106 protein-coding genes, 1 tRNA gene and 2 pseudogenes (1 of these 109 cut by a window edge) are annotated in these 112,663 nt (G+C 72.9%); 60 read left to right on the top strand and 49 right to left on the bottom strand.

The window, feature by feature from the left end; all coding sequences use genetic code 11:
* The first annotated feature begins 164 nt into the window (after positions 1-164).
* Both AB0B20_RS10375 and ricT read left to right on the top strand, forming a co-directional pair.
* Entirely contained in the window at positions 165-833 is a 669-nt protein-coding gene (locus tag AB0B20_RS10375; protein ID WP_357469749.1) for a hypothetical protein, read from the top strand.
* Positions 834-1,092: 259 nt separating this feature from the next.
* Positions 1,093-1,923 carry a regulatory iron-sulfur-containing complex subunit RicT gene (ricT, locus tag AB0B20_RS10380; protein ID WP_357387490.1) on the top strand — a complete coding sequence of 277 codons (831 nt, stop codon included), beginning with the start codon at positions 1,093-1,095 and terminating at the stop codon, positions 1,921-1,923.
* Between the two features lie 90 nt (positions 1,924-2,013).
* Here the strand turns inward: ricT and AB0B20_RS10385 are convergent, their stop codons facing one another.
* Positions 2,014-3,741: a metallophosphoesterase gene (locus AB0B20_RS10385; protein WP_357469752.1), complete on the bottom strand. Its 1,728-nt coding sequence runs from the start codon at positions 3,739-3,741 to the stop codon at positions 2,014-2,016.
* Positions 3,742-3,874: 133 nt separating this feature from the next.
* Between AB0B20_RS10385 and AB0B20_RS10390 the strand changes: the two genes are divergently transcribed.
* Positions 3,875-3,948: transfer RNA gene (locus AB0B20_RS10390), tRNA-Thr, on the top strand.
* A 17-nt stretch (positions 3,949-3,965) separates the two neighbouring features.
* Here AB0B20_RS10390 and AB0B20_RS10395 read toward each other — a convergent pair.
* The gene (locus tag AB0B20_RS10395) at positions 3,966-4,412 is read right to left on the bottom strand and encodes a squamosa promoter-binding protein 15 (protein ID WP_357469755.1); all 447 of its coding nucleotides are present in this window, start codon (positions 4,410-4,412) and stop codon (positions 3,966-3,968) included.
* A 249-nt stretch (positions 4,413-4,661) separates the two neighbouring features.
* On the opposite strand from AB0B20_RS10395, the gene AB0B20_RS10400 reads away from it, so the two are divergent.
* Positions 4,662-5,339, top strand: a complete 678-nt coding sequence (locus AB0B20_RS10400; RefSeq protein WP_357387496.1) for a Crp/Fnr family transcriptional regulator — start codon at positions 4,662-4,664, stop codon at positions 5,337-5,339.
* Positions 5,336-8,092, top strand: coding sequence for a CHAT domain-containing protein (locus AB0B20_RS10405; RefSeq protein WP_357469758.1), 2,757 nt, complete (start codon positions 5,336-5,338; stop codon positions 8,090-8,092). Before AB0B20_RS10400 ends, AB0B20_RS10405 begins: the two co-directional genes overlap by 4 nt.
* 3 nt (positions 8,093-8,095) lie before the next feature.
* Here the strand turns inward: AB0B20_RS10405 and AB0B20_RS10410 are convergent, their stop codons facing one another.
* From AB0B20_RS10410 to AB0B20_RS10420, 3 genes are read right to left on the bottom strand one after another with little or no spacing between them, the layout of a single operon-like run.
* Complete coding sequence (locus AB0B20_RS10410) at positions 8,096-11,932, bottom strand: CHAT domain-containing protein (protein ID WP_357469761.1); 3,837 nt, start codon at positions 11,930-11,932, stop codon at positions 8,096-8,098.
* Complete coding sequence (locus AB0B20_RS10415) at positions 11,929-13,854, bottom strand: caspase family protein (protein ID WP_357469764.1); 1,926 nt, start codon at positions 13,852-13,854, stop codon at positions 11,929-11,931. The genes AB0B20_RS10410 and AB0B20_RS10415 overlap by 4 nt, the downstream gene beginning before the upstream one ends.
* On the bottom strand, positions 13,836-14,018 hold the full coding sequence (locus AB0B20_RS10420) for a hypothetical protein (RefSeq protein WP_357469767.1): 183 nt from the start codon (positions 14,016-14,018) through the stop codon (positions 13,836-13,838). The genes AB0B20_RS10415 and AB0B20_RS10420 overlap by 19 nt, the downstream gene beginning before the upstream one ends.
* A 398-nt stretch (positions 14,019-14,416) precedes the next feature.
* On the opposite strand from AB0B20_RS10420, the gene AB0B20_RS10425 reads away from it, so the two are divergent.
* Genes AB0B20_RS10425 through AB0B20_RS10445 form a run of 5 tightly spaced genes read left to right on the top strand, consistent with a single transcriptional unit; the run spans position 14,417 to position 18,978 of the window.
* Entirely contained in the window at positions 14,417-14,881 is a 465-nt protein-coding gene (locus AB0B20_RS10425; protein WP_357469770.1) for a hypothetical protein, read from the top strand.
* On the top strand, positions 14,878-16,656 hold the full coding sequence (locus tag AB0B20_RS10430; protein ID WP_357469773.1) for a hypothetical protein: 1,779 nt from the start codon (positions 14,878-14,880) through the stop codon (positions 16,654-16,656). Before AB0B20_RS10425 ends, AB0B20_RS10430 begins: the two co-directional genes overlap by 4 nt.
* A gap of 1 nt (position 16,657) precedes the next feature.
* Positions 16,658-16,855 carry a hypothetical protein gene (locus tag AB0B20_RS10435; protein WP_357469775.1) on the top strand — a complete coding sequence of 66 codons (198 nt, stop codon included), beginning with the start codon at positions 16,658-16,660 and terminating at the stop codon, positions 16,853-16,855.
* Between the two features lie 2 nt (positions 16,856-16,857).
* Complete coding sequence (locus AB0B20_RS10440; RefSeq protein ID WP_357387512.1) at positions 16,858-17,391, top strand: hypothetical protein; 534 nt, start codon at positions 16,858-16,860, stop codon at positions 17,389-17,391.
* A gap of 15 nt (positions 17,392-17,406) precedes the next feature.
* Positions 17,407-18,978, top strand: coding sequence for an AAA family ATPase (locus AB0B20_RS10445; RefSeq protein WP_357469778.1), 1,572 nt, complete (start codon positions 17,407-17,409; stop codon positions 18,976-18,978).
* A gap of 30 nt (positions 18,979-19,008) precedes the next feature.
* On the opposite strand, the gene AB0B20_RS10450 is transcribed toward AB0B20_RS10445, so the two are convergent.
* From AB0B20_RS10450 to AB0B20_RS10460, 3 genes are all read right to left on the bottom strand, one after another.
* Complete coding sequence (locus AB0B20_RS10450) at positions 19,009-19,569, bottom strand: hypothetical protein (RefSeq protein ID WP_357469781.1); 561 nt, start codon at positions 19,567-19,569, stop codon at positions 19,009-19,011.
* 272 nt (positions 19,570-19,841) lie between these two features.
* Entirely contained in the window at positions 19,842-20,864 is a 1,023-nt protein-coding gene (locus AB0B20_RS10455) for a hypothetical protein (protein ID WP_357469784.1), read from the bottom strand.
* Between the two features lie 196 nt (positions 20,865-21,060).
* Positions 21,061-21,888 carry a TrmH family RNA methyltransferase gene (locus AB0B20_RS10460; RefSeq protein WP_357387520.1) on the bottom strand — a complete coding sequence of 276 codons (828 nt, stop codon included), beginning with the start codon at positions 21,886-21,888 and terminating at the stop codon, positions 21,061-21,063.
* 132 nt (positions 21,889-22,020) lie between these two features.
* On the opposite strand from AB0B20_RS10460, the gene AB0B20_RS10465 reads away from it, so the two are divergent.
* Positions 22,021-24,195 (top strand): acyltransferase family protein, encoded by a 2,175-nt coding sequence (locus AB0B20_RS10465; RefSeq protein ID WP_357469787.1) that lies wholly within the window; start codon positions 22,021-22,023, stop codon positions 24,193-24,195.
* Between the two features lies 1 nt (position 24,196).
* On the opposite strand, the gene AB0B20_RS10470 is transcribed toward AB0B20_RS10465, so the two are convergent.
* Positions 24,197-24,817, bottom strand: a complete 621-nt coding sequence (locus AB0B20_RS10470; RefSeq protein WP_357387524.1) for a pyridoxamine 5'-phosphate oxidase family protein — start codon at positions 24,815-24,817, stop codon at positions 24,197-24,199.
* Positions 24,818-24,984: 167 nt separating this feature from the next.
* Here AB0B20_RS10470 and AB0B20_RS10475 point away from each other — a divergent pair, with 167 nt between their 5' ends.
* The 3 genes from AB0B20_RS10475 to AB0B20_RS10485 all read left to right on the top strand — a co-directional run bounded on the left by AB0B20_RS10475 (position 24,985) and on the right by AB0B20_RS10485 (position 27,198).
* Entirely contained in the window at positions 24,985-25,491 is a 507-nt protein-coding gene (locus tag AB0B20_RS10475; RefSeq protein ID WP_357387526.1) for a DUF2231 domain-containing protein, read from the top strand.
* On the top strand, positions 25,488-26,024 hold the full coding sequence (locus AB0B20_RS10480) for an Hsp20/alpha crystallin family protein (protein ID WP_357387528.1): 537 nt from the start codon (positions 25,488-25,490) through the stop codon (positions 26,022-26,024). Before AB0B20_RS10475 ends, AB0B20_RS10480 begins: the two co-directional genes overlap by 4 nt.
* Positions 26,025-26,091: 67 nt before the next feature.
* Complete coding sequence (locus AB0B20_RS10485; RefSeq protein WP_357470019.1) at positions 26,092-27,198, top strand: glycosyltransferase family 9 protein; 1,107 nt, start codon at positions 26,092-26,094, stop codon at positions 27,196-27,198.
* Here the strand turns inward: AB0B20_RS10485 and AB0B20_RS10490 are convergent.
* A complete protein-coding gene (locus AB0B20_RS10490; protein WP_357387530.1) occupies positions 27,173-28,045 on the bottom strand; it encodes a glycosyltransferase family A protein in 873 nt (290 codons plus the stop codon). The two genes, AB0B20_RS10485 and AB0B20_RS10490, sit on opposite strands and share 26 nt — an antisense overlap.
* Positions 28,042-29,985, bottom strand: a complete 1,944-nt coding sequence (rfaE2, locus tag AB0B20_RS10495) for a D-glycero-beta-D-manno-heptose 1-phosphate adenylyltransferase (RefSeq protein WP_357469790.1) — start codon at positions 29,983-29,985, stop codon at positions 28,042-28,044. Before rfaE2 ends, AB0B20_RS10490 begins: the two co-directional genes overlap by 4 nt.
* Positions 29,986-30,105: 120 nt before the next feature.
* On the opposite strand from rfaE2, the gene AB0B20_RS10500 reads away from it, so the two are divergent.
* Together AB0B20_RS10500 and AB0B20_RS10505 are read left to right on the top strand one after the other, a co-directional pair.
* Positions 30,106-30,663 carry a type 1 glutamine amidotransferase domain-containing protein gene (locus AB0B20_RS10500; protein ID WP_357387534.1) on the top strand — a complete coding sequence of 186 codons (558 nt, stop codon included), beginning with the start codon at positions 30,106-30,108 and terminating at the stop codon, positions 30,661-30,663.
* Positions 30,664-30,717: 54 nt separating this feature from the next.
* Positions 30,718-32,385 (top strand): MDR family MFS transporter, encoded by a 1,668-nt coding sequence (locus AB0B20_RS10505; protein WP_357469793.1) that lies wholly within the window; start codon positions 30,718-30,720, stop codon positions 32,383-32,385.
* A 7-nt stretch (positions 32,386-32,392) separates the two neighbouring features.
* On the opposite strand, the gene AB0B20_RS10510 is transcribed toward AB0B20_RS10505, so the two are convergent.
* Positions 32,393-32,884: an NUDIX domain-containing protein gene (locus AB0B20_RS10510; protein WP_357387538.1), complete on the bottom strand. Its 492-nt coding sequence runs from the start codon at positions 32,882-32,884 to the stop codon at positions 32,393-32,395.
* Positions 32,885-32,983: 99 nt separating this feature from the next.
* On the opposite strand from AB0B20_RS10510, the gene AB0B20_RS10515 reads away from it, so the two are divergent.
* Positions 32,984-34,618, top strand: a complete 1,635-nt coding sequence (locus AB0B20_RS10515; protein ID WP_357470022.1) for a fatty acid--CoA ligase — start codon at positions 32,984-32,986, stop codon at positions 34,616-34,618.
* 179 nt (positions 34,619-34,797) lie between these two features.
* Here the strand turns inward: AB0B20_RS10515 and AB0B20_RS10520 are convergent, their stop codons facing one another.
* The 4 genes from AB0B20_RS10520 to AB0B20_RS10535 all read right to left on the bottom strand — a co-directional run bounded on the left by AB0B20_RS10520 (position 34,798) and on the right by AB0B20_RS10535 (position 38,615).
* Positions 34,798-35,811: an NADPH:quinone reductase gene (locus AB0B20_RS10520; protein WP_357469796.1), complete on the bottom strand. Its 1,014-nt coding sequence runs from the start codon at positions 35,809-35,811 to the stop codon at positions 34,798-34,800.
* A 91-nt stretch (positions 35,812-35,902) separates the two neighbouring features.
* Positions 35,903-37,039 carry a glutathione-independent formaldehyde dehydrogenase gene (locus AB0B20_RS10525; RefSeq protein WP_030274411.1) on the bottom strand — a complete coding sequence of 379 codons (1,137 nt, stop codon included), beginning with the start codon at positions 37,037-37,039 and terminating at the stop codon, positions 35,903-35,905.
* Positions 37,040-37,080: 41 nt separating this feature from the next.
* On the bottom strand, positions 37,081-37,743 hold the full coding sequence (locus AB0B20_RS10530; protein WP_357470025.1) for an HAD family phosphatase: 663 nt from the start codon (positions 37,741-37,743) through the stop codon (positions 37,081-37,083).
* A 23-nt stretch (positions 37,744-37,766) separates the two neighbouring features.
* Positions 37,767-38,615: a hypothetical protein gene (locus tag AB0B20_RS10535; RefSeq protein WP_357387658.1), complete on the bottom strand. Its 849-nt coding sequence runs from the start codon at positions 38,613-38,615 to the stop codon at positions 37,767-37,769.
* Positions 38,616-39,070: 455 nt separating this feature from the next.
* Here AB0B20_RS10535 and AB0B20_RS10540 point away from each other — a divergent pair, with 455 nt between their 5' ends.
* Positions 39,071-40,081 (top strand): hypothetical protein, encoded by a 1,011-nt coding sequence (locus AB0B20_RS10540; RefSeq protein WP_357387542.1) that lies wholly within the window; start codon positions 39,071-39,073, stop codon positions 40,079-40,081.
* 63 nt (positions 40,082-40,144) lie between these two features.
* Here the strand turns inward: AB0B20_RS10540 and AB0B20_RS10545 are convergent, their stop codons facing one another.
* Positions 40,145-40,807: an FKBP-type peptidyl-prolyl cis-trans isomerase gene (locus tag AB0B20_RS10545; protein WP_357387544.1), complete on the bottom strand. Its 663-nt coding sequence runs from the start codon at positions 40,805-40,807 to the stop codon at positions 40,145-40,147.
* A gap of 156 nt (positions 40,808-40,963) precedes the next feature.
* Here AB0B20_RS10545 and AB0B20_RS10550 point away from each other — a divergent pair, with 156 nt between their 5' ends.
* Positions 40,964-41,356, top strand: a complete 393-nt coding sequence (locus tag AB0B20_RS10550) for a PPOX class F420-dependent oxidoreductase (protein WP_281585313.1) — start codon at positions 40,964-40,966, stop codon at positions 41,354-41,356.
* A gap of 48 nt (positions 41,357-41,404) precedes the next feature.
* On the opposite strand, the gene AB0B20_RS10555 is transcribed toward AB0B20_RS10550, so the two are convergent.
* Positions 41,405-42,397: a Ku protein gene (locus tag AB0B20_RS10555; RefSeq protein ID WP_357387548.1), complete on the bottom strand. Its 993-nt coding sequence runs from the start codon at positions 42,395-42,397 to the stop codon at positions 41,405-41,407.
* A gap of 87 nt (positions 42,398-42,484) precedes the next feature.
* Here AB0B20_RS10555 and ligD (AB0B20_RS10560) point away from each other — a divergent pair, with 87 nt between their 5' ends.
* Positions 42,485-43,423, top strand: a complete 939-nt coding sequence (ligD, locus tag AB0B20_RS10560; protein ID WP_357387550.1) for a non-homologous end-joining DNA ligase — start codon at positions 42,485-42,487, stop codon at positions 43,421-43,423.
* Positions 43,413-44,321, top strand: coding sequence for a non-homologous end-joining DNA ligase (ligD, locus tag AB0B20_RS10565; protein ID WP_357387552.1), 909 nt, complete (start codon positions 43,413-43,415; stop codon positions 44,319-44,321). Before ligD (AB0B20_RS10560) ends, ligD (AB0B20_RS10565) begins: the two co-directional genes overlap by 11 nt.
* Here the strand turns inward: ligD (AB0B20_RS10565) and AB0B20_RS10570 are convergent.
* A complete protein-coding gene (locus tag AB0B20_RS10570; protein ID WP_357469800.1) occupies positions 44,254-45,375 on the bottom strand; it encodes a hypothetical protein in 1,122 nt (373 codons plus the stop codon). The two genes, ligD (AB0B20_RS10565) and AB0B20_RS10570, sit on opposite strands and share 68 nt — an antisense overlap.
* A 351-nt stretch (positions 45,376-45,726) precedes the next feature.
* Between AB0B20_RS10570 and AB0B20_RS10575 the strand changes: the two genes are divergently transcribed.
* The 4 genes from AB0B20_RS10575 to AB0B20_RS10590 all read left to right on the top strand — a co-directional run bounded on the left by AB0B20_RS10575 (position 45,727) and on the right by AB0B20_RS10590 (position 49,089).
* Complete coding sequence (locus AB0B20_RS10575; protein WP_357387556.1) at positions 45,727-46,413, top strand: TIGR03089 family protein; 687 nt, start codon at positions 45,727-45,729, stop codon at positions 46,411-46,413.
* A 457-nt stretch (positions 46,414-46,870) separates the two neighbouring features.
* Positions 46,871-47,728, top strand: a complete 858-nt coding sequence (locus AB0B20_RS10580) for a GNAT family N-acetyltransferase (protein WP_357469803.1) — start codon at positions 46,871-46,873, stop codon at positions 47,726-47,728.
* Positions 47,721-48,044 carry a hypothetical protein gene (locus tag AB0B20_RS10585; RefSeq protein WP_357387559.1) on the top strand — a complete coding sequence of 108 codons (324 nt, stop codon included), beginning with the start codon at positions 47,721-47,723 and terminating at the stop codon, positions 48,042-48,044. The genes AB0B20_RS10580 and AB0B20_RS10585 overlap by 8 nt, the downstream gene beginning before the upstream one ends.
* Before the next feature lie 91 nt (positions 48,045-48,135).
* Positions 48,136-49,089: a zinc metalloprotease gene (locus tag AB0B20_RS10590; RefSeq protein WP_357469806.1), complete on the top strand. Its 954-nt coding sequence runs from the start codon at positions 48,136-48,138 to the stop codon at positions 49,087-49,089.
* 52 nt (positions 49,090-49,141) lie between these two features.
* On the opposite strand, the gene AB0B20_RS10595 is transcribed toward AB0B20_RS10590, so the two are convergent.
* Positions 49,142-50,821, bottom strand: coding sequence for a DNA repair helicase XPB (locus AB0B20_RS10595; RefSeq protein WP_357469809.1), 1,680 nt, complete (start codon positions 50,819-50,821; stop codon positions 49,142-49,144).
* A 184-nt stretch (positions 50,822-51,005) separates the two neighbouring features.
* On the opposite strand from AB0B20_RS10595, the gene AB0B20_RS10600 reads away from it, so the two are divergent.
* A complete protein-coding gene (locus tag AB0B20_RS10600; RefSeq protein WP_357469812.1) occupies positions 51,006-51,881 on the top strand; it encodes a L,D-transpeptidase family protein in 876 nt (291 codons plus the stop codon).
* A gap of 144 nt (positions 51,882-52,025) precedes the next feature.
* On the top strand, positions 52,026-52,262 hold the full coding sequence (locus AB0B20_RS10605) for a hypothetical protein (protein WP_269702695.1): 237 nt from the start codon (positions 52,026-52,028) through the stop codon (positions 52,260-52,262).
* Between the two features lies 1 nt (position 52,263).
* Here AB0B20_RS10605 and AB0B20_RS10610 read toward each other — a convergent pair whose 3' ends face one another.
* Complete coding sequence (locus AB0B20_RS10610; RefSeq protein ID WP_357469815.1) at positions 52,264-54,726, bottom strand: helicase-associated domain-containing protein; 2,463 nt, start codon at positions 54,724-54,726, stop codon at positions 52,264-52,266.
* 37 nt (positions 54,727-54,763) lie between these two features.
* Here AB0B20_RS10610 and AB0B20_RS10615 point away from each other — a divergent pair, with 37 nt between their 5' ends.
* Together AB0B20_RS10615 and AB0B20_RS10620 are read left to right on the top strand one after the other, a co-directional pair.
* Positions 54,764-55,387: an HAD hydrolase-like protein gene (locus AB0B20_RS10615; RefSeq protein WP_357469818.1), complete on the top strand. Its 624-nt coding sequence runs from the start codon at positions 54,764-54,766 to the stop codon at positions 55,385-55,387.
* A gap of 28 nt (positions 55,388-55,415) precedes the next feature.
* Positions 55,416-55,802 carry a cold shock domain-containing protein gene (locus AB0B20_RS10620; RefSeq protein WP_030503574.1) on the top strand — a complete coding sequence of 129 codons (387 nt, stop codon included), beginning with the start codon at positions 55,416-55,418 and terminating at the stop codon, positions 55,800-55,802.
* Here AB0B20_RS10620 and AB0B20_RS10625 read toward each other — a convergent pair.
* Positions 55,763-56,593 carry a 1,4-dihydroxy-6-naphthoate synthase gene (locus AB0B20_RS10625; RefSeq protein ID WP_357469821.1) on the bottom strand — a complete coding sequence of 277 codons (831 nt, stop codon included), beginning with the start codon at positions 56,591-56,593 and terminating at the stop codon, positions 55,763-55,765. The two genes, AB0B20_RS10620 and AB0B20_RS10625, sit on opposite strands and share 40 nt — an antisense overlap.
* Positions 56,594-56,627: 34 nt before the next feature.
* Entirely contained in the window at positions 56,628-57,338 is a 711-nt protein-coding gene (locus AB0B20_RS10630) for a TetR/AcrR family transcriptional regulator C-terminal domain-containing protein (protein ID WP_357469825.1), read from the bottom strand.
* Positions 57,339-57,455: 117 nt separating this feature from the next.
* Here AB0B20_RS10630 and AB0B20_RS10635 point away from each other — a divergent pair, with 117 nt between their 5' ends.
* Positions 57,456-58,439, top strand: a complete 984-nt coding sequence (locus tag AB0B20_RS10635; RefSeq protein WP_357469829.1) for an NAD(P)-dependent alcohol dehydrogenase — start codon at positions 57,456-57,458, stop codon at positions 58,437-58,439.
* A gap of 56 nt (positions 58,440-58,495) precedes the next feature.
* Here AB0B20_RS10635 and AB0B20_RS10640 read toward each other — a convergent pair whose 3' ends face one another.
* Positions 58,496-59,191 carry a futalosine hydrolase gene (locus tag AB0B20_RS10640; RefSeq protein WP_357469832.1) on the bottom strand — a complete coding sequence of 232 codons (696 nt, stop codon included), beginning with the start codon at positions 59,189-59,191 and terminating at the stop codon, positions 58,496-58,498.
* The gene (locus AB0B20_RS10645) at positions 59,188-60,804 is read right to left on the bottom strand and encodes an MFS transporter (protein WP_357469835.1); all 1,617 of its coding nucleotides are present in this window, start codon (positions 60,802-60,804) and stop codon (positions 59,188-59,190) included. The genes AB0B20_RS10640 and AB0B20_RS10645 overlap by 4 nt, the downstream gene beginning before the upstream one ends.
* Before the next feature lie 87 nt (positions 60,805-60,891).
* On the opposite strand from AB0B20_RS10645, the gene AB0B20_RS10650 reads away from it, so the two are divergent.
* Positions 60,892-61,731 carry a DUF3027 domain-containing protein gene (locus AB0B20_RS10650; RefSeq protein WP_357469838.1) on the top strand — a complete coding sequence of 280 codons (840 nt, stop codon included), beginning with the start codon at positions 60,892-60,894 and terminating at the stop codon, positions 61,729-61,731.
* Between the two features lie 4 nt (positions 61,732-61,735).
* Here AB0B20_RS10650 and AB0B20_RS10655 read toward each other — a convergent pair whose 3' ends face one another.
* Positions 61,736-61,999: a DUF2530 domain-containing protein gene (locus tag AB0B20_RS10655; RefSeq protein ID WP_357387581.1), complete on the bottom strand. Its 264-nt coding sequence runs from the start codon at positions 61,997-61,999 to the stop codon at positions 61,736-61,738.
* Between the two features lie 94 nt (positions 62,000-62,093).
* Here AB0B20_RS10655 and AB0B20_RS10660 point away from each other — a divergent pair, with 94 nt between their 5' ends.
* From AB0B20_RS10660 to thpR, 5 genes are all read left to right on the top strand, one after another.
* A complete protein-coding gene (locus tag AB0B20_RS10660; RefSeq protein WP_357387583.1) occupies positions 62,094-63,575 on the top strand; it encodes an NCS2 family permease in 1,482 nt (493 codons plus the stop codon).
* A 62-nt stretch (positions 63,576-63,637) separates the two neighbouring features.
* Positions 63,638-64,087: a MarR family transcriptional regulator gene (locus tag AB0B20_RS10665; protein WP_357387585.1), complete on the top strand. Its 450-nt coding sequence runs from the start codon at positions 63,638-63,640 to the stop codon at positions 64,085-64,087.
* 68 nt (positions 64,088-64,155) lie between these two features.
* Positions 64,156-65,442, top strand: a complete 1,287-nt coding sequence (locus AB0B20_RS10670; RefSeq protein ID WP_357387587.1) for an MFS transporter — start codon at positions 64,156-64,158, stop codon at positions 65,440-65,442.
* 75 nt (positions 65,443-65,517) lie between these two features.
* Positions 65,518-66,027, top strand: coding sequence for a hypothetical protein (locus tag AB0B20_RS10675; protein WP_357387589.1), 510 nt, complete (start codon positions 65,518-65,520; stop codon positions 66,025-66,027).
* Positions 66,028-66,031: 4 nt separating this feature from the next.
* The gene (gene thpR / locus AB0B20_RS10680; protein WP_357387591.1) at positions 66,032-66,604 is read left to right on the top strand and encodes an RNA 2',3'-cyclic phosphodiesterase; all 573 of its coding nucleotides are present in this window, start codon (positions 66,032-66,034) and stop codon (positions 66,602-66,604) included.
* Between the two features lie 105 nt (positions 66,605-66,709).
* Here thpR and AB0B20_RS10685 read toward each other — a convergent pair whose 3' ends face one another.
* From AB0B20_RS10685 to AB0B20_RS10700, 4 genes are all read right to left on the bottom strand, one after another.
* Positions 66,710-67,696 (bottom strand): aldo/keto reductase, encoded by a 987-nt coding sequence (locus AB0B20_RS10685; RefSeq protein ID WP_357469840.1) that lies wholly within the window; start codon positions 67,694-67,696, stop codon positions 66,710-66,712.
* A gap of 63 nt (positions 67,697-67,759) precedes the next feature.
* Complete coding sequence (sepH, locus tag AB0B20_RS10690; protein WP_357469843.1) at positions 67,760-68,848, bottom strand: septation protein SepH; 1,089 nt, start codon at positions 68,846-68,848, stop codon at positions 67,760-67,762.
* Positions 68,849-69,039: 191 nt separating this feature from the next.
* Complete coding sequence (gene serC, locus AB0B20_RS10695) at positions 69,040-70,167, bottom strand: phosphoserine transaminase (RefSeq protein ID WP_357469846.1); 1,128 nt, start codon at positions 70,165-70,167, stop codon at positions 69,040-69,042.
* Between the two features lie 282 nt (positions 70,168-70,449).
* A complete protein-coding gene (locus AB0B20_RS10700) occupies positions 70,450-71,556 on the bottom strand; it encodes a citrate synthase 2 (RefSeq protein WP_013283721.1) in 1,107 nt (368 codons plus the stop codon).
* Between the two features lie 273 nt (positions 71,557-71,829).
* Between AB0B20_RS10700 and pdxH the strand changes: the two genes are divergently transcribed.
* From pdxH to AB0B20_RS10735, 7 genes are all read left to right on the top strand, one after another.
* On the top strand, positions 71,830-72,459 hold the full coding sequence (pdxH, locus tag AB0B20_RS10705) for a pyridoxamine 5'-phosphate oxidase (RefSeq protein ID WP_357470028.1): 630 nt from the start codon (positions 71,830-71,832) through the stop codon (positions 72,457-72,459).
* Positions 72,456-73,748, top strand: a complete 1,293-nt coding sequence (locus AB0B20_RS10710; RefSeq protein WP_357387599.1) for an MFS transporter — start codon at positions 72,456-72,458, stop codon at positions 73,746-73,748. Before pdxH ends, AB0B20_RS10710 begins: the two co-directional genes overlap by 4 nt.
* A 16-nt stretch (positions 73,749-73,764) precedes the next feature.
* Positions 73,765-74,691 (top strand): aldose 1-epimerase family protein, encoded by a 927-nt coding sequence (locus AB0B20_RS10715; RefSeq protein WP_357469849.1) that lies wholly within the window; start codon positions 73,765-73,767, stop codon positions 74,689-74,691.
* Positions 74,692-74,693: 2 nt separating this feature from the next.
* Entirely contained in the window at positions 74,694-75,296 is a 603-nt protein-coding gene (locus tag AB0B20_RS10720) for a nitroreductase family protein (RefSeq protein WP_357387603.1), read from the top strand.
* Between the two features lie 53 nt (positions 75,297-75,349).
* The gene (locus AB0B20_RS10725; RefSeq protein ID WP_013283726.1) at positions 75,350-75,655 is read left to right on the top strand and encodes a type II toxin-antitoxin system VapB family antitoxin; all 306 of its coding nucleotides are present in this window, start codon (positions 75,350-75,352) and stop codon (positions 75,653-75,655) included.
* Positions 75,656-75,686: 31 nt separating this feature from the next.
* On the top strand, positions 75,687-76,847 hold the full coding sequence (locus tag AB0B20_RS10730; RefSeq protein ID WP_357387605.1) for an acyl-CoA dehydrogenase family protein: 1,161 nt from the start codon (positions 75,687-75,689) through the stop codon (positions 76,845-76,847).
* Positions 76,848-77,057: 210 nt separating this feature from the next.
* Positions 77,058-77,831, top strand: a complete 774-nt coding sequence (locus AB0B20_RS10735) for a DUF4230 domain-containing protein (protein ID WP_357387607.1) — start codon at positions 77,058-77,060, stop codon at positions 77,829-77,831.
* Positions 77,832-77,909: 78 nt separating this feature from the next.
* Here AB0B20_RS10735 and AB0B20_RS10740 read toward each other — a convergent pair whose 3' ends face one another.
* Positions 77,910-78,113, bottom strand: a complete 204-nt coding sequence (locus AB0B20_RS10740) for a PspC domain-containing protein (RefSeq protein ID WP_357387609.1) — start codon at positions 78,111-78,113, stop codon at positions 77,910-77,912.
* Positions 78,114-79,026: 913 nt separating this feature from the next.
* Here AB0B20_RS10740 and AB0B20_RS10745 point away from each other — a divergent pair.
* The 6 genes from AB0B20_RS10745 to AB0B20_RS10770 all read left to right on the top strand — a co-directional run bounded on the left by AB0B20_RS10745 (position 79,027) and on the right by AB0B20_RS10770 (position 87,618).
* The gene (locus AB0B20_RS10745; protein ID WP_357469852.1) at positions 79,027-80,397 is read left to right on the top strand and encodes an L-serine ammonia-lyase; all 1,371 of its coding nucleotides are present in this window, start codon (positions 79,027-79,029) and stop codon (positions 80,395-80,397) included.
* A 66-nt stretch (positions 80,398-80,463) separates the two neighbouring features.
* The gene (locus tag AB0B20_RS10750) at positions 80,464-81,291 is read left to right on the top strand and encodes an ABC transporter permease (RefSeq protein ID WP_357469855.1); all 828 of its coding nucleotides are present in this window, start codon (positions 80,464-80,466) and stop codon (positions 81,289-81,291) included.
* Positions 81,292-82,035 carry an ABC transporter ATP-binding protein gene (locus AB0B20_RS10755; protein ID WP_357387615.1) on the top strand — a complete coding sequence of 248 codons (744 nt, stop codon included), beginning with the start codon at positions 81,292-81,294 and terminating at the stop codon, positions 82,033-82,035.
* A complete protein-coding gene (locus AB0B20_RS10760) occupies positions 82,032-83,948 on the top strand; it encodes a DUF5941 domain-containing protein (protein ID WP_357469858.1) in 1,917 nt (638 codons plus the stop codon). The genes AB0B20_RS10755 and AB0B20_RS10760 overlap by 4 nt, the downstream gene beginning before the upstream one ends.
* A gap of 15 nt (positions 83,949-83,963) precedes the next feature.
* Positions 83,964-86,153 (top strand): bifunctional glycosyltransferase family 2 protein/CDP-glycerol:glycerophosphate glycerophosphotransferase, encoded by a 2,190-nt coding sequence (locus AB0B20_RS10765; RefSeq protein WP_357469861.1) that lies wholly within the window; start codon positions 83,964-83,966, stop codon positions 86,151-86,153.
* Positions 86,154-86,310: 157 nt separating this feature from the next.
* Positions 86,311-87,618, top strand: coding sequence for an ABC transporter ATP-binding protein (locus tag AB0B20_RS10770; protein WP_357469864.1), 1,308 nt, complete (start codon positions 86,311-86,313; stop codon positions 87,616-87,618).
* 47 nt (positions 87,619-87,665) lie between these two features.
* Here AB0B20_RS10770 and AB0B20_RS10775 read toward each other — a convergent pair whose 3' ends face one another.
* The gene (locus tag AB0B20_RS10775; protein WP_357387621.1) at positions 87,666-88,013 is read right to left on the bottom strand and encodes a hypothetical protein; all 348 of its coding nucleotides are present in this window, start codon (positions 88,011-88,013) and stop codon (positions 87,666-87,668) included.
* A gap of 155 nt (positions 88,014-88,168) precedes the next feature.
* Here AB0B20_RS10775 and AB0B20_RS10780 point away from each other — a divergent pair, with 155 nt between their 5' ends.
* From AB0B20_RS10780 to AB0B20_RS10790, 3 genes and pseudogenes are all read left to right on the top strand, one after another.
* On the top strand, positions 88,169-88,969 hold the full coding sequence (locus tag AB0B20_RS10780) for a helix-turn-helix transcriptional regulator (protein WP_357469867.1): 801 nt from the start codon (positions 88,169-88,171) through the stop codon (positions 88,967-88,969).
* On the top strand, positions 88,960-89,148 hold the full coding sequence (locus tag AB0B20_RS10785; protein WP_357387625.1) for a DUF397 domain-containing protein: 189 nt from the start codon (positions 88,960-88,962) through the stop codon (positions 89,146-89,148). The genes AB0B20_RS10780 and AB0B20_RS10785 overlap by 10 nt, the downstream gene beginning before the upstream one ends.
* Before the next feature lie 167 nt (positions 89,149-89,315).
* A pseudogene (locus AB0B20_RS10790) lies at positions 89,316-90,055 on the top strand (aminoglycoside phosphotransferase family protein).
* Between the two features lie 10 nt (positions 90,056-90,065).
* On the opposite strand, the gene AB0B20_RS10795 reads toward AB0B20_RS10790, so the two are convergent.
* Positions 90,066-90,446 (bottom strand): nuclear transport factor 2 family protein, encoded by a 381-nt coding sequence (locus AB0B20_RS10795; protein WP_357470031.1) that lies wholly within the window; start codon positions 90,444-90,446, stop codon positions 90,066-90,068.
* Positions 90,447-90,473: 27 nt separating this feature from the next.
* Positions 90,474-91,178, bottom strand: a pseudogene (locus AB0B20_RS10800) (AAA family ATPase); the annotation flags it as partial.
* On the opposite strand from AB0B20_RS10800, the gene AB0B20_RS10805 reads away from it, so the two are divergent.
* Complete coding sequence (locus AB0B20_RS10805) at positions 91,177-92,133, top strand: sulfotransferase (RefSeq protein ID WP_357469870.1); 957 nt, start codon at positions 91,177-91,179, stop codon at positions 92,131-92,133. The pseudogene AB0B20_RS10800 and the gene AB0B20_RS10805 sit on opposite strands and share 2 nt — an antisense overlap.
* Before the next feature lie 483 nt (positions 92,134-92,616).
* On the opposite strand, the gene AB0B20_RS10810 is transcribed toward AB0B20_RS10805, so the two are convergent.
* Entirely contained in the window at positions 92,617-93,141 is a 525-nt protein-coding gene (locus AB0B20_RS10810; protein WP_357387631.1) for a hypothetical protein, read from the bottom strand.
* A 67-nt stretch (positions 93,142-93,208) separates the two neighbouring features.
* Entirely contained in the window at positions 93,209-94,387 is a 1,179-nt protein-coding gene (locus AB0B20_RS10815) for a Fic family protein (RefSeq protein WP_357387633.1), read from the bottom strand.
* Positions 94,388-94,518: 131 nt separating this feature from the next.
* On the opposite strand from AB0B20_RS10815, the gene AB0B20_RS10820 reads away from it, so the two are divergent.
* From AB0B20_RS10820 to AB0B20_RS10830, 3 genes are read left to right on the top strand one after another with little or no spacing between them, the layout of a single operon-like run.
* Entirely contained in the window at positions 94,519-94,986 is a 468-nt protein-coding gene (locus tag AB0B20_RS10820) for a DUF4442 domain-containing protein (protein WP_357387635.1), read from the top strand.
* Positions 94,987-95,033: 47 nt separating this feature from the next.
* Complete coding sequence (locus AB0B20_RS10825) at positions 95,034-95,786, top strand: beta-phosphoglucomutase family hydrolase (RefSeq protein WP_357469873.1); 753 nt, start codon at positions 95,034-95,036, stop codon at positions 95,784-95,786.
* On the top strand, positions 95,783-98,155 hold the full coding sequence (locus AB0B20_RS10830) for a glycoside hydrolase family 65 protein (RefSeq protein ID WP_357469876.1): 2,373 nt from the start codon (positions 95,783-95,785) through the stop codon (positions 98,153-98,155). The genes AB0B20_RS10825 and AB0B20_RS10830 overlap by 4 nt, the downstream gene beginning before the upstream one ends.
* A gap of 42 nt (positions 98,156-98,197) precedes the next feature.
* On the opposite strand, the gene AB0B20_RS10835 is transcribed toward AB0B20_RS10830, so the two are convergent.
* From AB0B20_RS10835 to AB0B20_RS10845, 3 genes are all read right to left on the bottom strand, one after another.
* The gene (locus AB0B20_RS10835; protein ID WP_357387641.1) at positions 98,198-98,377 is read right to left on the bottom strand and encodes a hypothetical protein; all 180 of its coding nucleotides are present in this window, start codon (positions 98,375-98,377) and stop codon (positions 98,198-98,200) included.
* Positions 98,378-98,468: 91 nt separating this feature from the next.
* Positions 98,469-98,816, bottom strand: a complete 348-nt coding sequence (locus AB0B20_RS10840) for a thioredoxin domain-containing protein (RefSeq protein WP_357469879.1) — start codon at positions 98,814-98,816, stop codon at positions 98,469-98,471.
* A complete protein-coding gene (locus AB0B20_RS10845; RefSeq protein WP_357387645.1) occupies positions 98,786-99,178 on the bottom strand; it encodes a MerR family transcriptional regulator in 393 nt (130 codons plus the stop codon). The genes AB0B20_RS10840 and AB0B20_RS10845 overlap by 31 nt, the downstream gene beginning before the upstream one ends.
* Positions 99,179-99,358: 180 nt before the next feature.
* On the opposite strand from AB0B20_RS10845, the gene AB0B20_RS10850 reads away from it, so the two are divergent.
* A complete protein-coding gene (locus tag AB0B20_RS10850) occupies positions 99,359-100,012 on the top strand; it encodes a dienelactone hydrolase family protein (RefSeq protein WP_357387647.1) in 654 nt (217 codons plus the stop codon).
* Between the two features lie 99 nt (positions 100,013-100,111).
* Here the strand turns inward: AB0B20_RS10850 and AB0B20_RS10855 are convergent, their stop codons facing one another.
* Positions 100,112-101,263, bottom strand: a complete 1,152-nt coding sequence (locus tag AB0B20_RS10855) for an AI-2E family transporter (RefSeq protein WP_357469882.1) — start codon at positions 101,261-101,263, stop codon at positions 100,112-100,114.
* A 130-nt stretch (positions 101,264-101,393) separates the two neighbouring features.
* Here AB0B20_RS10855 and AB0B20_RS10860 point away from each other — a divergent pair, with 130 nt between their 5' ends.
* Positions 101,394-101,576: an antitoxin gene (locus AB0B20_RS10860; RefSeq protein ID WP_357387651.1), complete on the top strand. Its 183-nt coding sequence runs from the start codon at positions 101,394-101,396 to the stop codon at positions 101,574-101,576.
* 120 nt (positions 101,577-101,696) lie between these two features.
* On the opposite strand, the gene AB0B20_RS10865 is transcribed toward AB0B20_RS10860, so the two are convergent.
* From AB0B20_RS10865 to eccB, 8 genes are all read right to left on the bottom strand, one after another.
* Positions 101,697-102,305, bottom strand: coding sequence for a C39 family peptidase (locus AB0B20_RS10865; protein ID WP_357469885.1), 609 nt, complete (start codon positions 102,303-102,305; stop codon positions 101,697-101,699).
* Between the two features lie 146 nt (positions 102,306-102,451).
* Positions 102,452-102,865 carry a pyridoxamine 5'-phosphate oxidase family protein gene (locus tag AB0B20_RS10870; RefSeq protein ID WP_357383236.1) on the bottom strand — a complete coding sequence of 138 codons (414 nt, stop codon included), beginning with the start codon at positions 102,863-102,865 and terminating at the stop codon, positions 102,452-102,454.
* Between the two features lie 32 nt (positions 102,866-102,897).
* Entirely contained in the window at positions 102,898-103,227 is a 330-nt protein-coding gene (locus AB0B20_RS10875) for a YkvA family protein (RefSeq protein ID WP_357383238.1), read from the bottom strand.
* A 65-nt stretch (positions 103,228-103,292) separates the two neighbouring features.
* The gene (locus tag AB0B20_RS10880; RefSeq protein ID WP_357383240.1) at positions 103,293-104,126 is read right to left on the bottom strand and encodes a hypothetical protein; all 834 of its coding nucleotides are present in this window, start codon (positions 104,124-104,126) and stop codon (positions 103,293-103,295) included.
* Positions 104,127-104,279: 153 nt separating this feature from the next.
* Entirely contained in the window at positions 104,280-104,708 is a 429-nt protein-coding gene (locus AB0B20_RS10885; protein ID WP_357469889.1) for a hypothetical protein, read from the bottom strand.
* A 160-nt stretch (positions 104,709-104,868) separates the two neighbouring features.
* Positions 104,869-106,155 carry a WXG100 family type VII secretion target gene (locus AB0B20_RS10890; RefSeq protein ID WP_357383244.1) on the bottom strand — a complete coding sequence of 429 codons (1,287 nt, stop codon included), beginning with the start codon at positions 106,153-106,155 and terminating at the stop codon, positions 104,869-104,871.
* Positions 106,148-106,519, bottom strand: coding sequence for a hypothetical protein (locus AB0B20_RS10895; RefSeq protein WP_357383246.1), 372 nt, complete (start codon positions 106,517-106,519; stop codon positions 106,148-106,150). Before AB0B20_RS10895 ends, AB0B20_RS10890 begins: the two co-directional genes overlap by 8 nt.
* 115 nt (positions 106,520-106,634) lie before the next feature.
* Positions 106,635-108,104 (bottom strand): type VII secretion protein EccB, encoded by a 1,470-nt coding sequence (gene eccB / locus AB0B20_RS10900; RefSeq protein WP_357469893.1) that lies wholly within the window; start codon positions 108,102-108,104, stop codon positions 106,635-106,637.
* Between the two features lie 162 nt (positions 108,105-108,266).
* Between eccB and AB0B20_RS10905 the strand changes: the two genes are divergently transcribed.
* Positions 108,267-109,439: a type VII secretion protein EccE gene (locus tag AB0B20_RS10905; protein ID WP_357469895.1), complete on the top strand. Its 1,173-nt coding sequence runs from the start codon at positions 108,267-108,269 to the stop codon at positions 109,437-109,439.
* Here the strand turns inward: AB0B20_RS10905 and eccD are convergent.
* On the bottom strand, positions 109,423-110,820 hold the full coding sequence (eccD, locus tag AB0B20_RS10910; protein ID WP_357469898.1) for a type VII secretion integral membrane protein EccD: 1,398 nt from the start codon (positions 110,818-110,820) through the stop codon (positions 109,423-109,425). The genes AB0B20_RS10905 and eccD overlap by 17 nt on opposite strands.
* 168 nt (positions 110,821-110,988) lie before the next feature.
* Here eccD and eccCa point away from each other — a divergent pair, with 168 nt between their 5' ends.
* Positions 110,989-112,663, top strand: the start of a protein-coding gene (eccCa, locus tag AB0B20_RS10915; protein WP_357469901.1) for a type VII secretion protein EccCa. Its footprint extends 2,291 nt past the window's final position; the window shows 1,675 of its 3,966 coding nt (coding positions 1-1,675); it begins with the start codon at positions 110,989-110,991; its stop codon lies beyond the right edge, outside the window.

Raw genomic sequence — 112,663 nt, forward strand, 5'->3', positions numbered from 1 at the left:
GTCGCTGTCCGGGTTCGCGGCGACGAACTGCGCGTCGGAGAGCACCGCGAAGCGCAGGCCGCCGCCGTCCGGCTGGCCGCCGCCGCGGCGGCGCTGCGCAGCGCCGCCGACCGCTACGCCGCCGCCGACGACGCGGTCGCCCGGCGGCTGGCCCGGGAGGCCTGATGGACGCCCTCGACCGCCTCGCCGAGCCGGGCCTCGACCTGCTCGCCCGCGTCGACACGCTGCTGGCCGCCGGTGCGCCCGAGGGGCACCGGCTCTGGCCGCTGCTGCGCCGGATGCAGGTCCTTCCCGGCGTCGCCGTGCGCGAGTTCCTCGACCTGCATCCCGCGCCGCTGACCGGCGCCGGGCACGCCGTGCGCCGGCTCGTCCGGGGGTACGACGACACCTGCGCCCTGCTGGCCGACCAGGTCGCCTGGTCCGGCACCGCCGCGTCGGCCTACGACGAGGCGCGTTCCGCGCTGCTGCGACACCTGGACGAGGGGCCGGAGAGCCTGGTCGGGCGGCTGGAGTCGACGGCGGGCTACGCCGACGCGCTGGCCGGCTGGGTGGAGGGCAGCCGGGCCGCGCTGGCCCGCGCGCTGGCCGAGGTGCTGGGTTCGGCGGAGGCGGTCGCGGTGCACGCGGCGACCCGGCCCGGCGTCGAGCCCGGCCGGTTCGGGGCATCGGCCGGGGCCGAGATCGCCACGAGGGTCCTGGGCGTGCTCGGGGTGGCCTACGACGGCGCCGAGACGCTGCTGCGGCAGTGGGGGCCGAGCCTGACCGAGATGCCCTGGCGGGACCGCGCCACCACCGCCCCGCGCTACGGCGGCACCACCCGGATCGGCTACTGACGGTCCACGGCGCCGCGCGCCGGACCGGCCGTGGCCGGTGACGGCGGCGGCGCCGTGGCCTTCCCCTGCACCCCCCGCAGGTATGCCTTCACTCAACGCGCTCACGCGGTGTTTGTCAGGGGGGCGACGCAGATTCAGCCGTCCGGGCGAGGCGAAGGGGCCGGTTCGGCCGGGTCGACGACGATGATCGCTGCGGCGGGTGACCGGGCGGCGACAGGTGTGCCGTGCGGCGGGCATCGATCCGCGTAGGGTGGGGCGCATGGGCATGCTCTGCGCGGTCAGCTTCAACCGGTACGGGCGCCTCTACTACCTCGACCCGGGCGAGCTGCGCCCGCAGGTGGGCGACCGGGTGCTGGTGCCCACCGACGACGGGCCCGAGGTGGCCGAGTGCGTGTGGGCCGCGCAGTGGGTCAGCGAGGACACCGACGGCTTCCCGAAACTGGCCGGGATCGCCGGTGACGACGACCTGCGCCGCGACGAGACGCTGCGCCGGCGCAAGGCCGAGGCGAAGGTGGCCGCCAAGCGGCTGATCCGCGAACACGGCCTGCCGATGAAGGTGGTCGCCGTCGACCACGTCCTGGCCACCCCGGAGAACGGCAGCGACCGCACCACCATCTACTTCACCGCGCCGCACCGGGTCGACTTCCGCTCGCTGGTCCGCGACCTGGGCGCCACGCTGCACTGCCGGGTCGAGCTGCGGCAGCTCTCCGCCCGCGACTCCGCCCGCGTACAGGGCGGCATCGGCTCCTGCGGGCGTGACCTGTGCTGCGCCACGTTCCTCAACGACTTCGAGCCGGTGACCATCCGGATGGCGAAGGACCAGGATCTGCCGCTCAACCCGCTGCGCATCTCCGGTGCGTGCGGGCGGCTGATGTGCTGCCTGAAGTACGAGCACCCGCTGTACCAGAAGTTCCAGGAGACGGCCCCCGCGGTCGGCAGCCGGGTGTCCACGCCGCAGGGCGAGGGCAAGGTGGTCGGCCACAGTGTCCCGCGCGACGCGGTGACGGTCCGGCTGGACGCCGACGGCTCCCGCTCGATGTGCTCCCGAGCCTCGGTCTGCGGCCCCAGACAGGCCCACGAAAACCGCTGACCCACCCACCCTTCCCCGGTGATCAAGGAGTTTGTGTCTCCGATCGCGCCCGGACAGGACACGAACTCCTTGATCACCGGGGTGGTCGGGTCAGCGGATGACGATGGGGGGTTCGGCCAGGCGGGGGGTCAGCGGGGTCTTCGGGGTCAGCCAGGGGGCGGTGGGGGACTGGTCGGGGTTGAGCTGCCAGTCGTGGGACACCCGGTCGACCGCGATCGGGTAGATCGTCAGCGTGCCGTCCGGGTCGATCCGGAACCGCAGGAACGCCTTCGAGTCCTCGATGCCCTGCGCCGCGAACAGCTCGTTCAGGTTCACCCCGAACGCGCCCGCCACCAGCAGGTAGAGCGCCACGAGCTGGCTGGCGACCAGACCGATCACCGGACCGTAGAGGACCAGCGCGGCGACCGCCGGCAACGGCCACGGCCAGTCGTAGAACGGTAGCCGCAACCACACCCATGTGCCCCCGGCGGCGAGCGCCACCTGGGCCAGCCCGTGCGCCACCCCGAGGATCCAGTGCCGGGCGTGCCGTTTCCCGCCCGCCGTGGGTGGCTTGGCGAAGAACACCGCGCCCATCATCGCCACCACCAGCATGATCGCCAGCGGCACGCTGAACAGCCGCTGTTCCGTGGTGCCCACCCGCTGCGCCGCCACCCCGGCCATGGCCAGCATCAGCAGCGTGTGCAGGGTGCCGAGCAGCGTGGCGAAGCCCGGATTGCGGAACGGCAGGCGGGCGAAGATCCCCCAGCCGTACCGGCGGGACCGGGCCTTGTCCGGGTAGCGCGCGGCCAGGTCGTACTCCTGGGTGTTGCTGGCCCGCCGGGTCAGCGTGTCGCGCGGCGGCACCTCCAGCGTCTCCGGCAGCCGATGCGTGGGGTACAGGTAGGCGCCGCCACCGCCGCAGGTGATGAGCTGCCGGTCCGGCCCGGCGTAACGGGCGTAGTGGTGCAGGTCGCCGGAGACCAGCACCCGCACCTGCGCCCCGGTCGGCGCGACGAGCGTACGGATGAAGTAGTCGATCGAGTCGTACGCGTTGGGGTGGTCGACGGCCTTGACCCACGTCGGCGCCGGCACCGCCAGGATCACCTTCGACTCCGGGGTGAGCTTGCGCGCCACCTCGTCGAAGTAGGTGAGCTGCGGGTCGTCCAGGTACGACCCGGACTGGTCGTCGAGGCCGAGCAGCCACCACCCGGCCGGCAGCTCGACAGCGAAGTACGAGCGGGACTGGCCGGTGCCCCAACCGGCGAAGTGCCGGTCCCGGGTACGCACGAACAGGCGCAGGAACGCCGTCAGCCCGTCGTACCAGTCGTGGTTGCCCGGCACCGCGAACAGCGTCGGCTGCTCCGGCGGGGCAACAGGCAGCGCCGCCTGGTACGGGCCCTTGCACCGGTCCTCGTACGCCTCGTAGCCCGCCGCCGGATAGACCTGGTCGCCGCCCATCACCAGCGTCTGCGCGCGGGGGAGCCGACGCCCGTCCACGGTCAGCTCCGGCTGGGCGAGCAGGTACGCCACCGAGTACGTGGCGTCGAAGCCGTCACCCAGGTCGGCCACGTAGTCGAGCCAGAGACCGCCGTCCGGCCCGACCTGCCGGAACGTGCCGTCGCTGAACGCGTTCTGCAACTCGCGCTTGTCCAGGTACGCCCCGAAGAGCATGGCCAGCAACGTACGCAGGCCGGTGCTGATCAGCAGCAGCGGCGCGAGCCAGGGCACCGGCCGGCGCGGGGTGAAACCCAGCTCCCGGGGGTCGATACGGCGAGGGCGGCGGGTGGCGCGCTCGCCGGGATGCGCCTCGGGTGCCGGTCGCGGCGGTTCGTCGGTCACCCGCCGCAGGGTAGTCCGGACGCGGCGCGAAGTCTCTCCCGTAGCGGGGCGGATGTGGTCCGTTGTCCGGGTTCCGGGGTGGGGGGATCCGGTTCGGCTTCCGGCGGGGCGTGCCGTACACTTGACGATCGTTGCCGCCTTAGCTCAGTCGGCTAGAGCGACGCACTCGTAATGCGTAGGTCGACGGTTCGATTCCGTCAGGCGGCTCGGTACAGAAGCCCAGGTCATCGGCCTGGGCTTCGCCGTTTCCCGAGGTCGGTCACGCCACCGGCGGGAGGCCAGAACCCGTCGTCGTCCTCGTCCGGCGACGAAGGGGCGTACTGGCGGAGAGCGCCGTCGCGGATCATCCAGACGCGGAAGAAGAACTGCTCCTGGTCCATCACGAAGAGCTGCACGGCGTTGGGGTTGTGCCAGGCCCCGGACCCGAAACGCGCCACGACAGCGGTGAGGTCGGCGTGGTTGAGTGCACCAGCGAACACCTGACATTCGGGGTTCTTGTGCCCGCCCCACTGGTTGTCCACGGCGGTGACGAGGCGCAGGCTACCGCAGCCGCCCGAACTCGTGCCCGGTTCACGACAGCGGCACTGGGTGTCGAGCCAGCCGATGAATGCCTCCGCGTTCCGGCGGTCGGTCAGGCCCACCGACAGCATCACGTTGGCGACCCAGCTCACCGGATCCTCCATTCGGTCCCGCCCACGCTTGACAGTCGACCTGGAGTCGGTAGCCGTGGCTCGCGGTCACTCCGCATCGCAGCCTACGGGCGTGTGCATCGACGACGACAGTATCGGCCGTCCGGCCCGCCGTACCCACGACTGAGACACCGGTGGATGTCGTTCGGCCGACCGATCAGCCCACAGCCCCTTTGTTTCCGGCCCTACCGTGCCATTGCGCCGTAGTGATGGACCGGTTCGAATGTCTTCATGTCTTCGTGGGCACCCGGCTCCTTTCTGGATCGGCTCGAGCCGGAGCTGCAGGGGAAACTGCTGGCCCTCGGCGTCACGCGCGACATCTCATCGGGCCGGCGGATCTTCATCGAGGGCGGGCGGGACACCCACGTCGAGATCATCCAGCAGGGTGTCGCCAAGGTGACCATGTCGGTCGGTGGCACCGAGCAGCTGTTGGCCGTACGCCTCCCGGGTGACCTCGTGGGCGAGTTCGCCGCGCTCACCGACGGCCAGCGAACCGCGACCGTCACCGCCTGCGGGGAGGTCCGCGCCACTGTCATCCAGCAGGCTGCCTTCCGCGCCTTCCTGAGCCGGCATCTCGAGGTGGCGAACGAGGTGACAGCCACCGTCGGCCGGCGCCTGCACTGGGCCAACCTGCGTCGCGCCGACTTCAGCGCCTTCCCGGTGCCGGTCCGGCTCGCCCGGGTGCTGCTGGAGCTGGTCGAGGTGATCGGCGATCCGGTGGACGGTGGGGTACGCATCGCTGTCGACCTGACCCACGCCGAACTCGCGACGCTCGTCGGCGCCGTCGACGACACCGTGCAGCGGACGCTGCGCGGGATGCGCGACGACGGCGTCATCCGGACCGGCTACCGCCGGATCACCGTCACCGACCCGGACCGGCTCCGCCGACGTGCCGAGGAGGCCCTGTGACGGCTACCACGAGCGTACGGTGGCACGATCCGGTCGCCGCGGTCGCGCATCTGCGGGTCGCCGCACCGGAGGAGGTGACCGCCGCGCTGGAAGCGTTGTCCCGCTCGGATCCTCCGCTGGGCAGCGCCGAACTGCTGGCCCGTGCGTACGCATGGCTGCGCCGCTACGAGGGCGAACGGGACGCGGCGACGCTGGCCCGCGCGCAGGCCGACTTCGCCGCCGCCGCGTACACCGGCCCGGAGCGTGCCGTGGTCGGTCAGGCCCTGGTCCTGTGTGCCCTGTATGCCGCCATGCGGGGTCAGGATTTCCGGGCCGCCCGCGAACACGCCACGATCAGCTCGATCGGCCTGGAGGAGACGGCTGCGGCTCTGCTTCACGCCCTGGTCGACATCGGCGCCGTGTTGACTGACGACGCAGAGTTCGACGCCGATGGCGCGTTCGGCCGGGCTGACGAGCTGGTGGCCCGTACCGCCGGGGGCCCGTTCGCGTCGGCCGCCGAGGCGCTGCGGATGGCCCTGCTGGTCAAGCGTGCGCGGGATCGGAGTTTCTACGACGACCTCCGGCAGGTCCGCACGCGGGTGCAGGCGATGCTCGACGCCGGGGTGACAGGTGAACAACGGCAGTTCGCCGAGATCCTGCAGGAGGCTGCCGAGATTCTCGCGTCCACTCAGCGCGGCGAGACCGGGGAGGCGTTCGACTCGCTGCAGCGACTGGTCGACCTGGTGGACCGGCTACCGCCGGACGCACCCAGCACCCTGGCGCTGCGTCGGTACCTCAACGCGGGTGCGGTGGTCATGGAGGCGCCCGGGCACAAGCCCGGTGCCGAGCAGGCGCAGAGCCATGCCGCGGACGAGCCCGATCTGTCGGCCGGCGAGCGGGCGTTCCGCCTCTTCGTGTCCGGCACCGGCATCTGCCGCAAGGCAGTCGACCGGCGCGACGCCGACCAGTTGGCGCGCGGTGTGGACCAGCTGCGCCGGGCGTCGGACCTCGCGCCCGCCGACTATCCACACCGAGCGTTGATGGACACCATGCTGGGCCGGTTCCTCTGTGTGCGTTACGAGCTCGGCGCCGGCCGGGAGGCGCTGGACGAGGCACTGCGCCGCCTCGGCAGGGCCCGTCGGGCGACCGGTGACGTGGCGCACCCGGTGTGGGCGTTCGCCGAGATGGCCTCGGCGCACGCGTACCGGCTGGCGGGCCGCCGCGCCGAGGGCCGGGAGGCCGGTAAACGCGCGCTGCGCGGCTACGCCTGGAGCGTGCTCCTGCAGGCCGGTACCGCCGACGCCGCAGCCGCCGCCAGGGATGTGGTGGACGACGCGACCGAGGTCGCCCGCTGGTGCCTCGCCGACGGCGACGCGGGCGGCGCGGTGGGCGCGCTCGACGCCGGGCGCTGCCTGATGCTGTACGCCGCGACGGTCACCATGGGGATCCCCGCCCGGCTGCACGCGCTCGGCCACGACGAGCTGGCCCGCCGCTGGCAGACCGGCAGTGACGACCCCGACGTACGGCGTGACGTGCTGGCCGCGCTCACCGGCGCACGGCTCAGCGACGTGCCGGTGCCGGACGTGCTGGACCCGCCGTCGCTCGACCAGATCCGGACGGCGCTGCGGGCGATGCGCCACGACGCGCTCGTCTACCTGGTGCCCGGGCGCCTCGGGGTGCCCGGTGCGGCGGTGGTCCTGCCGAACGGCAGCGAGCCGTTCGCGCTGTCCCTGCCGTCACTGGTGCAGTCCGACGACGACCCGGTGCGGCGATACAGCCGCCTGCTGGCGGCCCGCGACGCGGGCGAGGTGGGCGGCGGGGACGGCGACGCCGAGACCGCCGATCCGGTCACCAGGTGGCGGGACTCCCTGGACCGGCTCGCGGGGTGGGCGTGGCGGGTGGCGATCGGCCCGCTGCTCGCGGAGACCGGGCGGTGGGGCCTGTCCCGGGCGCCGCGGCTGCTGCTCGTACCGATGGGCCGGCTCGCCGCCGTGCCCTGGCACGCCGCGCGCGACCACGACGGCTGGTACGCGGTGCAGCAGGCCGAGTTCTCCTACGCGCCCTCGGCCCGGCTGCTCTGCGAGAACGCCGACCGCACGCCGATCCCCCAGGACGGAAGTGGCCTGGTGGTCGGGGATCCCACCCACGACCTGCCGGATGCCCGGACCGAGGCGCTCGCCGTGCGGGCCGCGTTCTATCCGGACGCCGAGCTGCTCGTCGACGACGCGGACGACTCCGGGGCCTCGTCGGCGGCCACCCCCGAGGCGGTGCTCGCCTGGCTGCGCCGCGCCGGCCGGGCACGACCCATGCTGCATCTGGCCTGCCACGGCGCGGTGGGACAGGGCATCGACGGCTCGTACCTGCTGCTGGCCGGCCGGGCCCGGCTCACCGCACGGGACATCCTGGAGGGGCGCAAGGACGGGGCGATCGGTGTGGTGGCGCTCGCCGCCTGCACGACGAGCGTCCCCAGCGGAGCGTTCGACGAGGCGTTCAGCCTCTCCACCGCGTTCCTGGCGGCCGGCGCGCGGACCGTCTTCGGGTCGCTGTGGCAGGTGCCGAGCGACGCCACCTCGCTGCTGATGTTCATGGCCCACCACTACCTGCGGGCCGAGGGTCGCCGGCCGGCGGACGCGCTGAACCGGGCTCAGCGGTGGATGGTCGACCGTGAGCGCGCGGTTCCGGCGGACATGCCGGCGGCGCTGGCCCGCCGCGTGGCCGATCTCGACGGTGACGACCTGTCGACCTGGGCGGGGTTCCTGCACCTGGGCTGGTGACGCTCACCGTCCCGAGTGGGTGAAGGCGGCCCAGGACTCCGGCCTCGCCACGGAGTCGCCGGTGGTCTGCCGGCTCAGTTCCGCCGGCATGCCCGGCGGCGGCCGGCGCTGCGGGTCGAGCATCCACCGCTGGGCCCGGTGCAGCGCGTCGACCGGCTCGCACCCCTCGGTGTTGAGGAAGTGGTGGACCATGAACATCAGCAGCGAGGTCTCGGCGTCCGGCACCGCCCACAGCGATCCGAAGACGGTCCGCGCGCCCGCCGCCAGGAATGCGGTGGAGAGGCTGAACGCCTCGTCGTGGTCGGTGTGCGTGACGCCTGTGGTGCAGGCGGCCAGGAACACCCGCTCGATCGCCAGCTCGGCGAGACGGGACTCGTCGAGCAGCCGGCGGGCCGGCAGGACGCCACCGGCGAGCACGAGGTGCCCGTCCGCGGGCCGGTGCGGATCCACCCGGCCGTGGCAGGCGAGATGCAGCAGTGACGGGCCGGGCGCGGCCGACGACACCCAGGAGAGCACCCGGGCCGGTGTGGCGGTGCCCTCGGGGTCACCGGGGACGTCGCCGCCGAGGTGGGTGCCGTCCGGGTAGAAGGCGGCGTGCACGGCTCGTGCCTCGGCGGCGGCGAAACCGAGTTCACCTGTGGGGTCGCCGACGACCAGCGCGGAGCGTACCGGCCGGACCGGGAAGTGGGCGCTGGTGCAGAACATGCGGGCCGAGACCGCGTACGAGACGACCACATCCTCGATCGCGTAGTGCCGGGTGGTCCCGTCGCCACGGTAGGCGGCGTGCCAGGGCACTGTGGCCAGCAGGCCGAGCGGGATCAGGACGAGGCGTGCCGGCCGGTTCCCGCTACGCCACCGGTGGGCGTGGGCGACCAGCCGGCCCATCGCCGAGGACCAGGCCCAGGCGCAGATGTCGTCGATCGACATCGGTTCCGCCGACGGCTCGGCCGGCTGGGCGTCGCGGAACCGGCCGGTGTGCCGGCCGAAGCCGGCGGCCGCGTCGAGCCGCAGGTCGGGCAGGGCGAGGACGTCGACCTCGCCCTCGCGGGGTACGAGCACCGCCGCACCCGAAGCGTCCGCCGTGGTCGGTACCAGGTAGACGAGCGCGTCGGCCTCGACCGCGGCCAGGGCCGCCCGGATCTCGGCGGGCCGGGCGGGCTGGAGGATCCCGCTCCGGTCCTCCGCCAGGAGGGTCCTGAGCACCTGCGCCCGCAGGTCGTCCGGCACCTCGGCAAGCGAGGGGAGGGCGCCCAACGGCGTACCGGTGAGCCGGTCGTGTCCGTATCCGGCCGAATGCTGCCACCGCACGGCCAGGTCCTCGCGGCCGGCGGCGGCGAGCTGGTCGGCGATGAGCCGTGACGACATGGCGGCGTGCAGGACCAGCCCTCGGCCGGCGTCCAGCGCGGCGATCAGGTCGTCGTCGGCGGTGTCCTGACGGCACCAGGTGGCGACGGTGACCGCGTGACCCGCCGCGTCGCGGGCGGCCGTGAAGGCGTCGTCGGTTCCGGACTGCACGAGCACCTGCCCCAGGTCGCCACGAAGTGCGCTCAGTCCGGCTTCGCGTGAGTCGGCGTGGCGGGGGCCGCCGGGCAGGTTCGCGGTCCGCAGCGCGGAGGCGTACGTCATCAGGGTGTTCGACCAGCTGTAGTGGTCCGGGCCGCCGAGCAGGTCGATCGCACGGGCCAGGTGCCGCACCCCGCGCTCGGCCGCGGCGGTGTCGCCCGGGTCGATCTCGGCGACGCCGAGCTCGGCCCGACCGCCGAACACCGCCGCTCCCAGCTGACCGATGTGCTCCGGCGGGAGCAGCTCGATCAGCTTCCCGAGCTGCTCGGCGGCCGCGCGCAGGGCGGCGACGTCGCGGCGGGTGAGAGCCGACACGACGGCCGGCAGGAGCCGCAGCATCTGAATCGACTGCGTACGACTGTCCCCGTCCGCGACGACTCCGGGCGGCTCGATCGGTTCTCCGCCCGCGGCAGCTGACAGGTCGGCCAGGGCCTCGGCCATCGGCATCGCCAGACGGGCCCAGTACGGGAGTTCGGGATCCCGCAGCAGCCCGCGTAACTCGGCCGCCTCCGCCACCAACTCCTCGGGGTTCCGGCCGGGAATGCCCAGCTCGAACAACCGGGCGAGGAGGACGGATTCCCGGTCCGGCTCACCGTCGGGCGACCGGAGGGACCGGAGCTGCTCCCTGGCCGCCTGCAACGCGCGGAGGTCACCGGAGCGGGTGGAGACACCGTTCAGCATCAGGTGAAGCACCCCCAGCGCCCGGGATCGGACCTCGGGATGGGCGTCCGGGCGCGCAAGGCGCAGGGCGGCCTGGAACCCCTCCCCGTCCTCGTCCCACCGGCCCGGATGCCCGGCTTCCCGTGCGTAGGACACGACGCTCCGGCCGAGGTTGCGCAGGTCCACCAGCTCGGGCGGCAGGCCGTCCGTTCCCTCGGTGGCGTCCAGGAGGGCGACGATCCGGTCGGAGGGCAGCGCGCCGGGGTTCCAGGCGCAGATAGACACCTCGGCGAGGGCCAGACAAATGGCGAACGCGGCACGCGGTTGCGGCCCGGCGTGCCGGTCGACGACCGGCCATGCCCGCCGGGCCGCCTCCACCTCGCGGGACACCCGCGGACCGCTCGCCGGCACCCGGCCCGGTTCGCGGCGCCACTCGTCCGCCAGTTGACCGTCGCTGATGGCCAGCCGCAACATGTGCGCCCGCATCAGCGCGTCCGGGTCCGCCGGGCCGGCCGCCAGGACCTGGTCGATGCGGGCGCCGGCCCGTTCCAGGTCGGGCAGCGCGTGGCTGACCTGCCAGCGGGCGAAGAGGGCGCCGGCCAGTTCCTGTCCCCACTGGCCCGGAGCCAGCCCGTCTGCTTCCTCGACCAGCCGTACCGCCGCGTCCGCATCCGCCGCGGAGTCGTCTCGTACGGCGCGAAGGCGCAGCAACTCGCCACACGCCGCGCGGGTCGCCGCCGCCAGCTCGGCCGGCTGGTCGTCGGGGGCTCGGCGCAGGCACGCGATCGCCTCGTCGAGATCGGCCGCGTCGTCGCGGGCCTCCCACCGGCGCCGGTAGGCGTCCGCCAGGTCGACCAGCAGGTCGTAGTCCGCCGGGAGGGTGTCCGCCGCGCGGCGGCCCTCGGCGATCAGCCGGTCCAGGATCGCCGGGTCGCCCGCCAGCAGGAACTGCTCGATGCCTGCGCGGCAGAACATCCACGCGGCCAGCGGGTAGCCCGGTGTCTCGGTCGTGGTGTCGGGCAGCGCGGCGTCGAGCATCGAGATGCCCAGGCGCAACTGGTCGGTGTCGCCGAGTCGCTCCGCCAGGAGCAGGTGGAGCATGCCCGACTGGAGCGTGACGAAGGCGGCCGAATCCGTGCCGGCCACGTCCGGACGCAACTCGTCGACCGCCTCGGCGGCGTGGCGGATCTCCGCCGGTCCGCTGTCCGGGCGCAGGCGGCAGCTGTCCCAGTGGGCCTGCGCGAGATGCGCGGCGACCAGCGCGCGTTCCGGGCTGCCCGGCGCGGTCTCCGCCCGCAGCGGCTCCCACACCGCGATGGCCTGCTCGCTGTCGGCGGCGTCGTCGGTGAGCAGGCTCCTCCTGCCGTACGCCAGCCCGAGCTCGAATCTCCACTCGTCGGTGTCCGGATCGTCCGGGTGGTCTGCCAGCAGGCGGGTGAACAGGTCGACGACGGCGGTCAGGTCGGCCGGGTCCTCGTTGTCCTGGGCGCGCTGCGTGTACGTCTCGGCGAGGGCCACCGCCAGGTCGGCGCGGTCGGTGCCCTCGGCCCGATCGAACGCCTCGGTGAGCCAGGCGATCTGATAGTCGATCGATGGCTCGTCGAAGCCGGCGGTCACGGCCGGCCGTCCGGAACGACGGTCCGGATCGGAACCGTGACGGTGGCCCAGTCGTAGACGTCGTCGACGGCAACCGCGCTCGCGTCCCGGTGCACCGCAGCCCGCCCCAGCCGGTCGAGCACGCCGCGAAGCCCGATCGCGTCGCGTCGCGTCGAGAGCCCCGGTTCACCGAGCCGGGGCAGCTCGAACGGACGGGAGCTGAAGTGCTCCTCGGCGACGAACAGCTTCAACCAGTCCCGCACCGCCCGGCCCGGTGCCGGGGGCACATCCGGCGGGAGACCCATCTGGACCGGGCGGCCCTCCAGCGCTGCCGCGGCACGGCCGTGTTCGACGCGGCCACCGGGGAAGAGACCCGCCCACACCCGATAGCGGTCGGTGAGGTCCAGCAGGACGAGATGCAGCGGGCGGCCGGCGTGGTTGTGCAGCCGGATGAAGACGGTGGGCGGAACCCAGCCGTGGCCCGACAAGCGGTAGTTCAGCCGTACCGATCCGTCCGGGCCGGGCCGGATCGGCGGGCGGTCGAGCGGCGCCCGGCGCTCGCCCGGCCGCGCCTCCACGATCTCCACCACCACCCGGGACGCGAGCGCGGAGAGCGGGTTGTCGAGTGCCTTGACCTGCCGCCAGCGGGCGATGTGTTCCAGCGTCTCGACGACGCGGCCGACGGCGGCCGGGCCGCCGGCGATCTCCGGCGCGACAGGTGTGGTGTCCGTGCCGAGGATCCGGATCCGGCCGCCGGCGTCGGCTCGTACCCGAAGCTCGGGCACCTCGGCGACGGCAAGCCGTACGTGTGGGGACGGCGCCATCGCCTCGGTCACCGCGCGGACCAACGGCTCGTCGCCGTCGACCGCGACGGTGGTGGCCGGCAACGGCATGCTCGCCAGCACCACCGGGTACTGCTTCTCCTCGTCGGGTTCCCAGCCGGCCGGCTCGACCAGGCTGCGCTCGGTGCGCACCGAGACGACCCGGGCCTCCCGGCGTACCGGCTCGCCCGCGACGGCGACACGCACCCCGTCACCGGTGCCCGGAGGCAGGCCGTGACAGGTGCCGGCGTCGATCTCCCAGGCGCCGCGCAGGTGGCGCATCACCACACCGGCGCCGCCCACGGCGAGGGGACCACCCAGGAACGGCCGGTCGCCGGGCCCGGGCACCTGGGGAAAGAGCTCCGGAACCTGGTTCGGGACCACGTCCTCGACCAGGCAACGGGCCCGGGTCAGCAGGTCCCGGCTGGTGGCGTGCAGTCCGAGCCGCGCCAGAGCGCGCAACAGCGCCCAGGTGAAGACACCGTGGGTGAGGCCGTTCAGCGGCAACTCCTGGGCGAGCTCGAACGAGCGGCAGGCGGCCAGGGCGACGTACTCCGCGTCGGCCGCGAGCGGCGCGGCAGCCACCAGGGCCGCCATGTCGGGTACGTCGTGGCGCGCGGGAGCGTACCGGGCGCGTGCCTCCTGCTCCGGTACCTCGTTGCGGGCCGCGCCGCCGGCGTAGCAGCAGTCGAGCACCGCCACCGTGTGCGCGCCCGTGGCCGCCACCTCGCCGAGCAGCACGGCGAGTTCCTTGTCGTACAGGTCGGGTGTGCCGTGCTCCCGGCTGTCCGCGCAGATCAGGGTCTGCACCATGCCGGTCGGTTCGAGATACCACAGGCCGGGCGGGGCGGGTGCCTGTGAGCCGTGCCCGGCGAACCAGAAGAGCGCCGTGTCGCCCGGCCCGGCAAGGCCGAGGTGCATCCGGATGCCGTCGATGACCGCCGCCCGGGTGGCGTCGCCGTCGAGCAGCGTGCGGATCGCCGGCGGCGTGCCCTTGACCTGGGCGGTCAGCAGGTCCCGGGCGGCCGTCACATCGGCCCGGCAGCCCCGGAGCGGACTGACCGCCCGGTAGGCGTCGACACCTACCAGCAGCGCGTACACGGTCATCGTGCCGCCCACCACCGGTCGCACCCGGGCAGGCCCCGTTCCGGCAGGTCGTGTCCGACATCCGACTCGGTCACCTGAGCGGTGTCCCCCGCCATTGCCGCGACGAGCGGGAATGCGATGAACGATTCGCCGGCAGACAACGGCGCGGTCGCATGCGTTCGCGTGCCGGTGATGGCCACGGCCCCTCCAGGTCAGGGGTGAAAAGGCGCGCTAAACCGCGCCGGAAATGGGCTCGGGAATCGATGAGGCTGCGCAAGTCTGCCACGCCCGGGAAATGCCGACAAGGATCAGACGGCCGCCCTCCGGCCGGGCAGGAGTGTCCATCATCGACTGCTGCCGCACCTGGATCCCGGCTTAATCCGGGATCCGCCAGCAGGAACGTGGCAGGTTCGACGTGGGGCCGGGCACCGGTAGTCCTGTCAATCGGACCGGTCGTCCAACCGTCCCCACCGATCATGCGAGGGTGGTCCATTCATCTGGATCAGCGAAGGTGGCGCGATGGGCCTTGCGATCCGTATCGATACGACGAAGTCTGGCGTACACGTTCCGAATTGGAAGAATCCGAGGTCCAGGAATAATGGAATCCGCACACCGGCGTCGGGTCGAGGCGCCGTTGAACGCGAAACTCGACGTCACCGGACTCGGTCGTCAACGACAGACCACCAGCCGGGACACGCGCAAGCGGCGGCACGCCGGCCTCTTCGAAGCGGTCCGGCGCCTCGACGGTCACCTCGACGCCGGCGCGCGGGCCGAACTGGCCAAGTGGGTGCGTGACGAGTACGAGCGCGAGTTCGGCGACGTGCCGCTCGGCTTCGTCGCCACCTGCTATCTGGGTCCGCCGTACGTCGACCACCGGCTGGACCTGTTCCACTCCATCGTCGAGCACTACGCACCGGGCGACGTGATGCCGGAGCCGTTCGCGCAGGCGCGGATGCTCGCCCGGACCGGCGCATACGCGTACATCGAGGTCTACGCCAGCGGCACCCTGCATCCCGTACTGCCCGACGGCTCCGTCGTCGGCGGATCGGAAGGACGATCGTGAGCACGAACGACCTGGCCCTGTCCCGCCAGTTGAGCCGCCTCGAGAACCTGACGGTGCAACTCAACACCCGCATCGACCTGGTCAGCGGCCAGGTGGCCAGCGTGGGACAGCGTGCCGACGAGACACACAACGAGCTGGCCCGGCTCATCGCGGACTTCCAGCGATTCGTGCTGGAGGCGCGGAAGGCCGACAACCTCCAGAACGCGCTGACCAACAAGGGCACCATCGAGAGCCGGCTCGAGTATCAGTTCGGCCACCACAAGGTGGTCCGCCGCTCGGCGGTCGGTGTGCTCCAGGGCTTCGACGTCGGCCTGCTCTCCGAGGAGACCGTCCGCTCGGTCAGCGAGCAGCTCATGATCCAGAATCCCCGGTACTGGCTGGCTCCGGCCCTGGTCGCGCTGGGTGCGTGGGCCGGCGACGAGCCGGATCTGTGCGACCGGGCGATCCAGGAGGCGTTCCGGCGCTCAGCCGGGCGTACGTCGCTGTTCATGGCGCTCGTCCTGCGCCGGCAGGGCCGGCGGGAGAGCTCGGTGCGCTGGCTGCGGCAGTACCTCGCCGCGCAGGACCCGACCAGGCTGGGCCGGCACTTCGCGGTGGTGCTTGAGTGCGTCGCGCAGGGGGCGTTCGGGCCGGCCGGCCTTGAGATGGTGCAGGAGCGGCTGGAGGCCTGGCAGGCGCAGCTTCTCGACGACGACGCGATGCGGCGGGCCCAGGTGGACCGGTGGCGTGCCGAGGTCGAGCGGCACGTGGCGGCACCCACGCCGGAGCGGTTCCCTCGCCTCGCCGCGCTCTCGCCGCAGTTCCCGGCGATGGCCGAGGCGCTGGCCCGGGCCGACGCGCACCAGAACCTGATCACGAAGTACGCGGCGCTGGCGGCGGAGGAGCCCGTGGTGGCCGGTCAGCTGGAGGACGCCGTCGACGACATCCTCGACCAGCTGGTGAACGAGTACGACGACGAGGAACTGCCGCTGCGCCGGGATTACGCGCTGAACGAGGCGATCATCCGGCACCAGGGTGACCTGGCCGCCGCGCAGCAGGATGTGCCGGCCGACCTCGCGGCCCTGGAGACCACGCTGGACTACCTGACCATCCAGTCCGAGTCGGCGCTCAACCCGGCCGGCATCGGCGTCTCCCGATCGACGCAGCGGATGGCGGTGGCGTTCTGCCACGACTGGTTCGCCACGGCGCACGCCGAGTTCAGCATGAGCTACCGGCAGGGCCTGCCGGCCAACGTCGAAGCGGTGTTCCAGAGCACCCACAACCCAGGCGCACGCGTCTTCCAGTTACCCCGCTGGGTCGGCTCGTTCACCAGGCCGCTTCCCGAGCTGGAGCAGTCGCTCGCCCAGCACTGGGACCGCACCTCCCAGCCGTACCTGGCCAGTCTCGGGTTCGACTGGATGAAGCAGTCGATCATTCCCGGGATCGTCAGCGCCGCCGTGCTCGTCGTGTTCACGCTCTGCCTGCAGGCCGCCGGCATCCTGTTCGGTCTGGCCACCGCGGGCATCTGGTTCCTGGTGCTCTACGTGCGATCGCAGACGGCCGCGACCCGGCAGCAGGAGGCGGCCCGGTTCATCGCCAAGGCCAAGCACGACTCGATCCTGCAACTGCGTGCCGCGAGCGCGGAGGTGACCGACTGGTCGACCGCGTTCCGTGCCGCCGACAGCAAGGAACCAGCGGTACGCGCGCTCATCGAGGACCTGTCCCGGTCGGGCGCCGCCGCGTCCCCCTTCGAACGCCGGGTGGCCGGCGAAGCAGATGCCACCGGAGGAGCCTGAGGTGACCGGAAAACCCGACCCGACCGCATCGTCAGTACCGGGGCAGCGCACCGGCGACGCCACGGTGCCGTGGGCACGCCAGTCCGCGCCGCAGCAGCCCCGCTCCACCAGCCGGGTCCGCCGGATGGTCACGGGCCTGCCGTCGTGGGATCCCCTGCCGCCCGGTGAGATCCTGGTCCAGCGTTCACGGCGGAGCTGATCGTGTACGCCACCGGCGGCCACTACGCCGCGTGGGCCGCCTTCCTGGAGAACTGGGCCGCCGGCGCCACCCCGGATCCGGCGACCCTGCCCGCGATCGCCGACGACGACCTGCACGGCGACAACTGGGAACGGTTCGTCCTCCGGCTCACCGACGCCCTCTCGCAGCGCCTGCAAGCGGGTGCCGACCTGCTGTCGCGGGAGCTGAGCGGGGCCCGGGACGAGTTCTCCGCGGCCCGTGCCATGCACGACGCGCGGGCCCGGCTGGCGCCCATCCGGGCGGTCGCCGGACACCCCGGACTCCCCGGCGAGCTGCGCCAACGACTCGTCGACACGATCGAGGCCCAGGTGCGGTCCCTGCAGACGTCGCTCGAAGACCAGATCGTGCGGCTGGAACGCACCGGCACGCCGCGGGCCGCCGTCGAGGCCCGGCTGCGCACCGTACGCGAGAACGCCCTCACCACCACGCCGGCCGCCCCCGGGGGTGGCTGGGACATCGCCCCCACGCACCGGCCGACGCGCCGGGTGATCATTTGACGAAGCCGAGGCATCGTGTCGAACTACGCCGAATCCCTGCGTGACCTGGACAGCTACATCGCCGCCCGGGTGCCGATCATCGGGGTGCGCACCATCGAGCAGACCCGCGCGCTGCGCCTGGTCCGGCAGATGGCGACCAACCCGAAACGGTCCGCGCTCCCGTTCTGGATCTACACCCGTGCCACCGGGGTACGCGACCTGCGGCACAACACTCCGGCCCTGGAGGACCGGTCGCTGACCGGCGCGCTCGAGTTCGCCGCGCAGCAGTTCACCAGCCGGGCGCAGGCCACCGTGATCTTCGTCGACCCGGAGGATCTCAGCGGCGACAACTCGGTGACCCGGCACGTCGCCGAGCTCGCCCGGCTCGCCGACGCCAACTCCGGCAGCCTCGTGGTCATCTCGGACACCCCGATGTGGAGCGGGCTGAGCCGGCTCGGCATGTCCGTCACGCTGGACCTGCCCGACGCCGACGAGATGTACGAGGTGATCGTCGAGTTCCTGCGGGACCACCACGGGATCGTGCCGATCACGTGGACCGAGCAGGACGCCCGCCGCGCGGCCGAGTTCCTGGTCGGGGTGCCGGAGGGCACCGCGATCAACGTGATGGCCACGCTGGTGACCCGCGGCAGCGTCGAGACCAGCGACGTCGAGCACCTCGCCGAGTTCAAGGACAAGCACTTCGGGTCGCTGGCCGGCCTGGAACGGGTACGCCTCAGAGAAGCCGACCGCCAGGTCGGCGGGCTCACCAGCCTGCGGGACTGGCTACGCCGCAAGCACAAGCTGATGGTCGCCGACCTGCGCGGCAGCGAGTTGCGCCCGCCGCGGGGCGTACTGCTGGTCGGCGTTCCCGGCTGCGGCAAGTCGCTGTCGGCCAAGGCGATTGCCGGCGAGTGGCGCCTGCCGCTCTACCGTCTCGACTTCGCCGCGATCCTCGGCCAGTACGTCGGCCAGTCCGAGGGCCGGTTGCGGGAGGCGCTGGAGACGGCGGACCGGGTGGCGCCCTGCGTGCTCTGGATCGACGAGATCGAGAAGGGCCTCGCCGGTCAGCACGACAGCACCGGTGTGGGCCGCCGCCTGGTCGGCCAGTTCCTGTTCTGGCTCCAGGAGTCGGCGCACCGGGTGTTCGTGGTCGCCACCTCGAACGACGTCCGCTCGCTGCCACCGGAGCTGCTGCGTAAGGGACGGTTCGACGAGCTGTTCTTCGTCGACCTGCCGGACGACGAGGACCGTCGCGAGATCATCGCCATGTACTACCGGCGTTACGTCGGGCAGGAGCCGCAACCGGAACTGCTCGACAAGCTGGTCGGCATGTCCGACGGGTTCGCCGGCAGCGACATCGAGTCGGCCCTGCACGAGGTGGGCGCCGAGGTCATGCTGAACGGTGGGGCGGCCGCCCTGCGCAGCGAGTTCGTCACCGACACGTTCGCCAACACGTTCCCGCTCAGCCGGACCAACCCGGAGCAGATCGAGGAGATCCGTGGCTGGGGCCGGGAACGGGCGGTGCCGGCGGGCCGGGCGCCCGGTGCCGCCGCGGGCCCGTCCGGCGGCCCGGCGCAGGGCCGGCGGGTGGTGGTGTTCGGCGACTGAGCCCGCGCCCGGTGCGGCGGGCGCGTGCACTCATGCCAGCAGGCCGGCTGCCAGCACGAGGGCGCCACCGCCGACCAGCGAAGCGACGATCAGACAGAGGCGGTCGACCCACGCCCGCACGAGATACGCGCTTCCGGGCCGGCCCCGGACGTGCCGGATCACCGGGCCCTCCAGCGTGGCGAGGACGTCGAGTTCGCGTACCACCGCCACGTCCGCCCGCCGGCCCCGCCTGCCCCGCCGGGCCCGGACGATGTCACCGGCGCGCAGGGCCTTGTCGGGCACGCTGCCTTGGAGCGCGTACCAATGGGTTCCGCCGTCGGGAGACCGGATCCGGAACCGGCGGACCGTGACGTCGCCGTCCTGCCTGCCGCGTGCGTACCGGCGGCTGAGCCGCGCCGCGGCCAGGCCGGCGGCGGCCAGCGCGAGCGGCACGAGCAGTCCGGCGGCGACGATGACGCCGTCCAGGGTGCCCAGGGCGGCACGCACCGCGGTCAGCACGATCGTCAGCACGGCAGCGCAGGAGAGCACGATGGCGCCGCGGAACCGGCGGGTCTCGACATCCGGCTGGACCGGCCCCAGCAGGACTCCCACGAGCGGACCGGCCGTTGTGGTGGGCGTCTGTGGTCGCGGTGCGGACGCTGGTGGTGCGCTGGTGGAGGTGCGCTCACCGCTCGGCGGCCCGGCTCCGGCCGGGCCGGGTGCCCGTCTGCCGGAGCCGGCTCCGTCGAACGGTGGTGGTCCGGTGTGTGCCGGGTCCGCGTCGCCGGCCGGTCCGAGGACACGCCGCCTGTTCGTCGGTGGCGGCGGGGATGACGGCTTCGTCCCCGTACGCCGCCGAGCGCGCGCCCACGGTGGAACGTCACTCACTGGTGCGCCTCGAGTTTCCGTGCCGTGCACTGGTTGGTCAGCCGTTCCCCGGTCAGTCCGGGAAACCGTTTCGCACACCAGCGCTGGACCGACTCCCGGGTGGGGAAGTCACCGAGCGCGAACGTGACCCACAGGGGGTTGCCCTGGTAGAGCTGCCGCTTGCCGAAGTCGGTGCTGAGTACGAGCACCACGCTCGTGCCCCGGCTCGGGGCGGACCGCAGAGCCAGGTGCTCGGCCAGGATGTCAGCCGCGGTGAAGGTGTGCGAACCGGCGGCGGTGGTCTGAAGCGGATCCACGATGCCCACACTCTTCGACGCGAGCTGTGCGACGAACCGGCCGTCGAACACCGTCGTGAGGGCGTCCTGCTGGCGTAGCTGCTCCAGTTGCTCGAGCGCTTCGGCCTCCGGCCCGGTCGCCGGGTCGGTCGAGGGCTCGGGGCCCGGCTCGGCCGGCGTGGACTCGGGCACGGGCGCATCGCCGGTGGTGGTCGTGGCCGGGAACTCGGTGAACCCGGCGTCGGGCGGCGACGGGGCAGCGGCCGGAGGCTGCGTCTGCCGGTCGCCCTGGTTCGCCATCGTCACGGCGGTGACCCCGCCGACCGCCGCCAGGAGCACCGCGGCGACGGCGCCACCGACCAGCACCACACGCCGGTTCGGGACGGTCGGGTACACCGGCTGGTCCGGCTGGTCGACGGACCGGCTCGGCGGGGCGTCCGGCGCGGGCGTCGTCGCGGCATCCCGGATCCACACCGGAGTGCTTTCCGCATCCGCATCCGCCGCCGGCGACGGCGAGGAGGCGGGTTCGGCGGGCGTGATCGGCGCCGTGGTGTCGTCGGGCGTGGTGTCGACGATCGGGGTGTCGGCGGGCGGGGTGTCGGCGGCCGGGGCCTGCTCGGGGCGGGGAGGCGTGGCCGGCCGGGGAGGCGGCTCGGCTGCCGGGGGATCCGCCGAGGGAGCCGGCTGCGTGGACAGCAGCGAGGTCAGGTCCCACGCTCCCGCAGCCGGTTCGTGATCGGTCATGGCACCCCTTGCCGGATCGCCGAGTCGTCGTGTGGGCCGTCTCCGAAGCTAGTTGTACGCAGCGTCGCCGACATCCACCGAGCCGGTGACCATTCACCGATCAGTGTTGATGCCGACGGGACGGTCGGCATCGACAGTCGCCTGGACGGCCGGTCCCCATCCCGACCCATGTCGGAATCGGCCCGGCCCTCTCGGGTTACCGCTGCTTCGCGCGCTGCCGCGCGGCCTCGTACAGCGCCACCGTTCCGGCCGCCGCCGCGTTCAGCGAACTCGCCGCCCCCACGATGGGGATGCGCACCATCCGGTCGCTGGCCTCCTGCCAGCCCTTGCTCAGCCCGTGCGTCTCGTTGCCGACCAGCAGGAGAGTGGGGCCGGTCAGGTCGTGCTCGGCGACGTCCACGTCCCCGTGCTCGTCCGTACCGATGATCTGGACCTGCGGCAGCCCGTCCGCGCGGACCGCGGCGACCCAGTCCAGAACCTCGCGGTGGCTGGCGACGCGCACCACGGGTACGGCGAACAGCGACCCGGTGCTGGCCCGGACCGCCTTCGGGTCGTACGGGTCGGCGGCGTGGCCGGTGACGATCACGCCAGAGGCGCCGAAGGCGTCGGCGGAGCGGATCAGGGTGCCGATGTTGCCGGGGGTCTTGGGGCGGTCGAAGACCACCACGAGCATGGCCGGCCCGGCCGGGATGCGGGCCAGGTCGTCGGCGGGCTGCGCCACGACGGCCAGCAGCTCGGGGGACTCCTCCTCCTTGCCGCTCAGTTCCCGCATCAGCTCCGGCGCGAGCGCGACCCGCCGGGCGTCGGCGCGGTCGAGCAGGTCGCGGCACCAGCGGGACAGGGGCTGCCGGTCCGGGTGCAGGAGGGCGCGGATCTCCCAGCCCTGCTCCAGGGCCACGGTGATCGGGCGTACCCCCTGGACCAGGAACTCCCCGGAGCGCTGCCGCTTGGTGCGGTTGGTCAGCAGCGCCTGCCACTGCTGGAAGCTCGCGTTCCGGGTGGTGATCGTCAGGGTCTTCGCCACGTCGCCGATTCAACCTCATCGCAGGCCCGGGCCACCCACCGGATGCGATCGAGGCGGAGCGGCGTGATTGTCCCCCCGCCTGACGAGCCGTTATCGTTCCCTGGCCCCAGCCCGCAGAGTTTGAGGATCGCGATGACTTCCCCGCCGTTGACGAAGGTTGCCGATCGGGAGGGTTCACCGGACCAGGGGCCGGCCGGTACGGCGACCGGGCGCGAGCCGGGCCGGGAGACGACGCCGAGCCGGTTCCGGGCCGACGTCGCCGGGCTCCGGGCCGTCGCCGTGGGGCTGGTGCTGCTCTACCACGCCGGGCTGCCGTTCATCCCCGGTGGCTTCGTCGGCGTCGACGTCTTCTTCGTGATCTCCGGTTTCCTCATCACCGGGCAGCTCATCTCCGAGATCGAGCGAAGCGGGCGGGTCTCGCTCACCGGCTTCTACGCGCGCCGAGCCAAGCGGATCCTGCCCGCCGCCACGGTGGTGCTGGCGGCCACCGCCGTCGCGGTCCGGCTGTTCGTACCCCGGGGTGAGTGGCAGGTCATCGGCGGTGACATCGCCGCCGCGGCGACCTACGTCGTCAACTGGCGGTTCGCCGACCGCGCTGTCGACTACCTGGCCGAGGACGTCGCGCCGTCGCCGGTGCAGCACTTCTGGTCACTCGCCGTGGAGGAGCAGTTCTACCTGCTCTGGCCGCTGCTGATCGTGCTGGCCCTCCTCGCCGCGCGCAAGCTCCGGCGGGCGAACGTACGGCCGGTCCTGTGGGCCGGTCTCGCGGTGCTGGCGGTGCCGTCGTTCGTCTGGTCGATCGTCGAGACGGCGAACTCGCCGGAGCGGGCGTTCTTCGTCTCCACCACCCGGCTGTGGGAGCTGGCGGTCGGCGCGGCGGTAGCGCTGCTGGCGGTCCGCGCCGCGCGGATGCCCCGGTCGGTGGCGCTCGTCCTCGGGTGGCTCGGCCTCGTCGCGATCGTGGCGGCGGCGCTGCTGGTCAGCGGCAAGACCGCGTGGCCGGGATACGCGGCGGCGCTGCCCACGCTGGGCGCGGCGGCGGTCATCGCGGCCGGCGCCGCAGCCGGCTCCCGGGGGCCGGTGATGGTGCTCGGCCTGCGTCCGTTCCAGTGGATCGGTGACCTGTCGTACTCGCTGTACCTGTGGCACTGGCCGATGCTCGTGGTGGCCGCCGCGCACTTCGGCGACCTGTCGGTGACGCAGGGCCTGGTGGTGGCGCTCGCCTCGGTGGTGCCGGCCTGGCTCACGTTCCGGCTGGTGGAGAACCCGCTGCGCTACTCGCGGAAGATCTCCACGTCGCCGCGTCTGGCGTTGAGCCTGGGCGGCAACTTCACGCTCGCCGGCATCTGCGCCGGCCTGGTCCTGGTGCTGATGGGCGCGTGGGCCGCCGCCGCGACCACCACCAAGAGCCGGTACGCCCCGGGCGCCGCGCTCCTGTCGACAGCACCGGGCACCGCGCCGATCGGTCCGGTCCCGGAGCGGTTCGACGTGATCACCCCGGATCCGCTGCAGATCCGGCAGGGCTTCATGGACGTGCCGGACACCAACCGCGACAAGTGCTTCCAGCAGGTCGAGGGTGCCGAGGTGCTGTCCTGCACGTACGGCGACCCGAACGGGGCCACCACCGTCGCGCTGGTCGGCGACTCGAAGATGGACCAGTGGCTGCCCGCGTTCCAGGTGCTCGCCGCGCAGAACGGCTGGAAGCTGCGGATCATGGCGAAGGCCGGATGCGCCTTCACCAGTGCCCAGGTGCTCAAGGGCGACGGGTCCGGCAAGCCCTACACCGACTGCATCCAGTGGAACCGCGCGCTGCTGGAACGCCTGGTGCAGGAGCGCCCCGACTACGTGGTCACCTCGCAGTCGGCGTCCACGGCCCTCGACAGCGCAAGCAAGCGCGCCACCGTCGCCGCGATGGTGTCCGGCGTACGGGCCTCGTGGAAGAAGCTCGACTCGGTGGGCACCAAGGTCGTCGTCCTGGCGAACAACCCGCACCCGGGGGCGGCGGTGGCCTGTGCCGACAAGAACCGCAAGCGACTGTCCGCCTGCGCGTTCGACAGGGAGCGCCACGACCAGGACCCGGGCTACCGGATGCAGCGGCAGGCGGTCGCGGGCGCGCCGAAGGTCAAGATGATCGACCTGTTCGACGCCGTCTGCCCGACCGACAGGTGCCCGGTGGTGTTCGGCAACGTGCTCATCTACCGGGGCGGCTCGCACATCGGCGCGGCGTACGTGAAGACCACTGCACCGCACCTCGCCCGCGCCCTGTCCGACGTCGGCGTGCCGGCGCGCTTCACCCCGCAGGAGTGAGTCAGACGTACAGCTTCCGGGCGTAGTCCGGGCCGTAGTGGTGTTCCAGGTCGGCCAGGCTCTCCGCCGGGGCCTCCACCTCCTTGATCAGCCGGGGCCGGGTCGGCAGCACGTCCGGCTGCCACGTCTCCGGCTTCCACAGCTCGGAACGCAGGAACGCCTTCGCGCAGTGGTAGAAGATCTGCTCGATCGCGACCTCGACGGCGAGCACCGGCCGGTGGCCCTTGACCTCCATGTCGGCGAACCACGGCGCGTCGGAGATCAGCCGGGCCCGGCCGTTGATCCGCAGGGTGTCGGTGCGGCCGGGGATCAGGAAGATCAGCCCGACGTGCGGGTTGGCCAGGATGTTGCGGTAGCCGTCGGCCCGCCGGTTGCCGGGCCGCTCCGGAATCGCGATCGTGCTGTCGTCGAGCACCAGCGCGAAGCCGGGCGGGTCACCCTTGGGGGAGACGTCGCAGGCACCGTCCGCGCCGGCGGTGGCGAGCAGGCAGAACGGCGAGGCGGCCAGCCACTCCCGGTCGCGTTCGTGCAGCGTACGGCGTTCCTTGGCGAGCGCCCGCGCGGTCGGCGTGCCGAGCACGTCACGCAGTTCCGCCTCGTCGGTGATCTCCCGGATCGTCACGTCTTCCTCCCCCGTCCGTTGACCTCGACGGCGGTTCCGCCCCGCGACGGGCCGCGATCCGCCATGGTCAGCCTAGGTGAGCGCGTCGAGCGCCGGGTTTGCCCCCGGGGCCGACGGGTAGGGACCGGTGCGCAGCGTGCGTCCGGACGCGACGGATGGAGGCCGAGATGGAGAGCCGACTCAAGGTGCTCGGCCATCCCGTGCATCCGATGCTCGTGATGTTCCCGGTGGCACTCTTCGTGACCGCGGTGATCTTCGACCTGGTGGACACCGTGGGCGGGCCCGGCTTCCTCGCCGAGGTCGCGTACTGGAACATCACCGTCGGTCTGATCGGTGGCCTGCTGGCCGCGGCGGCCGGGGCGTTCGACCTGCTCGCCCTACCGGCCGGCACCCGCGCCAAGCGGGTCGGGCTCACCCACGCCGCCGCCAACGTGGCGGTCATCCTGCTGTTCGCCGCCGTCTGGGTGGTCCGGCTCAACGCGGACTCGCGGGCGGCCGGCGGCGCGCTCGTCGCCATCGAGGTGGTCGCCCTGGCGATCCTCGGCGTCAGCGCGTGGCTCGGCGGCGAACTGGTGGACCGGCTCGGTGTCGGCGTCGACCCGGAGCACGATCTCAACGCGCCCAGCTCGCTGCGACCCCCCTCGGCGACACGGCGGATCGGAGACGTGCGATGACGGAACAGAGTGGCGGACGGGGCTGGCGTGGCCGCCAGCAGGGCTGGGATCCGATGGGCGAGCTCCAGTCGCTGCGTTCGGAGCTGAGCCGGCTGGTCGGCGGACGGTCCGGCGGCCAGGACGTGGACCTGGCCGAGACGGCCGACGGCTGGGAGGTGGTCGTCCGGCTGCCCGGCGTCGCGCCGGAGGAGGTCGCCGTCGAGCTGGACGACCGGGAACTGTGCGTACGCGCGCGGTCGGAGGCCGAGGTGAACGCCGACCACGGCATCCCGGGCGGCTTCACCACCCGGGGCTTCGAGTACCGCGTGGACCTGCCGTCCCGCGTGGACCCGGACCGGATCGACGCGGTGATGGACCACGGCCTGCTCCGGGTGCGCCTGCCCCGGGCGGCCCGGCCCGCGCCGCGCACCATCACCGTCGGCCGCACCGGCCCGCGACCGGCCGCCGACCGTACGCCGATGCCCGCCGACCCGGCCGCGGACCGCGAACTGCACCACCCGGACACCGCGCTCGACGAGATCGACAGGCCGTAGGAGCCGCGTGACCAGCCCGTCCGACGACTCCAGCTCGGCGCGTCTGCCGCCGCGCCGCGACTCGTCGGTGCTCGGACCGGTCGGCGAGCGAGTCCCTGACGTCGAGCGGATCGCCGTGCTGCGCGCGAACGCGCTCGGTGACTTCATCTTCGTGCTGCCGGCGCTGGACGCGCTGCGGTCGGCGTACCCGTCGGCGGAGGTCGTGCTGCTCGGCGCGCCGTGGCACGCGGCGCTCTGGCGCGACCGGCCCGGCCCGGTGGACCGGGTGCTTGTGGTGCCGGCGGCGCCCGGCATCCGCGACCCGGGGCCCGGCGAGTCGCCCCGCGACGTGCCGGCGTTCCAGGCCGCCGCCCGGGCCGAGCGGTTCGACCTGGCGTTGCAGGTGCACGGCGGCGGCGGCAACTCGAACCCGCTCGTGGCCGGGCTCGGCGCCCGGGTCACCGCCGGGCTGCGGGCCGAGGGCGCGCCGCCGCTGGACCGGTGGTTGCGCTACGTCTACTACCAGCACGAGGTGATCCGCTACCTGGAGGTGGCCGCGCTGGTCGGCGCGCCGGCCACCACCATCACCCCGGCGCTGGCGGTCACCGCCGCCGACCGGGCGGAGGCCGCCGCCGTGCTCGGCGAAGCCACCCGGCCCCGGGTGGCGTTGCACCCGGGCGCCACCGACACGCGGCGGCGCTGGCCGCCGGAACGCTTCGCCGAGGTCGCCCGCGAGCTGACCGGAGACGGGTACGAGGTGCTTGTCACCGGCACCCCGGCCGAGCAGGAGACGGTCGACGCGGTGGTGGCGGCGGCCGGCGTGCCGGTGCGTCCCCAGGTCGGCACGCTCAGCCTGGGCGCGCTCGCCGCCGCCTACGCGGACTGCGCGCTCGTGGTCTCCAATGACACCGGCCCGCTGCACCTGGCCGCCGCCGTGGGTGCGCCGACAGTGGGCGTGTTCTGGGTCGGCAACCTGATCAACGGGGCGTCGCCGCTGCGCGGGCGGCACCGCCCGATCGCCGCCTGGACCACCCACTGCCCGGTGTGCGGCGTGGACTGCACACCCGGGATCTACCCGCACCGGCCGGGCGACGGCGAGTGTCCGCACCGGGTGTCGTTCGTGGCCGACGTGCCGGTCGCCGAGGTGGTCGAGGCGGCCCGCGAGCTGCTCACACCTCCGCCGGTGACTCGCTGAGCACCACCTCCCACGCCTCCACGTCGCGTTCGGTGACAGTGGTCGGCGACTCCAGGTGGTAGGCCCCGCTGGGCAGCACCCCGGCACCGCCGTGGCGCTCCAGCACCGCGAGCTGCGCGGCCACGTCCTCGCCCTGGTGCCGCTCGGGCAGCCGCTCCCAGAAGTCGAAGCCGCCGGAGTCGACGAGCTTGGCCCGGTCGTAGAGCACGCACCCGCCGATCCAGGACACCTTGTACGCCCGCCACTCGCCCGCCGCGAGGTGCAGCTTCTCGGTGATGTGCAGCAGGTTCGCCGCCGGGTGGATGGACGCCCGGTGCCACTCCGGCGTGCCGGGCAGGATGCGTTCCGGCACCGGCGGCCCGGTCCACTCCTCGTAGTGCTCGTGCGTGTCCGGGCGGACGTCGTCGGCGTAGGAGAGCCCGTGCACCGCGTTGCCGACGAACCCGCAGCCCAGCTCGTCCAGTGCGGTGACCAGGCGGGACAGTGCGCCCGGCTCCAGCCACACGTCGTCGTCGAGGCAGAGCACCGCGTCGGCCGCCGACTGGGCCAGCAGGTACGACCGGTGCTCGGCCAGGCCACGCCGCGGCAGCCGCCGGGTCAGCAGCACCGGATGCCCCCGGTGGCGCAGCGCCCGGACCATCGTGGCCGCGGCCGGGTGCGCGTACGCGGGCTCGCCGTCGGACTGGTCGCTGACGACCACCCCGAAGCCGGGTACGCCCTCCTGGGCGGCCAGCCCGGACAGCGTGACCGCCAGCTCGGCGGGCCGGTTGCGGGTGGGGATCAGCACGTCGAGCCGCCGGTGCTGCCGGAACCGTCCGGGCGTGCCCGGGTCGAGCGGACGGGTCACGCCGGCCTGCCCTCGCCCACGGCGGGGCTGTGCTCGCCGGGCATGACCTCACGGCCCTCGCTTCGCTCGGTGCGTTCGTTCATGCTGTGCTCGCCGGGCATGACCTCACGGCCCTCGCTCCGCTCGGTGCGTTCGCCCATGCTGTGCGACTGGGCGCGGATGCGGTCGATGATCGCCGAGGTGGAGCGGTCCGGCACGTACCCGAGCGTGCGCACCTGCCCGCCCAGCCGCCGTACCAGCGGTGCCTCCGGCACCATCTCCGGCGGGTAGTCGCCGCCCTTGACGTAGACGTCGGGCCGGACCGCCTCGATCAGCCGGGCCGGGGAGTCCTCCTCGAAGACCACCACGTGGTCGACGCAGGCCAGCGCCGCCAGCAGGGCGGTCCGGTCCTCGACCGGGTTGACCGGCCGGTCCGGGCCCTTGAGCCGCCGTACGCTGCCGTCCGAGTTGACCGCCACGATCAGCAGGTCGCCGAGCGCGCGGGCCTGCGTCAGGTAGCGGACGTGCCCGGGGTGCAGCACGTCGAAGCAGCCGTTCGTGAACACCACCGACCGCCCGGCCTGCCGGTGCTCGTCCACGAGCGCGGCCAGCTCGTCCGCGCCCACCAGAGCCGGGTGGCCGCCCTCGTCCGCGCCGGTGCCGAGCGCGGCCAGCAGGTCCTGCCGCCGGCACACGCAGGTGCCGGTGTCGGCCACCGTGATGGTGGCGGCGAGCTGGGCGAGCTGGGCGGCGGTGGGCAGTCCCGCGTCGGCGGCGAGCGCCAGCGTCATGGCCGCCAGGTAGGCGTCCCCGGCGCCCACCGCGTGGCTGGCCGGGACCGGGGTGCTGTGGCTGCGCCGGGGGGTGCCCTCGGCGCCGCCGACCACCGCGCCCTCGGTGTCCAGGGTCACCGCCACCACGTCGGCGCCGGTGTGCGCGCGCAGTTCGGGCAGGCGGGACTCGGCCAGCACGGCCCGGTCCACGCCGGCGCCGGCCGCCGCGCTCACCGTCACGCCGGTGCCGGTGACGCTCAGCCCGTCCCCGGTCAGCGCCACCCGCTCCTCGCCGGGCACCGGCTCACCGGTCGGGCCGGCGGGCGCCTGCGCGGCGGGCGTGCCCGGGGCCGGGTGCGGGCCACCCGGCGCGCGGTCGCCGGATCCACCGGGCGCGGCGCCCACCATCAGCTCGGACGGGCCGTCGGCCTCCGCCGGGTGGTCCAGGTGCAGGTCACTTCCATGGGGTACGGCGTCCCGCTCGGCGTGTGCGAAACCGGCGGCGGCGCGGGCCAGCAGGCGGGTCGCCTCGGCGAAGCTCGGCGTCACCACAGTCGGGTTCAGCCCGCGCCAGTCGGCCAGGTCGTGCGCGTCGAGCGCCACTGTGCCGTACCGGTCGCGGTTGGCGACCAGCCAGGCGCGTACCGCCGAGGGCAGCGCGCCCAGGCCGTAGTCGCAGACCACGAGCGTGACCGGCTGCCCGGCGGCCACCGCGCGCAGCTCCTCGGTGGCGCAGTGCAGCGCGGTGAGCAGGCGGGCCACGGCGTCGGCGTCCAGCCCGTCCTCCGGGCTGCCGGAGTCCTCGCGGAGCAGGATCTGGTTGCCGGCGAGCATCCGCCGCTTGACCGGCGTGTGCCGGCCCGGCTGGCTCACCGTACGGTCCCAGACCGCCGCCCGGTCCAGGCAGTCGTGCAGTTCGTCACCGGCCACGTCGGCGCCGACCGGGGCGACGAGCGCGACCCGGCCGCCGAGCGCCGCCACGTTCACCGCCGTGTTGGCGGCACCGCCGGCCGCGGAGATCCGCCGCCGCAGGGTGAGGACCGGCGCGGGTGCCTCCCGGCAGAGCCGCTCCGACTCGGCGAACCGCCACTCGTCCAGCATGGCGTCCCCGACGACCAGCACGGGACGCTGCTGCCAGCTCGCCACAACGGTGGCGAGCCGGCGCTCTTCCGCTGCTGCTCCTGCCATGCCTCTGCGGATCCCCCCGGGCCGTCGGGCCAAACGCGACGCGGGCCACCCGATGCGTCCGGTTTCGCGGCATCGGGCGGGGGAACCGTCTCACACGTACCCCGGAGAGGAGAGAACAGCATGGCAGCGACACTTCAGGGCAAGCGCATCGCCTTCCTGGCCGCCGACGGCGTCGAGGAGGTCGAGTACACCAAGCCCCGGGAGGCGGTGGAGAACGCCGGCGCCCAGGTCGAGCTGGTCTCCATCGAGTCCGGCACGATCCAGGCCTTCAACCACCTCGACCACGGCAAGCAGTACCAGGTCGACGTCACCACCAAGGAGGCGGACGCCGGGGCGTACGACGCCCTGGTCCTGCCCGGTGGCGTGGCGAACCCCGACTTCCTGCGGACGGACCCGGAGGCGGTCCGGTTCGTCAAGGCGTTCTTCGACGCCGGCAAGCCGGTCGGCGTGATCTGCCACGGCCCGTGGACGCTCGTCGAGGCGGACGTGGTGCGGGGCCGCACCATCACCTCCTGGCCGAGCCTGCGCACCGACCTCACGAACGCCGGAGCGAACTGGGTCGACAAGGAGGTCGTCACCGACAACGGGCTGGTCAGCAGCCGCAAGCCGGACGACCTGCCGGCGTTCTGCGACAAGATCGTCGAGGAGTTCGCCGAAGGGCGACACGCCGCCCGCTGAAAACTCGTACGCCCACCGGGGGCATGATCCGCCCCCGGTGGGATAGGAAGCGGGATGACCGCCCAAGCCGCCCGTCCCGCGCTGCCCGCCCGTCAGATCCGCCTGCTGATGTTCGGTCTGATGACCGGCATGCTGCTGGCGGCGCTGGACCAGACCATCGTCGGTACCGCGCTGCCGACGATCGTCGGTGAGCTGGGCGGCATCAACCACTACTCGTGGGTGGTCACCGCGTACCTGCTGGCGTCGACCGCCTCGACGCCGCTGTACGGCAAGATGGCCGACCTGTACGGACGCCGGCCGGTCTTCCTGTTCTCGATCGGCATGTTCCTACTCGGCTCGCTGTTGGCCGGGCTGTCGCAGGACATGACCCAGTTGATCGTCACGCGGGGCGTGCAGGGCCTCGGCGCTGGTGGCCTGATGACGCTGGCGTTCACCATCATCTCGGACGTGGTGTCCCCCCGGGAGCGTGGCCGCTACCAGGGGTTGTTCGGTGCGGTGTTCGGCGTGTCGTCGGTGGCCGGGCCGCTCGTCGGCGGCTACTTCGCGGAGAACAACTGGCGGTGGATCTTCTACATCAACGTGCCGCTGGCGATCCTCGCCATCGTGGTCTGCTGGCACGTGATGCGGCTGGTGCCGTTCGAGCGCCGGGAGCACACTGTCGACTGGATCGGCGCGGCGCTGCTCGTCGCCGGCGTGAGCTGCCTGCTGCTGGCGCTGAGCTGGGGCGGCGCCGAGTACGCCTGGGGCTCCGGCGTGATCGTCGGACTGTTCGCCGCGGGCGCGGTGCTCGGCGTGCTGTTCGTCGTCCAGGAGGCCCGGACCAGGGAGCCGATCCTGCCGCTGCGGCTGTTCCGCAGCGCCACGTTCGCGCTCGCCAACGGGGCGGGTTTCGTGCTCGGCCTGGTGATGTTCGGGTCGATCATCTTCATCCCGCTCTACCTCCAGATCGTCAAGGGCGCCTCGCCGACCCGCAGCGGTCTGCTGATGCTGCCGATGATGGCCGGCGTCATCGTCACCTCGGTGCTCACCGGCCGGGCGATGAGCCGGATCGGCAGGTATAAGTGGTTCCCGGTGGCCGGCGCGGCCGTACTCGTGGCCGGCATGCTGCTGTTCCAGCGGCTCCAGGTGGACACCTCGCTCTGGCTCGCGTTCGGCTACATGGTGGTGATCGGCGTCGGGCTGGGCCTGTGCATGCAGTCGCTGATCCTGGCCGTGCAGAACGCGGTGAGCGTCCGCGACCTGGGCGCGGGCACCTCGTCGGCGACGTTCTTCCGGTCGCTCGGCGGCTCGTTCGGCGTGGCCATCCTCGGCGCGGTGCTGTCGTCCCGGCTCACCGCCGAGATGTCCGCGCGGCTGCCGGGCGCGCTGGCGCAGCTCCCGCCGGAGCAGCGGGCGGCGGTGGCGGCCGGCGGGAACTTCTCGATCAACGATCCGGCCGCCATCCTCGCGCTTCCCGCTCCGGTACGCGCCGCCGTCCAGGCCGCGTTCGTGGAGTCGCTGCACCTGGTCTTCCTGACCACCGGGCTGATCGCGGTGGTCGCCGTGCTGGTCACGCTGGCCATGCCGAACCACCAGTTGCGCGGCACCGGCCCGCAGGGCGCCACCGGCGGCGCCGACCCGATCGGCGGCAAGGCGCCCGCGCCCGGCGGCAAGCCGCTGGCCAAGGAGTCGAAGGAGGAGGCCGCCGCCGAGATGGAGGCGAAGTCGCAGACGATGCTCTGAGCCGCGGCTACTTGAGGATCAGGCGGTTTGTCTGCTCGAACACGTCGAGGTCGGCGAGCGTCTCGGGCACGCTCGACGACAGCGGGTGCGGGAAGTCCGCCGGGCGGAAGAACCCGGCGTCGGTGGTCTCGTCGGTGAACCGGGTCAGCTCGCCGTCCCACTCGTCGACCCGGAACGCGGTGGTGAAGACCTGGTACGTGTGCCCGTACATGTTGGTGTGGGTGCGATCAGGGCCGGTGTAGAGCGCGAACGCGCTCACCCGCAGCGCCCGCAGCCCGGTCTCCTCGCGGACCTCCCGGACCGCGCAGTCGGCGATCGACTCGCCGAGTTCCATGGCACCGGCCGGCAACGCCCACTGGCCGTTGTCGGAGCGCTGGATCAGCAGCACCCGGGCGGCGTTGTCGCGCACCACGGCGCGGGCGCCGACGAACATCAGGGTGCGGTCACCGGCCAGGGCGCGGAGCTGCCCGACGTACGAGTCGGCCCACGAGATGCTCACCCGGACAATCTACGCACCGTTCGCTGCCGCCTCGGCGATTCCGGGGGTTACGCAGATGTGACCGCCGCCACTACTTTGTCACCCATGCGTAGCACGATGATGGATGCCCCTCTCCAGGTCGCCCGGATCCTCGAACACGGCTCCACCGTGCACGGCGCGGCGGAGGTGGTCACCTGGACCGGCGCCGAGCCCCGCCGGATGACGTACGCGGAGGTCGGCCGCGCCGCCGCCCGGCTGGCCCACGCGCTGCGCGACGAGTGCGGGGTGACCGGCGACGAGCGGGTCGGCACGTTCATGTGGAACAACAACGAGCACCTGGTGGCCTACTTCGCCGTGCCGAGCATGGGCGCGGTGCTGCACACCCTCAACATCCGGCTCTTTCCCGACCAGGTCGCCTACATCGCCAACCACGCGCAGGACCGGGTGGTGCTCGTCGACACCACGCTCATCCCGCTGCTCGCCCGGGTGATCGGCGAGATGACGACAGTCGCGCACGTGGTGGTGGTCGGTGGCGGCGACCCGGCACCGCTGCTGGCCGCGGCCGGTGCCCGGATCACCGTGCACCACTGGGACGCGTTGCTGGCCGACCGCCCGGACCACTTCGACTGGCCGGAGGTGGACGAGCGCGACGCCGCCGCCCTCTGCTACACCTCGGGGACCACCGGCAACCCCAAGGGCGTCGCCTACTCGCACCGCTCGATCTACCTGCACTCGCTCCAGGTCTGCATGCCGGAGGGCTTCGGGCTCGGCCCGAACGATCGGGAGCTGGCGATCGTGCCGATGTTCCACGCGATGTCGTGGGGCCTGCCGTACGCGGCGTTCCTCTCCGGCGCGTCGCTGATCATGCCGGACCGGTTCCTCCAGGCCGAGCCGATCGCCACGATGATCGCCGCCGAGCGCCCGACGCTGGCCGGTGCGGTGCCGACCATCTGGACCGATCTGCTGGCCTACCTGGACGCGCACGAGGTGGATCTCTCCTCGCTGAAGGAGGTGATCGTCGGCGGATCGGCCTGCCCGCCCGCGCTGATGCACGCGTTCCACGACCGCTACGGCATCGACGTCATCCACGCCTGGGGCATGACCGAGATGTCGCCGCTGGGATCGGTCTCCCGGGCACCGGCCGGCGCGACCGGCGAGGACGCCTGGCGCTACCGCTACACGCAGGGCCGCGTCCCGGCGGGCGTGACCGCGCGGATCGTCGGCCCGCTGGGCGAGCCGCTGCCCGCCGACGGGACGTCGGTGGGTGAGCTGGAGGTACGCGGGCCGTGGGTGACCGCCCGGTACATCGGCGACGACGCCCCGGAGGAGGAGAAGTTCCGGGACGGCTGGCTGCGTACCGGTGACGTCGGCACGCTCTCGCCGGACGGCTACATCACGCTGACCGACCGCGCCAAGGACGTGATCAAGTCGGGTGGGGAGTGGATCTCCTCGGTCGAGCTGGAGAACGCCCTGATGGCCCACCCGGCGGTGCTGGAGGCGTGCGTGGTGGGCGTGCCGGACGAGCGCTGGGACGAGCGTCCGCTGGCCACGGTGGTGGTCCGCGAGGGCGCCTCGGTGACCGCCGAGGAGCTGCGTGACTTCCTGGCCGGCTCGGTGGCCCGCTGGCAGTTGCCGGAGCGCTGGGCTTTCATCGACGCGGTGCCGAAGACCAGCGTCGGCAAGTTCGACAAGAAGGTGGTGCGCTCCCGGTACGCCGACGGCGGGCTCGACGTGCGGGAACTGACCGCGTCGTAACGCTTCGGGGCGTACCGTCGCCTACACGGGTAGGACGCGTTCCCAACGGACATTCCTCCCAGAGGGCGGCCCCGGCGTTCGCACCGCGCCGGGGCCGCCCGTCCGTTACGGGGTGACCCGCACCGTCATTGTTGCGAAACTTGTTCGCGTCTGTCCGGCTGTCGGGGAAATCCGGTCGCCTACTCGTCGGCGGTGCTCACCAGCACCTTGCCCACCACGCTGTCCTGCACCGCCCGCTGCGCGGCGGCGGCCTCCGCCAGCGGATACCGGTGCAGCGGCAGGCCGGCCTCCGCGCCGACCCGGATCGCGCCCTGCGCCACCGCCGCCGCGATGTCGGTGACCGCCTGCGCCTTCGCCACCTTCGGCGCGGTGTAGATCAGCACGAACTGCCAGCGCGCGTTCGGGCCCATCAGCGGCCGGATCGGCAACGTGATCTCGTCGCCACCGTCGTCGGCGTACACGCAGGCCGCACCGCCGGTGCGCAGCATCCGTACGTCGGCGGCGGCGTTGCGGGCGGCGGAGACCTCGACGATCGTGTGCACCCCGTCGGGCGCGACCTTGCGGACCTCCTCGACCACGTCCTGCTCGCGATAGTTGATCACGAAGTCGGCGCCGGCCGCCGCCGCGAGCTGCGCCTTCTCCGGGCTGCTCACAGTGCTGATCACACACGCGTCGGCCCAGCTCGCGAGCTGGATCGCCGCGTTGCCCACCGCGCCCGCGCCGCCCTGCACCAGCACCACGTGGTCGCTCAGCGCGCCGGCGTGCAGCCTGTCCGGCATGAACTCACCGGCGGTCAGGCAGCGGTGCGCGGTCATGAACGGGATGCCGAGCGCCGCGCCCAGGTCGAACGAGGCCGGACCGAGCGGCACCGCGTGCCGGACCGGTACCACCGTGTACTCGGCCGCGGTGCCCCACGGCCGCTGCCAGGCCGCCTCCCACACCCAGACCCGCTCACCGACGAGCGTCCGGTCCACGCCCTCGCCGACCGCCTCGACCACCCCGGCGCCGTCCTGGTGCGGGATCTGCCAGCCGGCCGGCAGCGGCCACGCCTCGCGGGCCTTCCAGTCGGTCGGGTTCACCCCCGACACGGCCATCCGCACCAGCACCTCGCCCGGACCGGGCTCCGGCACCGGCCGCTCGACCACCTGGAGCACCGAGGCGTCCCCGCTGCGCTCGTACACGATCGCCTTCATCGCCGTCCCTCCGCCGTCCTTCCGGGTGCGCTACCCGGCAGCCGCCCGAACATGCGGCCCCGGGAGCACCCGGCCACCGTACGACGGCTCGTCAGGCGGCCGGCTTGAGCACGACCTTCGAGTAGCCCGGCTCGCGGCGGTCGAAGCGCTGGTACGCCTCCGGCGCCGCGTCCAGCGGCAGTTCCTTGCTCACCACGAAGCTCGGTGTCGCCCGCCCCGCCGTGATCAGGTTCCGCAGGTACGCGTTGTAGGTCTTCACATTCGCCTGCCCGGTGCCGATCCGCAGGCCCTTCTCGAACAGCTTGCCCACCTTGAACAGCAGCTCACCCCGGGCGGAGTGCTCGTCCGGGGCACCCGGGTCCGCCGAGAGGTAGAGCCCGACCACGCCGATCGCCCCGGTCGCGCGCACCACCTCCACGAGCGTGTTCAGCACCAGCGCCGGCTGCTCCTCGCCGCTGGGCGCGGACGCCTGGTAGCCCACCGCGTCCACGCCGTGATCGGTCCCCACCCCGTCGGTCCGGTCCCGGATCTGCTCGACCGGGTCGCCAGCGCTGAAGTCGATCGCTGTGGCGCCGATCGACTCGGCCAGCCGCAGCCGGTCCGGCACCCGGTCCACCACGAACACCTCGGACGCCCCGATCAGCACCGCCGAGTACGCGGCCATCAGCCCGACCGGCCCGCCGCCCATCACCGTCAGGTTCTCGCCCGGCCGCAGCCCGGTCATCGCCACCCCGTGGTAGCCGGTCGGGAAGATGTCGGCGAGCATCGCGTAGTCGTTCTCGTGCTCGGTTCCCGGCGGCAGCTTCAGGCAGTTGAAGTCGGCGAACGGCACCCGCAGGTACTCCGCCTGCCCACCCCGGTACGGCCCCATCGACACGTAGCCGTACGCGCCGCCGGCGAAGCCCGGGTTCACCGTCAGGCAGAACCCCGTGCGCTGCTCCCGGCAGTTGCGGCAGAACCCGCACGCCACGTTGAACGGCATCGAGACCCGGTCACCCACGCGCAGGCTCGTCACGCCCGGCCCGGTCTCGACGATCACGCCCATGTTCTCGTGGCCGAACACGATGCCCGGCTCGGCGGCCGTCCGTCCCTCGTACATGTGCAGGTCCGAACCGCAGATGGCGGTCGTCGTGACCTGGACGACCACGTCGTTCGGATCCTCGATCCGCGGGTCGTCGACCTCGTTGACGGCCACCTCGTGCGGCCCCTCGTACACCACAGCCCTCATGTCACCGACCGTAGGCCGGGTGGTGGCGGCAGGTGGGTGGTTCAGTCGATCCCCGCCACCACCTCGGGCGTGAGCGCGCCGATCGAGGGGAGCAGCACGGCCGCGAGCGCCTCGGCGTCCGGATCGAGCGGGTACGACGCGTGCGGCACCGCCACCACCCGGCATCCGGCGGCCGCGGCAGAGCGGACCCCGTTCGACGAGTCCTCCACCGCCACGCACCGGGCCGGGTCGACGCCCAGCCGCTGCGCCACCGCCAGCCACACGTCCGGCGCGGGCTTGCCCCGGGCCGTCTCCTCGGTCGACAGCGTCGCGCCGAACGAGCCGGCCAGGCCCGTCGCGTCCAGCGCCGCCGCGATCAGCCGGGTCGGCGACGAGCTGGCCAGCCCCAGCGGCCACCGCGCGGCCATGCGGCGCACGACCGCGTCCGCGCCGTCGATCAGTGGTACGCGCTGCGCGTACCGCCGGGCCATCTCGGTCACCACCTCGGTGGCGACCTGCTCGGCCGACCTGTCGACGCCCAGCTCACCGCTCAGGTAGGCAGCCCACTCACCGGTGCTCATGCCCATCAGCCGGCGCTGGGTGTCCGGTTGCCAGGCGCCGCCGTGCTCGGCCACGTACGCCCGCCGGACCTCCTCCCAGACCGGCTCGGAGTCCACGATCACGCCGTCCAGGTCGAAGAGCACCGCGTCCACCACGAGGACCATCCTGCCCCAGCCGACGGCCGGACTCACCGGGGCAGCGTCACTCCCGCCGAACGCTGCGCCGGAAGACCGATCGGGGCCTTGGGCGGGATGATCGTGCGGCAGCGCGTCGCGATCGGTTCCAGCAGCTCCCGCAACCGGGCGGTACGCTCCGCGCCCAGCGCCCGCCACGGGCCCGCCGCGGCCCGGTCGGTGGCCTCCTCGACCACGCGGAACGTCTCCGTGGCGTGCGGCGTGGGGCTCAGGTCGCCGGTCAGCCAGCCCTTGTCCACCAGGCCTCGCTCGGCGGCGGCCCACTGCTCGTCGGTCCAGCCCCGGGCCGGCTGGTGGAACTCGCGGGACTGGTCGACCCGGCACCGCCAGGCCACCACCTCCGCCGGCTCCAGCCCGGTTGTCACCAGCGCCGCCACGTGGCCGTCGCCGCGGTGCTCGCGCAGCGTGGCGGCGGCCTGCCAGAGCCGGGCCAGCGGGTACTCGCCCCGGGGCAGCGCGGCGTTCACCGCGCCGAGCACCCGGCCGGCGACCTCCACCCGGCTGGCCGCCTCCTCCAGCAGGTCGGCCGCCTCGACCAGGTGCGACTCGGGCAGCTCGTAGGTGAACTCGGCGAGCGCCTGCACACCCCCGGTGAGCCGGGCCCGCAGCGCCTCCTCCGGCGTGGCCAGGCGCCACACCGAGGGCAGCGCACGGGCCACCATCGCCGGCGCGAAGCTGAAGAAGGCGGCGGTGACCGCCGGCGCGTCGACCGGCCCGAGCGGCGCGGCCCGGCCGGCGAAGTAGCCGCGCCAGTAGCCCCGCAGCCCGACCGCCTCGAACGCGGCCCGGGCGCGCGGGTGGAAGTAGGTCACCGCGTGGACCGGCTCGTAGAGCGTCCACATCTGCCGGGTCACCCCGGTCTCGTCCAGCGCCGCCACGTGCACCTCCGCGTCGGTGGGCAGATCACCGCGAGCGGCCGGACCGCCCGCGGTGAGCATGAACTTACTGCCCGTGGTGACCGGGCGGAAGCGGAGGGGCAGCGGGGAACGACGATCAACGATAGATTCATCTCACTCTATGCATCCGAGGGGATGCGCCGAGTTACTTCAGTGTGCCGGCATGCCGGCGAGGACCGAAAGGACCAGGGATGGGCAGACTCAGTCGGGTGACGAGAAGGGCAGTTCTCTCGGGGGCTGCGGTGGTGGTGGCGGCCGGGCTCATGCCCGCACAATCGGTGGGTGCGGCACCTCCGCCATTCCAATACGCGATCAAGGGCGGTACGCCCGAATGGCGCAGCCTCACGACGCACAAGGCGATGGTGGAAGCCGTCCAGATTCCTCGTGCGACAGTCGCGGCCATGAGCACGGAACAACTCGCCACGGCGGTGCTGGATTACCCCCTGCTGCCCGACGCGTTGGCATTCAACAACGTCCAGCAGGGCCTGGAGACGGTGGCTTCCCGGTTCACCGGGCTCCGCGAGCTGCTGGCCCGCCCCGACGCGGGCGCGGTGCTGCTGAACCGCTACCGGAAGCTGGATGCCGCCATCCCGTCGACGGCCACCGAACTGCAGGCGGGTGATCGGACGCTCGAAGCCTGGAAGCTGGAGAGTCTGCTCGCGCAACCGCAGGTGCTCGACGCCATGTCGGCGGGCCAACTCGAATCGCTCCTGCGCCTCGGGCTGGAGAAGTTCACCGTGAAACAGAGCCACGCGAAGGTGTACGGCGAGGCCGGGCTGGAGCCCACCGCGGTCCTGCTCGGCCGGGCGCTCGGGGTGCGGGAAGGCTGGAACTGGAAGCAGTCACAGCTGCTGCGCGAAGCCGTCCAGCTGGTGCCGGACGCCACGGCCACCACCGTGGACGCGGTTCGCCGGCACCTGGCCGAGCCGCTCGCCCGCCACGAGGTGACCGACGGGTTCAGCACGCAGGACTACTCGAGCACAGTCTCCACGCCGAGGGGTACGTCGGTTTCTGTCATCGTCATGACCTCCGAACTGACCAGCGCGCAGATCACGTCCTACAACAACTACGTCGCCACCAACTACCCGTCGGCGACGCGTGAGCGGAGCGCGTCGCGCAAGTACAACTGCCACTCCTACGCCTGGTACTCCACCGCCACGTCGAACGACCGCTGGATGAACAGCCCCGGCGACGACAAGTACTGGCAGGACGGCAGCTACACGCTCTGGCACACGCCTCTGGTGTGGTACTCCGGCATGAGGATCTCCTACTCCAGCGACGACCACTCGGGAATCTGGGTGGGCACCGGGAACTACGTCCGCTCGAAGTGGGGCCAGATGGGCCAGATCTACCACCTCTGGAACTACACGCCGTACAACGAGGCGACCACCAACTCCTACTTCCGGAGCTGATCGGCGCGGAGACGGCCGTCTCGCGGGATGCCGGGCCTACCAGCATCCCGCGAGACCCGCGGCCTACTTCGCCGCCAGCACGTCCACGACGAAGCGCAGCGCTCCCGCCGGGTAACCCTGGGGCGGGTTGGTGCCGTATCCCAGCTCGGCCGGCAGGTCCACCTGCACCCGGCTGCCCACCGGCACCCCGACCAGACCCTGGTCCCAGCCCTTGATGACCTGGCCCACGCCGATCGGGAAGGTGGCCGGCTGGCCGTTGTTCCAGGAGGCGTCGAACTCCTTGCCGTCCTTGTAGGTGACGCCCACGTAGTTGGTGGTGATCTCCTGGCCCTTCTTCACCGCCGGGCCCGTGCCCTTGACCAGGGTGGTGACGGTCAGCTTTGTCAGCTCACCCGTGCCGGCCTTGACTGTCGGCTTGGTCTTCAGCGCCGGGTCGATGCCGGCGGGCAGCTCCGGAGCGGGCATCGCGGTCGGCTCGGCCGGGGCGCTGGGGCTCGCCGAGGAACCGGCGGTGGACGCCTTGTCGTCGTCCCCGCTGTTCAGCCAGACCAGGCCACCGACCAGGGCCACCACGGCGAGCACGCCGACCGCCGCGCCCAGCATCGACTGCCGGCGGCGACGCGCCTCGGCGGCCTTCTTCTCGGCCAGCTGGGCGGCCAGCCGCCGCCCTGCCTTGGTGGCCGGGGCGGCCTGGCCCTCCGACCGGTTCTCCACACGCTCGCTCACGTCGACTCCCTGCAGGTGGGTGGGTGCGCCCCCGGCGGGCCGCCGCCGAGGCCAGCGCACACGGTACCCGCCCGGAGCCCCAGCGTGCCCATACGCCCGCCACGATCCGGACACGAAGCCCGATACGGGGGCGCCGCGCCGGGGTACGGTCCGGCCATGGCGATCCTCACTGAAGAAGACCTGGCACTGCTCGGCGAACCGCAGCTCGCGCACGTGGCGACGGTCGAGTCCGACGGCACCCCGCACGTCACCCCGGTCTGGGTGGACACCGACGGCGAGCACATCGTGTTCAACACGGCCAAGGGCCGGCAGAAGTACCTCAACATGGCCCGCAACCCGGTGGTCGCGGTGTCGGTGGTCGACAAGGCCGACGACTTCCGCACCCTCTGGGTGAAGGGCACCGCGGAGTTCGTCACCGAAGGCGCCGACGAGCACATCGACCGGATGGCGAAGAAGTACCTCGGGCAGGACACCTACCCGTGGCGGCGCCCCGGCGAGGAGCGCGTCATCGTCCGCGTCACGCCGACCGAGAAGCTCGGCCGCGGCTGAGCGGCGCGGGCCCCGCGTCCACCGGGGGCGGGGCCCTCGCCGTACGCGTCAGGCGCTCTTCTTCTTCGCCGGGGTCTTCTTGGCTGCCGTCTTCTTGGCCGGTTCGGCCTTCTTGGCCGCCGTCTTCTTCGCGGGCGTCTTCTTGGCCGCGGTCTTCTTCGCCGGTTCGGCCTTCTTCGCCGGCGCCTTCTTCGCGGCCTTCTTCGCCGAGCGGGCGGACGAGATCGGCGTCGGCTCGGCCCCGCCACCGGACGGCGCCTCGCCCCGGGCCGCCCGGGCCCGCTCCACCGACGCCTTCAGCGCGGCCATCAGGTCCACCGCGGCGGCCGGCGCCGCCTCTTCCTCCTCCGGCTGCACCACCTCGCGGCCCTCGACCTTCGCGTCGATGACCTCCTGCAACGCGGCCCGGTAGTCGTCGGTGAACGCGTCCGGCTCGAACTCGCCGGCCATCGAGTCGATGAGCGAACTGGCCATCGCCAGCTCCGGCGGGCGTACCTTCAGGTCCTCGTCCAGGAAACCGAAGTCCGGCCGGCGGATCTCGTCCGGCCACAGCATGGTGTTGAGCAGCAGCACGCCCTCGCGGACCCGCAGCGTGGCCAGCTGCTCGCGCTGGCGCAACGCCACCTTGACGATCGCCACCCGCTCCGAGTCGGACAGCGCGTCGCGCAGCAGCACGTACGGCTTCGTCGCCGAGCCCTCCGGCTCCAGGAAGTACGCCTTGTTGTAGAGGATCGGATCGACCTGCTCGGCCGGTACGAACTCCAGCACGTCGATCGCGTGCGAGGTGCTCAACGGCAGGTCGGCGAAGTCGGAGTCGGTGAGGATGACCATCTCACCGCCGCCGATGTCGTACCCCTTGGCGATGTCGTCGTAGGTCACCTCCTCGCCGCAGACCGAGCAGGTGCGCTTGTAGCGGATCCGGCCGCCGTCCTCACGGTGCACCTGGTGGAAACGGATGTCCTTCTCCTCGGTGGCCGAGTAGACCTTCACCCCGATCGACACCAGGCCGAACGAGACCGCTCCTTTCCAGATCGCCCGCATTCCCGCGCTCCTCTCCCCGGTTGACCACCAGAATCGCAAACGATCGAACGAGACGCACGCGCTTCCGTGCGCAACTACAGTCGAGAGGTGCCCGGCGCGCCGTTGAAGCCGATGCTCGCGACGACCGGGCAGCTCCCGGCCGGCGCCGCTTGGTCGTACGAGTTCAAGTGGGACGGCGTACGCGCGCTCGCCGACATCTCCCGCGGCGACAGGCACTTCTACGCCCGCTCCGGCGTCGAGATCACCACCGCGTACCCGGAACTGCTCAACCTGGCCGAGCAGGTGGACGACGCGCTGCTCGACGGCGAGGTGGTCCTCTTCACCGACGGGCAGCCCTCGTTCACCGCGCTCGCCGAGCGGATGCACGTACGCAACCCGGTGAAGGCGGCGCGGCTGGCGGCGACCGTGCCGGTCACGTACATGATCTTCGACCTGCTGCGGCTCGACGGCGTCGACCTGACCGCCCGGCCGTGGCGGGAGCGGCGGGCGGCGCTGGAGTCGCTCGGGCTCGGCGCCGCCCGGTGGGCGGTGCCGCCGGTCTTCACCGACGGCCCGGCCACCTACGCGGCGGCCGGCGAGCACGGGCTGGAGGGGGTGATGGCCAAGCGGGTCGACTCGCTCTACCGGCCCGGCGTGCGCTCGCCGGACTGGGTGAAGGTCAAGCTGGAGGTGACCGCCGACTTCGTGGTCGGCGGCTGGCGGCCCGGCGCCCGGCGCGTCGGCGGGCTGCTGGTCGGCGTGCCCGGCCCGGACGGGCGGCTGATCTACCGGGGACGCGTCGGCGGCGGGATCGGCGCGGCCATCGAACGGGAACTGCTGCGCGAACTGGAACCGCTGCGCGCCACCGCGTCGCCGTTCGCGGCCGGCGTGCCGCGCGAGGATGCCCGGGGCGCGATCTGGGTAACTCCCCGGATCGTGGTGGAGGTCAAGTACGGCCAGCGCACGCCGGACGGCCGGCTGCGCTTCCCGCGTATCCTGCGCCTGCGCCCCGACAAGCCGCCCGAGGAGGTCGACGATGCCGGCTGACCGGCTCAAGGTCGAGGTCGAGGGGCGCTCACTGGAGTTGTCCAACCTGGACAAGGTGCTGTTCCCGAAGGCCGGCTTCACCAAGGGCGAGGTGATCGACTACTACACCCGGATCGCCCCGGTGCTGCTGCCGCACCTGCGCGACCGCGCGCTGACCCGGATCCGTTTCCCCAACGGCGTCGACGGCGGCTCGTTCTTCGAGAAGAACGCCCCCGCCGCGACCCCCGCCTGGGTACGCACCGAGAACCTGCCCGCGCCCGGCTCGACGAAGGGGCGGGAGACCATCGACTACGTGGTCTGCGACGAGCTGCCCACGCTGGTGTGGCTGGCCAACCTGGCCGCGCTGGAGCTGCACACTCCGCAGTGGAAGATCGGCGCGCACCCGGACATGATGGTCGTCGACCTGGACCCGGGCGCCCCGGCCGCGCTCAAGCAGTGCTGCCGGGTGGCGCTGCTGATGCGCGACCGGCTGGCCGACGACGGGATTTCCTCGTTCCCGAAGACGTCGGGGAAGAAGGGCATGCAGCTCTGCTGCCCGATCGCCGGCACGCAGGACGCCGAACTCGTCTCCGACTACGCCAAGCGGATCGCGCAGGAGCTGGAGCAGGCACACCCGAAGCTGATCGTCTCGAAGATGGCGAAGAACCTGCGCCCCGGCAAGGTCTTCATCGACTGGAGTCAGAACAACGCGGCGAAGACGACAGTGGCGCCGTACTCGTTGCGGGCCCAGTCGGTGCCCTCGGTGTCCACGCCGCTGACCTGGGACGAGGTGGAGGCCGGGGCGGCGGGGAAGCGGCCGTCGACGCGGCCGTACACAGCTGGCGAGGTGCTCAAGCGGGTGGAGAAGCAGGGCGACCTGCTGGCCCCGCTGCTCGACGGCGGACCCGAGCTGCCGTGATCCGCCACCACGCGCCGCCCACCAGCAGCAGCACGATCACGCTGATCGCCACGTCACCCACCAGCGCCGCCGCCGGGGTCGCCGGGGCATAGGTCGGCACGGTGTACGCGAGCGCCGCCGCGACGACCAGGCCGGCCGAGCCGGTGGCGAGTACGTGCCGCTGTCCCCAGCCGGGCCGGCGGGACCAGCGCGTCAGCAGGACGGCGGCGATCCCGGCGAGTGCGAGGGCGAGCACGACTCCCGGCCAGCCGGGGGCGATCGTCGATCCCACGTACGCCACCGCCACGACAAGCGCGGGCCGGAGCGGCCGGGGCGGGCCGGCTTCGGTGTGCGGTCGGCCGGCGGGCGGTAGTCCGGCGAGCGTCGGCCGGGTGGACGTCGGCCCGGACGTCGGCCCGGGCGTCGGTGCGGTGGGCGGTGGCCCGGCGTGCCGGTGGCGGAGCAGGGCGACGGCGACCAGGGCCAGCGCCACGCCGGTGGCGAACGCCAACTGGACCGGCGAGGCCAGGAAGTTCTTGCGGCCACCGTCGTCGGCGAACACCAGCAGGCTGCCGCCGAGCCAGAGCAGCGCCGCCACGGCCAGCCCCGGCCGGCCCAGCCAGGGCCGTGCCCGGCGGCCCGCACCGAGGTACGACTCGACGAGCGCGATCGGCGCGCAGATGGTCAGCACCACGTGGTTGCCCACGTAGTCGACTGCCTGCCTCGCGCTGAACCCGAGGCCGGGCACCAGCGTGGCCTCCGCGGCGGCCCGGGTGCCGGCGAACTGGGTGTCGTCGAGAAACCCGGGATTGAACAGGGACTGGTCGACAAGGCCGGCCTGGACCACCCCGAACGCGGCGGCGAGCAGCGCGATCCCCGGCCAGCCGAGCCCGAGCCGCCGGGCCGTCTCGCGGATCAGCAGCGCGGCCCCGCCGTACATCGGGGCGAGCACCAGCACGACGAACGGCATGCCGATGAGGGTGAAGCCGCCCCAGGAGCACTCGGCCGTCCACGGGGCGATCAGCAGCAGCGCGATCACCGGCACCAGCCGCAGACACGGGGGTTCGGTCGTCATGACCGCAACCGTCGCGCAGCCACCCGGCCCTCGGATACGGCCGTCGGACGACCGAGCCGGCGACCAAAGTCGATGGCCGGTGCTCTGCTGCGGCGTCCGGTGTGTCCCGAGTGCCCTGCCCGGCCTGGTCGCCCGCGTGTGCGCCGGCTCGGCTCGCCTGGCCGTCCGGGTGCGCCACCGCGTCCGGCTCGGGCGGTCGTGACGGCTGGCCGCCGGGGTGCGTGACGGCTGGGCGCGGTGGCTTGTCCTCGCCGGTCGGGCGGGTGCGCGACTACCGTCCGGCGGTTCGGCCTCCTGATCGACAGGCTTGCCCGGCTAGGGTGAGCTGACCGTCAGACAGGAGCGCATCAGATGGCCACCCACGCACCCGCCGTCGCGGCCGACGCGCCGCTGCTGACCTACCTCGACGACGCCACCGGCGAGCGCACCGAGCTGACCGGGCCGCAGCTGGGCCAGTGGGCGGCCCGCAGTGCCGGGCTGCTGCGCGACGGGTGCGGGCTGCGCCCCGGTGACCGGGTGGCGGTGCTGCTGCCGCCGCACTGGCGTACCGCGGCGGTGCTGATCGGCGCCTGGTCGGTCGGTCTGACGGTCTCGTTCCGTCCTCGCGCGCTGGCCGGCCTGCCGGTGCTCGAACCCGGCGCGGACCGGCCGTACGACGCGGTGTTCGTGACGCCGGAACGCCTCGACGACTGGCTGGAGGACGTGCCCGAGGGGACGCACCGCTACCTGATGGGCACCGGGCCGGGCCCGCTCGCCGAGGTGCCGCCGGGCTGGTTGGACTGGTCGGCCGAGGTGCTGCGGCACCCCACCGACCCGCCGGACTACACGGCGGTGGACCCGGCCGGCCCGGCGACGCCGGACGGCACCAGCTTCGGCGCGTGGCGTCGCCTGGCCGCCGAGATCGCCACCCAGCTCGACCTGCGTCCGGGCGACCGCCTCCGGGTGGACCCGACCGAGGACGAGCAGCCCGTGAGGTGGCTGCTGGCCCCCTTGTCCGCCGGCGCCACGATCCAGATCCACGCCAACCCCACTCCCTGACCCGCCCGCCCTCCCTCCCTCCCGCCTTCGCCGTCGATCTTGCACTTCCTGCCCCTCGGGTGCCGGTTTTGCGGGCTTTCGCCGGGGCGACAACTGCATGATCGACGCAGTAGGGAGTGAACTGCCGCGTCTCCAGGACCCCGGCCGAGGTAGATCTTGGTACGAGGGCGCCCCCATGGGGGGGGCGGGGCCGTACCAAGATCTCGGCGGATCCCGGGCCGGCGGCGGGCGGCCGTTGACGAATCGCGGCGATCTTGGAGTTGTGGCACCTTGCAAAAGCCGCGAAGTCGACATTGGAGGCGCCATAACTCCAAGATCGGCGGGTCGGGTGGGGCGGGGCGGGTGGGGCGGCGAGGGCGGGGGCGGGTGGGGAATCTGGTTGACCGTGGGGGAGGGGGTGGGGCCTACTGCCTCGGTGGAGCGTGGCGGCCGGGTGGGGCGGGCGACGGGAGTGGGCGTGGACGGGACGGGTGCGCTGGTCTGGCGGGAGTTCGGCGAGGACGACCTACCAGCACTGACCGGCCTGGCGCGGGCGTGCCTCGTCGCTGACGGCGGGTTGCCGCTGTTCGGGCGTACCCCGTTGGTGCGGGCGCGGCTGCTGCAGACGCGTACCCACGGCGCCTGGTCCGGCGGCGACCTGGTCGCGGCCGTCGGGGTCGGCACCGGGCGGACGCCCGCCACCGCCACCGGACTCGTGCACCCGGCGTGGCGCGGACGCGGGCTGGGCGGCGCGTTGCTCGACTGGGCCGAGAAGCACGCCGGCGACGCGGGCCTGCTGGTCACCACGGAGACGTGGAACGTCGGCGCGGAGGAGTTGCTCACCAGACGCGGCTACATGCGGACGTTCCTGGAGTGGGTGCTGCGGCACGACCTCGACGCGCTGCCCGAGGTCGCCGCGCCGGACGGGGTGACTGTGGAGCCGGCGACGCTGGGGCGGGAGTTGTTCGCCACCTACCGCGCGTCGTTCGCCGACCGGCCCGGCTTCGTGGAGCCCGAGGCCGGCGAGTGGCTGGGCGACCTGCGCGACGACGAGGACTTCCGGCCGGAGCTGACGCTGCTCGCGCGTGGTCCGGACGGCGAGGCGGCCGGCTTCGTCACAGTGCTCGACGACTGGATCGACCAGGTCGGTGTGGTGCCCGGGTGGCGCGGTCGTCGGGTCGGCGCCTACCTCGTGGCTCGTGTGCTGCGCGGCCTCGCCGACGGGGGCGCGGACGCCGTGTGGCTCTGCGTCAACGACGACAATCCGGCTGCCGGGCTGTACCGGCGGCTCGGCTTCGGACATTTTGGCCGCCGCGCCCGCTACCGGCATGACTGACCCGACCCGGACGGCGATCATGCGGGGCCTCGCCGACCTGTGGGCGAACGGCTGCCCGGTGCCCGCGCCGGAGCTCCGCGAACGGCTCGCCGACGTCGGCCTGCGCCGCTGGCGCAGCGTCGCGCGCCGGCACCGGGGGCGGCGGCTCGGCCCGGACGACCGGTTCAGGGATCTGGTACGCGGACTGGTCGCCGCGTTCGAGCCGGACCGTGCGCTGGTCGGGCCGCTGGTACGCGACTACGAGTGCGTCGCGCGGGTGATCACCGACGCCGTGACGTCGACGGACCCGCCGGGGACTGTTGCCGATGCCCATTGACGTGGTCTTATGGCGGGACGACGACGTCATCGATCCGCAGCTTTGACAACCCCGCGTCGTACTCCTTTCATGTCTCTCGAAAGGTGCAACGATGCACAGGAAACCGACAATCCACCTGGCGGTGCTCGTCGCTGCCGCCGCCACCTTCCTGACCGCCGGGGGAGCCTCCGCCACGCCCGCACCCGTGGCCGCCTCCCCGGTGGTCGCCGAGTGCGAGCCGGGTGCCGGCAACCACAGCGCCGCCCGGGTGCGCGAGGGCGCCACCGCCAAGGAGCCCGCGCTCTACTCGACGAACGAGGCCAAGGCGTACGGCGTCATCAAGGACGCGCCGCGCCTGGCAAACGGCAGCGTCACCGTGCCGACGATCTTCCACATGATCTCGGACCACGAGCTGAGCGCGGCCGAGAAGGCCCGCTGGAACACGCTCATCTCGGCGCAGATGACGGTGCTCAACGACTCGTTCGCGGGTCGTACGGCGGCCGACGCGTCGGACACGCCGTTCCGCTTCTCGCTCGTGGACACCACCTGGACCGTGAACAGTGCCTGGTACACGGTGGTGCCGGGCAAGAACGAGCGGGACATGAAGAAGGCGCTCTACACCGGCGACTCCCGCACGCTGAACGTCTACGCGGCGAACATCGGTGACGGGCTGCTCGGCTGGGCGTACTTCCCGAAGGGCTACAACAACGGCCGTGACTACATCGACGGCGTGGTGATGCTGGACGAGTCGATGCCGGGCGGCACGGCCGGCAAGTACGCGCTCGGCGACACGCTGACGCACGAGGTGGGGCACTGGCTGATGCTGGAGCACACGTTCGCGCACGGCTGCTCCGCGTCCGGCGACTTCGTGGCGGACACGCCGCGTGAGGCGGTGCCGCAGTTCAACTGCCCGATCGGGGCGGACACCTGCACCGCCCCGGGGCTGGACCCGATCCACAACTTCATGGACTACACGCAGGACTCCTGCATGAACATGTTCACCCCGGGCCAGGCCGACCGGATGAGCGACGCCTGGGTCGCGTTCCGCGCCAGCGGCAAGGGCTGACCGTGAGGCCGGGCGGGCCGCCCAGCAGCGGCCCGCCCGGCCGGCACGCCGGTCAGTCGACGCTCGGCAGCGGGGGCCCGAGCACGTCGTCGGCGTCCACGATGGTGTACGCGTATCCCTGCTCGGCGAGGAACCGCTGCCGGTGCGCGGCGTACTCGGTGTCGATGGTGTCCCGGGAGACCACCGTGTAGAAGTGCGCCTGCCGGCCGTCGGCCTTCGGGCGCAGCACCCGGCCGAGCCGTTGCGCCTCCTCCTGCCGGGAGCCGAACGTGCCGGACACCTGGATCGCCACCGCCGCCTCGGGCAGGTCGATGGAGAAGTTCCCGACCTTGGAGATGACAAGGGTCCGCACCTCGCCGGAGCGGAACGCGTCGAACAGCCGCTCCCGCTCCTTGTTCGTGGTGGAGCCCTGCACGATCGGCGCGTCCAGGTATTCGCCCAACTGGTGCAACTGGTCGAGGAACCCGCCGATGACGAGCACCTGCTCGGACGGGTGGCGCTCCACCAGGGCCCGCACCACCGGCAGCTTGGTGCGCGCGGTGGCCGCCATCCGGTAGCGCTCCTCGGCCTCCGCCGTCGCGTACGCCAGCCGCTCGGCGTCGGTGAGCGTCACCCGTACCTCGGTGCACTCCGCCGGGGCGATCCAGCCCTGCTGCTCGATGTCCTTCCACGGCGCGTCGTACCGCTTCGGGCCGATCAGGCTGAACACGTCGCCCTCCCGGCCGTCCTCGCGTACCAGAGTCGCGGTGAGGCCGAGCCGGCGGCGGGCCTGGAGGTCCGCCGTGAAGCGGAAGATCGGCGCGGGCAGCAGGTGCACCTCGTCGTAGACGACAAGGCCCCAGTCGCGGGCGCCGAACAGGTCCAGGTGGGTGAACGCGCCGCCGCGCCGCGCGGTGAGCACCTGGTACGTGGCGATGGTGACCGGGCGGATCTCCTTGCGCTCGCCCGAGTACTCGCCGATCTCCTCCTCGGTCAGCGACGTGCGGGCGATCAGCTCCCGCTTCCACTGCCGCCCGGCCACCGTGTTGGTGACCAGGATCAGCGTGGTCGCCTTCGCCTCGGCCATCGCCGCCGCGCCGACCAGCGTCTTGCCGGCGCCACACGGCAGCACCACCACGCCGGAGCCGCCGGCCCAGAACGCCTCCACCGCCTCCCGCTGGTACGACCGCAGCGTCCACGGCTTGCCGCCGTCGGAGCCGGACTCGGCCAGCTCGATCGGGTGCGCCTCGCCGTCCACGTACCCGGCCAGGTCTTCGGCGGGCCAGCCCAGCTTGAGCAGCGCCTGCTTGAGCCGCCCCCGCTCGGACGGGTGCACCGCGATGGTGTCGTCGTCGATCTTGGTGCCGAGCATGCCGGCGAGCTTCTTGCTCTTGGCGACCTCGATCAGCACCACCCGGTCCAGGGCGCGCAGCACCAGGCCGTGCACCGGGTCGTTGGCGAGCTGGAGCCGGCCGTACCGGTCCATCGTCTCGGCCACGTCGACCAGCAGCGCGTGCGGCACCGGGTAGCGCGAGTATTTGATCAGCGAGTCGACCACGCCCTCGGCGTCGTGGCCGGCGGCCCGCGCGTTCCACAGGCCGAGCGGCGTGAGCCGGTAGGTGTGCACGTGCTCGGGGGAGCGTTCCAGCTCGGCGAAGGGCGCGATGGCCATCCGGCACGCCTGCGCGTCGGGGTGATCCACCTCCAGCAGCAGCGTCTTGTCCGACTGCACGATCAGTGGTCCACCGCTCACGCCAGCGTCCTCTCGCATCGCCCGGAACCCGCCGCCCGGAACCCGTCCGCGCCCGGCTGACCTGCCGCAGGCCGACCATCCAGTGTTGCACGCCGGAGGGCACCGCAAAAAAGTCTCGCTGGACAGGCAACGTCATACTCGTCCCACACGTCTAGCAAGCGGGACGATTGTCCAGGGAGGGCCCATGCAGCGTGTCCGGTTTCTCGCACGGGCCACCGCCCTGGCGGTGGTCGTGCTGGTCGGTGTCGGCGCCTGTGCGCTCGATCCGCAGGCGGAAGGCGCCGGGGGGAGCACCCCCGGCCCGGTCGGGCTGACGGAGGGAGCATCGGGGGCGAGCGCGTCGCCCGCGCCGGAGCAGCCGGTCACGTCCCCGTCGGCGCAGCCGAGCCGGACGGCCTCGCCGAAACCCTCCCGGTCGCCGAAGGCGACGAAGACGACCAAGCCCAAGCCCAAGCCGAGCGCGTCCGCCGGGTGCCCGCAGGGGGAGCACCAGCGTGCCGTGGAGACGTACCTGACCCGGCTGGGCGGCTTCGGGACGCTGACCGTGGACGGCGAGCAGTCCGCCGCCGACTGCGCGGCGATCAAGAAGTTCCAGATCCGGTACGGGATCAGCCCGTCCTCCGGTCGCGCCGGTCCCACCACGTACGACGTGGCGAAGCGGCTGGCCGCCACCGACACCGCGCGGTGCAAGGCCGGTTCCCGGCTCACCTTCTGCGTCGACCTGACCCGGCAGACGGTCTGGGCGATGCGCGGCGGCAAGGTCGTGATGGGCCCGACAGTCACCCGTACCGGTATGTCCGGCTACGCCACCCCGGCCGGCACGTACTCGGTGGGCTGGAAGAACCCGCGCGAGTGGTCCAACCCGTACGAGGTGTGGCTGCCGTACTGGCAGCAGTTCAACGGCGGGATCGGCTTCCACGAGACCACCACCTACCTGCACAACGGCGCGATCGGCTCGCACGGCTGCGTGAACCTGCTGCACCGTGACGCGGTACGCCTCTGGGAGCTGGGCTCGGTCGGCACCCGCGTGGTGGTGATCGGCCGCCGCCCCGGCACCTGAGCACGCCGCCCCGGCACCCGAACCGGCCCGCGCCCGCCCTACCCGTGTCCGGACCGCCCGGATCAGGGTTTTAACCCCTGTCCGCGCGGTCCGGTTGGTGTAACCCTGGAAGCCGGGTCCATGCCGGGACGGGGAGGGACTGCCATGACCGTTGACCAGGACGTGCTTCCCGAGGACGAACGGGCGCGGCAGCAGGAGGTGCCCACGGCGGTGGTGCTCGCCTACGCGGCGGCCGCGGCGGGGGTGTTCGGCTGGTTCCTGTTCGGGCTGCTGGTGCAGCAGCAGGGCTTCGTCGACTCGGTGGGTGAGGCGGCCGGCACCGCGTTCGCGTTGCTGCTGGCCGTGTCGGTGATCGGCACGCTGCGCCGCAACGGGGAGTAGCTCACTCCTCCAGCACGGCGGCGGTGATCCGGTGCAGCGCGAACGTGTGCAGCATCTCCGTGCGGTCGTCCTCGGCGCGCAGGTAGCCGGCACCGATCGACACCGGGCGGACCAGCCGGGACGCGGTCGCCCCGTGCGCGTCGACGTAGCCCACCCAGACCAGCGCCTTGTCCCGTACCGCCTGCTGGAGCACCGCCAGGGCGTCGCCGTGCCCGGACACCGGCGTCGGACCGGCCGCCGCCGGGCCGCCCCGGACCACCGCCGGGGCCCGCCGCGCGGCCCGGGCCGCCGCCTCGCCCCGGCGGATCTGCTCCACCACGCCGAGCAGGCGGGGCATCGGCAGCTTCGGCGTGGCGAGCGGGTCGACCGCACGACCGATCGCGGTACGCGCCGGCGCCCGCCGGGTCTTCGGGCGTGCCAGCACCATCGCTCCGCTGGCGTCCTCGGGCACCGGGGCGTACCCGGCGTCGCGCAACGCGGTGAGCATCCGGTTGACCTGGTACGGGGTGACCAGCACCGTGGGCGCGAGCCGGCGGAACGCCAGCGGCTCCAGTCGCCGGTCCGCCTGGACCTCGCTGAGCAGCGCCTCGTCGTCGCTGCGCACGTATGCCCCGGCCGACCCGACGCGCAGCCCACCGTGCTTGCGGGCCGCGTCGTCGACCAGGTAGGTCAGGCCCTGCGGCACCGGGGTGCGCGAGCGGCGGCGGAACAGCGCGTGCAGGTCGTCGGCCGTGTAGCCGGCGTCGAGTGCCCGCCTGATGCTCGCCGTGGTGACCCGGTGCACGCTGGCGCCGCCCGCCGACTCGTGCTCGGCCACCACGTCCAGTTCGGCGGCGAGCGCCGGGTCGGGCGGGCCGGGCACCACCACCGTCAGGTCGGCCTGCACCAGGACGTGGTCGACCGGGGCGGGCAGCAGCGCGTCCAGCGCCCGTACCGTCGTCGACGCGTCGCCCGACTCGGCGTCGGAGCGCAGCCCGAGCGGGTCGTCACCGCGCTCGTCGGCCTCGGTCAGCTCGGCGAGCAGCAGCCGCCCGTACGAGGTGAGCGCGCCGAGCCCGGTCACGCCCAGCGTGGCGGCCTCGGCGAGTACCTCCCGGTGCGCCGCCTCCCGTCCCCGGGCCCGCCGGGGCGTGCGCCAGTCCAGCAGCTCCAGCACCTCGTCCGGGGTCGGCGCGGTGCCGGGTGGCTGGTCGGCCAGTACGGCGAGCACAGCCCGCCGGGTGGCCGGCGCACCGGCCCGTTCCGCCTCGGCGGAGAGCACCGAGATGGGCCGGTCCCGGTCGTCGCGTTGCCCGATCAGACCGGCCTGGCGGGGCATCGACATCCAGGCCCGGGCGAGCTGGTCCCAGCGCTGGGCCAGCGACACCGCGCGCCACACCTCGTACCCGCCGGTGGGCAGGATCTGCAGGTCACCGCCGTACCGGGTGGTGGCCGCACCGGTCAGCTCCATCTCGCCGGTCAGCCCCGCCGCGTACGCCACCTCGAACAGCAGCGCGGTGGTCGGCTCGTCCAGCCCGAGACCGCGGGCGAGCCGCCGCAGGTCGCGTACGCCGACGCCGCCGGAGCGCAGCACCGGGGCGGGTTCCGCGGTCAGCGCCTCCAGCATCGCCTCGATGTGCCGGACCACCTCCATGGTCTGCCCGGCCCCGGCCGAGTCGACGGACTTGACCTCGCGCGCCGGGCCGGACACCACCGGCGGGCTGGTGCGCAGCGGCCCGAGCGGACCGGCGTCGCGGCGCAGCACCAGCCCCACCTCGCGGGGCAGCTCGACGGTGCCGTTGCGGCCGCCGGACATCCGGACCAGCAGCCGGTGCTCGACCAGCCAGCGGATCGGCGAGCCGGTCGGGGCGCCGCCGTTGACCAGGTCGGGCGGGAGCACGTCCTCGGCGCCGGTGGCGGGGGCCTCCAGCGCGCCGGGCGCCACGGTCCCGACCGGCGGCCCGGCGGCGAGCCGGTCCAGGACCGCCCGGGCCGAGGGCGGCGCGGACAGCAGCGTCCGCCGCAGCTTCGCCGGGTCCGCGCAGAGCGCCGCCGCGCGCGGGTCCAGCTCCGCCGCCGGTCGGCCCAGCCCCGCCGGGTACGGCGACACCTCGTCGATGCCGCCGGCCACGCACAGGGCGTGCTCGGGGCCGTACAGCAGGAACCGGGCCCGGAGGCGGTCGACGGCGGCGCGGACCGTCGTGGGTGCGGGCGGGTGCGGCCCGGCGGTGGCCATGGCCAGGATCTGGTCGGTGGAGGTGGTGCCCTCGGGATCGCGGGTGAGCCGGGCGGCGTCGAGGATCTGGAGGGTGAACTGGTCCAGCCCGTCGAGCGCCCGGGCCACGGAGACCCGGGACTGGGCGCGCAGGGCGAGGGCGGACACGTCGGCCGGCACCGGCACGACGAGGTCCGGCCGCAGTTGGAGCAGGGCGGCCAGGGGCTCGTCGGGGAGGGCCCGCAGGTGGTCGGCGAGTGAGGTGGTCATCGTCGTACCACGCTAGCCCGCTGGGTAGGTTCTCGGCATGCCTCCGCTGATGGTCGGCTTCGACCTCGACATGACTCTGGTCGACTCCCGGCCCGGGATCGCCGCCGCGTTCCGGGCGCTGACCGCGCGCACGGGCGTGCATGTGGACGGGGAACTGGCCGTCTCCCGGCTGGGCCCGCCGCTGCGTACCGAGCTGGCGCACTGGTTCCCGCCGGAGCGCGTCGAGGAGGCGGTGACGCTCTACCGGGAGCTGTATCCGGCGTACGCGATCACTCCGACCGTGCCGATGCCGGGTGCCGAGGCCGCGCTGCGCGCGGTGCACGAGCGCGGCGGCCGGACGATGGTGGTGACCGCGAAGATCGGCCGGCTGGCGAAGCTGCACCTGGACCATCTCGGCCTGCCGGTGGACGAGCTGGCCGGGGACGTGTTCGCGGAGCAGAAGGCGGTCGCGTTGCGCGAGCACGGCGCCACGCTCTACGTGGGCGACCACGTGGCCGACATGGCCGCCGCGCGAGCTGCGGGAATCCCCGGCGTGGCAGTGGCGACCGGCCCCTGCTCGGCCGACGAACTGGCCGAGGCCGGGGCGTATCTGGTGCTTGATGATCTCGTCGAATTCCCGAGGGCGCTGGACCGGATCATCGGGCTAGCCTTGGAGGGGTAGACGGTTCGAGTGGAGCGGGGTTCAACAGGTGCCGACGGGTCGAGTGAAGTGGTACGACGCCGCCAAGGGGTACGGGTTCGTCACCAGTGACGAGGGTGGCGACGTGTTCCTGCCGAAGGGCGCGCTACCGGCGGGTGTCGCCGACCTGAAGGGTGGCCAGCGGGTCGATTTCAGCGTGGTCGACAGCCGGCGGGGCGCCCAGGCGATGGGGGTCAAGCTGCTGGAGGCGCCGCCGTCCGTGGCGGAGCTGCGCCGCCGGCCGGCCGAGGAACTCCACGGCCTGGTGGAAGACATGATCAAGGTGCTGGAGGCGAAGGTCCAGCCGGACCTGCGCCGGGGTCGCTTCCCGGATCGGAAGACCTCCCAGAAGATCGCTCAGCTGGTCCACGCGGTGGCGCGCGAGCTGGAGGTCTGAGGGACGAGCCCGGCGTCGGCGGCCCGGCCCAGCAGCGCCTCCACGGCGGCGAAGCCGGCCTCACCCAGGTCGGCGGTGAACTCGTTGACGTAGAGGCCGATGTGCCGGTCCACCACGTCGGGCTCCATCTCCTGCGCGTGCGCGAGGACGTACTCCCGGCTGGCCTCCGGGTCGGCCCACGCCTGGCGTACCGACTCGCGGATCCAGGCGGTGGCCTCGACCGGGTCGACGGCGCCCCGCCGGGCCAGGATCGCGCCGAGCGGGATCGGTAGCCCGCTGTCGCCCTCCCACCACTCGCCCAGGTCGACGAGCGCGGTCAGCCCGTGCCGCGGGTAGGTGAAGCGCGCCTCGTGGATGACCAGGCCGGCGTCGTACCGGCCGGCGGCCACACCCGGCATGATCTCGTGGAACGGCACCACCTCGATGCGCGCCGGTGCCTGGTCGGCCGCCCAGAGCCGGAACAGCAGGTACGCAGTGGTCCGCTCGCCGGGCACCGCCACCGTCGCGCCGGACAGGTCGGTCCGGTCGCCACGGGTCAGCACCAGCGGGCCGCAGCCCCGCCCGAGCGCGCCGCCGCAGGGCAGCAGGTGGTAGTCCTCCAGCAGCCAGGGCAGCGCCGCGTAGCTGACCTTCACCAGGTCGAACGCCCCCCGCTCGGCGGCGGTGTTCGTGACGTCCACGTCCGCGTAGGTCACCTCGACCGGCGGGGCGCCCGGCACCCGGCCGTGCACCAGGGCGTCGAAGACGAACGTGTCGTTGGGGCAGGGGGAGATCGCCAGGGAGAGCGCCACGGTCCCACCGTAACCCCGTCGCCCGGGCGGCCCGTCATCCCGTCCGGTGTGACGTCCAGCCGGTCCGGTGCAGCCGCTCGATGCCGTCGAGCAGCAGGTCCAGGGCGAACTCGAACTCGAACTGGTCGTCGCAGCCCGGCCCGACCACCGAGTCGTCGTCGTGGGACGCGGCGGTGGCGATGGCGGCGAGGTGCGGGAACCGGGCGGCCACCTCCGGCGGCAGGTCCGCCGGTGTGCCGGCGCTGGTCGCGCCGGATCGCCCGGCCTGCCGGGAGGTGTCGAACAGTTCCTGGCTGAAGCCCAGGACCCGGCTGCCCAGCGCGTGCATGACGTGGTGGGCCAGGTCGGTGGAGAAACCGCCGGCCCGCAGCGCGTCGACTGTCGAGTCGAGGTAGGCCAGGACGGCCGGCGTGGGCGTGGTCCGGGACTCGATCGCCAGCGACGCCCAGGGGTGGCGGAGCAGCATCTGCCGCGCCGACAGGATGCGCCGGCGGATCGCCTGCTTCCAGTCGCCGGGCGCCGGCGGGTCGATCTCCGCGACGACGATGTCGATCATGCCGTCGAGCAGTTCGTCCTTGTTGGCGACGTGCTTGTAGAGGGCCATCGGCACGACGCCGAGATCCTGCGCGAGGTTGCGCATGCTCAGCGACTCGATGCCGGTCCGGTCGGCGAGCACGACGGCGGTACGCAGGACGCGATCCCTGGTCAGGGGTGCCCTTCGTGCCGTCTCCGCCTGCTTCGCCATGTCGTCCCCAGTCCTCCCGAAGGCCGTTGACACAGTAACCGCCTTGACTGGTGTACGGCGTACACCTAGCCTTGTCCCATCATGGTGTACGCCGTACACCTGGGAGGGAGTGGCGACATGAAGGCGATCGTCCAGGACCGGTACGGCCCACCGGAGACACTCGTGCTCGCCGACGTCGAGACGCCCGCGCCCGGCCCCGGCGACGTCCTCGTCCGGGTCGAGGCAGCCGCGCTGAACGCGTACGACTGGCACGTCATGCGCGGCGACCCCCGGCTGTCGCGGCTGGCGCTCGGCCTCGCGCGGCCCCGGGCCCGCATCCGGGGCCGCGACTTCGCCGGCCGGGTCGAGGCGGTCGGCGCCCAGGTGCGGCAGGTACGCCCCGGCGACGCCGTCTTCGGCGACCTCGGCGAGGCCGACGGCGCGTTCGCCGAGTACGTGTGCGTGCCCGAGCACCTGGTCGCGCCGCGGCCGGCGAACCTGACCCCGGCGCAGGCGGCGGCGCTGCCGCTGGCAGGCGTCACCGCGCTGCAAGGGCTGCGCGACGCCGGGCGGGTCCGGCCCGGCCACCGCGTCCTGATCAACGGGGCCTCCGGCGGCGTCGGCACGCTCGCCGTCCAGTTGGCGAAGGCGCTCGGCGCGACGGTGACAGGCGTGTGCCGCACCCGCAACGTCGCGCTGGTCCGCTCCCTGGGCGCCGACCACGTGGTCGACTACACCCACGACGACTTCACCCGCGACGGGCGCCGCCACGACGTGGTGTTCGACCTGGTCGGCAACCGCCCCCTGACCGCGTTGCGGCGGGCGCTCACGCCGGGCGGGACGCTCGTGCTCTCCGGTGGTGGCGTCTACCGGGGCGGCAGCCTTCTCGGCCCGATCGGGCTGCTGGCGCGGGGACGGCTGGTCGCGCCGGTCATCAGCCAGCGCGTCGTCGTCCTCGCCACCTCACCCGGCCGGGCGCACCTCGACGTGCTGCGCGAGCACGCCGAGGCCGGCCGGCTCACCCCTGCGGTCGACCGGACGTATTCGCTGCCCGAGGTGCCCGAGGCAGTCCGCTACCTCGAAACCGAGCACGCACGAGCCAAGGTCGTCATCACGATCTGAGCCCGCCGTCCCCAGCCCGACGACTTCTCCACAGGGTTATCCACAGGTGGACGGGATCAGTGGAGGGCGGCCGCCGCGGCGGTGAGCGCGGCGAACGCCTCCCGCATCCGCCACGCGCTCCGGTCGCGCGGGCCGATCGGGTTGGAGACGGTCCGCAGCTCGGCGAAGGGCACGGCGGCCTGGGCGGCGGCGACCGCCACGCCGTACCCCTCCATGGCCTCGGCCACCGCGTCCGGGTGCCGTTCGGCGAGCGCCGCCGTGCTGGCGGCGGTGCCGGTCACCGTGCTGACGGTGAGCACCGTGCCGACGGTGGCCCCCGGCAGCGCGGCGCGCAGACGGGCCAGCAGGCCCGGGTCGGCGGCGACGATCCGGCCGCCGCCCAGCAACTCGGGGGGCATGCCCAGGTCCTCGACCGGGATGAAACCGGCGGGCGACTCGGCGCCGAGGTCGGCGGCGACGCTGCGGTCGGCGAGCACCGTGCCGCCCACCGCGACCCGGCCGACGAACCCTCCGGCGATGCCGGCGCTGACCACCGCCCGGTACGGCCGCCCGGCCGCCTCGGCCAGCGCCAGCAGCCGTGCCGTGGCGGCCCCGGCGACGGCCGGGCCGACCCCGACGGGCAGCACCGTCACGTCCGGCGATGCCGTCCCGCCCGGCGGCACCGTCATGTCCGGCGCTGCCGGTGCGGTGAGGCCGGCACGGATCGCCTCGGCCTCTGCCGGCACGGCAGTGACCACGAGCAGACCGCTCACGCCACCGGCCCCCGGGGATCACGCCGCTCGGTGTCCTCGACGCCGCCCGGGCCGCCCACCGAGGAGGACGGCCGGTAGATGTGGAAGCCGGGCGGTGCCAGCCCCTCGTCGTCCGGCGGCGGGCCGGAGCGCTGGGGCGCCGGTGAGGTGGGCGCCGGGTCGTCGAGCGAGGTGGTGGCCGGTTTCTCGTCGCGGGTCGCCTGCTCCGCGGCCAGCTCCTCGTCGCCGAGCGGCCGGCCGGCCAGGTGCTCACCGCGCAGCTTGCCGGCGACGAGCACGCCGCGTACGGCCACCAGCGCGGCCACCGCGGCGGCCACCGTCACGCCGATCAGGCCGGTGAACGGCACCAGCCCGAGCCCGCCGCCGGCCACGAACGCCAGCATCAGCGCGGTCTCCGAGTGTGCGAACGAGCTGGCGCGCAGCCGCTCCGGGATGCGTTCCTGGATCGAGGCGTCCACCGCGAGCTTGGCGATCCCGCTCATCATGGCCGCCACCAGGCAGAGCAGCGCCACCATCGGCAGCGAGAACTTCAGCGCGGCGAGCACCGCCACACCGGCCACCACTATCGTGCCGCTCGACTGGAGCGCTGTCGGCCGGTGGATGCGCAGCCGGGTGCCGAGCGCGGTGGCGAGGAACGTGCCTACCGCCAGCGCGCCGCCGACCAGGCCCAGCGCGCCCTGGGCGCCGAGGTCGCGGCCGAAGAAGTCGGTGGTCAGGTCACCGGCCTTGATCGCGAAGGCCAGGAACAGCAGCAGGAAGCCGTAGAGCCCGCGCAGCGCCGCCGCGCCGATCAGCGTGGCGATCACCAGCCGTCCGCTGGGGCGGCCCCGGCCCAGCGGGCGCTCGCCGTCGCGGCGGCGCAGCGCGCGCAGCGGGTGCGGCATCCGCTCGGGCGGCTCGGAGTCGGCCTTCGGCGGCAGCCGGAGCGAGATCACCATGCCGATCAGGAAGATCACCGAGGCGACCCGCAGCGGCCACTGCGGCCCGAACCAGAACGCGGCCAGCCCGATCGGCGCGACGAGCGCGCCGGCCACCGTGCCGTAGACGCTCGCGCGCGCCCCTACCTGGGACAGCCCCAGCCCTTCGGGGAGCAGCCGGGGGACCGCCGCCGAGCGGGCCACACCGTATGCCCGGGAGAGCGCGAGCACGCCGAACGCCGCCGGGTAGAGCCCGAAACCGCCGATGTAGTCGGAGATCAGCCACGCCAGGAACGCCCGGCCGAGCATGGTGGTGGCGAGCGCGTACCGCCGGCCGTGGCGGAAGTGGTCGAGCAGCGGGCCGACCACCGGGGCGAGCATGGCGAACGGGACCATGGTCACCAGCAGGTAGAGGGCCACCTTGTTGCGCGCCTCGCCCAGCGGCACGTCGAAGAAGATCGTCCCGGCCAGGCCGATCGCGATGAGCGTGTCACCGGCGCAGGAGAGCGCGTGCAGGTCGAACAGGCGGACCATGCCCACCTCGTTGCCCGCGCTTCGGGCCCGGGCGGTGCCGGCCCGCCGGGTCATCCAGCGCCCACCGTGCAGCGAGCCCCGCAGCAGCAGCCGGGTGGCGCGGATGCCGGTGCCGACGGTCCGCCCGAGAAAGGAGCGGCCGGAGCGGGAGGACAGCGCCATGCGTCCCATCCTCGCCCATCCGCTCCACGTGCGCCGCATCACCCGGAGAGAATGACTCCGGGGAGTGCCTGTCGCCCGTGGACGGGCATGGGGAACAATGGTCCGGTGACCAGGCCCGCCTCCGCCCGCGCTCCCCGGCTCGACCAGGTCTGCGCCGCCGCCGTCGAGGTGGCCCGCGACGCGATCACCGAGGTGGAGCCCACCGACATCGGCGATCATCTCCAGGCGGTCGCCGAGGGCGATCGGGTCGTCACCCACTACTTCGAGTGCCGGATGGCCGGTTACCGCGGCTGGCGCTGGGCCGTCACGGTGACCCGGGTGCCGCGCAGCCGCCACGTCACCGTCTGCGAGACGGTGCTGCTACCGGGCCCGGACGCGCTGCTCGCCCCGGGCTGGCTGCCGTGGCAGGAGCGGCTCAAGCCGGGCGACCTGGGCCCGGGTGACCTGCTGCCCACCCCGGCCGACGACGAGCGGCTCGCCCCCGGCTACCTGCTCTCCGACGATCCGGCAGTGGAGGAGACCGCCTGGGAGCTCGGCCTGGGCCGGCCCCGGGTGCTGTCCCGGGAGGGCCGTGCCGAGGCCGCCCAGCGCTGGTACGACGGTGACCACGGCCCGGACGCCGCGATCTCGGTCGCCGCGCCGGCCGCCGCCCGCTGCGGCACCTGCGGCTTCTACCTGCCGCTGGCCGGTTCGCTGCGCCTGGCCTTCGGCGCCTGCGGCAACTTCTACGCCCCGGACGACGGCCGGGTGGTGAGCGCCGACCACGGGTGCGGCGCGCACTCCGAGACGCTTGTGGAGACGCCGGAGACGCCAGTCGACGAACTGCCCACCGTCTACGACGACAGCGCGGTCGAGGCGATGACTGTCAGCCGGGCCCCGGGCTCGGTGGAGGCGGCCGAGCCGGCGGAGCCGTACGGCCACCCCTGATCGGTCAGTGCTGCCGCCGCCCGGCGGCAGCGCGTCGGCGGCGCCGGTTGGCGTCGTGCCGCATCATCACCGCCAGGCCGGGAAAGCCCCACAGGAAACCGGCGAGGCAGGTCCAGAGCCAGTTCTGACGCCCGGATTCGGTGAGCCAGTCCCGGAAGAAGATCAGTAGCACCAGGCCGGCCACCGCCCAGGCGATCAGCCCGGCGACGGCGAACGGCACCATCGGCGGGTCGAGCGGCTCCGGCCGCGGCTGTTGCTCCTGTGACACTGGCCCAGCGTACGTGATCGTTCTTCCCTGCCAGGCGGGTGATCTGGGACGATGCGCGCGACAAAATCCAGTCGATGACCTAGATGAGGACCCGATGTCCATTGCTCCGCCGCCGGATCACGGCACGCCGCCCGATCCCGCGCACCCACGAAACGCCTTCGACCGCTTCTTCCTGATCTCGGCTCGCGGGTCGACGCTGAGCCGTGAGATCCGAGGCGGCCTCGCCACGTTCTTCACGATGGCGTACATCGTGGTGTTGAACCCGCTGATCCTGGGCAGCGGGAAGGACGGTGACGGGCGTTCGCTCGCCATTCCGGCGCTCGCCGCGGCGACCGCCCTGGTCGCCGGCCTGATGACGATCCTGATGGGCGTGGTGGCCCGGTTCCCGATCGCGCTCGCCGCCGGCCTGGGCGTGAACGCGCTCGTGGCGTACGAGATCGCGCCGCAGATGACCTGGGCGGACGCGATGGGCCTGGTGGTCATCGAGGGTGTGCTGATCGGCATCCTGGTGCTCACCGGGCTGCGTACCGCGGTGTTCCGCTCGGTGCCGACGCAGCTCAAGACCGCGATCGGTGTCGGCATCGGTCTGTTCCTGACCATCATCGGCCTGGTCGACGCCGGTTTCGTCAGGCGGGTGCCGGACGCGGCGAACTCGACGGTGCCGGTCGGGCTGGGCATCAACGGCAAGATCGTCAGCTGGCCGATGCTCGTCTTCGTGGTCGGCCTGCTGATCACCCTGGTGCTCGTGGTGCGCCGGGTCCGGGGCGCGATCCTGATCGGCATCCTGGCCTCCACCGTGCTGGCCATCGTGGTCGAGGCGGTCGCCAAGGTCGGCCCGTCCTTCGTCGACGGCAAGCCGAACCCGAAGGGCTGGTCGCTGAACGTTCCCGAGCTGCCGAAGCAGATCGTGGACGTGCCCGACCTGTCGTTGCTGGGTCAGTTCAACGTGCTGAACTCGTGGAGCCGGGTCGGCTGGCTGGTGCCGCTGATGTTCATCTTCACCCTGCTGATCACGGACTTCTTCGACACCATGGGCACGATGGTCGCGATCGGTCAGGAAGGGGACATGCTCGACGAGACGGGCACCCCGCCGAAGGCCAAGGAGATCCTGCTCGTCGACTCGATCGCCGCCGCCGCTGGTGGCGCGGCCTCGGTGTCCAGCAACACCTCGTACATCGAGAGCGCCGCAGGCGTCGCGGAGGGCGCCCGGACCGGCGTGGCCAACCTGGTCACCGGCGTGTTGTTCCTGCTCGCCATGTTCCTGGCGCCGCTGTCGCTGATCGTGCCGTTCGAGGCCGCGTCGACGGCGCTGGTGGTGGTCGGCTTCCTGATGATGACGGCGGTCCGCACGATCGACTGGACCGACTACGAGATCGCCATCCCGGCGTTCCTCACCATCGCGCTGATGCCGTTCACCTACTCGATCTCGAACGGCATCGGGGCCGGCGTGATCAGCTTCGTGCTGCTGAAGGTGGCGAAGGGCAAGGCCCGCGAGGTCCACCCCCTGCTGTACGGGGTCGCCGTGCTGTTCGTCGTGTACTTCCTGCGCGGGCCCGTCGAGTCCGTGTTGCTCTGACGCTGGTGAGCCTGGTCATAACGCATGTCGTTAGCCAGGCTCATTAGTTAAGCTAACTAGTTGTGACGGAGCGGACGGTGACGGCGAAACGCGTGCCACCGGCGCAACTGGCCCCTCAGTTGCGAGATGCGATCACCCGGCTCAACCGGCGGGTCCGACAAGCCCGGCCGGTCGGCGACCTCACGGTCACCCAGCTGTCGGCGCTCACCAGCCTCAAGCTGGCGGGCGCCCTCACGCCACGGGAACTGGCCGATGTCGAACGGGTGCAGCCACCCACGATGACGAAGATCGTCGCGAAGTTGGAGGAACGCGGCCTCGTGCAGCGGACTCCCCATCCGACCGACGGACGGCAGGTCATACTGGCGGCTACCGAAGGGGGAAGGGCCGTGCTCGACCAGTTCGAGCGGGCCCGGAACGAATGGCTGGCCAACCGGCTGGCCGCACTGACCGAGGACGAACGCGACACGCTACGGCGTGCCGCGGAGATCCTCCAGGGCATCGCTCGCGCCTGACACCGCCGCCCGCGGTTCGCTTCGTCACTCGTGGATGAAACGTACCGACGCGAGGAGGCGCACCTAGAGTGCAGGCCAAGCTGAGCACGATGTTCCAGTCCCTACGAGTCCGTAACTACCGACTCTTCGCCACCGGACAGCTGGTCAAACTGATCGGCGTCTGGATGATGTTCATCGCCCAGGACTGGCTCGTCCTCGAGCTCAGCGACAACTCCGCGACCGCCCTCGGCGTGGTCACCGCGTTGCAGTTCACCCCCGTACTCCTGCTCACGCTGCTGTCCGGCCGGCTCGCCGACCGCTACGACAAGCGGATGCTGCTCTTCGTCGCCAACGCGTTCTGGACCGTGCTGGCGCTCGCCATGAGCGCCCTGGTCCTCACCGGCCTGGTGCAGCTCTGGCACGTCTTCACGTTCGCCGCCCTGCTCGGCGTCGCCAACGCGGTCGAGACGCCGGTGCGCCAGGCGTTCGTCTCCGAGCTGGTCGGCATGTCGCTGCTGCCGAACGCGCTCTCGCTCAACGCGGCGGTGTTCAACTCCGCCCGGATCGTCGGCCCGGCCGTCGCCGGCCTGGCCATCGCCGCCGTCGACGTCGGCCCGGTCTTCCTGGTCACCGCGCTCAGCTCGATCGCCCCGCTGGTGAACGTGGTCCGGATGCGTACCGAGGAGCTGTACCGCAAGGACCTGCCGCCGACCGGCGAGCGGGACCAGGCCCGGGTGGTCGACGGCCTCCGGTACGTGGCGCGGCGGCCGGACATCCTGCTGCCGATGGTCCTCATGTCGGTGATCGGGATGAGCCTGTTCAACTTCCAGCTCACCCTCGCCGCGCTCGCGAAGACCGTGTTCAACACCGGCGCCGCCTCGTTCGGCCTGTTCAGCACCGCGCTCGCGGTCGGAGCGCTGGTCGGCGCGCTGGCTGGCACCGGCCGGCGTAGCCGCCCCTCGGTCTGGCTGGTGCTCGGCGCCGCGATCGGCTGCGCCGCCTTCGGCACGCTGGTCGGGCTCGCCCCGGCGTACTGGCTGGTGGTGACGCTGCTCCTGCCCGCCGGGTTCTTCATGGTCTACTTCGCCCAGGCGGCAAACCAGCGGGTGCAGCTCGGTGTCGACGCGTCCTTCCGGGGACGGGTGATGGCGCTGTGGGTGCTGGTGTTCCTGGGCACCAACCCGGTCGGCGCCCCGGTGATCGGCTGGGTGGCCGAGACGTACGGTGCGGGCGCGAGCATCTGGGCCGGCGGCCTGATCTCGCTGACCGCCGCGCTGCTGGCGCTCGCCTGGCAACTGCGCCGCTCCGGTGCCCGGCTTCGGCTGCGGATGCTGCCGATGCCCCGCTTCTACGTGGTGTCACCCGGCGCCAAGTAGCCCCGATAGCCGGTCGTACCGGCCCGATTACCCAAACGGGTGGCGGGCCGGTGCGGCAGGGCTTAGCTTCGATGTGTGGAAGTGGGGCAGGGACTGCTGCTGGCTCTGGCGATCCTCGCCGTCTGCTGCCTGCCCGCCCTGCTCGCGCTGCTGTTCTGCGCAGACGAGATCATCGATCGGGTCGCCTGCGGTTGGGCCGAGTGGCGGGAGCAGCGTCGGGAACGCCGTACCATCGCGCGGCTCGACCGGGCCATCGAGGCCGAGGCGCTGACCCGCGACATCGACCTCACCGAGTTCGACAAGGGCGGCCGCCGTCCGCTGGAACAGCTCGCCACCGACCTGCGCCGCCTCGGCGGCCACCGGCTCGCCGCCGCCGACCGCAGTGTGGTGTGGCACGGCGCGGTCATCGAGGCGTACGACGAACGGCTGCGCGCCGCCTGCCACGCGCTCGGCATCGCCGAGCATCTCGGCGAACTGGACGGCGTCGACCGGGAGATCGAGCGGGTACGCGTCGAAGGGCTGCTGCACGCCGCCGGGCTGACCCTGCCGGCCGCCCGCGCCGCGCACCACCAGCGACACCGCTGAGCGGGTGCGTCTCTTCGCGGCGATCTACCCGCCTGCCGTTGCGGTCGCGGATCTGACCGCCCGGATCAAGGGCCTGCGGGTGGCGGGCGCCCGCCACGCCCGCCTCGCCGACCCGGCGAACCTCCACCTCACCCTCGCCTTCCTCGGCGAGGTGCCGGACGACCGCCTGACCGACGTGCAGAGCGCCCTCAGGATGGCCGCACGGACGCTGCGGGAGTCCCGCGCCGGGCCGCCCCGGCTGAGCCTCGGCGGCGGGGGCAGTTTCGGCCAGGGCGGATCCACTGTGCTCTGGGTCGACGTGCGGGGCGAGGCGGATGCGCTGGACACACTGGCCCGGCTGATCCAGCAGGGACTGCGCCGGGCCGGCCTGCCCTGCGACGACAAGCCGTTCCGGGCGCACCTGACCATCGCTCGCCCGGGCGATCGGCTGCCCGAGGCCGACATTCGCGCCGACCGAGACACCCTGAACGGGTACGCCGGTCCGCAGTGGCCGGCCGCCGAGCTGGTGCTGGTCCGCAGCCATCTCGGTCAGCGTGTCCGATACGACCGCCTGGCGGCCTGGCCGCTCGCCGCCTAGCCGTCGGCCGGCTGGGCATCCCGGTCGGGCTTTGCACCCGGCCGGCCGGGCGTTAAGAAGGGGCCCCTCCTCTACCGGAGGCGTTAAGAAGGGGCCCTTCCTTACCTACCAGGCCCAGGCTTCGGGGCCGGGGCCGCCGTTGCCGACGGGCGGGAACAGTTCGTCGAGGCGGGTCAGGGTGGGCTCGTCCAGGTGGACGTCGAGGGCGCCGAGGTTGCGGTCGAGCTGGTCCATGGTGCGCGGACCGACGATCGGGGCGGTCACGCCCGGCCGGGAGAGCAGCCAGGCCAGCGCCACATCCGCCGGGTCGTGGCCGAGGTCGGCACAGAGCTTCTCGTACGCCTCGATGGTGTTGCGGTGCTCGGCCAGCGCGTCGGCCGAGCGGCCGGTGGTGCCGCGCGCCGCGCTGCCCTCCGCCATCTTGCGGATGATGCCGGAGAGCAGCCCGCCGTGCAGCGGCGACCAGGGGATGATGCCCAGGCCGTAGTGCTGCGCGGCCGGTACGACCTCCAGTTCGACGTACCGGGTCAGCAGGTTGTAGATGCACTGCTCGGAGACGAGACCGAGGAAGTTGCGCTTACCGGCCGCGGCCTGCGCCTGGGCGATGTGCCAGCCGGCGAAGTTGGACGAGCCGACGTAGATGACCTTGCCCTGGGCGACGAGCGTCTCCATCGCCTGCCAGATCTCCTCCCACGGCGTGGTCCGCGAGATGTGGTGCATCTGGTAGAGGTCGATCGTGTCGGTCTGGAGCCGGCGCAGCGAGTCCTCGCAGGCCCGGATGATGTGCCGGGCGCTCAGGCCCTGCTCGTTGGGCCACTCGCCCATCTTGCCGTAGACCTTGGTGGCGAGGACGACCTTGTCGCGGCGCCCGCCGCCCTGCGCGAACCAACGGCCGACGATCTGCTCGGTGACGCCCTCACCGAGCTTCCAGCCGTAGACGTTGGCGGTGTCGAAGAAGTTGATCCCGTGTTCGAGCGCCCGGTCCATGATGGCGAAGCTGTCCGGCTCGTCGGTCTGCGGACCGAAGTTCATCGTGCCGAGGCAGAGTCGGCTCACGGACAGACCGGTGCGTCCCAGGTTCGTGTACTCCATGACTCCACCCTGGCACGCCGGCACTTAGAGTGCCCTCTCAACGGGCCAGGGTGGAGCGGTGGATCAGGAGGATTCGCGGGCCGCCGGGCCGGTGCCGAACAGCACGTCGTCCCAGCTTGGCAGCCGCTTGCGCGGCTTGCCGCCGGCCTCGGTGGACTCCGCGGCCGCACCGCCGGTCGCCGCCGCGGGGCCGGTGCGCCGAGGACGCAGCACAGCCAGCGAGGGTACGGCAGGGATCTCCTTCGGCGCGTCCGAGTCGTCGTCGAAGGCCGAACCCTGCCCACCACCGAGCAGCGCCGCGGCACCACCGGCGACGGCCCGCTGACGGGGCGCCTCCGGCCCGGCCAGCGCGGCCGGGGAGCGGGTGTCGAGACCACGCCCGGACGCGCCGCCGAGCGGGCGGTCCAGCGAGGCGAGCAGCGCGTCCCGGCCGGCGCGGATCGGGTCACGCCCCGGACGGGCGTGCTCGGAGGCGGCCGGCAGGCCGTGCCCACCCCGGCTCGGCTCGCCGCGCGACGGACCGGGCAGCGCGTGACCGCCCCGCTCCGGCGCGGGCTCCTGGCCGAGGATCGGCGTGGGCCGCTCGGCGCAGAGGTACTGCGCCATGTCGTCGTGCGGGGCGACGTGCTGCCGGGTCTTGTCCAGATCCCACACCGCCTGGGCGGTGGCCTTGCCGGACGGCCAGGTCGCGATGATCCGCCAGGTGCCGTCGTCGCGGCGGTAGGCGTCCCACGAGATCTTCTCGGTGTCGATGCCGTGCTGGGCCAGCCGGCCGTTGACGACCTCGGCCAGCGGGGTCGGCTTCTCCGCGCCCTTGAGCCGGGTGCGCCGGGCGTGCTGGGCGAGCATGGCCCGTTCCTGGAGCACCGGGCCGGCGTAGCGCAGGACCCGGTCGACGGGCACGCCGGCGATGCGGGCGACGTCCTCCGCGGACTCGCCGGAACGGATCCGGGCCTGGATGTCCCGTGGGGACAGCGACGGGGTCAGGTCGGTGGCGCTCGGCACCACCACGAGCGGCGGGGCGCCCGGCTCGGCGTGCAGCGCCGACGCGATCCGCTCGTCGATGGGCAGCGCCAGCAGGCGCCCCACCTCGTCGGCGAGCACCAGGGCCTGGCCGTCCTCGGAGAGGGCGACGAAGCGTACTGGGCGCATGGGCTTGCCTCCGTCCCGCTTCGCTGGCCGTCACGCCACGGGAGCCGGCCACCCGGGCGTCTCGCACCACCGTACGCTCATCTACCCGACGATGGGGACTGCGACACCCCGGCATGTCGTGACTGAGCTGCGGTAATGATCACGGTGGGTGGTCGCCGGAGCCCCGACGACCACGCACCGTGACGGCGTGATCAGAGTCGCTCGACCACGTAGTCGATGGACGCGGTGAGCGCCTCGACGTCGGCCGGCTCGACGGCCGGGAACAGCGCCACCCGTAGCTGGTTGCGGCCGAGCTTGCGGTACGGCTCGGTGTCGACGATGCCGTTGGCGCGCAGCGCCTTGGCGATCGCCGTCGCGTCCACCCCGTCGGCGAAGTCCACGGTGGCGACCACGTTGGACCGCAGCGCCGGGTCCGACACGAACGGCGTGGCGAACGACGAGCGCTCGGCCCAGCCGTACACGATGCCGGCGCTCTCGGCGGTGCGCTTGGCCGCCCAGGCCAGCCCGCCCTGGGAGTTCATCCAGTCGGTCTGCTCCGCGGCCAGGAAGATGGTCGCCAGCGCCGGGGTGTTGTACGTCTGCTCCAGCCGCGAGTTGTCGATCGCGGTGACCAGGTCGAGGAAGGCCGGGATGTAGCGGCCCGACTGCTTGACCTCGGTGGCCCGGGCCAGCGCGGCCGGCGACATCAGGGCCAGCCAGAGGCCGCCGTCGGAGCCGAAGCACTTCTGCGGCGCGAAGTAGTAGACGTCGGTCTGGGCGACGTCCACGTCCAGCCCGCCCGCGCCGGAGGTGGCGTCGACGAGCAGCAGCGAGCCCTCGTCGGCGCCCGCCACCCGGCTGATCGGCACCGCGACGCCGGTGGAGGTCTCGTTGTGCGGGGTGGCGTAGACGTCCACGCCGGCCTCGGCCACGAGCGTGGGGGCGCTGCCCGCGTCGGACTTGCGGACGGTCGGCTCACCGAGGAACGGCGCGTCGGCGACCGACTTGGCGAACTTGGCGCCGAACTCGCCGAAGCTGGCGAACTGGGCCCGGTCACGGATCAGGCCGAACGTGGCGACCTCCCAGAACGCGGTGGTGCCGCCGTTGCCGAGCACCACCTCGTACCCCTCGGGCAGGGAGAAGAACTCGGCCAGGCCGCGGCGCAGCCGGGCCACCTGGTCGCGGACCGTCTTCTGCCGGTGCGACGTGCCCAGGTAGCTGGTGGCGACGTCGGCGAGGGCGGAGACCGCGGCCGGACGGACCTTGGACGGGCCGCAGCCGAAACGTCCGTCGGCGGGCCTGATCTCGTCGGGAATCCGGATGGTCGGTACGTCAGCCACGGTTGTCTTGATCCTTCCGCGTGGGCGGGACGAGCCCTTGGTGCGGGCGCGGACCGATGGCCGGGCGTGCGCCGGGCGCACGAGGCGGCCGGGGTCCGAACCCGGCCGGCAGCGCTGCCGGCCTTCATCCTCCCACCCGGGCGGCCCGGACCGGCGGCTGGTCCCACGGTCGGTGCTGAGTCGTGCGCCACAGCGGCGCAGCGCCTCGTGTGCACGGAGGCGGGCGTTAAGAAGGGGCCCCGCCTCTACCGGAGGCGTTAAGCGGGGCCCCTTCCTTACACGTCAGACGCCGTGCGGGATGGCGTCCCAGCCCTCGACCTGCTGCGGCTTGCGCGGGCCGTGGCCGACGTACGTGGCCGACGGCCGGACCAGCCGCTGGAGCTTCTTCTGCTCCAGGATGTGCGCCGACCAGCCGCCCATCCGGGCGCAGGTGAACATCGAGGTGAACATGTGCGCCGGCACCTCGGCGAAGTCCAGCACCACTGCCGACCAGAACTCGACGTTCGTGGCGAGGACGCGGTCCGGGCGGCGGGCCTGGAGCTCGGCCAGCGCGGCCTTCTCCAGCGCCTCGGCGACCTCGAAGCGGGGCGCGCCCAGCTCCTTGGCGGTACGCCGCAGCACGCGGGCGCGGGGGTCCTCGGCCCGGTAGACCCGGTGGCCGAAGCCCATCAGCCGCTCGCCCCGGTCCAGCACGCCCTTGACGTACCCGTCGGCGTCGCCGCTGCGCTCGACCGCCTCCAGCATGCTGAGCACCCGGGACGGTGCGCCGCCGTGCAGCGGGCCGGAGAGCGCGCCGATGCCGGAGGAGATGCAGGCCGCGGCGTCCGCACCGGTGGAGGCGACGATCCGGGCGGTGAAGGTGGAGGCGTTCAGGCCGTGCTCGGCGGCCGAGATGAAGTACGCGTCGACGGCCTTGACGTGCCGCGGGTCGGGCTCACCGCGCCAGCGCTTCATGAACCGCTCGACGATGGTCTCCGCCTTGTCGATCTCCTTCTGCGGCACGGCCGGCAGGCCCAGGCCGCGCGCCGACTGGGCGACGAAGGACAGCGCGGTGACCGACACCCGGGCCAGGTCCTCGCGGGCCTGCTCGTCGGAGATGTCGAGAAGCTGGTTGAGCCCCCAGTACGGGGCCAGCATGGCGACCGCGGACTGCACGTCGACGCGGATGTCACCGGAGTGCACCGGCACCGGGAACGGCTCGGCCGGCGGCAGGCCCGGGCCGAACCGGCCGTCCACCAGCAGCGCCCAGACGTTGCCGAACGAGACCTGGCCGATCAGGTCCTCGATATCCACGCCCCGGTAGCGCAGTGATCCCCCCGCGCGGTCGGGTTCGGCGATCTCGGTCTCGAAGGCTACGACGCCCTCCAGGCCCGGTTTGAAATCGGACATGTCGTCTCCTGGCTTCGGCTCGGCGCGCCCGGGCGGGCTGATCGAGCCCCGCAGCTCAGGCGACCCTTCAGGGGTGTGGTTCGGAACATCTTGCCCGGTGGGTAACAGACTGCGCGACCCACAGCCACTGTGCGCCACGCGACATCCCCGCCGCTGGCCGTCGGTGAGAGTAGGAGAAGACTGGGTACCGGGGCCTGGCCAGCGTCGGGGGACGCCGGCACGCCCGGGAGAGGGACAACCACAGTGACAGGCGACACACCCGCCCCGGCCGGCATGCGTAACGAGTACGCCGCCGACCTGGGCCTGACCGAGACGGACCTGGCGCCGGACTGGCACACCCAGTTCGCCCGCTGGTTCGCCGACGCGGTGGCCCATCCGCTGCCCGAGCCGAACGCGATGGTGCTCGGCACGGCCGACGACCGGGGGCGGCCCAGCGGCCGCACCGTGCTGCTCAAGGGGTACGACCCGGACGGCTTCGTCTTCTACACCAATCACGGCTCGCGCAAGGGCACCGAGGTGACCGCGAATCCGTGGGCCAGCCTGGTGTTCCCGTGGTTTCCGATGCAGCGGCAGGTGACTGTGACCGGCCGGGTCGAGCGGGTGGACCGCGCCGAGACCGAGGCGTACTTCGCCAGCCGGCCGCGCGGCTCGCAGCTCGGGGCGTGGGCCAGCACCCAGTCGACTGTGGTGCCGGACCGGGTCGCGCTGGACTCGGCGTACCGGGCGGCGGCCGAGCGGTTCGCCGACGTGGAGCCGATCCCCGCGCCGCCGTACTGGGGCGGGTTCCGGGTGCGTCCGGAGACTGTCGAGTTCTGGCAGGGCCGGGCCAGCCGGCTGCACGACCGGCTGCGCTTCCGGCGTACCGAGGGCGGGTTCTTCGTGGTCGAGCGGCTCGCGCCGTGACCGATGTCACAAAGGCCGGGCGGCGGGAACCGCGCCGCTGGGCGATCGACCTGCGCCCGCTGCGCGTGCCCGCGTACCGGCGGGTGTGGACCGGCAACGCGGTCGCCATGTTCGGTTTCCAGTTCACCGCCGTGGCGGTGCCGGTGGAGATGTTCGACCTGACCGGCGGCTCGCTCTGGGTCGGTCTGCTGGGCATCGCCGGGTTCGTGCCGCTGCTGGTGTTCGGGCTGTGGGGCGGCGCGATCGCCGACGCCCGGGACCGCCGCCGGGTGCTGCTCGTCGGCGGCTGCGTGCTCTGGGCCTCGACGTTGGGGCTGCTGGTGCAGTCGCTGGCCGGGGTGCGCAGCCCGCTGCTGCTCCTGCTGCTGGTGGGCCTCCAGTCGACGGCATTCGCGATCACCTCGCCGGCCCGCAGCGCGATCCTGCCCCGGCTCGTGCCCGCCGAGCTGGTCCCGGCGGCCACCACGCTGAACTTCACCACGTTCACCGCCGCCGCCGTCTTCGGCCCGCTCGCCGCGGGCCTGATCTTCGCCGGGTGGCAGGTCGAGACGGCCCTGCCCATCGCGTACGCGGCGGACGCGCTGCTGTACACCGCGGCGCTCTGGGCCACGCTGCGGCTGCCGGCGATGCCGCCCGCGCCGGACCCGGGCGGCGGCGTCCGCAAGGCCGGATTCGCCAGCATCGTCGACGGCTTCCGCTACCTGGCCACCACGCGGGTGCTGCTGCTCTCCTTCGCCATCGACCTGATCGCGATGATCCTGGCCATGCCGCGGGCGCTCTTCCCGGAACTGGCGCAGGAACGCTTCGGCGGCGCGTCGGCGGTGGGCTGGCTCTACAGCTCCATCGCCATCGGCGCGATGCTCGGCGGCCTGACCTCGGGGTGGATCGGCCGGGTACGCCGGCAGGGGCTGGCGCTCACCGTGGCGGTGGTCGCCTGGGGCGTGGCGATCGCGCTCGCCGGCCTGGCCGGGCACCTGTGGCTCGCCGTGGTGCTGCTCGGCGTCGCCGGCGCCGCCGACCTGGTCAGCGCCACGCTGCGCCAGTCGATGCTGCTGGTCTACGCGCCGGACCGGATGCGGGGCCGCCTCCAGGGCGTGAACACGGTGGTGGTGGCCGGTGGCCCGCGCCTGGGCGACCTGCGCGCCGGTGCGACGGCCGCCGCCTTCGGCACCGGTTTCGCCATGGTCGGAGGCGGTATCGCCGCCGCCGTCCTGGCGGTGTTGCTGGTGGCGGCGTTCCCGGCGTTGCTGCGCTATCGCTCGGTCACCCCCGCCGAGGACCGGCGCTGACGGTAGGGTCGCCGGCATGGGGATCGACGTGCAGCCACCGTCCGGTATACAGTGGACCATCGCCGCCGACGGCCACGAGGCCGTCGTGGTCGAGGTCGGCGGCGGGCTGCGGGCCTACCGCTTCGACGGCGTGGACCACCTCGACGGGTACGCCGAGGACGAGGTCTGCCCCGGCTCGGCCGGGCAGGTGCTGGCGCCGTGGCCGAACCGCATCCGCGACGGCGCCTACACGGTGGGGGAGCGGTCGTTGCAGCTCGACCTCACCGAGCCGGAGCGGCACAACGCCCTGCACGGCCTGGTCAACTGGGCGCGGTGGCAGCCGATCGAGCAGTCGGCGGACAGCGTCACCATCGGCTACGACCTGCCGCCCAGCCCCGGCTACCCGTGGGCGCTGCGGCTGCGGGCCCGGTGGAGCGTCGGCCCGGACGGCCTGCGGGCCGAGCACGAGGCGACGAACCTCTCCGGCGAGCCGGCGCCGTTCGGCTTCTCCGTGCACCCGTACCTCCAACTGCCGAAGGTCGGCGTGAACGAGATGCGGCTGCGCGTGCCGGCCCGGCGGCGGGTGCTGGTGGACAGCCGCCTGCTGCCGGTCGCCGCCGCCGAGGTGACCGGCTCCGAGTTCGACTTCACCAGCCCGCGCCCGATCGGCGACCTGGTGCTCGACACCGCGTTCGGTGACGTCGAGCGGGACGCCGACGGCGGCTCGGCGGTGGTGCTGAGCGCGCCGGACGGCTCGTCCGGGCTGCGGATCTGGGCGGACCGCGAGTTCGGCTGGTGGCAGGTGTTCACCGGGGACACGCTCGGCGGGGAACGGCACCGCCGTTCGGTGGCGGTGGAGCCGATGACCTGCCCGCCCGACGCGTTCCGCTCCGGCCGGGATCTGATCATGTTGGAGCCGGGGCAGACCTGGCGGGGCGCCTGGGGCGTCCGCCCGGAGGTCTGAGCGTGGAGTTCGCCGACGTCGTCCGGCGCCGCCGGATGGTGCGCAACTACGACCCCGACCGGCCGGTGCCGCCGGAGGTGGTGGACCGGCTGCTGGACCACGCCGTCCGGGCCCCGTCGGCCGGGTTCTCCCAGGGCTGGGGCTTCCTGGTGCTTGAGGAACCGGCGGACCGGGAACGGTTCTGGGCCGCCACCACGCCGGGCGGAGGCGGCCGGGAACGCTGGCTGGCCGGGATGCGCCGGGCGCCGCTGATCGTGGTGCCGCACGCCAACCGCGACGCCTACCTGGACCGCTACGCCGAGCCGGACAAGGGCTGGGCAGACCGCGACGAGGACCGCTGGCCGGTGCCCTACTGGTACGTGGACACCGGTTTCGCGGCGCTGCTGATGCTGCTCACCGCCGTGGACGAAGGGCTGGGCGCCTGCTTCTTCGGCATCCCGCCGCAACGGATCGGGGCGTACCGGGAGGCGTTCGGGGTACCGCCGGAACTGCACCCGATCGGTGCGTTGACTATCGGTTACCGGGCCGTCGACCACCGGTCACCGTCGCTGCGCCGAGGGCGGCGTCCGGTGCAGGATGTGGTGCGGCGGGGACGGTGGACCTGAGCGGTTAGGCTGACATCCACATTGTCAGCCTGGCCTGGGGAGGAGAGCACGCCGTGATCTTCAGGGCGGTCCGGGACGGGCGTCCCTACCCGGAGCACAACCTCACGCTGAAGCAGTGGGCCGAGATTCCGCCGCGCCCGCTGCGGCTTGACCAGCTCATCACCACCAAGCGCGAACTGGCGCTGGACAAGCTGCTCGCGGAGGACTCCACCTTCTACGGCGACCTCTTCCCGCACGTGGTCCAGTGGAACGGCGGCCTCTACCTGGAGGACGGCCTGCACCGGGCGCTGCGCGCGGCGCTCCAGCAGCGCAACCAGATCCACGCGCGCGTGCTCGTCCTCGGTGACCAGGGCGAGTGACGCCTCCCTGAGTCTTGGTTAAGGTGACGCCATGACTCCTCTGGACCTGCTCGACATCGATGCCTCGCTCAGCGAGGAGGAGCGGCAGATCCGCACCGTCGTGCGCCGGCTCGTGACCGACCGGGTACGCCCGCACGTCGCCGGCTGGTACGAGGACGGCCAGGTGCCGGCCCGTGAACTGGCCCGCGAGTTCGGCAAGCTCGGCCTGCTCGGCATGCACCTGACCGGGTACGGCTGCGCCGGCGCGTCAGCTGTCGCGTACGGGCTGGCCTGCCTGGAGCTGGAAGCCGGCGACTCCGGCGTCCGGTCCCTGGTCTCGGTGCAGGGATCGCTGGCCATGTACGCCATCTGGCGCTACGGCAGCGAGGAGCAGAAGCAGCGCTGGCTGCCCGCCATGGCGGCCGGTGAGGCGATCGGCTGCTTCGGGCTCACCGAACCCGACCACGGCTCCGACCCCGGCTCGATGGCCACCCGGGCCCGCCGCGACGGCGACGACTGGATCCTCAACGGCAGCAAACTGTGGATCACCAATGCGCCGATCGCCGACGTGGGCGTGATCTGGGCGCGTACCGACGAGGGGGTGCGCGGTTTCGCCGTACCCATGGACACGCCCGGGGTGACGGCGCGCGAGATCCGGCACAAGATGTCGCTGCGCGCGTCCCTCACCGGCGAGATCGCGCTCGACGACGTCCGGCTGCCGGCTGACGCGCGACTGCCCGAGGCGATCGGGCTCAAGGCGCCGCTGGGGTGCCTGACCGAGGCCCGGCACGGCATCGTCTGGGGCGCGCTCGGCGCGGCCCGCGACTGCCTGGAGACCGCCCTGGAGTACGCGACCACGCGCACCCAGTTCGGCCGCCCGCTCGCCGGGTTCCAGCTCACCCAGGCCAAGCTCGCCGACATGGCGGTGGAGTGGAACAAGGGCATGCTGCTCGCGCTGCACCTGGGCCGTCTCGCCGACGCGGGCACGCTGCGGCCCGACCAGGTGAGCGTGGGCAAGCTGAACAACGTGCGCGAGGCGCTCGCCATCGCCCGGCAGTGCCGCACGATCCTCGGCGCCAACGGCGTCTCGGGGGAGTACCCGGTGATGCGGCACGCCAACAACCTGGAGAGCGTGCTGACGTACGAGGGCACCTCCGAGATCCACCAGCTCGTCATCGGCCAGCGGCTCACCGGCCTGTCCGCGTTCGCCTGACCTGCGGTTTCACCCGATCGGGTCGCTCGGCGCGCGAGTGTCGCACGGTGGCCGTACCGTCATTGTCAGTCGATGTGTCGGCCGGGCTTCGATGGGTCGGGCGAGCTTCGATCGGTCGGACGAGCAGCGATGGGTCGGACGAGCAGCGATGGGTCGGGCGAGCAGCGATGTGTCGGGCGAGCACAGTGTCGGACGAGGACGGTGAGGGCGATGGCCCGCGACGGTGACAACGAGCCCACCCGGGAGTTCCCGGAATACCCCACCAGCGACTCCCTTCGCGACCGGGCGGAGGGCTCGCCCGAGGCGGAGCACGACCCCGCGCCGGGCGCCCCGGCGTCGGGCGGCGGTGCGGCACGCGGCCTGCTCTGGGTGCTCGGCGCCGCGGCGCTGGCGGTGGTGGTGATGCTCGGCGTGCAGGCCAGCGGCCTGCTGCCCGACTTCCGCAACCCGTTCGCCAAGGAGCAGACCGACCGCAGCCAGCCGCCGCTGCTCAAGTCGATTCGTGACCTGAGCCGCTACGTCGCCGCCGAGGGCAACTTCCAGGTGGTGGTCGACGTGCAGAACGACCGGCGCAACGTGCCCGACTTCCTGCTCAACGAGCGCACGCTGTTCGTCGGGGCGGGCCGGGTCGAGGCGTACGTCGACTTCGCGAAGATCGCCGACGGTGCCGTCGTCGTCTCCGAGGACGGCAAGTCCGCCGAGATCAAGCTGCCCGCGCCGCAGCTCGGCGAGACAGATCTGGACATGGACAAGAGCTACGTCTTCGCCGAGCAGCGCGGCCTGATCAACCGGCTCAACGACCTGGTGGCCGGCGACCCCAACCGGCAGCAGCAGGTCTACAAGCTCGCCGAGGACCGGATCACCGCCGCCGCCCGGGACAGCGGGCTCGCCGCCCGGGCCGAGGAGAACACCCGCAAGATGCTCGAAGGGCTGCTGCGCTCCCTCGGGTACGAGAAGGTGACTGTCACCTACGCGGCACCCTGACCGCGCAGTACGCCGCGCGCCCGCCCCGATGGTCAGGGGCGGGCGCGTTCGCGTGCCGGTGTCCCGGCTCGTCTCGCGTCAGCGGGTGGCGAGGTAGCGGTCCTCGTTCGGCATCAGGATCCACAGGACCAGGTAGATGATGACCTGGGTGCCGGGCAGCAGCAGCGACAGCAGGAACAGCAGCCGGACCATCCCGGCGGACATGCCGAACCGCTGCCCCAGGCCGGCGCAGACACCGGCGATCATGCGCCCCTCACGGGGCCGGACCAGTTTGCGACTCATCGTCGTCTCCCACTTCTGCGGCGATCCGCCGCGCTGATTCCACGGTAGAGAGGGGTACGCGCCGCGCCCTCAGCCCCGAGGAGGATCGGCGACCCGGGCACCCGTAGGTACTTACCCCGGACCGCCCCCACCGACTCGCCCCTGTGTCCTCTGTCGCCGTCGCCCTCTGCCGCCGTCGCCCTCTGCCGTCCGCAGCAGATCCACCGGCCGCCGCCTGATCGGCCGCTCAACGATCACTCCCCGTTGCGACGCCGTCCGCAATGCTCCGGCCCTGCTCAGCCAGGCCACGCTCGAGCCGAGCCCGCGCCCCCTCCTTCCCCACGCCCGTCGATCATGCACTTGCGGCCCTCGTTGTGCCCGATTCGCACCTTTGGCGAGGGCTGCAACTGCAAGATCGCGGGAGCGGCGGGGTGAGTGAGGGCGGGGGACGCCGTCCGGCTGGTTGCTGCGTCGAGTGCTGACCGCCTTGCGAGACATGCGTCTCGTCGACTGGGATCAGTGAAGATCTTGGTAGGAAAGTGCCCCTATGGGGCCGTTTGGTACCAAGATCTCGGAGCTCCGAGCCGTGAGCCGTGAGCCCGGGGTGGGTCCGCCGATCTTGGAGTTGTGGCGGTTCTCGTATGCCGTGAAATGGGCTATTCCGGGTGCCACAACTCCTAGATCGACGAGGAGTGGAGGGGCCTGAGGGATCGCCCGCCGGGGAGGTGGCCCGACAAGGAGCGGGTAGGGGGCGAGGCCGGGCCGGGGCGTTGGGCATGTGGCGGAGTGGGGGCGGGTATTCATGGGGGCGAGGTAGGCTCGCGGGTCGGGCGCCCCCACCCCGGGCGCCGGCCGTCTACCCGCCCGGCGGGCGCGGCACCCACGCACCGGCTCGGATCCGCACAACGGGGACGACGGCGAGGAAAGCAGCAAAATGATCAGTGTTTTCGATCTTTTCAGCGTCGGTATCGGGCCGTCCAGCTCGCACACCGTCGGGCCGATGCGGGCCGCTCGTACGTTCGTGGCGGGCCTGAAGGCCGACGGGCAGCTCGCCGACGTGGCGCGGGTACGGGCGGAGCTGTTCGGTTCGCTCGGCGCGACCGGGCACGGGCACGGCAGTGACCGGGCGGTGCTGCTGGGGCTGGAGGGGGAGGTCCCGGAGACCGTCGACACGGACTCGGTGGGGCCGCGTGTGGAGCGGATCCGTACGCAGCGGCGGCTCGACCTGTTCGGCAGTCAGGGGATCGACTTCGACCCGGACGCGGATCTGGTGCTGCACCGCCGGCGCTCGTTGCCGTACCACCCGAACGGGATGACGTTCGCGGCGTACGACGCGGCCGGGAACGAGGTGCGGTCGCGCACGTACTACTCGGTCGGCGGCGGGTTCGTGGTGGACGAGGCGGCGGCCGGGGCGGACCGGATCAAGGCGGACAGCACCCGGGTGAAGCACCCCTTCCTCACCGGCGCGGAACTGCTCACTGTCACCACCGGCACCGGCCTGTCGATCAGTGAGGTGATGCTCGCCAACGAGCTGTCCTGGCGCAGCGAGGCGGACGTACGGGCGGGGCTGCTGGAGATCTGGCGGGTGATGCGCGAGTGCGTGGAGAGCGGCTGCACCCGCGACGGCGTACTCCCGGGTGGGTTGAAGGTCCGGCGGCGCGCGGCCGAGCTGCGGCGCGGCCTGGAGGCGGAGACCGGCAGCCAGGATCCGCTGCGCGCGATGGACTGGGTGACGTTGTTCGCGCTCGCGGTCAACGAGGAGAACGCGGCCGGCGGGCGGGTGGTCACCGCGCCGACGAACGGCGCCGCCGGGATCATCCCGGCCGTGCTGCACTACTACACCCGGTTCGTGCCGGGCGCCTCCGAGGAGGGGGTGGTCCGGTTCCTGCTTGCGGCCGGCGCGATCGGCGTGCTGTTCAAGGAGAACGCGTCGATCTCCGGGGCCGAGGTGGGCTGCCAGGGCGAGGTCGGTTCGGCGTGCTCGATGGCGGCGGCCGGGCTGGCCGAGGCGCTCGGCGGTACGCCGGAGCAGGTGGAGAACGCCGCCGAGATCGGCATGGAGCACAACCTGGGGCTGACCTGCGACCCGGTGGGCGGCCTGGTGCAGATCCCGTGCATCGAGCGCAACGCGGTGGCCAGCATCAAGGCGATCACCGCGGCCCGGCTGGCGCTGCGCGGGGACGGGGTGCACCACGTCTCGCTGGACAAGGTCATCAAGACCATGCGGGAGACCGGCGCGGACATGAAGGTCAAGTACAAGGAGACCGCGCGGGGCGGGCTCGCGGTCAACGTGATCGAGTGCTGACCTCGTTGGGGTGACCCGGCGCGGACGGCCGACGCGCCGGCACGGAAAAGACGCGACCATGATGCGGTGACGTCAGGCGTCGCGGCGCTCTGGTCCGCCCGCACCTCGCTGCGCATCCTGGTCCGGCGGGATCTCGCGGTGAAGTACCAGCAGTCGGTGCTGGGCTACTTCTGGTCGCTGATCGAGCCGCTCGGCATGGGCCTGATCTACTGGTTCGTCTTCGGCGTGCTCTATTCCGGCGCGACGCGGCGGCACCTGGGTGAGGCGGCCGGGTCGTACCCGCTGTTCCTGATCACCGGCATCTTCGCCTGGATGTGGGCGAGTTCGGCGCTGACCGAGGCCGCGAACGCGCTCACCGGGCAGTCCCGGCTGATCACCACGATGAACCTGCCCCGGCCGATCTTCCCGATCGGCCGGGTCGCCGGCCGGTTCGCCGAGTACCTGGCCGGGCTGCCGATCCTGGCCGCCGTGGCGGCGATCTACGCGAGCCAGGGGAAGATCCGCCCCGGCTGGAGCCTGCTGGCCCTGCCGCTCGCCGTGGCGGTGCAGTTCGTGCTGCTGGTGGGCCTGGCGTTGCTGCTGTCGGCGGGCAACGTGCTGATGCGCGACATCGAGCGCACGATGCGGCTGGTCATCCGGCTGCTGTTCTACGCGACTCCGATCATCTATCCGTTCGACCTGGTGCGGCAGTCCGGCATGCCGGGCTGGGTCAAGCTCGGGTACGAGCTGAACCCGCTGGTCGGGATCTTCCAGCTGCACCACGCGGTCTGGTATCCGGACGAGTTCCCGGACGCCCGGCTGCTCACCATCACGGTGTCCGGCAGCGTGCTGGTGCTGGCGCTCGGCTGGTGGGCGTTCCACCGGCTCGAACCGGCAGTGCTGAAGGAACTCTGAATGGCCCCGATCATCGAGGCGGACGGGCTCGGCATCCGGTTCGTCCGCAACCGGCGCCGGCAGTTGCGGCTGCGGGAGCTGATCGTGCACCGGGGCGCCCGTGACCCGGACGCGGGCCGGTTCTGGCCGCTGCGTGACCTGTCGTTCCGGGTCGAGCCGGGCGAGACGCTGGGCGTGGTGGGCCGCAACGGCACCGGCAAGAGCACGCTGTTGCGGCTGATCGCCGGTGTGCTCATCCCGGACGAGGGGTCGATCCGGGTGCAGGGCCGGGTGGCGCCGCTGCTCGAACTGTCCGCCGGGTTCTCCGGTGATCTGACCGGCCGGGAGAACCTGTATCTGGTGGGCGGGCTGCACGGGCTCTCGACGGCGTACCTGCGGGAGCACTTCGACGAGATCGTCTCGTTCGCCGGTGAGCAGGTGGAACGCGCCATCGACACGTCGGTGCGGCACTACTCGTCGGGGATGAAGGTGCGGCTGGGTTTCGCGGTGATCGCGCACCTGCCGCACCCGGTGCTGCTTGTGGACGAGGTGACAGCGGTCGGGGACGCGGAGTTCCGCGCGAAGTGCTATGCGACCATCGAGCGACTTCTCGCGGAAGGGCGCACGCTGGTGCTGGTGTCACACAACGACAAGGACCTCACCCGGTTCTGCCGTCGGGGGCTCTACCTCGACGCCGGACGGCTGATCGTCGACGGGACGATCGACGAGGCGCTGGCCGCCTACGCCGACGCGGCGAAGCGGTGACGCTCGCCATCGTGCTCGCCGCCGGACCGGCGGCGGGCCGACCCGACGGGGAATCGCTCGCCGAACGCCTGGCCGCGCAGTGGCGCCGGGCCGGGGCGGACGACGTGCGCGTCGCCGCCGACCTGACCGAGCTGGCCGACCTGGTGGCCGCCGCGACCGGCCCGGTGCTGGTGAGCGGCGCGGACCTGGTGGCGCACACGGCCGTACTCAAGCATCTCGCGACCAGCCCGGTCGGGCCGACGGTGGCGCTGGTGCTCACCGATCCGCCCGCTCCCGGGCAGGCCACGGTGCGCGAGGAGCGCGGGCAGGTGGTCGAGGTCGGCGCCGCCGACGCGAGCGGCGTCTTCGGCGGCGCGCTGCGGGTGGGCGCGGCCGACCTGCCGGCGCTCGCCGACGCCGCCCGCCGCGCCGCCGGGGGCGGGCCGCTGCGCGCGGTGGACCGGCTCGTGGCCGACCTCGCCGCCCGGGGCACGCTGATCTTCGCCCAGAGGGTACGTCTGCTCGTGGCGCACCGGGTCGGCGACGAGGCGCAGCGGACGGCGGCCGAGGCGGCGGTGGCCGCCGTCGACGAGGACCGGGCCGAGTTGAAGCTGTCGGTGAAGGAGCGCGACGACTTCTTCACCACGTTCTTCGTCAGCACCTGGTCCCCGTACGTCACGAAGGCCGCCGCCCGCATCGGGATCGGCCCGACCGGGGTCACCATGGTCTCGGTGGCGTTCGCGGTGGCCGCGGCGGTGCTGTTCGGCGCCGGTGGACGGCTCGCGCTGGTGGCCGGCGCGGTCCTGCTCTACCTGGGTTTCGTGCTCGACTGCGTGGACGGGCAGCTCGCCCGCTACACCCGGCACTTCAGCGCCTGGGGCGGCTGGCTGGACACGATGGCCGACCGGTTCAAGGAGTACGTGGTCTACGCCGGTCTGGGCTACGGCGCCACGCACGCCGGGTTCCGGTACGGCTGGGCGCTGGCGCTGGCGGCGATGACGTTGCAGACCGTGCGGCACATGACCGACACCTGGTACGGCGCGCTGCACGACGAGGCGGCCCGCCGGCCGAAGGTGGTGAGCGCCGACGCGGGCGGCATCGGCGGCAAGCTGAACGCCGCGTCGACCCGGGTGCAGGCGGACACCGGCTCGGTGTCGTACTGGCTGAAGCGCACTGTGGTGTTCCCGATCGGGGAGCGGTGGGCGCTGATCGCGATCGCCGCCGCGCTGTTCGGGCCGCTGGTGGCGCTGGTCGCGGTGCTGGTCTGGGGCACGCTGGCGTTCGCGTACACCGGGGGGTTGCGGACCTTGCGGGCGCGGTGGATGCGCGTGCCGGTGCTGACCACCGTGGACGCGGCTCTGCACCGCGACGACGGACTGCTGGTGCGGACGCTGCCCACCGCGCGGCGACCGCTGCTGCTGGCGGTGCTCGGCGCGCTCGGCGCGGCGGGGACGCTGGTGTGGGCGCTGCTCGCGGTGCACGGCGGTGGTGACCTGCCGGTCTTCGTGCCGGTGCTCGCGCTGGTGCTGCTGCTCGGCGCGGCGCAGGGCTCGCGGGCACCGCACGACGGGCCGCTCGATTGGCTGGTGCCGGCCGCGTTGCGGGCCGCCGAGTATCTGTTCGCCATCGCGGTCGGGGTGGCCGGCCGTGCGCCGACCTGGTTGATCTTCGGGTACGTCCTGGTGCTCACGCTGCTGCACTACGACCTGACCGCGCGGCTGGAGAAGCGGCAGTCGGCACCACCGCTGCACGCGGCCACGCTGGGCTGGCTCGGCCGCTCGGTGTTGCTGGCAGCCGCGTCAACCGCCGGAACTGTGAGCTTCGCGCTGGCTACAATGAGTGCGTACCTTCTCGTGGTTTTCGTCGCGAGCGTGGTCCTCGCCTGGGTGGTCCTGCCGGCCCGCGCCCATGGGGGTGTGCGCTCGGCGGGCTGACGGAGGGCGGGCCGGATGACCTTGATCAGCTTCGTCGTGCCGGCCTTCAAGGTGCAGGGTTACCTGCGGGAATGTCTCGACTCGATCCTCGACCAGCCGTTCGGCGACATCGAGGTGATCGGCGTCGACGACGCCTCCCCGGACGGCAGCGGCGAGATCCTGGCCGAGTACGCGCTCCGCGACCCCCGGGTCCGCCCGGTCAGCCTGGCCGAGAACGTCGGGCTCGGTCCGGCCCGCAACATCGGGCTGGACCGGGCTGTCGGCGAGTACGTGTGGTTCGTCGACGGCGACGACTGGCTGGTGCCCGGCTGCCTGCCGCACGTGGCCGGCCGACTCCGCGACACCGCACCGGACGTGCTGATCGTCGACCACGTCCGGGCGCACTGGAACAACGTCGGCACCCGCAGCGCGATGCGTGACGTGTTCCCGGTCCCGCCCGGCGCGACGACGTTCACGCTGCGGGACCGGCCGGAGACGCTGAAGCTGCTGCACACCGCCTGGAACCGGGTGGTGCGCCGGGAGTTCCTGAACGAGCGCGGCCTGCGTTTCGAGCCGGGCTGGTACGAGGACGTCTCGTTCAGCTATCCGGCGCTGATGGCGGCCGGGCGGATCGGCGTACTCGACCGGATCTGCCTGAACTACCGGCAGCGCCGCACCGGCGCGATCACCCGGACCCGGGGCGACCGGCACTTCGAGGTCTTCCCGCAGTGGCACCGGGTGTTCGGGCTGATGGACCGCTGGGGGCCGGAGGTGGCCGGGCTGCGGCCGGCGGTCTTCGAGCGGATGATCTGGCACTACCTCACGGTGCTCGGCAACGGCGACCGGATCGCACCCGAGCTGCGGGCGCCGTTCTTCGCCCAGATGCACGCCGACTACGTGCGGTTCCTGCCGGCCGAGGGCTACCCGGTCCCGCCCGGCCCGGAAGGGCTCAAGCACCGGCTGGTGGCGGCCGGCCGGTGGCGGACGTTCAGCGCGTTGCGCGAGGCGCACCAGGCGGGGGAGACGGCCCGGCGGACCGCGCGGCTGGCCCGGCGACGGGTCGCACCCGTGGTGCGGCGTACCGCCCGGCGGGCGCGTGACCTGGCGCTGGGCGAGTACTACCGGGCCGAGCTGCACCGGCCGATCGACCCGACGCTGGCCGTCTACGCGGCCTACTGGTACCGGGGCTACTCGTGCAATCCGGCGGCGATCTACGAGGCGGCCCGCCGGCTCGCGCCGCAGGTGCGCGGCGTGTGGATCGTCCGCCGGGACCGGGTGGCAGCGTTGCCGCCGGGCGTGGAGTACGTGGTGGCCGGCACCCCCGAGTACCACCGCGTCCTGGCCCGCGCCCGCTGGCTCGTCAACAACGTCAACTTCCCGGACTTCGTCCGCAAGCGGCCCGGCTCGGTGCACGTGCAGACCCACCACGGCACGCCGGTCAAGGTGATGGGGCTCGACCAGCAGCGTTACCCGGTGGGCGCGATGGGGATGAACTTCGCCGGGCTGCTGCGCCGCGTCGACCGCTGGGACTACAGCATCACCTCGAACAGCTTCTCCACGCAGATGTGGGAGCGGGCGTACCCGGCGGACTACACCACGCTGGAGGTCGGCTACCCGCGCAACGACCGGCTGGCGCTGGCCACCGCCGAGGACAGGGGCCAGGCCCGCGCCGCGCTCGGCATCGCACCCGACGAGTACGTGGTGCTCTACGCGCCGACGCACCGGGAACACCTGCCGGGCTGGCGGCCACCGTTCGACCCGGACCGGATGCTCGACGTCCTCGGGCCGCGGGGCCGGCTGCTGATGCGCAGCCACTACTTCCACGACCGGGAGCGGCATCCTCGGGGACCGGCGGCGGACGGCGTGCTGGACGTGAGCGCGTACGACCGGGTGGAGGACCTCTACCTGGCGGCGGACGCGCTGGTCACCGACTATTCCTCGGCGATGTTCGACTACGCGGTGCTGGACCGGCCGGTAGTGGTGTACGCGCCGGACTGGGACGCCTACCGGGTCGCCCGTGGCGTCTACTTCGACCTGCTGGCCGAGCCGCCCGGGGCGGTGGCGCTGGACTTTCCCGGCCTGCTCGACGTGTTCCGCTCCGGCGCTGTCGACGGCGAGGCGGCCGAGCGGGCCCGGTCGGCGTTCCGGGCGCGGTTCTGCGCGCTCGACGACGGGCACGCCGCCGAGCGCGTGGTGCGCCGCGTGTTCCTCGGCGAAACGCCGTAAAAGCGGTTACCGGCAGGTCACTTAACTTCGGAGCCCGGCGAATGCCGCTTAATAGGACTGTCACGAGCCGAACATGGCACGTTTACCCGATGTGCGAATCGGATGATCCTGGCCACAGTCATTCCCGGGTTTGGGGCGAGGAACTGGGGAGGTGACGGTGGCCACCGTCGCGCTCAAGGATGTCACCAAGGTGTTCCCGGACGGAACAGTCGCGGTCGACACCATCAATCTGGACGTCAACGACGGCGAGTTCATGGTGCTGCTCGGCCCTTCGGGCTGCGGCAAGTCGACGGTGCTGCGCATGGTCGCCGGGCTGGAGGACCCGTCCTCCGGAGCGATCCTGCTCGGCGGTGAACTCGCGAACGACCTGCCACCACGCGACCGGAAGATCGCCATGGTCTTCCAGGACTTCGCGCTCTATCCGCACATGACGGTCGGCGACAACATCGGTTTCCCGCTGCGGCTCTCCGGCGTCGAACCGGCGCCACGCGGTGAGCGGATCCAGGACGTGGCGAGCGCGCTCGGTATCGGCGACGTCCTCGGGCGCAAGCCCAGCCAGCTCTCCGGCGGCCAGCGGCAGCGGGTCGCCATGGGGCGGGCGATAGTGCGCCGACCCGGCCTGTTCCTGATGGACGAGCCACTTTCCAACCTGGACAGCGGACTGCGCGCCGAACTGCGGGCGGAGATCTCCGGCCTCACCCGCGAGCTGGGCGTCACCACCATCTACGTCACCCACGACCAGGCCGAGGCGCTGACCATGGCCGACCGGGTCGCCATCATGCGCAAGGGCGTGCTCCAGGACGTGGGCACCCCCACCCAGGTGTACGGGCGGCCGGCGACGCTCTACGTCGCCGCGTTCCTCGGCAGCCCGCGGATGAACCTGCTGGAGGCGTCGGTCTACGTCCACCTGGACCGTTATGTCGCGCTGAGCCTCGGTGAGCAGTCGCTCTACCTGCCCTGGGACGACATCCGCAGCCGGGCGGTGGCGCACTACCACGGTGAGCGGATCGTGGTCGGCATGCGCGCCGAGGCGCTCACCCCGGTCGCCCCGGACACCGCCGGCGACGTGCTGCACGGGCGCATCCGCTACCTGGAGCACCACGGCCACGAGTCGCTCGCGTTCCTCGACATCGGCGCCACCGCGATCGTCGTCGACGAGATGGGCACCCCCGTCGAGCAGGCCCCGCCGGGCCAGCGCGGCCTGCGCCGGTTCAACCAGGTGATGCAGCGGCTCACCGGGCGGGCCCCGGAGACGTCGGCTCCCGCCCCGGAGGCCGGCGGCGGCAACCGTACGAGCGTGCTGCCCGACCCGGGCCGACACCACCGCCGCCCGGCGGAACTGGCGGTACGGCTCGCGCCGTACCCGCAGGTGTCGCCCGGGCACCCGCTCGCCGTGCAGGTGCGGATGGACGCGCTGCACTTCTTCGACGAGCGGGGCGACCGCATCGACGTCGGCTGGCGGTGAAAGGAGGGGCCCCCTGTTAACGCCTCCGGTAGAGGAAGGGCCCCTTGTTAACAACCGTCGCCCGGTGGGACGGGCCGGTGACGGCGGTACGGGCCCCAGCCGACGAAGCGGGCGAACAGGTCGGCCGGGGCGGGCGCGTCGTCCGGGTTCAGCCGGTAGAGGTCGCGCGTCGCCTCGTACATCAGCCCGCACAGGTAGATCGACAGCCCGATCCGGTTGTCCGCGTACTCGCCGTGGAGCAGCAGCCGGGCGGTCGGGCACGGCCACGGCTGCCCGCAGGACCGGCAGCACCACATCGGACGCAGCGGCGTGTGCGGGGTGGCGTGCGGCGGGTACGGCCGGGGGCGGTCCGGTGCCGGCCCGTCCGGCGGCTGCCCCAGCTGGTGACTGATCACCTGCACTCCTCTCGCTAGCGGGAACCGGACGAGTTCGGCTCCGCTGCGTGACAGTCTCGTCACGGCGCGGCTACTGTCGGGAGGCGTTCCACCCCCACCTTCCTGGCCGTCCGACCGGCCGACTTCCGTGTGCAGCCGTGTGCAGAGGTGTGCAGATGATCCGTGTGCCGTTGTGGGAACTGTTCGCCGGTGAGCTGCGCCGGTTACGTACCGACGCGGGGCTGACCCAGGAGGCGCTGGGCGAGCGGGTGAGCTATTCGGCGTCGCTGGTGGCGGCCGTCGAGCAGTGCCGCCGGGCGCCCCGCGCCGAGTTCACCGAGCGCTGCGACGAGGTGTTGAACGGCGGCGGCCTGCTGGTGCGGATCCGGGACGCGCTGATGCAGGAGGCGCTGATGCCGTGGTTCCGCGAGTGGGTGAGCATCGAGCAGGAGGCGACGGCGCTGCGCAGTTACCAACCGCTGGTGGTGCCCGGTCTGTTGCAGACCGAGGAGTACGCCCGAGCCCTCTACGAGGGGGCCGCGCAGTTCGTCGGCGAGGCCGTCGAGCGCCAGGTCGCCGCTCGGCTGGCTCGGCAGGCGGTGCTGGACGGCCCGGCGCCGCCACAGTTCGTGGTGGTGCTCGACCACGCGGTGCTGGCTCGCCCGGTCGGTGGGCCGAAGGTGATGCGGGAGCAGTTGGAGCACCTGATCGAGATGGCACGGCGGCCCCGGGTGCACCTGCACCTGGTGCCGGAGACGGTCGGTGCCTATCCGGGGCTCAACGGCGCGTTCGTGCTCGCCACCCCGGCCGACGGCGACGATGTGGGCTACCTGGACAACCCGTTGCACGGCACAATCGTGGAGCGCGCGGTGGACGTGAACGCACTGCGGCAGACGTGGGAGTCCATTCGCGCGGAGGCGATGCCGCACGGGGCGACCCTGGCGGCGATCTCGGAGGCGGCGAAGCGATGGAGTTGACCGGCGCGACCTGGCGCAAGAGCACCCGCAGCAGCGGTAACGGCGGCGACTGCGTCGAGGTGGCGGACAACCTGCCCGGTGTGGTGGGGGTGCGGGACAGCAAGGACCGGCAGGGGCCGGTTTTGGCGTTCACTCCGTCGACCTGGACGGCGTTTGTCGCGTACGCCAAACGGGCGTGAGTGACGTACCGGATCTCGGTCCCCCGCCACGGCGCACCGCCGTCGGCGTGGAGCAGGTGCGTCTCCTGGTCGCCGACCAGTTCCCGCACCTGGCCGGCCTCCGGATCGAACCGGTCGCCAACGGCGGCTGGGACAACTGGACCTTCCACCTCGGCCCCGAGCTGCTGGTGCGCCTGCCCAGCGCCGCCGAGTACGCCCTGGCTGTCGACAAGGAACACCTGTGGCTTCCGGCCCTCGCCGCTCGGCTGCCGCTACCCATCCCCGTACCGCTGGCGAAGGGCGAGCCGGGCGCGGGCTACCCGTATCGTGGTCGATCTACCGCTGGCTCGACGGCGAGACCGCCGCCGTGGACCGGATCGCCGACCCGGTGCGGTTCGCCCTCGACCTGGCCGGATTCCTCGCGGCCCTGCAGGACGTCGACACCGCCGGTGGTCCGCGGCCTGGCGTCCACAACTGGTTCCGGGGCGGCACGCTGCGCACGTACGACAAGAAGGTCGAGCATGCGCTCGCGGCGCTGGACGGCCACGTCGACGCCGCGCTGGTTCGCGAGATCTGGGCGCGGGCGCTCGGCGCCCGCTGGGACGGGGTGGACCGCTGGTTCCACGGCGACATCGCCCCGGGAAACCTGCTGCTCGCGAGCGGCTCGCTGGCCGCCGTCATCGACTTCGGGACATGCGGCGTCGGAGACCCGGCCTGCGACCTGGCGATCGCCTGGACGCTGCTGAGCGTCGAGGGCCGGGCGGCATTCCGCGAGCGGCTGTCGGTGGACGACGCGGCCTGGGCGCGTGGACGTGGCTGGGCGCTCTGGAAGACGCTGGCGACCTACTCCCGCACCTTCGACGACCCCGAGGACGCGGAGGAGTCGGCCGAGGCGCGACGCATCCTCGGGGAGATATCCGCCGAATAGACGGCCGGTCTCACCCGGCGGCGGCCTGCTTCTCCGGCGCGAACGGCCACTCCTCGAACGACAGGCACCGGCCGTCCTCGGCGAACCGCATGATCCAGAGGTCGCGCCACTCCTGGTGGACGGGGTCGCCGTACCGGACCTGCACCCGTGCCACAGCGGTGTCGCCGTCGACCGCGACGATCTCCGATGTCATCTCGAAGACCTCGTCGGGGCCGTCGCGCTCGCTGTCCCACATGCGGGTGATGGCGGGCAGGCCGACGACCGGATCCCGGTACGGCCCCTGCTGGTAGCTCGCGTCGGCGGTGAACATCGTGCCGAGCGTCGCCGTGCCCGGTGTGCGCCACGCCTGCTCGTACGCCGCGATCCAGGCGGCCACCTGATTCCTGTCCATGGTCGCCAGCCTGCCATCCGCGTGTGTCCGGGTCTCCCAGATCGGCTGCCGGGGATCGTCGTTGTGCACGACGACGTCGGCGTGCTCGGCCGGGCGGGCCGTGGCGAAGTAGAGCCGCTGGGCGGGCAGGTACCGCTCGTGCCAGCGCCGTTCGACGTCGGCTCTCGTCGACACGCTGCTTTCGCGGATCACGGCACGATCCACCGTCTTGTCGAGCGCGGTGGACACGAAGACGCGCAGCTCCCACCGGTCGAGCAGTTCCGGGCGCAGGAGGAAGACGCCGTCGAAGACCAGCACGGCGTCGGCGGGAGCGGTCGCGAGCGGCGGGGACACCACCGCGTCCGTGGCGTGGTCGTAGACCGAGAGCCGGAAGCGCCGGTCGCCGCCGGGGCCGAGCGGGTCGAGCAGCACCCGGTTCAGCGACTGGTGGTCGTGGGTGTCGACGTAGCAGCCCTCGGCCGAGAACTCGCCGCGTCGATAGCGCCGCTCCCGGGGGAAGAGGAAGTCGTCGACTGTCGCCCGGATGACGTACCGGCCACGGGCCCGCAGGACGGCGGCCAGCTCGTCGGCGAGCGTGGTCTTGCCGGCGGCGGGCGGCCCGTCGACGGCGACCCGCGTCGGGTGCGCCACGGTGACGGACCCGACCGCGTCGGCCAGGAGGTCGATCAGCTGATCGCGGCGGTGATAATCGGATTGCCCCCGCGCCGGGCCGGGAGTTTGACTGCCGTCCATGCCGTCCCTCTCGCCGGTCTTCGTCGCTGGTACGGGCCGTTCGGGCACGTCACGGATCGCCGACGTCATCGGCCAGCATCCGCTGATCCACCGGATCCCGATGGAGACCAAGTTCATCGTCGAACCGGGCGGCCTGCGGGACCTGGCCGACGCGCTCACCGAACGATACGACCCCATCGTCGGTGAGGACGCCCTGCACCGGCTGAGCGACTTCCTCACCGTACGGGTCCCCGGACGGCGGGACGACCGTGGCAAGACCGTGCCCGAGCTGGTCGGCGTGGGCCGGTACCGGGACGCCGTACACCGGCTCTGGCCGCAGGTCATCGCGTACGCGTACGACGAACCCGCACCCCCGGAGGGCTTCGGCGACGGCGACCGGCCGGCCGGGCCGTTCGGGCCGGCCAGCCGGCGGCGGGCCGTCGCGAGGCACTTCCGGGACCGGGGCGAGCTGATCGGCGTCCTGCGGGGCCTGGTCGACACCCTGTTCGGCGGGGCGGCGGCCGACGCGGGCAAGCCGACCTGGTGCGAGAAGACCCCGTTCAATCTCTTCGCGATGGACTTCCTGTGGGAGTTGGTGCCCGAAGCGACGATCGTGCACATCAAGCGTCACCCGGTGGCGGTGTTCGCCTCCCACCTGGCCCAGCCGTGGGCGCCGTCAACAGTCGACGGTGCGCTGGCCTACCTCGTGCCGGTCTATCAACGATGGCTGGCCTGGAGGAACGCGGCCGACCTGACGACCCGGCGGTACGTCGAGGTGAAGGCTGAGGATCTGGCGGCCGACTGGCCCGGGCAGCGGCGGGCCCTGTTCGAACGGCTGGGCGTCGAGGACGCCGTCACCGCGTCGACGTTCCAGACGGACAGGCTCGCGCACCGCGACGACCAGTTCGACGCCGGCACGCGCGCGTACGTCGAGCGGGAACTGGGCGAGATCATCCCCGCGATGGGCTACGAGTGACGGCCGAGCTGTCGAGGGCCGACCAGGCGCGGGTCCGCGACGACGACGAGGTGTCCGGCGCTCCGCGCTGGTCGATGCGGAGCTGGATCGACGCGATCGACCAGCCGGAGATCGTCGACGGCGCCCTGCGGCGGGATGATCCGTACGCCGGGGTGGCGCTCCTGACCCTCGTGCTCAATCATCCCGAACCCGACGTCGTGCTGCCCAGGATCACGCGGGCGCTCACGTCGGTGAGCGCGCAGACCCGCGCCAACGCACTGCAGTCCCTCGGCCACTACGCCCGTCTGCACGGCCGGATCGACGCGGACTCGGTCGCTCACCTGCTGCGGGACCGTGCGGTTCTGCACGGGTACGAGATACGCGGATACGCGCGGAACGCCGCCAGTGACGTGGCGATCTTCGCCCCGCGGCGCCTCCTGCGCCGGCGCTTCGCGGGCCCCGCTCCCGGAGCTGACCGGCCCGATCAGGTGATGCGGCTCCGGATCACGCCTTGTGGCGCAGTTCGCGGAGCACGCCGTGCCGGCGCAGGGCCCACCCCAGCCGCCGCGCGCTCGGGTGCCGGACGAACAGCACCGCCGCCCGGCGGATCAGCCCGAACCGGTTGTCGCTCACCTGGTCGTCGGCCGCCCGCCAGATCAGCTCGCGGACGCCGGGGCTGTCCAGCATCGCCCGTACCTCGTGGCGTATCCGGGGGTCCTCGGCCGCGGACGTGACGGCGGTGACCAGGCCGGGCCGGTCGGCGAGCGGCTCCACCGCCGCGGTGACGAGCGGCCGGCGTACGGTGTCCCGCTCCAGCAGCAGCAACACCGCCTCCCGGACCTCGGTGCTGTCGAGCCCGGAACGCAGCAGGCCCAGCGCGCTGCGCTCGACCTCGCGGTCGCGGTCCGGAAGGGACAGCGCGGCCAGCAGCACTGTCACCTCGTCGAGGTCGACGAGGTGACGCAGCCCGTCGCGGAACTCCGGGAGCGCCCACGCCACCGTCAGCCCGCGCGCGAGATCGCGGTTCATGGGCCATTCGCTACCCGGAGTCGACAGCCGCCGAAACGCCGCGACAGGGCCGTGAAATAAACCGTGGTTACAACCGTTCACCTGACCCGGTCGTATTGGCAGCCTCGGTTGCGAGAACGACCGGCATGGCCGGATAGGGGTCGCTGATCGGTTTGCGCTGAGCATGGACTCTTTCCCGCACCGTCACCAGCGTGGGGCCGGCGACGTAATGCCTGCCCCGCCGCTCACCTCGTGCTTCCAGAAGGCCCTGCTCGACAAGGCTGGCCAGATCCCGAGATGCGGTCCTGTCCTCGACATCGGCAAGTTTGACGTACCCGGAGCGACGGATGCGATAGCCCAGCACTGCCTCGTAGAGCAGATCGGTCACCCGCTCAGGGAGCCTTTTCTCGGCAACGATCGCGTCCAACTCCGACCAGATGCCGGACGCCTCCTCGAAGCGGCGAGCGACGGTCTGCGCCTGCATGTGATGGGCGCGCAGGTTGAACGACACCCAGAGGTGCGCCGAACCCTCGGGGTTCCAGCGGCCACGCCCGGTAACCGCCAGCACCCGGTAGTAGTCCTCGGTGTTGCTGCCCAGCCATTCCTCGATGCTGGAGAAAGCAGGCTCGACGATCGCGCGTCGGGAGAGCACCAACGTCTGAAGGGCACGTGCCATTCGCCCGTTGCCATCACGGAACGGATGGATCATCACCAGGTTCAGATGCGCCATGGCTGCCTTGACGAGCGGAGAGGCGGTGACATCCGACCGTAGATCTTCGGTTAACTCCTCCATGAGGTGAGGCACGTGGTCGGCGTCCGCACCCTCGTACACCCGCTCATCGGTCCGCTCATCGTGTACGTAGATCGGGCCCTTGCGATATTGCCCCGGGCTCTTGCTCAGATCGTGCGAGAGCATCATGTAGTGCATGCTGCGGATCACCGACGTCTCGAAGCGGAAGTGCGGATCCCCGGCGGTTTGCAGCACGTACCCCAGAGCCTGTCGATAGCCCCGAATCTCGGCGAAGGTTCGGTCGTCGGCGCTCAGCGGCTCCTCGCCGTCCAGCGCGGCGGCGGCGTCGTCCTCGGCGACCACGTAGCCCTCGATGCTGTTGGAGCCGAGAATCGCGCGGGCCAACATCGTGCGCCGGAGGCCACCGGTCCACCGGCGAGGAGTGCGCAGGACATCAGCGAGCACGCGGCGCATGTCATGCACCTCGGCCAGCACGGTCTCGTCGTGATCGCTGAGTTCAGGGGTGGAGTAGATCATCTCATGTCCCAATGTCTCTTAATAAGAGACAACGCTAGCTCCATGTGGTGCGGATGTCACTTACTTAGTGACATTGGGCCGGCGCGTTCCGGCGTCTTGCCGGGTTGGTTACCGGCGAGTAGCGTTTGGGCATGAGCATCGACTCTCGCCAGGTGGCGGCCGGTCTCCTCGAAGCCGTGCCGTTCGCCCGCACGCTCGGGATCGAGTTCGTCGAGGTGGCACCCGAGGCCGAGGGCGGGGTCCGGGCCGTGGTCCGGCTCCCCGACGACCCGGCGCACCACAACCACGTGGGCGGCCCGCACGCCGGGGCCATGTTCACGCTGGGGGAGACCGCCTCGGGCGCGGTTGTGCTGGCCGCGTTCGGGCAGGTCCTCGACCGGGCCGTACCCCTGGCCGTGACCGCGACCATCCGCTACCTCAAGGTGGCGATGGGGCCGGTGCTGGCGACGGCGCGGCTCGGCGGCGTCCCCGCCGAGGTGCTGGCCGAGCTGGACGCCGGCCGACGGCCGGAGTTCCCGGTCGAGGTGGAGGTCCGCACCGAGGACGGCACGCTCACCTCCTCGCTCACAGTGATCTGGACGCTGCGCCCGAACCGCTGAGCCCGGAACGGTGTTTACCCGGCGCGGGCTCTGGTTAGATTCAAGCGATGCTGGGCCTCCCCGAGCACGTGAGCGCGTGTCTCTTCGATCTGGACGGTGTGCTGACGCAGACCGCCAAGGTGCACAACGCCGCTTGGACGGAGACGTTCGACGCGTACCTGAGGCGACGGTCGGCCGAAACCGGCGAGCCGTTCCACCCGTTCGACAGCGGACCGGACTACAACCGGTACGTGGACGGCAGACCGCGCGCCGACGGGGTGCGCACATTCCTGGCCTCGCGCGGCATCACGCTGCCCGAGGGATCGCCGGACGACCCGCCCGAGGCGGACACCGTCAACGGTCTCGGCAACCGTAAGAACGTCGTGCTGCTCCAGCGGATCGAGCACAACGGCGTCGAGGCGTACGAGGGCTCGGTGCGCTACCTGGAGGCGGCCACCGCGGCCGGGCTGCGCCGCGCTGTCGTCTCGGCCAGCGCCAACTGCGCCGCCGTGGTGCACGCCGCCGGGCTGGACCACTGGCTGGAGGCGCGGGTGGACGGCGTGGTCGCCCGCGCGAACGGGCTGCGCGGCAAACCGGACCCGGACACGTTCCTGGAAGGCGCCCGGCTGCTCGGCGTCGAACCGGCCCAGGCCGCCGTCTTCGAGGACGCCCTCGCCGGGGTGGCCGCCGGACGGGCCGGCGGATTCGGGTACGTGGTCGGCGTCGACCGGGTCGGCCAGGCCGGCGAACTGCTCGCGCACGGCGCCGACGTGGTGGTCACCGACCTCGCCGAACTGCTCGCCGCGGAGCCGGCCGCGTGATCCGGGAACGGGCGTACCCGGTCGAGCCCTGGCACGTCCGGGAGATGCGGCTCGACATGGACGTGCTGGCCCAGTCCGAGTCGGTGTTCGCGCTCTCCAACGGGCACATCGGGCTGCGTGGCAACCTCGACGAGGGCGAGCCGCACGGGCTGCCCGGCACCTACCTGAACTCGTTCTACGAGCTGCGCCCGCTGCCGTACGCGGAAGCCGGCTTCGGGTTCCCCGAATCCGGGCAGACCATCGTCAACGTCACGAACGGCAAACTGATCCGGCTGCTCGTGGACGACGAACCGCTCGACGTGCGCTACGGCGAACTCCTCGCCCACGAGCGGGTCCTCGACATGCGCGCCGGCACGCTCCAGCGGGACCTGCACTGGCGTTCCCCGGCCGGGCGCGAGGTGAAGGTCCGCACCACCCGGCTGGTGTCGTTCACCCAGCGCTCGGTAGCCGCCATCCACTACGAGGTCGAGCCGGTCGACGGTCCGCTGCGGCTGATCCTCCAGTCCGAGCTGGTCGCCAACGAGTCGCTGCCACCGCAGAGCCGCGACCCCCGGGTGGCCGCCGTGCTGGAATCGCCGTTGCAGGCCGAGGAGGAGCTGACCACCGACGACGGCGGCCAGCTCATCCACCGCACCAAGGTCAGCGGGCTGCGGGTCGCCGCCGCGATGGGCCACGACGTGGACGGGCCCGAACGCACCACGATCGAGAGCGAGGGGTACGAGGACTGGGTCCGCACCACCATCGGCTGCGTGCTCAAGCCCGGCCAGACGCTCCGGGTGGTCAAGTACCTCACGTACGGCTGGTCCAGCCGCCGGTCCCTCCCGGCGCTGCGCGACCAGGTCGGCGCGGCACTGGCCGCGGCCCGGCTCGACGGCTGGGACGGGCTGCGCCGGGCCCAGCGCGAATACCTGGACGCGTTCTGGGACGCCGCCGACGTGCGCGTCGAGGGCGACCCCGAGGTGCAGCAGGCCGTCCGGTTCGGTCTCTTCCACGTCCTCCAGGCCGGCGCCCGCGCGGAACGGCGGCCCATCTCGGCCAAGGGCCTCACCGGCCCGGGGTACGACGGCCACGCGTTCTGGGACACCGAGATGTTCGTGCTGCCGGTGCTCACGTACACCCAGCCGGGCGCCGTGCGCGACGCGTTGCAGTGGCGGTACGACACGCTGGCCCAGGCGCAGGAACGCGCCCGCACACTGAACCTCGCCGGGGCGGCCTTCCCGTGGCGCACCATCGAAGGGCCGGAGTCGTCGGCGTACTGGCCGGCCGGGACCGCCGCGTTCCACATCGCCGCCGACGTCGCCGACGCGCTGCGCCGCTACGTGCTGGTGACCGGCGACGAGGCGCTGGAACGGGACATCGGCCTGGAACTGCTCGTCGAGACCGCCCGGCTGTGGCGCTCACTCGGCCACCACGACCGCGCCGGACGGTTCCACATCGACGGCGTGACCGGCCCGGACGAGTACACGGCGGTGAAGAACGACAACGTCTACACCAACCTGATGGCGCAGCGGAACCTGCTGACCGCGGCGGACTGCGCGATGCGCTACCGGGACCAGGCGCTCGACCTCGGCGTCACCGAGGAGGAGGCCGCCGCCTGGCGGGACGCCGCGAACGACATGCACATCCCGTACGACGCGGAGACCGACGTCCACGAGCAGGTGGAGGGGTTCACCCGCTTCCAGGAGTGGGACTTCGAGCACACGCCGCCGGAGAAGTACCCGCTGCTGCTGCACTACCCGTACTTCGACCTCTACCGCAAGCAGGTCGTCAAGCAGGCCGACCTGGTGCTCGCCATGCACTGGCGGGGCGACGCGTTCAGCGCCGCCGAGAAGCTGCGCAACTTCGTCTACTACGAGCGGCGCACCGTACGCGACTCGTCGCTGAGCGCCTGCACCCAGGCGGTGCTGGCGGCCGAGGTCGGCTACCTCGAACTGGCCCACCGCTATCTGCGCGAGGCCGCGCTGATGGACCTGCACGACCTCAACGAGAACACCCGCGACGGCGTGCACATGGCGTCCCTGGCCGGCGCCTGGATCGCGCTCGTGGCCGGCTTCGGCGGGCTGCGTGACCACGACGGGACGCTCTCCTTCGCACCCCGGCTCTCCAGCCGCCTCAGCCGCCTGGAGTTCTCACTCCAGTGGCACGGGATGCGGCTGCGCGTCGACGTCCGGCCGCACCAGACGACGTACTCGCTGCGCAACGGCGGGCCGGACACCGTCGTGGAGTTGCGGCACCACGGCGAGCCGCTGCGGGTCACCTCCGCGCAGCCGGTCACCGTGCCGGTGCCCCCGGCACACCCGAAGGGGCCGCAGCCGGAGCAGCCGCAGGGCCGCGCGCCGCTGATGCACCTGCCCGAACGCATGGACTGAGCGGCCCCGCCACCAGGGGCGGGACCGCTCGGTAGGCGTACCTCAGAACTGGCGGCCGTTCGACGGACGCCCGCCGGCGTCGCGCGGCGCCGTGGCCCGCGGGTCGTCGGCGGTACGCGCCGTCGCGGCGCGGTCGGCCCAGTCCGGCGAGCCGTTGCGTTCCTGCTCGCGGCGTTCCTGGTCGGTGCGTTCCTGTTCCCGGGACCTGTCCTGTTTCGCCATGACGATCCTCGCGATCGGTCGGGGTCCGTGGTCACCCCGCGCGTTCCCGCCCGGCGGCGGCTCAACCGTCCCGGGTGTGGGCGTGTGGGGCTCAGCCGTCCAGGTGCTGGGCGAAGCTGCGGCGCAGGTGGTCCTTGGGGCGGGAGCCGACGATCGAGCCGACCACCTCCCCGCGCCGGAACACCAGCATGGTCGGCGCGGACATGATCCGGTGGTCGCGCGTGGTGGCCGGGTTCTCGTCCGTGTTGAGGGTGACGAAGCGCAGCGCGTCGCCGAACTCCTCGGCCAGCTCGGCCAGGTGCTTCGACACCACCCGGCACGGTGGGCACCATTCGGCCCAGAAGTCCACCACGACCGGCCGGTCGGCGGCCAGCACTGTGGCCGCGAAGGTCTCGTCGGTGACCGCCGTCAGCCGTTCGGTCCCCGTGTCCTGAGGCATGTTTCCTCCCGTTGGATGATCGCGTGGGCGAGCTGGTCGTGCAGCCGGCGGCGGACGTCGCCGAGCCGGTCGAGGTAGTCGTCCACCTCGGCGAGCTTGCGCCGCAGCACCGCCACCGAATCGGGGCAGACGTCACCGGAGTCGTTCCCGGCGCGCAGGCAGGCGACGAACGGGCGGATGTCGTCCAGACCGAAGCCGATCGCCAGCAGGGACCGGATCTCGCGGACGACGCGTAGTTCCGCCTCGTCGTAGACCCGGTATCCGTTGGCGGACCGGTGCGGACGGACCAGTCCGTGTGCCTCGTAGTAGCGCAGGGTGCGGGTGCTCGTACCGGCCCGCCGCGCCAGCTCCCCGATCCGCATCCGCCGCCCCCGTCCCTCTCTGCCGATTGACGCTAAACCTTGCCGCCGACGTCAACGCAACCCTTCACGCGGGGGTGATCATGAGGTTGGCGGGGTGAGGAAGCGCTTTCTGGGCCGTCAACTTCATGATCGTCGGGGTGGGGGGTATACGCGGGGAGAGCGGGAGGGGCGGTGAAGGGGATGCGTGAGGTTTCGGTTCCTGTGGTTGCGGGCGGGCTCGTGGGGGACGTGGTGGTGCCGGCGAGGGCCGGTGGGGTGGTGTTGTTCGCGCACGGCAGCGGCAGCTCGCGGCACAGCCCGCGCAACATGGCAGTCGGGCGCGCGCTCAACGAGCGCGGGCTCGGCACGATGCTGGTCGACCTGCTGACCGCCGACGAGGAGGCCCGGGACGAGGTCACCGCCGAGCTGCGCTTCGACATCGGCATGCTGGCCGAGCGCCTGGCCGGGATCGTCGACTGGATGGGCGCCGACCCGGAGCTGGGACGGCTCCCGATCGGGCTGTTCGGCGCCAGCACCGGTGCCGCCGCCGCGCTGGTCGCCGCCGCGGCCCGGCCGGACCGGGTGGGCGCGGTGGTCTCCCGGGGTGGGCGGCCGGATCTGGCCGGCAGCTCCCTGACTGCGGTACGCGCACCGACGCTGCTGCTCGTCGGCGGCCTGGACGAGCAGGTGATCGTGCTCAACGAGCAGGCCCGGGACGCGCTGGGCGAGCTCGCCGAGCTGCGCATCGTGCCCGGTGCCACGCACCTGTTCGAGGAGCCCGGCACGCTGGAGCAGGTGGCCGACCAGGCCGGCACCTGGTTCACCACCCACCTGCGCCAGCCGCACCCCGCCTGACCAGCCCGCGTGGCGCGGTCCCGGCGGCCCGCACCACGTGTCGGCAGTCAGCCGGCGCCGGGTGGCTGTCCGATCGTGCCAGCCGTCAGCCGTCAGCCGTCAGCCCGCGGCTTCGGCGGCTCGGCCGGGATCGGCGGCCGGGCCGGGTGCGTCGTTCCCGCTCTGCTCGGCGGCGCGGTGCCGCTGCACGGTGTCCAGCACACGCCAGAGCACCGCCGCGATCGGCACCGATACGAACGCCCCGGCGACCCCGGCGACCAGCGTGCCGGCGGTGACCACCACCAGGATGACCGCCGGATGAAGCTGCACCTGCCGCCGCATCACCAGGGGTTCGAGCAGGTTGCCCTCGATCTGCTGGACGGCGATCACGGCGGCAAGCGTGAGCAGTGCGGTGGTCGGGCCGTTCGCGGCGAGCGCGACGAGCACCGCCACCGCACCGGCCACCGTGGCGCCGATGATCGGCACGAAGCCGCCGAGGAACGTGATCAGGGCGAGCGGCAGGGCCAGCGGGACACGCAACACCACAAGCGCCAGCCCGATGCCGATGGCGTCGATGGCCGCGATGATCATCGTGCCCCGGCTGTACGCGCCGAGCGTACGCCAGCCCGCCCGTCCCGCCTCGGCGGTCAGCTCCCGGCGCGGGCCGGTCAGCCGGCGCAGCACCCAGCGCCACATCGAACGGCCGTCCTTGAGCAGGAAGAACAGCAGCACCAGGGCGAGCAGCACCGCGCCCGCGACCTCGGCGACCTTGCGCGCCCCGGCGACCGGGTCGGGTGCGCCGCTGCTCAGGCCCTGCCGGATCTGCTCGACGAGCCGGTCGAGCTGCTGGTCGGTTACCGGCAGGCTCGACGTGACGAAGTCCCGGGTGCGCTGCAACCCCTCGTCGAGTTGCTGGCTCAACTCGCTGAACTGGCTCGCGGTGAGGTTCCAGACCAGGACACCGGCGCCGCCCAGAATGCCGAGCAGCAGCAGGATGCTCAGCAGCGCAGCGAGCCCGGCCGGCACCCGCAGCCGGCGCAGGCGTACCAGCACCGGGTCGAGCAGCGCGGCGAGGAAGAGCGTGCCGGCCAGCGCCACGGCGAGCGGCGCGAGCAGCACGGCGATCTGCCCGAGCAGCCACAGCCCGGCCGTCACGACCAGGAGGCAGGCGCTCCAGGTGACAGCCGTGCGTACCGGCCAGGGAAGTCCGGCCCACGTCTGTCGCGGTCCGGCGGTCGGTGCCCGCCCGGGTATACCAGCGTCGTCGTCCACGTCGCCCTCCTCGATCGTGGCCGTTGGTACCCGACAGGGATCGATCCGACACCAGGGCGGTAACCACCCACCCGGTGTTTGTGCCCCCGGCCTCAGGGAAGGCATTCAACGTATCGAAGGGAGATCGGACATGAGCAACTTCATGGACAAGGCCAAGGACTTCGCGGACAAGCATGACAAGCAGGTCGACCAGGGGATCGAGAAGGCGGGCGACGCCGCCGACAAGCGCAGCGGCGGCAAGTACGACGCGCAGATCGACAAGGGCGTCGACATGGCGCAGCAGCGCACCGGCGAAGGCGACACCGGTCGCTGACGTACGCCCGCTTCGGCGCCGGAACACGACGGCGGCCACGCCCCCGGATGGGGAGCGTGGCCGCCGCGGCGTCGGGCCGGCCTCCACAGGGGAGACCGGCCCGTGCGTCAGAAGGCGGGGTCAGGAGCTGTAGCCGCGGCCGGCGATCCAGTTGGCCAGCTCGGTCACGTCCATCCAGTACGTCGGCGCGTCCGGCCGGGCCGGGTCGGCGATCAGCACCCGGTCGCCGTCGCCCTCGTACCGCACCACAGTCACGTAGTGACCGGGGTAGCTGTGCTCCACCCCGTCGACGTCCCGGGCGGCGCCCAGGATGTTCGCCACCACCGGCCGGTCGTCGTCCACAGCGGTACGGATGTCCGCGCGCAGGCGGTCGACCTGCCCACGGGTGGCCACGTCGTCGCGGATCTCGGTGGTCCGGTACTTGCCTCCGGTGTACTCGTTCAGCACCCGGGTGATGTCGATGGCCGAGTCGGTGCCGTTCTCGGTGGTGCCGAGCTTGGCGGCCAGCTCGTCCTGGCTCACGTCCCTGCCCTCGGCCGACAGCGCGATCCGGGTCGAGGCGGGACCGCAGTAGAAGTAGTTCGGCTGCGCCTGGTACTCGTAGTCGGCGGCACGGTCACCCTTGCCCTTGACCGGGGCGGCATGGGCGGCGGCCGGGCCGGCGACGGCACCGCCGGCCGCGGCCAGGCCGGCGACGGACAGCACGCACTTACGGATGATCGGATTCATTGTCGAGGCTCCATTCGGGGGTCGACGGCTCCGTGCGGGAGACGTGGCACCAGGAGTGGCGCTCGGCGTACGGAGAGTTCAACCGCCCTACTGCGGCACGCCATTTCCAGGCGTGGCCGGGGCCACACCGGAACCGGACGGACGGCTCAGCCGGGGAGACTTCCCAGTAGCCCGGTCACCGCGATCTCGATGACCACCCGCTCCGGATTCGGGCGCGGGGTGCGATACCGCTCGGCGTACCGGCGCTCGGCCTCGGCCACCGACTCCGGGTCGCGGCGCAGCACCGCCCGGCCCTCCACGGTCAGCCACCACCGGCCGTCGACCTGGCACACCGCGACCGGGACGCCGTCCGGCCCGGCCACCGCGACGTGCCGGGCCTTCGCCGACCCGGCGGAGGTGATCACCCGGGCCAGCCGGGCCGCCGGGTCGAAGGTCACCCCCACGGGTACGACGTGCGGGGTGCCGTCGGCACGGGGTGTGGTGAGCGTGGCGAGGTGCCGGTCCGCGAAGAAGCGGGCCACCCGCTCGTCGCCCGGATCCAACCGGTGCCGTCCCGCCATGTCGTCTCCTCGTTCGGCGTACCTGTGGAACCTCAGCGGCGGGGTGCCGGCGGCAGAGTCTTCACCGGGGACTCCCCGGCGGCCCGCTGCTCGGCGCGGTGCTTGGCGACCAGCCGGCCCAGGTAGAACAGCGCACCCGCCAGGACGCCCATGTCGTCCAGGTAGATCGGGTCGGGCAGCAGGTCCACCGGCAGGATCGTGTAGATCAGCGCGCCGTAGAACGCGACCTTGCCGCCGGCGCCGAGCGCGCCGAGCATGCGGCGCGTGCGGACCAGCCGGACGGCGAGGACCACCGCCCCGGCCAGCATCGCCACCGCGACGACGGCGGCGAGCACGACGAGCACCCAGGCTTCACGGGACACGCCATCACGCTAGTCGAGCCGGGCCGGTGCCGCCCGCTGACGTGGCACCGGCCGGCAGCGAACTCTCAGGCCGCGACTGCCGCCCGTCCCCGGGCCACCGGGGGCAGCTCGCGGGTGACCTCGACGGCCGCCGCCCCGGCCGGCAGTTCCCGGGTGGTCTCCGGCCCGGCGAACCCGACGATGGACAGTTCCGCCTGCGGCTCGGCGACCGGGTGCAGTGCGGCGAACACCTCGTCGCGCAGGCTCTGCGCCGCGGCCGCGGCCAGCTCGGCTGCCTGCCAGGCGGCCTGCTCCCGCTGGGCGGCGGCCCGGTGCCGTGCCGCCAGGTTGTCCCGGACCAGCCGGCGCAGCAGCAGTTCCTGCTCGACCGGGTGCCGGGTCGGGTCCCAGCCGTTGCCGCCGAGGATGTCGCTGAGCTGCCGCACCGTGATCTCGTTGCGCCACTGGGCGTCCATCGCGGCCCGGTGCAGCCAGCGCTCCCGGTCCGCGTACTCGGCCGGGGTCCGGGCGGTCCGGGGCAGCGGCAGCGCCGCGGCGGCAGCCAGGCGCCGTACGTCGTCCTCCGCCGCCTGGTACGCCTGCCAGGCCGACTCGGCCTCCTCCTGGGCGGTCAGCCACTCCGCCCGGCTGCGCTCCGCGGTAGCCGCCGCGCGGGAGGCGGCCACGGCGACCTCGTCGGCGTACCGGTCCCGGTCCCGGTCCTGTACGCGGGCCCGCTCGGCCTGTTCGATGCTGCTCGGCCGGGCGGCGTCGCTGATCCGGTCGACGAGTTCCGAGCGGAACCGGGACGGGCGGACGATCAGCGCGGCCACCACTGTCGCGGCCACGGCGAGCAGGACCAGCCAGATCACGGCGGCCGTGGGCATGTCGGGCAGGACGGCGGAGAAGACGGTCTGCATCACCAGCACCTCAAGGTGGAACGAAGGACGATAAGCGGTTGTGGCCCGGGCATCCGGGCGGGTGCGCGTCGTGAACGGAGACGCGGCACGCGCGGCAGGGCGCGAGGCGTGCGGCCGTGAGGCCGCGCCGGGGCGTACCGGAAGGGCGCCCGGTCAGGCGCGCGGCGGACCGCGACGGGCGATGTGCGCGCGGCCGGGGTCGGCGGCGGCGACGACCTCGGTGCCGGGGACGCGCCCGGCGGAGCCGGCGGAAGAGGCTTCGGCGACGGCGGGGCCGGTGCCGGGACCGGTGGTCCGCAGGGCAGTGGTCGTGGCGTCGCCCGCCGTGAGTGCGGCGGAACGTGCGTGGCCGGCCGTGACCGCCCGCGGCGTCGCGATGTGCTCGATGACGGCGACGTGCTCGATCGTCGCGACGTGCTCGACGGCGTGCGAGGCGGTGGCGTGCGAGGACGCGGTGGCGTGGGCGGGTGTGGCGGCGATGCCCTGGAGGCCGACGATCAGCACCAGGCCGGCCACCGCCGTGCGGGCGATTCGGCGCAGCGTCGCCGTCCAGGTGGACGGGGCGAACGCTACGGGCAGCACCAATTCAACCTATCGGTCGGCAGACGATCTTGCAGCTCAAAGATCTTGCGGGTTACGTGAGCCACCACACGAGTCGGTGTGGACGGACCCTCACGCAGGCCCGACGCGAGACGGCGCGGCGCCCCTGCCGGGGTGCCGCGCCGTCTCGTGGATGCCGGGGTCAGTTGCCGCCGAGTACCGGCGGCGGAGCGGCGTCACCGTCGCCCCAGACCATCTCGTCCTCGGTGAGCCAGGTCAGCCGGCCGTCCGACTCGTCGTCGCCGTGGCCGCCGCGCCCGCCCAGCACGCCGCCGCGGCCGGCCATCGCGGGCCGCCCGTTTGCGCCGCCGGTGCGCTCGGCGGACTTGCTCCCGGCGTCGACGACGAGGCCGCGACCGGAGGTGAGCCGACCCGTGCCGGCTGCCGAGCGGGTCTCCGCGCCGGGCATGCCGCCGAGGCGGGCCGAGGCCGCCGAGTTGGGGCCGGTGCCCGCGAGCGCGCCGGTGCTCAGCACGCCGGGGGCACCGTAGAGCGAGCCGCCGCCGGGGCCGCCGGCGGTCATCGTCGCCGGGCCGCCGCCGGGGCCGAAGCCCGGGCCGCCGCCGACAGTCGGACCGCCGAGGGTGCTGGTCAGCGGAGTGGCGCCGGCCAGCGAGGTGCCGCCCGGGTCGACCGTCCCGGTGGTCGGCACCGAACCCGGGGTGCCCGCGCCGGGCTGGCCGCCCGGAGCGCCCGAACCCGGAGTGCCCGCACCGGGCGTGCCGCCGGTCGGGGCCGCGTGGTGCACGCCCGAGCTGGTCGCGGTGGCGCTCGCGCCCGGGCCGAAGCTGCCCAGGCTCGGGCCGGACGACGGCGTCTTCACCGACGGGCCGTTCTGCAGCGTGGGGTCACCGTTACCGGTGTGGCCGGGCAGCTCGGCCGCCGGCGGCTCCGGCACCACGATCCGGCTGTACGCCGAGAAGTCGTAGCCCTCGGCGAGCTTCGCCACGACCTGCACCATCCGCTGGTGCGCCTTCTCCTGCTCGGCCTTGTCCTGCTGGTGGCCGACGATCCCGCCGATCACCGCGCCCGCGGCGCCGCCGAGCAGGAAGCCCTTGCCGGCGCCGGAGAGCAGCTTGTCGTTGTCCTCCGTCTTCTCCGGGCTCTCGGCCTTGGCCTGCGCGGCCCGCAGCTCGCTGGACATCATGTCGAGGCCCTGCCGGATGCCCGTCATGCCCTCGGCGAGGCTGCCCGAGTAGCTCACGACCATGCCCAGCCGGCGGTGGAACTCCCGCGCGGCGTCGCCGGACCAGGTCTTCGTCAGCGCCTCCAGGTCGGCGGTCAGATCGCGGCCGAGGTCGTCGAGCGTGCCCTTCAGGGATGTCCACTGGGCGCTCAGCGCCTCGATCTGCTTCGGGTCGCCCGCCTTGACGTCCTGGTAGAGCTCCTCGTGGCTGACGTGCTCGTAGCGCCGTGTGTACTCAGACACGCGGGTCCTCCTTCGGCTGCTTCATCGCCTCGTCGAGCCCGGAGAGGGCGGCGGCGATGTCGGCCGCGGCGGCGGCGTTGCGGGCCTCGGCGGTCTTGTAGTTCGTCATGATCTTCTGGGTCGCCTCGCGGGCGGCCAGGATCGCCCGGCGCAGCCGGTCGACGTGGTTGACGTAGCTCTGGTGCGTCTCGGAGTAGCGACGCGCGTTGTCGGTCGCGTCGGTGAACGTCCCGAGGGCCGGCGGGCGGCACTGCATCTGGGTGTTGAGCTTGCGCAACACCGACTCCGCCTGGTCCAGGCGCCGCTCGAGCCGCTGGTGGAAGTCCTCCAAGGACAGTACGTCTACTGTCGTGCGCCCCGTCATGGCTGCATCCCCGTAGTCCTCGTCGATAACCGTACGCCGCACTCAGGTTAGTCGAAGCGTGCCAACCCGGGCGACCCGTGACGCGGATCCTCCACTTCGGATGACGGGAGGGCGGTCAACCGCCCTGGACCTGGGCGGCCGCGCCACCGGCCGAGGGTGTCGCGGCGGGCGCAGCGGGCGCTGACGCATCGAAGTACGCCATCGCGTCCTGCCGGGACAGCGTCGGGCCGGTCGGCACCAGCGCCAGCAGTGAGGCGGGCACCGCGAGCGGCGTCACGTCGCCGTATCCGAGCGCGCTCTTGGCGTCACCCCCGGCGGTGCCCAGCGGAAAGCGGATGCCCTGCGCGGTGATCAGGTAGACCGTCGACCCGGCCGCCGCCTTGCCGCTCTCGCCGGCCGTGGCCTGCACCAGCACGCCCTTGCCGCCGGGCAGGAGCACGTGCTCGGCGGTGCGTACGGCGTCCCGGCCGCCCTGCCGCGCCGGCATCGCGGTCGCCGAGGTCAGCTCGGCCGGCGCGGTGTCGAAGACCTCCAGCGTGGTGGTCGTCGGCTGGCCCGCCGGGCCGGGCCGGTAGGTGGCGCAGAGCACGGTGCGGCCCACGCGGACCTCGTGCAGCGCCGGCAGGCGGGCCGGCAGGCCGTCCGCGTCCAGCCGCTGGTCGGTGAGGAGCCGGCCCGCCTCGTCCGGAGTGATCTGCGTCACCTCACCGCCGCCGCCGAGCAGCAGCAGCGCGGTGACCTCCCGGACGGTGGCCAGGCCCTGCCGGGTGAGCACGTAGTACTGGCCGGCGGCCTGGTAGACCTGGCCGATCCGGGCCGGCCGACCGGCCACGGTGAGCCCGCTCGCGCCGCCGTCCCCGGCGATCGAAGGCTTGCGCAGCACCGGACCGACCGGGACCGCGTTCAGCAGTTGCTGCCCGACGGTCAGGTTCGTCGCGCCGGCCATCTTCAACGCCACCAGCGCCTGCTCGTCACCGGCCACCCGCAGCCGGGAACCGCCGGTGAGCAGGTAGCGGGCGTCGCTGGTCCGCACCACCACGGCCCGGTCGGCCAGCGACGTGCCGCCCGGCAGCGCGCGGTCGATCACCAGATGCGTGGTGGAGCGCTGCGGGTCGTTCGGATCCGGTACGTCGCACACCGACCACGGGAGCCCGACCAGGGACTTGCGATCCGGCAGGTCGTCCGGGGCGCCCACGATGCCGACCAGCCGCCCGCGTGGACGGTCCTTGATCGACGCCTGGGACATGGTGCGCGGCTGCGCCGCCGCGTCGTTGACGATCAGCCGCGCCGAGGCGTAGTTGAGCGTCGGGCGCAACACCTTGTCCTCGCCGAAGTAGTACGTCGCGCCGGTCTCCCGCTCGATCACCAGCGTGTTCGGCTCCAGCGGCGCGGAGTTGCTGGTGAGCTGCCCGTACGCGCCCACGCCGCCGAGCACCACGGCTGCCGCGATGACGCTGCCGAACACCGCCATGCCGAGGCGGCGCATCGGCAGCTCGTTGGTCTCCGGGTCGCCGGAGAGCAGGGCGGAGACGATGCGGCGGGTGACGAAGCGGTACGCCTGCACCTGATCGCGGCGGGTCCGCATGACTAACCTCCGGCGGGGGTGGGTCCACGACGACAGGTCCGAGCGGCGCCGCGGGCTTCCCTACGATAAGGGGCCGTCGGGGGTGCGCCGGACCCCGTCCGCCGCCCGAACGACAGCAGCCGCCCGGCGGAGGCCCAGCATGTCCAGAAGGGACGCACACCGATGACGCAGCTCCAGGCGCCACCCGGTCGTACCGCCACCGCTCCCGCCGTACCGGCGGACCGGCCGGTCACCCCGGCTGACAAGCGCCGCCGGGGACGGCTCGGCCCGATCGTGGTCGGGCAGCTCGTGGCGGTGGAGTGCGCGGCGCTCGCCGTCTGGTTCGCCACCGCCGGCCCGACGTGGCTGCTCGCGGTGGTCGCCGTACTGGCGCTGCTGGCCGTGGGCGCGGCCTTCGCGCGCCGGGGCGGCCGCTGGTGGTACGAGGACCTGATGCTCCGCCGCCGGCTGCGCCGGCGCCGCGACCGGGCCCGGGGTGCGGCGCCCGGCGGTGACCCGCGGCTCGCCGCGCTCGCGCCGGAGCTGACAGTGGTGGAGCTGACCGAGCGCGGCACCCGGCTCGGCATCGGGCAGGACGACCGGGGCTGGTTCGCCGCGCTGGCGTTGACCGGCCGTCCCGGCGCGCCCGCCGGGTCGGTCGAGGCGGCGGTGGTGGACCGCGCGCTCGCGGTGCTCGCCGACTTCTCCGGCCCGGTCACCCAGACCCAGGTCGTCTCGCACACCCTCGTCTGGTACCCGGCTCCCGGCGCGCCGCCGTCCGCGTACCGGACCGTGTGGGTGGCGCTGCGCCTGTCGGTGTCCGACGCGCGGGCCGAGACGGTGAGCCGGGGCGGCGGGCTGCGCGGCGTGCACCGCACGGTGGCGGCCGGCGTGGGCCGGCTCGGCAAGGCGCTCAACGCCGCCGGCCTCGCCCACCGGGTGCTCGACCGCGACGAACTGCACGCGGCGGTGGTGTCCGGGGCCGGGCTCGACCTCGCGCCGGAGTCCCCGGTGGAGACGTGGACCAGCCTGCGCGGGGGCGGCTGGACGCAGCGCTGCCTGGCCCTGCGGGTACGCCCCAACGGATCGCTCGGCGCGCTCGTGGACGCGGTCACGGCCACCTCCGCGCCCTCGCACACGGTCGCCGCGGTGGTGCTCCCGGGCGGCCGGCGGGTGCCGCCGCTGCTGCGGGTGGCGGCCATGGACGGGCACGCCGAGGCGCTTGTCAAGGCGGTCCGGGAGATGGCCCGGCGCGCGGGCGTGCCGGCCCGCCCGCTGGACGGCCAGCACGGTCCGGGCGTCTACGCCACCGCGCCGGTCGGCACCGCGATGGGGACGGTCACGGTCGAAGGTTGACGATCCAGCCGTACGCGCCGCAGACCCAGAAGGTCAGCGGCACCAGCGCGACGATCAGCAGGATCTCGATGATGTCCAGGGTCCGGCCCCAGACCGGGGAGATCCGCTTGCCGGCCACTGTCAGGCCGTAGACCAGGCTGATCACGGCCACCACGGCCAGGCCGCCGAGGATCAGCCCGAGCCGTACCGCGAGCGAGCCCGCGGCGAACGTGGCGGCGGCGACAAGCCCCAGGCCGACGGTGCCGGACAGCAGCACCGGCGTGCGCTGGGCGCGGCTGAGGAACGGGCGTGCCCGCAGCAGCGACAGCAGCGCCAGCACCAGGCAGAGCAGGACCGCCGGGAGCCGGCCGTCCTCGGCGAGCACCACCTCGCCGCCGAGCACCAGCAGCGAGACGGTCCAGAGCAGGCCGGTGAGGAACCCGTCGGCGCGCTCGCTGTTGCGCAGCACCGACGGGCCGTCCACCGACTCGGTGTCGGTCTTGAGGTCGTCCGGTCCGGTGGGGATGGACGGCACCGGCAGCCGGGCCAGGCGGTAGGCGAGCATCGGCAGCGCGGGCAGCGCGCCGAACGCGACGGTCGCGACGATCGCCGCCGAGGCCGCCGCGCCGATGCCGAAGGCCAGGCTGAGCACCGCGCCGAGGCCGACCGCGCCGCCCACGCCCACCGCGCCGAGGAACAGCGGCAGGCGGTCGCCGACCGCGAGCGCGGCGATCGCGCCGAACACCACCACGGCGGTGCCGGCGAGCAGGACGTGCGGGCCGGCCAGCTCGCCGAGCGTCCGGTCCCCGGCGAGCACCAGCAGGCCGCCGACGCCCGCGTAACCGATTCCGACGAGGGCCAGCACCGCGCCGGTGCGGCTGTCACCGGCGGCCCGGGACAGCACCGCGGCGCCGACCAGCAGCGCCACCGCGACCACGAAGGCGGCGGCCGCGCCGGGCAGCTGCGGCGGGCCGGTGAGCAGCGTCGCCACCGCGCCCCCGGCCAGCGCCGAGGCGGCGAGCAGGACCGCGAACAGCCGTGTGGTGCCCACCTGCCAGGCGCCCGCCCGCTGGGTGGTGGAGGTGGCGACCGCGTCCACCACGTCGTCGAAGACGATCTCGGGGGCGGTCGCCGCACGCGGGTTGAAGTAGAGCACCTCGCCGTCGCGTACCCCGAGCTGCGCCGCGGTACGGCCACCGTCGAGCGGTTGGCCGCCGAGCCGGGACAGGGCCCAGCCGCCGTGCCGTACGCCCTCGTCGGCCAGGTCCTCGCCCGCGTACCGCAGCAGCGTGGGGAGCAGGTCGGCGAGCGGCACGTCGGACGGCAGCGCCAGGTCCATCCTGGTACGCGGCGCCACGATGGTGATCCGGCTCAGTCCGCCGGTCGCCGTCTTCGTCGCCACAGTGGCCTCCTCGTGCTCGCATACGATCCGCTGGGCCGTCGGCGCCGCCCCCACGGGTCCACGACGCCTGACGGAGATTACCTACGATGGCGGTCGCACAGGTTGCCCACCCGACGCTCACCGGCGGTGGCAGACCACGATCAGGGCCGCTTCTGGGGAGGGAGAGCCGTGAGTACGGTGGTGTTCCGCCGACTTCCGCGTCAACCGGGGCCCGCGCTGCCGCGCGGCGAGGTGCTGCTGGAGTCCCCGCCCGAGTTGCCCGAGCCGCAGGCCAAGGGCATGGGCCAGGTGCTGATGATCCTGCCGATGCTCTGCGGTGTCGGCGCGATGGCGTTCCTCTACGCGGGCCGCGGCGGCGGCATGATGACGTACGTCGCGGGTGGCCTGTTCGGTGTGTCCATGCTGGGCATGGCGATCGGCACGCTCGGCAACGGCGGCAAGGACAAGGCCGAGCTGAACGCCCAGCGGCGCGACTACATGCGCTACCTCGCGCAGATGCGCAAGCGCACCCGGCGGGCGGCCGAGCAGCAGCGCGCCGCGATGACGTGGCGGCACCCGGAGCCGGACGCGCTCTGGTCGATCGCCGCCTCGCGCCGGCTCTGGGAGCGGCGGATCACCGAGGACGACTTCGGCGAGGTGCGGATCGCGCTCGGCCCGCAGCGGCTCGCGGTGGAGATCGTGCCGCCGGAGACCAAGCCGGTGGAGGACCTGGAACCGATGAGCGCGATCGCGCTGCGCCGGTTCGTCCGGGCCCACTCCAGCGTGCCGGATCTGCCGACCGCGCTGTCGCTGCGCGCGTTCAGCCGGATCGCGTTGCGCGGCGACCGGGAGGCGGTGCTGGATCTGGCGCGGGCCGCGCTGGGCCAGCTGGTCACGTTCCACGCCCCGGAGGACCTCCTGGTGGTGGTGGTGGCCGCGCCGGACCGGCAGGCGGCCTGGGACTGGGTGAAGTGGCTGCCGCACGCCCAGCACCCGGGGCGTACGGACGCGGCGGGCGCGCGCCGGATGGTGTACGCCGCGCTGGACGTGGCGGAGACCGCGCTGGCCCAGGATCTGGGCGGGCGGCCCCGGTTCGCGCCGGAGGCGAAGCCGCTGACCACCGCTCCGCACGTGGTGGTGGTGCTGGACGGCGGCGAGGTCTCGGCGACCTGCGCGCTGACCGGGCCGGGCCTGCTCGGCACGACGGTGTTCGACCTGTCCGGCGCGGTACCGCGCGACGCCGGGCGCTGGCTGCTCTGCCTGGACGCGGGGGACGGCACCGGGCTGGACCTGGTCCGTGGCGCCGCCACGTCGCGGCTCGGCCGGCCGGACCGGCTCTCCCTGAGCGCGGCCGAGGGGCTGGCCCGGCAGATCGCCCCGTTCCGGCTCTCCCAGCAGCAGGGCGCGAGCACCGAGGAGCCGCTGGCCCGCAGCATGGAGCTGCCCGATCTGCTCGGTGTCGGCGACGCGGCGACTGTGGACGTCCGGCAGACGTGGCGTCCGCGCAGCCACCGCGACCGGTTGCGCATCCCGCTCGGCCTGGGCCCGGACGGCAACGTGGTGGAGCTCGACTTCAAGGAGTCCGCGCACGAGGGCATGGGCCCGCACGGCCTGGTCATCGGCGCTACCGGTTCGGGCAAGAGCGAACTGCTGCGTACGGTGGTCGGGGCGCTCGCCGTGACGCACTCCTCGGAGGAGCTGAACTTCGTCCTCGTCGACTTCAAGGGCGGCGCGACGTTCGCCTCGCTGGACGCGTTGCCGCACACCAGCGCGGTGATCACGAACCTCTCCGACGAGCTGCCGCTGGTCGACCGGATGCGGGACGCGCTCGCCGGTGAGATGAACCGCCGGCAGGAGGTGCTGC

Origin of the sequence: Micromonospora sp. NPDC049151 (assembly GCF_040648395.1) — a bacterium.
GTDB lineage: Bacteria > Actinomycetota > Actinomycetes > Mycobacteriales > Micromonosporaceae > Micromonospora.

What these genes read in the sequence shown, in the direction of transcription:
- AB0B20_RS10515 (WP_357470022.1), top strand. Translation starts at nt 32,984, where the DNA reads ATGGATGCCCCTCTCCAGGTCGCCCGGATCCTCGAACACGGCTCCACC.
- AB0B20_RS10905 (WP_357469895.1), top strand. Translation starts at nt 108,267, where the DNA reads ATGACGCAGCTCCAGGCGCCACCCGGTCGTACCGCCACCGCTCCCGCC.
- AB0B20_RS10585 (WP_357387559.1), top strand. Translation starts at nt 47,721, where the DNA reads ATGACTGACCCGACCCGGACGGCGATCATGCGGGGCCTCGCCGACCTG.
- AB0B20_RS10780 (WP_357469867.1), top strand. Translation starts at nt 88,169, where the DNA reads ATGATCCGTGTGCCGTTGTGGGAACTGTTCGCCGGTGAGCTGCGCCGG.
- AB0B20_RS10540 (WP_357387542.1), top strand. Translation starts at nt 39,071, where the DNA reads ATGAGCACGGAACAACTCGCCACGGCGGTGCTGGATTACCCCCTGCTG.
- AB0B20_RS10600 (WP_357469812.1), top strand. Translation starts at nt 51,006, where the DNA reads ATGCAGCGTGTCCGGTTTCTCGCACGGGCCACCGCCCTGGCGGTGGTC.
- AB0B20_RS10645 (WP_357469835.1), bottom strand. Translation starts at nt 60,804, where the DNA reads ATGGCGCTGTCCTCCCGCTCCGGCCGCTCCTTTCTCGGGCGGACCGTC.
- AB0B20_RS10615 (WP_357469818.1), top strand. Translation starts at nt 54,764, where the DNA reads ATGCCTCCGCTGATGGTCGGCTTCGACCTCGACATGACTCTGGTCGAC.
- AB0B20_RS10805 (WP_357469870.1), top strand. Translation starts at nt 91,177, where the DNA reads ATGCCGTCCCTCTCGCCGGTCTTCGTCGCTGGTACGGGCCGTTCGGGC.
- AB0B20_RS10815 (WP_357387633.1), bottom strand. Translation starts at nt 94,387, where the DNA reads ATGATCTACTCCACCCCTGAACTCAGCGATCACGACGAGACCGTGCTG.
- AB0B20_RS10740 (WP_357387609.1), bottom strand. Translation starts at nt 78,113, where the DNA reads ATGAGTCGCAAACTGGTCCGGCCCCGTGAGGGGCGCATGATCGCCGGT.
- AB0B20_RS10735 (WP_357387607.1), top strand. Translation starts at nt 77,058, where the DNA reads ATGGCCCGCGACGGTGACAACGAGCCCACCCGGGAGTTCCCGGAATAC.
- eccB (WP_357469893.1), bottom strand. Translation starts at nt 108,104, where the DNA reads ATGCGGACCCGCCGCGATCAGGTGCAGGCGTACCGCTTCGTCACCCGC.
- AB0B20_RS10375 (WP_357469749.1), top strand. Translation starts at nt 165, where the DNA reads ATGGACGCCCTCGACCGCCTCGCCGAGCCGGGCCTCGACCTGCTCGCC.
- AB0B20_RS10635 (WP_357469829.1), top strand. Translation starts at nt 57,456, where the DNA reads ATGAAGGCGATCGTCCAGGACCGGTACGGCCCACCGGAGACACTCGTG.
- AB0B20_RS10850 (WP_357387647.1), top strand. Translation starts at nt 99,359, where the DNA reads ATGCGTGAGGTTTCGGTTCCTGTGGTTGCGGGCGGGCTCGTGGGGGAC.
- AB0B20_RS10465 (WP_357469787.1), top strand. Translation starts at nt 22,021, where the DNA reads ATGACTTCCCCGCCGTTGACGAAGGTTGCCGATCGGGAGGGTTCACCG.
- AB0B20_RS10630 (WP_357469825.1), bottom strand. Translation starts at nt 57,338, where the DNA reads ATGGCGAAGCAGGCGGAGACGGCACGAAGGGCACCCCTGACCAGGGAT.
- AB0B20_RS10825 (WP_357469873.1), top strand. Translation starts at nt 95,034, where the DNA reads ATGCTGGGCCTCCCCGAGCACGTGAGCGCGTGTCTCTTCGATCTGGAC.
- AB0B20_RS10425 (WP_357469770.1), top strand. Translation starts at nt 14,417, where the DNA reads ATGGAATCCGCACACCGGCGTCGGGTCGAGGCGCCGTTGAACGCGAAA.
- AB0B20_RS10530 (WP_357470025.1), bottom strand. Translation starts at nt 37,743, where the DNA reads ATGGTCCTCGTGGTGGACGCGGTGCTCTTCGACCTGGACGGCGTGATC.
- AB0B20_RS10685 (WP_357469840.1), bottom strand. Translation starts at nt 67,696, where the DNA reads ATGGAGTACACGAACCTGGGACGCACCGGTCTGTCCGTGAGCCGACTC.
- AB0B20_RS10765 (WP_357469861.1), top strand. Translation starts at nt 83,964, where the DNA reads ATGACCTTGATCAGCTTCGTCGTGCCGGCCTTCAAGGTGCAGGGTTAC.
- AB0B20_RS10755 (WP_357387615.1), top strand. Translation starts at nt 81,292, where the DNA reads ATGGCCCCGATCATCGAGGCGGACGGGCTCGGCATCCGGTTCGTCCGC.
- ligD (WP_357387552.1), top strand. Translation starts at nt 43,413, where the DNA reads ATGCCGGCTGACCGGCTCAAGGTCGAGGTCGAGGGGCGCTCACTGGAG.
- AB0B20_RS10700 (WP_013283721.1), bottom strand. Translation starts at nt 71,556, where the DNA reads ATGTCCGATTTCAAACCGGGCCTGGAGGGCGTCGTAGCCTTCGAGACC.
- AB0B20_RS10895 (WP_357383246.1), bottom strand. Translation starts at nt 106,519, where the DNA reads ATGACGGGGCGCACGACAGTAGACGTACTGTCCTTGGAGGACTTCCAC.
- AB0B20_RS10505 (WP_357469793.1), top strand. Translation starts at nt 30,718, where the DNA reads ATGACCGCCCAAGCCGCCCGTCCCGCGCTGCCCGCCCGTCAGATCCGC.
- AB0B20_RS10880 (WP_357383240.1), bottom strand. Translation starts at nt 104,126, where the DNA reads ATGCAGACCGTCTTCTCCGCCGTCCTGCCCGACATGCCCACGGCCGCC.
- AB0B20_RS10610 (WP_357469815.1), bottom strand. Translation starts at nt 54,726, where the DNA reads ATGACCACCTCACTCGCCGACCACCTGCGGGCCCTCCCCGACGAGCCC.
- AB0B20_RS10715 (WP_357469849.1), top strand. Translation starts at nt 73,765, where the DNA reads ATGGGGATCGACGTGCAGCCACCGTCCGGTATACAGTGGACCATCGCC.
- AB0B20_RS10520 (WP_357469796.1), bottom strand. Translation starts at nt 35,811, where the DNA reads ATGAAGGCGATCGTGTACGAGCGCAGCGGGGACGCCTCGGTGCTCCAG.
- AB0B20_RS10575 (WP_357387556.1), top strand. Translation starts at nt 45,727, where the DNA reads ATGGCCACCCACGCACCCGCCGTCGCGGCCGACGCGCCGCTGCTGACC.
- AB0B20_RS10555 (WP_357387548.1), bottom strand. Translation starts at nt 42,397, where the DNA reads ATGCGGGCGATCTGGAAAGGAGCGGTCTCGTTCGGCCTGGTGTCGATC.
- AB0B20_RS10745 (WP_357469852.1), top strand. Translation starts at nt 79,027, where the DNA reads ATGATCAGTGTTTTCGATCTTTTCAGCGTCGGTATCGGGCCGTCCAGC.
- AB0B20_RS10535 (WP_357387658.1), bottom strand. Translation starts at nt 38,615, where the DNA reads ATGTGGACGCTCTACGAGCCGGTCCACGCGGTGACCTACTTCCACCCG.
- sepH (WP_357469843.1), bottom strand. Translation starts at nt 68,848, where the DNA reads ATGCGCCCAGTACGCTTCGTCGCCCTCTCCGAGGACGGCCAGGCCCTG.
- AB0B20_RS10570 (WP_357469800.1), bottom strand. Translation starts at nt 45,375, where the DNA reads ATGACGACCGAACCCCCGTGTCTGCGGCTGGTGCCGGTGATCGCGCTG.
- AB0B20_RS10660 (WP_357387583.1), top strand. Translation starts at nt 62,094, where the DNA reads ATGTCCATTGCTCCGCCGCCGGATCACGGCACGCCGCCCGATCCCGCG.
- AB0B20_RS10605 (WP_269702695.1), top strand. Translation starts at nt 52,026, where the DNA reads ATGACCGTTGACCAGGACGTGCTTCCCGAGGACGAACGGGCGCGGCAG.
- pdxH (WP_357470028.1), top strand. Translation starts at nt 71,830, where the DNA reads ATGCGTAACGAGTACGCCGCCGACCTGGGCCTGACCGAGACGGACCTG.
- AB0B20_RS10650 (WP_357469838.1), top strand. Translation starts at nt 60,892, where the DNA reads ATGGGGAACAATGGTCCGGTGACCAGGCCCGCCTCCGCCCGCGCTCCC.
- AB0B20_RS10840 (WP_357469879.1), bottom strand. Translation starts at nt 98,816, where the DNA reads ATGCCTCAGGACACGGGGACCGAACGGCTGACGGCGGTCACCGACGAG.
- AB0B20_RS10785 (WP_357387625.1), top strand. Translation starts at nt 88,960, where the DNA reads ATGGAGTTGACCGGCGCGACCTGGCGCAAGAGCACCCGCAGCAGCGGT.
- AB0B20_RS10480 (WP_357387528.1), top strand. Translation starts at nt 25,488, where the DNA reads ATGACGGAACAGAGTGGCGGACGGGGCTGGCGTGGCCGCCAGCAGGGC.
- rfaE2 (WP_357469790.1), bottom strand. Translation starts at nt 29,985, where the DNA reads ATGGCAGGAGCAGCAGCGGAAGAGCGCCGGCTCGCCACCGTTGTGGCG.
- AB0B20_RS10795 (WP_357470031.1), bottom strand. Translation starts at nt 90,446, where the DNA reads ATGGACAGGAATCAGGTGGCCGCCTGGATCGCGGCGTACGAGCAGGCG.
- AB0B20_RS10820 (WP_357387635.1), top strand. Translation starts at nt 94,519, where the DNA reads ATGAGCATCGACTCTCGCCAGGTGGCGGCCGGTCTCCTCGAAGCCGTG.
- AB0B20_RS10730 (WP_357387605.1), top strand. Translation starts at nt 75,687, where the DNA reads ATGACTCCTCTGGACCTGCTCGACATCGATGCCTCGCTCAGCGAGGAG.
- AB0B20_RS10865 (WP_357469885.1), bottom strand. Translation starts at nt 102,305, where the DNA reads ATGAATCCGATCATCCGTAAGTGCGTGCTGTCCGTCGCCGGCCTGGCC.
- AB0B20_RS10835 (WP_357387641.1), bottom strand. Translation starts at nt 98,377, where the DNA reads ATGGCGAAACAGGACAGGTCCCGGGAACAGGAACGCACCGACCAGGAA.
- AB0B20_RS10475 (WP_357387526.1), top strand. Translation starts at nt 24,985, where the DNA reads ATGGAGAGCCGACTCAAGGTGCTCGGCCATCCCGTGCATCCGATGCTC.
- AB0B20_RS10590 (WP_357469806.1), top strand. Translation starts at nt 48,136, where the DNA reads ATGCACAGGAAACCGACAATCCACCTGGCGGTGCTCGTCGCTGCCGCC.
- ricT (WP_357387490.1), top strand. Translation starts at nt 1,093, where the DNA reads ATGGGCATGCTCTGCGCGGTCAGCTTCAACCGGTACGGGCGCCTCTAC.
- AB0B20_RS10810 (WP_357387631.1), bottom strand. Translation starts at nt 93,141, where the DNA reads ATGAACCGCGATCTCGCGCGCGGGCTGACGGTGGCGTGGGCGCTCCCG.
- AB0B20_RS10860 (WP_357387651.1), top strand. Translation starts at nt 101,394, where the DNA reads ATGAGCAACTTCATGGACAAGGCCAAGGACTTCGCGGACAAGCATGAC.
- AB0B20_RS10525 (WP_030274411.1), bottom strand. Translation starts at nt 37,039, where the DNA reads ATGAGGGCTGTGGTGTACGAGGGGCCGCACGAGGTGGCCGTCAACGAG.
- AB0B20_RS10870 (WP_357383236.1), bottom strand. Translation starts at nt 102,865, where the DNA reads ATGGCGGGACGGCACCGGTTGGATCCGGGCGACGAGCGGGTGGCCCGC.
- AB0B20_RS10550 (WP_281585313.1), top strand. Translation starts at nt 40,964, where the DNA reads ATGGCGATCCTCACTGAAGAAGACCTGGCACTGCTCGGCGAACCGCAG.
- AB0B20_RS10455 (WP_357469784.1), bottom strand. Translation starts at nt 20,864, where the DNA reads ATGACCGATCACGAACCGGCTGCGGGAGCGTGGGACCTGACCTCGCTG.
- AB0B20_RS10400 (WP_357387496.1), top strand. Translation starts at nt 4,662, where the DNA reads ATGTCTTCGTGGGCACCCGGCTCCTTTCTGGATCGGCTCGAGCCGGAG.
- AB0B20_RS10500 (WP_357387534.1), top strand. Translation starts at nt 30,106, where the DNA reads ATGGCAGCGACACTTCAGGGCAAGCGCATCGCCTTCCTGGCCGCCGAC.
- AB0B20_RS10845 (WP_357387645.1), bottom strand. Translation starts at nt 99,178, where the DNA reads ATGCGGATCGGGGAGCTGGCGCGGCGGGCCGGTACGAGCACCCGCACC.